The sequence below is a fragment of the Streptomyces aureoversilis genome (assembly GCF_042657885.1).
Taxonomy (GTDB): domain Bacteria; phylum Actinomycetota; class Actinomycetes; order Streptomycetales; family Streptomycetaceae; genus Streptomyces; species Streptomyces aureoversilis.
Genome location: NZ_JBHSKJ010000008.1, coordinates 169274 through 282187, shown reverse-complemented (window position 1 = coordinate 282187; position 112914 = coordinate 169274). Strand labels below are relative to the sequence as shown.

Annotated in this window: 100 protein-coding genes and 2 tRNA genes (1 of these 102 running past the window's edge); 36 read left to right on the top strand and 66 right to left on the bottom strand. The window is 73.4% G+C overall.

Going from position 1 to position 112914, the window contains the following annotated elements:
- The 3 genes in view from ACFPP6_RS16665 to ACFPP6_RS16655 are tightly spaced (at most 15 nt apart) and all read right to left on the bottom strand, a layout consistent with a single transcriptional unit that may run on beyond the window.
- Positions 1–1636, bottom strand: partial view of an ABC transporter ATP-binding protein gene (locus tag ACFPP6_RS16665; protein WP_382042398.1) — the 5' portion only. 416 nt of this gene lie to the left of the window's left edge; 1636 of the gene's 2052 nt are visible here — the first part of the coding sequence; the start codon lies at positions 1634–1636; its stop codon lies off the left edge, out of view.
- Entirely contained in the window at positions 1617–2576 is a 960-nt protein-coding gene (locus ACFPP6_RS16660) for an ABC transporter permease (protein ID WP_382042395.1), read from the bottom strand. The genes ACFPP6_RS16665 and ACFPP6_RS16660 overlap by 20 nt, the downstream gene beginning before the upstream one ends.
- Positions 2577–2591: 15 nt before the next feature.
- Positions 2592–3575: an ABC transporter permease gene (locus ACFPP6_RS16655; RefSeq protein WP_382042615.1), complete on the bottom strand. Its 984-nt coding sequence runs from the start codon at positions 3573–3575 to the stop codon at positions 2592–2594.
- A 166-nt stretch (positions 3576–3741) separates the two neighbouring features.
- Here ACFPP6_RS16655 and ACFPP6_RS16650 point away from each other — a divergent pair, with 166 nt between their 5' ends.
- Positions 3742–5442: an ABC transporter family substrate-binding protein gene (locus tag ACFPP6_RS16650; RefSeq protein WP_382042392.1), complete on the top strand. Its 1701-nt coding sequence runs from the start codon at positions 3742–3744 to the stop codon at positions 5440–5442.
- Positions 5443–5494: 52 nt separating this feature from the next.
- Here ACFPP6_RS16650 and ACFPP6_RS16645 read toward each other — a convergent pair whose 3' ends face one another.
- Positions 5495–6145 (bottom strand): TetR/AcrR family transcriptional regulator, encoded by a 651-nt coding sequence (locus ACFPP6_RS16645; protein WP_382042390.1) that lies wholly within the window; start codon positions 6143–6145, stop codon positions 5495–5497.
- 126 nt (positions 6146–6271) lie between these two features.
- On the opposite strand from ACFPP6_RS16645, the gene hisN reads away from it, so the two are divergent.
- Positions 6272–7078 (top strand): histidinol-phosphatase, encoded by an 807-nt coding sequence (hisN, locus tag ACFPP6_RS16640; RefSeq protein WP_168095317.1) that lies wholly within the window; start codon positions 6272–6274, stop codon positions 7076–7078.
- A 157-nt stretch (positions 7079–7235) separates the two neighbouring features.
- Positions 7236–7658, top strand: coding sequence for a CBS domain-containing protein (locus tag ACFPP6_RS16635; protein WP_382042387.1), 423 nt, complete (start codon positions 7236–7238; stop codon positions 7656–7658).
- Positions 7659–7798: 140 nt separating this feature from the next.
- Here the strand turns inward: ACFPP6_RS16635 and ACFPP6_RS16630 are convergent, their stop codons facing one another.
- The gene (locus tag ACFPP6_RS16630; RefSeq protein WP_382042384.1) at positions 7799–9289 is read right to left on the bottom strand and encodes a catalase; all 1491 of its coding nucleotides are present in this window, start codon (positions 9287–9289) and stop codon (positions 7799–7801) included.
- A gap of 205 nt (positions 9290–9494) precedes the next feature.
- On the opposite strand from ACFPP6_RS16630, the gene ACFPP6_RS16625 reads away from it, so the two are divergent.
- Positions 9495–9911, top strand: coding sequence for a Fur family transcriptional regulator (locus ACFPP6_RS16625; protein ID WP_382042382.1), 417 nt, complete (start codon positions 9495–9497; stop codon positions 9909–9911).
- 97 nt (positions 9912–10008) lie between these two features.
- Here the strand turns inward: ACFPP6_RS16625 and ACFPP6_RS16620 are convergent.
- The 4 genes from ACFPP6_RS16620 to ACFPP6_RS16605 all read right to left on the bottom strand — a co-directional run bounded on the left by ACFPP6_RS16620 (position 10009) and on the right by ACFPP6_RS16605 (position 15305).
- A tRNA-Met gene (locus tag ACFPP6_RS16620) sits at positions 10009–10082 on the bottom strand.
- A gap of 80 nt (positions 10083–10162) precedes the next feature.
- Positions 10163–12040 (bottom strand): tetratricopeptide repeat protein, encoded by a 1878-nt coding sequence (locus ACFPP6_RS16615; RefSeq protein WP_382042379.1) that lies wholly within the window; start codon positions 12038–12040, stop codon positions 10163–10165.
- Between the two features lie 236 nt (positions 12041–12276).
- Positions 12277–12350 (bottom strand) — tRNA-Met (locus ACFPP6_RS16610).
- Positions 12351–12392: 42 nt separating this feature from the next.
- Positions 12393–15305 carry a UPF0182 family membrane protein gene (locus tag ACFPP6_RS16605; RefSeq protein WP_382042612.1) on the bottom strand — a complete coding sequence of 971 codons (2913 nt, stop codon included), beginning with the start codon at positions 15303–15305 and terminating at the stop codon, positions 12393–12395.
- A gap of 144 nt (positions 15306–15449) precedes the next feature.
- Here ACFPP6_RS16605 and ACFPP6_RS16600 point away from each other — a divergent pair, with 144 nt between their 5' ends.
- On the top strand, positions 15450–16049 hold the full coding sequence (locus ACFPP6_RS16600) for a PPA1309 family protein (RefSeq protein ID WP_382042376.1): 600 nt from the start codon (positions 15450–15452) through the stop codon (positions 16047–16049).
- A 21-nt stretch (positions 16050–16070) separates the two neighbouring features.
- Here the strand turns inward: ACFPP6_RS16600 and ACFPP6_RS16595 are convergent, their stop codons facing one another.
- The 4 genes from ACFPP6_RS16595 to ACFPP6_RS16580 form a co-directional block, all read right to left on the bottom strand.
- On the bottom strand, positions 16071–17159 hold the full coding sequence (locus tag ACFPP6_RS16595) for a YlbL family protein (RefSeq protein WP_382042373.1): 1089 nt from the start codon (positions 17157–17159) through the stop codon (positions 16071–16073).
- A gap of 113 nt (positions 17160–17272) precedes the next feature.
- Positions 17273–17497 carry a hypothetical protein gene (locus ACFPP6_RS16590; protein WP_382042370.1) on the bottom strand — a complete coding sequence of 75 codons (225 nt, stop codon included), beginning with the start codon at positions 17495–17497 and terminating at the stop codon, positions 17273–17275.
- Between the two features lie 185 nt (positions 17498–17682).
- Positions 17683–18141, bottom strand: coding sequence for a molybdenum cofactor biosynthesis protein MoaE (locus ACFPP6_RS16585; protein ID WP_382042367.1), 459 nt, complete (start codon positions 18139–18141; stop codon positions 17683–17685).
- A gap of 107 nt (positions 18142–18248) precedes the next feature.
- On the bottom strand, positions 18249–19376 hold the full coding sequence (locus ACFPP6_RS16580; RefSeq protein ID WP_120753623.1) for an SDR family oxidoreductase: 1128 nt from the start codon (positions 19374–19376) through the stop codon (positions 18249–18251).
- 191 nt (positions 19377–19567) lie between these two features.
- Here ACFPP6_RS16580 and ACFPP6_RS16575 point away from each other — a divergent pair, with 191 nt between their 5' ends.
- Both ACFPP6_RS16575 and ACFPP6_RS16570 read left to right on the top strand, forming a co-directional pair.
- Entirely contained in the window at positions 19568–20971 is a 1404-nt protein-coding gene (locus tag ACFPP6_RS16575) for a zinc-dependent metalloprotease (RefSeq protein ID WP_382042364.1), read from the top strand.
- Complete coding sequence (locus ACFPP6_RS16570) at positions 20968–21489, top strand: NUDIX hydrolase (protein ID WP_382042361.1); 522 nt, start codon at positions 20968–20970, stop codon at positions 21487–21489. Before ACFPP6_RS16575 ends, ACFPP6_RS16570 begins: the two co-directional genes overlap by 4 nt.
- Positions 21490–21590: 101 nt before the next feature.
- Here the strand turns inward: ACFPP6_RS16570 and ACFPP6_RS16565 are convergent, their stop codons facing one another.
- The 4 genes from ACFPP6_RS16565 to ACFPP6_RS16550 all read right to left on the bottom strand — a co-directional run bounded on the left by ACFPP6_RS16565 (position 21591) and on the right by ACFPP6_RS16550 (position 25561).
- Entirely contained in the window at positions 21591–22349 is a 759-nt protein-coding gene (locus ACFPP6_RS16565; protein WP_382042358.1) for an AIM24 family protein, read from the bottom strand.
- A gap of 17 nt (positions 22350–22366) precedes the next feature.
- Complete coding sequence (locus tag ACFPP6_RS16560) at positions 22367–23050, bottom strand: AIM24 family protein (RefSeq protein ID WP_382042355.1); 684 nt, start codon at positions 23048–23050, stop codon at positions 22367–22369.
- Between the two features lie 16 nt (positions 23051–23066).
- Entirely contained in the window at positions 23067–24827 is a 1761-nt protein-coding gene (locus ACFPP6_RS16555) for a TerD family protein (RefSeq protein ID WP_382042352.1), read from the bottom strand.
- A gap of 140 nt (positions 24828–24967) precedes the next feature.
- A complete protein-coding gene (locus ACFPP6_RS16550; RefSeq protein WP_382042349.1) occupies positions 24968–25561 on the bottom strand; it encodes a M48 metallopeptidase family protein in 594 nt (197 codons plus the stop codon).
- 276 nt (positions 25562–25837) lie between these two features.
- Between ACFPP6_RS16550 and ACFPP6_RS16545 the strand changes: the two genes are divergently transcribed.
- Both ACFPP6_RS16545 and ACFPP6_RS16540 read left to right on the top strand, forming a co-directional pair.
- On the top strand, positions 25838–26962 hold the full coding sequence (locus ACFPP6_RS16545) for a ThiF family adenylyltransferase (RefSeq protein ID WP_382042610.1): 1125 nt from the start codon (positions 25838–25840) through the stop codon (positions 26960–26962).
- A gap of 42 nt (positions 26963–27004) precedes the next feature.
- Positions 27005–28387 carry an ABC1 kinase family protein gene (locus ACFPP6_RS16540; protein WP_382042346.1) on the top strand — a complete coding sequence of 461 codons (1383 nt, stop codon included), beginning with the start codon at positions 27005–27007 and terminating at the stop codon, positions 28385–28387.
- An 18-nt stretch (positions 28388–28405) separates the two neighbouring features.
- Here ACFPP6_RS16540 and ACFPP6_RS16535 read toward each other — a convergent pair whose 3' ends face one another.
- The 5 genes from ACFPP6_RS16535 to ACFPP6_RS16515 form a co-directional block, all read right to left on the bottom strand.
- Positions 28406–28621: a hypothetical protein gene (locus tag ACFPP6_RS16535; RefSeq protein WP_058046146.1), complete on the bottom strand. Its 216-nt coding sequence runs from the start codon at positions 28619–28621 to the stop codon at positions 28406–28408.
- Between the two features lie 112 nt (positions 28622–28733).
- On the bottom strand, positions 28734–29060 hold the full coding sequence (locus tag ACFPP6_RS16530; RefSeq protein ID WP_058046145.1) for a hypothetical protein: 327 nt from the start codon (positions 29058–29060) through the stop codon (positions 28734–28736).
- Positions 29057–29419: a WhiB family transcriptional regulator gene (locus tag ACFPP6_RS16525; protein WP_030366211.1), complete on the bottom strand. Its 363-nt coding sequence runs from the start codon at positions 29417–29419 to the stop codon at positions 29057–29059. The genes ACFPP6_RS16530 and ACFPP6_RS16525 overlap by 4 nt, the downstream gene beginning before the upstream one ends.
- A 131-nt stretch (positions 29420–29550) precedes the next feature.
- On the bottom strand, positions 29551–29874 hold the full coding sequence (locus ACFPP6_RS16520) for a hypothetical protein (RefSeq protein ID WP_382042342.1): 324 nt from the start codon (positions 29872–29874) through the stop codon (positions 29551–29553).
- Between the two features lie 160 nt (positions 29875–30034).
- Positions 30035–32239 carry an ATP-dependent DNA helicase UvrD2 gene (locus tag ACFPP6_RS16515; RefSeq protein WP_382042339.1) on the bottom strand — a complete coding sequence of 735 codons (2205 nt, stop codon included), beginning with the start codon at positions 32237–32239 and terminating at the stop codon, positions 30035–30037.
- Between the two features lie 191 nt (positions 32240–32430).
- On the opposite strand from ACFPP6_RS16515, the gene ACFPP6_RS16510 reads away from it, so the two are divergent.
- Positions 32431–32688 (top strand): mycoredoxin, encoded by a 258-nt coding sequence (locus ACFPP6_RS16510; RefSeq protein ID WP_058046142.1) that lies wholly within the window; start codon positions 32431–32433, stop codon positions 32686–32688.
- Between the two features lie 105 nt (positions 32689–32793).
- On the opposite strand, the gene nudC is transcribed toward ACFPP6_RS16510, so the two are convergent.
- The 5 genes from nudC to ACFPP6_RS16485 form a co-directional block, all read right to left on the bottom strand.
- Positions 32794–33735, bottom strand: a complete 942-nt coding sequence (gene nudC, locus ACFPP6_RS16505) for an NAD(+) diphosphatase (RefSeq protein WP_382042335.1) — start codon at positions 33733–33735, stop codon at positions 32794–32796.
- Positions 33736–33791: 56 nt separating this feature from the next.
- Complete coding sequence (locus ACFPP6_RS16500; RefSeq protein WP_382042332.1) at positions 33792–35219, bottom strand: dipeptidase; 1428 nt, start codon at positions 35217–35219, stop codon at positions 33792–33794.
- An 82-nt stretch (positions 35220–35301) separates the two neighbouring features.
- Entirely contained in the window at positions 35302–39408 is a 4107-nt protein-coding gene (locus ACFPP6_RS16495) for a UvrD-helicase domain-containing protein (RefSeq protein ID WP_382042330.1), read from the bottom strand.
- A gap of 85 nt (positions 39409–39493) precedes the next feature.
- Entirely contained in the window at positions 39494–42961 is a 3468-nt protein-coding gene (locus ACFPP6_RS16490; protein WP_382042327.1) for an ATP-dependent helicase, read from the bottom strand.
- A gap of 206 nt (positions 42962–43167) precedes the next feature.
- Positions 43168–43536 (bottom strand): MGMT family protein, encoded by a 369-nt coding sequence (locus ACFPP6_RS16485; RefSeq protein WP_382042324.1) that lies wholly within the window; start codon positions 43534–43536, stop codon positions 43168–43170.
- A 197-nt stretch (positions 43537–43733) separates the two neighbouring features.
- Between ACFPP6_RS16485 and ACFPP6_RS16480 the strand changes: the two genes are divergently transcribed.
- The 7 genes from ACFPP6_RS16480 to ACFPP6_RS16450 all read left to right on the top strand — a co-directional run bounded on the left by ACFPP6_RS16480 (position 43734) and on the right by ACFPP6_RS16450 (position 54241).
- Positions 43734–46391, top strand: coding sequence for a lysylphosphatidylglycerol synthase transmembrane domain-containing protein (locus ACFPP6_RS16480; RefSeq protein WP_382042607.1), 2658 nt, complete (start codon positions 43734–43736; stop codon positions 46389–46391).
- A gap of 71 nt (positions 46392–46462) precedes the next feature.
- Complete coding sequence (locus ACFPP6_RS16475) at positions 46463–46855, top strand: TOBE domain-containing protein (protein WP_030366201.1); 393 nt, start codon at positions 46463–46465, stop codon at positions 46853–46855.
- Positions 46856–46868: 13 nt separating this feature from the next.
- A complete protein-coding gene (gene modA, locus ACFPP6_RS16470) occupies positions 46869–47624 on the top strand; it encodes a molybdate ABC transporter substrate-binding protein (RefSeq protein WP_382042322.1) in 756 nt (251 codons plus the stop codon).
- Complete coding sequence (locus ACFPP6_RS16465) at positions 47621–49606, top strand: ABC transporter permease (RefSeq protein ID WP_382042319.1); 1986 nt, start codon at positions 47621–47623, stop codon at positions 49604–49606. The genes modA and ACFPP6_RS16465 overlap by 4 nt, the downstream gene beginning before the upstream one ends.
- A 213-nt stretch (positions 49607–49819) precedes the next feature.
- A complete protein-coding gene (locus ACFPP6_RS16460) occupies positions 49820–51382 on the top strand; it encodes an alpha/beta hydrolase (RefSeq protein WP_382042605.1) in 1563 nt (520 codons plus the stop codon).
- 137 nt (positions 51383–51519) lie between these two features.
- Entirely contained in the window at positions 51520–52617 is a 1098-nt protein-coding gene (locus tag ACFPP6_RS16455) for a hypothetical protein (RefSeq protein ID WP_382042316.1), read from the top strand.
- Positions 52618–52669: 52 nt separating this feature from the next.
- Positions 52670–54241 carry an alpha/beta hydrolase gene (locus tag ACFPP6_RS16450; RefSeq protein WP_382042313.1) on the top strand — a complete coding sequence of 524 codons (1572 nt, stop codon included), beginning with the start codon at positions 52670–52672 and terminating at the stop codon, positions 54239–54241.
- A 63-nt stretch (positions 54242–54304) separates the two neighbouring features.
- On the opposite strand, the gene moeZ is transcribed toward ACFPP6_RS16450, so the two are convergent.
- The 12 genes from moeZ to ACFPP6_RS16390 all read right to left on the bottom strand — a co-directional run bounded on the left by moeZ (position 54305) and on the right by ACFPP6_RS16390 (position 68532).
- Positions 54305–55483 carry an adenylyltransferase/sulfurtransferase MoeZ gene (gene moeZ, locus ACFPP6_RS16445; protein WP_382042311.1) on the bottom strand — a complete coding sequence of 393 codons (1179 nt, stop codon included), beginning with the start codon at positions 55481–55483 and terminating at the stop codon, positions 54305–54307.
- An 87-nt stretch (positions 55484–55570) separates the two neighbouring features.
- Complete coding sequence (locus ACFPP6_RS16440; protein WP_382042309.1) at positions 55571–56353, bottom strand: spherulation-specific family 4 protein; 783 nt, start codon at positions 56351–56353, stop codon at positions 55571–55573.
- Complete coding sequence (locus ACFPP6_RS16435; protein WP_030366193.1) at positions 56341–57255, bottom strand: NAD-dependent epimerase/dehydratase family protein; 915 nt, start codon at positions 57253–57255, stop codon at positions 56341–56343. Before ACFPP6_RS16435 ends, ACFPP6_RS16440 begins: the two co-directional genes overlap by 13 nt.
- A gap of 93 nt (positions 57256–57348) precedes the next feature.
- Complete coding sequence (locus ACFPP6_RS16430) at positions 57349–58440, bottom strand: hypothetical protein (RefSeq protein ID WP_382042306.1); 1092 nt, start codon at positions 58438–58440, stop codon at positions 57349–57351.
- On the bottom strand, positions 58437–60002 hold the full coding sequence (locus ACFPP6_RS16425) for a DUF3492 domain-containing protein (protein ID WP_382042303.1): 1566 nt from the start codon (positions 60000–60002) through the stop codon (positions 58437–58439). The genes ACFPP6_RS16430 and ACFPP6_RS16425 overlap by 4 nt, the downstream gene beginning before the upstream one ends.
- A gap of 177 nt (positions 60003–60179) precedes the next feature.
- Positions 60180–61862 carry a dipeptide ABC transporter ATP-binding protein gene (locus ACFPP6_RS16420; RefSeq protein ID WP_382042301.1) on the bottom strand — a complete coding sequence of 561 codons (1683 nt, stop codon included), beginning with the start codon at positions 61860–61862 and terminating at the stop codon, positions 60180–60182.
- Positions 61859–62848: an ABC transporter permease gene (locus ACFPP6_RS16415; protein ID WP_382042299.1), complete on the bottom strand. Its 990-nt coding sequence runs from the start codon at positions 62846–62848 to the stop codon at positions 61859–61861. The genes ACFPP6_RS16420 and ACFPP6_RS16415 overlap by 4 nt, the downstream gene beginning before the upstream one ends.
- Positions 62845–63858: an ABC transporter permease gene (locus tag ACFPP6_RS16410; protein WP_382042296.1), complete on the bottom strand. Its 1014-nt coding sequence runs from the start codon at positions 63856–63858 to the stop codon at positions 62845–62847. Before ACFPP6_RS16410 ends, ACFPP6_RS16415 begins: the two co-directional genes overlap by 4 nt.
- Positions 63855–65576, bottom strand: coding sequence for an ABC transporter substrate-binding protein (locus ACFPP6_RS16405; RefSeq protein ID WP_382042293.1), 1722 nt, complete (start codon positions 65574–65576; stop codon positions 63855–63857). Before ACFPP6_RS16405 ends, ACFPP6_RS16410 begins: the two co-directional genes overlap by 4 nt.
- A 179-nt stretch (positions 65577–65755) precedes the next feature.
- Positions 65756–65848: an Ms4533A family Cys-rich leader peptide gene (locus ACFPP6_RS16400; RefSeq protein ID WP_382042290.1), complete on the bottom strand. Its 93-nt coding sequence runs from the start codon at positions 65846–65848 to the stop codon at positions 65756–65758.
- 85 nt (positions 65849–65933) lie between these two features.
- On the bottom strand, positions 65934–67460 hold the full coding sequence (locus ACFPP6_RS16395) for a DUF3152 domain-containing protein (protein ID WP_382042287.1): 1527 nt from the start codon (positions 67458–67460) through the stop codon (positions 65934–65936).
- Positions 67461–67548: 88 nt separating this feature from the next.
- Positions 67549–68532, bottom strand: a complete 984-nt coding sequence (locus tag ACFPP6_RS16390) for an alpha/beta fold hydrolase (RefSeq protein ID WP_382042285.1) — start codon at positions 68530–68532, stop codon at positions 67549–67551.
- 141 nt (positions 68533–68673) lie between these two features.
- Between ACFPP6_RS16390 and ACFPP6_RS16385 the strand changes: the two genes are divergently transcribed.
- From ACFPP6_RS16385 to ACFPP6_RS16370, 4 genes are all read left to right on the top strand, one after another.
- On the top strand, positions 68674–68904 hold the full coding sequence (locus ACFPP6_RS16385; RefSeq protein WP_168094458.1) for a hypothetical protein: 231 nt from the start codon (positions 68674–68676) through the stop codon (positions 68902–68904).
- 174 nt (positions 68905–69078) lie between these two features.
- Positions 69079–69717, top strand: coding sequence for a TetR/AcrR family transcriptional regulator (locus ACFPP6_RS16380; RefSeq protein ID WP_058047134.1), 639 nt, complete (start codon positions 69079–69081; stop codon positions 69715–69717).
- A gap of 60 nt (positions 69718–69777) precedes the next feature.
- Positions 69778–70005, top strand: coding sequence for a DUF3107 domain-containing protein (locus tag ACFPP6_RS16375; protein WP_058046123.1), 228 nt, complete (start codon positions 69778–69780; stop codon positions 70003–70005).
- A gap of 190 nt (positions 70006–70195) precedes the next feature.
- Complete coding sequence (locus ACFPP6_RS16370; RefSeq protein WP_179082515.1) at positions 70196–70474, top strand: hypothetical protein; 279 nt, start codon at positions 70196–70198, stop codon at positions 70472–70474.
- Between the two features lie 42 nt (positions 70475–70516).
- Here the strand turns inward: ACFPP6_RS16370 and ACFPP6_RS16365 are convergent, their stop codons facing one another.
- Positions 70517–71263 carry a ferritin-like fold-containing protein gene (locus ACFPP6_RS16365; RefSeq protein WP_058046122.1) on the bottom strand — a complete coding sequence of 249 codons (747 nt, stop codon included), beginning with the start codon at positions 71261–71263 and terminating at the stop codon, positions 70517–70519.
- A 538-nt stretch (positions 71264–71801) separates the two neighbouring features.
- On the opposite strand from ACFPP6_RS16365, the gene ACFPP6_RS16360 reads away from it, so the two are divergent.
- Entirely contained in the window at positions 71802–74384 is a 2583-nt protein-coding gene (locus ACFPP6_RS16360; RefSeq protein ID WP_382042281.1) for a DEAD/DEAH box helicase, read from the top strand.
- 395 nt (positions 74385–74779) lie between these two features.
- Positions 74780–75643 (top strand): alpha/beta fold hydrolase, encoded by an 864-nt coding sequence (locus ACFPP6_RS16355; protein ID WP_382042278.1) that lies wholly within the window; start codon positions 74780–74782, stop codon positions 75641–75643.
- A 33-nt stretch (positions 75644–75676) separates the two neighbouring features.
- On the opposite strand, the gene ACFPP6_RS16350 is transcribed toward ACFPP6_RS16355, so the two are convergent.
- Entirely contained in the window at positions 75677–76471 is a 795-nt protein-coding gene (locus ACFPP6_RS16350) for a VOC family protein (protein WP_382042275.1), read from the bottom strand.
- A 210-nt stretch (positions 76472–76681) separates the two neighbouring features.
- Positions 76682–77599 (bottom strand): NYN domain-containing protein, encoded by a 918-nt coding sequence (locus ACFPP6_RS16345; RefSeq protein ID WP_382042272.1) that lies wholly within the window; start codon positions 77597–77599, stop codon positions 76682–76684.
- Positions 77600–77802: 203 nt separating this feature from the next.
- Between ACFPP6_RS16345 and ACFPP6_RS16340 the strand changes: the two genes are divergently transcribed.
- Entirely contained in the window at positions 77803–77955 is a 153-nt protein-coding gene (locus ACFPP6_RS16340; protein ID WP_179082509.1) for a hypothetical protein, read from the top strand.
- Positions 77956–78054: 99 nt separating this feature from the next.
- Here the strand turns inward: ACFPP6_RS16340 and ACFPP6_RS16335 are convergent, their stop codons facing one another.
- The 4 genes from ACFPP6_RS16335 to ACFPP6_RS16320 form a co-directional block, all read right to left on the bottom strand.
- Positions 78055–78660 (bottom strand): MarC family protein, encoded by a 606-nt coding sequence (locus ACFPP6_RS16335; RefSeq protein ID WP_382042269.1) that lies wholly within the window; start codon positions 78658–78660, stop codon positions 78055–78057.
- A 168-nt stretch (positions 78661–78828) separates the two neighbouring features.
- Positions 78829–79692 (bottom strand): PHP domain-containing protein, encoded by an 864-nt coding sequence (locus tag ACFPP6_RS16330; protein WP_382042267.1) that lies wholly within the window; start codon positions 79690–79692, stop codon positions 78829–78831.
- A gap of 358 nt (positions 79693–80050) precedes the next feature.
- The gene (locus tag ACFPP6_RS16325; RefSeq protein WP_058046115.1) at positions 80051–80701 is read right to left on the bottom strand and encodes a DUF6758 family protein; all 651 of its coding nucleotides are present in this window, start codon (positions 80699–80701) and stop codon (positions 80051–80053) included.
- Between the two features lie 74 nt (positions 80702–80775).
- On the bottom strand, positions 80776–81360 hold the full coding sequence (locus ACFPP6_RS16320; protein WP_382042264.1) for a suppressor of fused domain protein: 585 nt from the start codon (positions 81358–81360) through the stop codon (positions 80776–80778).
- A 506-nt stretch (positions 81361–81866) separates the two neighbouring features.
- Here ACFPP6_RS16320 and ACFPP6_RS16315 point away from each other — a divergent pair.
- Positions 81867–82973, top strand: a complete 1107-nt coding sequence (locus tag ACFPP6_RS16315) for a magnesium and cobalt transport protein CorA (protein ID WP_382042262.1) — start codon at positions 81867–81869, stop codon at positions 82971–82973.
- Here the strand turns inward: ACFPP6_RS16315 and ACFPP6_RS16310 are convergent.
- Positions 82970–84001, bottom strand: a complete 1032-nt coding sequence (locus ACFPP6_RS16310) for a DMT family transporter (RefSeq protein WP_382042259.1) — start codon at positions 83999–84001, stop codon at positions 82970–82972. The genes ACFPP6_RS16315 and ACFPP6_RS16310 overlap by 4 nt on opposite strands.
- Between ACFPP6_RS16310 and ACFPP6_RS16305 the strand changes: the two genes are divergently transcribed.
- The gene (locus ACFPP6_RS16305) at positions 84000–84524 is read left to right on the top strand and encodes a hypothetical protein (RefSeq protein WP_382042256.1); all 525 of its coding nucleotides are present in this window, start codon (positions 84000–84002) and stop codon (positions 84522–84524) included. The genes ACFPP6_RS16310 and ACFPP6_RS16305 overlap by 2 nt on opposite strands.
- A 217-nt stretch (positions 84525–84741) precedes the next feature.
- Here ACFPP6_RS16305 and ACFPP6_RS16300 read toward each other — a convergent pair whose 3' ends face one another.
- Positions 84742–85524: a hypothetical protein gene (locus ACFPP6_RS16300; protein WP_382042253.1), complete on the bottom strand. Its 783-nt coding sequence runs from the start codon at positions 85522–85524 to the stop codon at positions 84742–84744.
- A 168-nt stretch (positions 85525–85692) separates the two neighbouring features.
- Between ACFPP6_RS16300 and ACFPP6_RS16295 the strand changes: the two genes are divergently transcribed.
- The 3 genes from ACFPP6_RS16295 to ACFPP6_RS16285 are packed head-to-tail and all read left to right on the top strand — an operon-like array spanning position 85693 to position 88785.
- Complete coding sequence (locus ACFPP6_RS16295; RefSeq protein ID WP_382042251.1) at positions 85693–86991, top strand: magnesium transporter MgtE N-terminal domain-containing protein; 1299 nt, start codon at positions 85693–85695, stop codon at positions 86989–86991.
- The gene (locus ACFPP6_RS16290) at positions 86978–87583 is read left to right on the top strand and encodes a DUF1003 domain-containing protein (RefSeq protein ID WP_382042248.1); all 606 of its coding nucleotides are present in this window, start codon (positions 86978–86980) and stop codon (positions 87581–87583) included. The genes ACFPP6_RS16295 and ACFPP6_RS16290 overlap by 14 nt, the downstream gene beginning before the upstream one ends.
- A gap of 44 nt (positions 87584–87627) precedes the next feature.
- Positions 87628–88785 carry an Mrp/NBP35 family ATP-binding protein gene (locus ACFPP6_RS16285; protein WP_382042246.1) on the top strand — a complete coding sequence of 386 codons (1158 nt, stop codon included), beginning with the start codon at positions 87628–87630 and terminating at the stop codon, positions 88783–88785.
- Positions 88786–88848: 63 nt separating this feature from the next.
- Here ACFPP6_RS16285 and ACFPP6_RS16280 read toward each other — a convergent pair whose 3' ends face one another.
- The 6 genes from ACFPP6_RS16280 to sigE form a co-directional block, all read right to left on the bottom strand.
- Entirely contained in the window at positions 88849–89037 is a 189-nt protein-coding gene (locus ACFPP6_RS16280) for a YegP family protein (RefSeq protein ID WP_336010085.1), read from the bottom strand.
- Positions 89038–89163: 126 nt separating this feature from the next.
- Positions 89164–89904 (bottom strand): hypothetical protein, encoded by a 741-nt coding sequence (locus tag ACFPP6_RS16275; RefSeq protein WP_382042243.1) that lies wholly within the window; start codon positions 89902–89904, stop codon positions 89164–89166.
- Positions 89905–90022: 118 nt separating this feature from the next.
- Positions 90023–90484 carry a sec-independent translocase gene (locus ACFPP6_RS16270; RefSeq protein ID WP_382042241.1) on the bottom strand — a complete coding sequence of 154 codons (462 nt, stop codon included), beginning with the start codon at positions 90482–90484 and terminating at the stop codon, positions 90023–90025.
- A gap of 163 nt (positions 90485–90647) precedes the next feature.
- Positions 90648–92753 carry a S1C family serine protease gene (locus tag ACFPP6_RS16265; protein WP_382042238.1) on the bottom strand — a complete coding sequence of 702 codons (2106 nt, stop codon included), beginning with the start codon at positions 92751–92753 and terminating at the stop codon, positions 90648–90650.
- A gap of 108 nt (positions 92754–92861) precedes the next feature.
- Entirely contained in the window at positions 92862–93692 is an 831-nt protein-coding gene (locus ACFPP6_RS16260; RefSeq protein WP_382042236.1) for an anti-sigma factor family protein, read from the bottom strand.
- A complete protein-coding gene (gene sigE, locus ACFPP6_RS16255) occupies positions 93689–94465 on the bottom strand; it encodes an RNA polymerase sigma factor SigE (protein WP_382042602.1) in 777 nt (258 codons plus the stop codon). Before sigE ends, ACFPP6_RS16260 begins: the two co-directional genes overlap by 4 nt.
- Positions 94466–94629: 164 nt before the next feature.
- On the opposite strand from sigE, the gene ACFPP6_RS16250 reads away from it, so the two are divergent.
- Positions 94630–95295: an O-methyltransferase gene (locus ACFPP6_RS16250; RefSeq protein ID WP_058046100.1), complete on the top strand. Its 666-nt coding sequence runs from the start codon at positions 94630–94632 to the stop codon at positions 95293–95295.
- A 194-nt stretch (positions 95296–95489) separates the two neighbouring features.
- On the opposite strand, the gene ACFPP6_RS16245 is transcribed toward ACFPP6_RS16250, so the two are convergent.
- Complete coding sequence (locus tag ACFPP6_RS16245; RefSeq protein WP_009997451.1) at positions 95490–95657, bottom strand: DUF3117 domain-containing protein; 168 nt, start codon at positions 95655–95657, stop codon at positions 95490–95492.
- A gap of 320 nt (positions 95658–95977) precedes the next feature.
- Here ACFPP6_RS16245 and chcB point away from each other — a divergent pair, with 320 nt between their 5' ends.
- Positions 95978–96778: a 2-cyclohexenylcarbonyl CoA isomerase gene (gene chcB / locus ACFPP6_RS16240; protein ID WP_382042233.1), complete on the top strand. Its 801-nt coding sequence runs from the start codon at positions 95978–95980 to the stop codon at positions 96776–96778.
- A gap of 18 nt (positions 96779–96796) precedes the next feature.
- Here chcB and ACFPP6_RS16235 read toward each other — a convergent pair whose 3' ends face one another.
- Complete coding sequence (locus tag ACFPP6_RS16235) at positions 96797–97393, bottom strand: DNA-3-methyladenine glycosylase I (RefSeq protein WP_382042230.1); 597 nt, start codon at positions 97391–97393, stop codon at positions 96797–96799.
- Positions 97390–97776, bottom strand: coding sequence for a DivIVA domain-containing protein (locus ACFPP6_RS16230; RefSeq protein ID WP_382042227.1), 387 nt, complete (start codon positions 97774–97776; stop codon positions 97390–97392). Before ACFPP6_RS16230 ends, ACFPP6_RS16235 begins: the two co-directional genes overlap by 4 nt.
- 96 nt (positions 97777–97872) lie before the next feature.
- Here ACFPP6_RS16230 and folP point away from each other — a divergent pair, with 96 nt between their 5' ends.
- Entirely contained in the window at positions 97873–98733 is an 861-nt protein-coding gene (gene folP / locus ACFPP6_RS16225; RefSeq protein WP_382042224.1) for a dihydropteroate synthase, read from the top strand.
- Between the two features lie 117 nt (positions 98734–98850).
- On the opposite strand, the gene ACFPP6_RS16220 is transcribed toward folP, so the two are convergent.
- Positions 98851–99600, bottom strand: a complete 750-nt coding sequence (locus tag ACFPP6_RS16220; protein WP_382042222.1) for an LOG family protein — start codon at positions 99598–99600, stop codon at positions 98851–98853.
- A 67-nt stretch (positions 99601–99667) separates the two neighbouring features.
- Positions 99668–100747, bottom strand: a complete 1080-nt coding sequence (gene dapE, locus ACFPP6_RS16215; RefSeq protein WP_382042219.1) for a succinyl-diaminopimelate desuccinylase — start codon at positions 100745–100747, stop codon at positions 99668–99670.
- Positions 100748–100837: 90 nt separating this feature from the next.
- Between dapE and ACFPP6_RS16210 the strand changes: the two genes are divergently transcribed.
- Positions 100838–101809, top strand: coding sequence for a VldE C-terminal domain-containing protein (locus tag ACFPP6_RS16210; protein WP_382042216.1), 972 nt, complete (start codon positions 100838–100840; stop codon positions 101807–101809).
- A gap of 287 nt (positions 101810–102096) precedes the next feature.
- Positions 102097–102510, top strand: a complete 414-nt coding sequence (locus tag ACFPP6_RS16205; protein ID WP_382042213.1) for an ATP-binding protein — start codon at positions 102097–102099, stop codon at positions 102508–102510.
- Between the two features lie 81 nt (positions 102511–102591).
- Here ACFPP6_RS16205 and dapC read toward each other — a convergent pair whose 3' ends face one another.
- Both dapC and fdxA read right to left on the bottom strand, forming a co-directional pair.
- A complete protein-coding gene (gene dapC, locus ACFPP6_RS16200) occupies positions 102592–103689 on the bottom strand; it encodes a succinyldiaminopimelate transaminase (protein WP_382042210.1) in 1098 nt (365 codons plus the stop codon).
- An 89-nt stretch (positions 103690–103778) separates the two neighbouring features.
- Positions 103779–104111, bottom strand: a complete 333-nt coding sequence (gene fdxA, locus ACFPP6_RS16195) for a ferredoxin (protein ID WP_058046091.1) — start codon at positions 104109–104111, stop codon at positions 103779–103781.
- Between the two features lie 114 nt (positions 104112–104225).
- Here fdxA and ACFPP6_RS16190 point away from each other — a divergent pair, with 114 nt between their 5' ends.
- Entirely contained in the window at positions 104226–105242 is a 1017-nt protein-coding gene (locus ACFPP6_RS16190; protein ID WP_382042207.1) for a GNAT family N-acetyltransferase, read from the top strand.
- 217 nt (positions 105243–105459) lie between these two features.
- Positions 105460–106293, top strand: a complete 834-nt coding sequence (locus tag ACFPP6_RS16185; protein ID WP_382042204.1) for a transglutaminase-like and tetratricopeptide repeat-containing protein — start codon at positions 105460–105462, stop codon at positions 106291–106293.
- Between the two features lie 40 nt (positions 106294–106333).
- On the opposite strand, the gene ACFPP6_RS16180 is transcribed toward ACFPP6_RS16185, so the two are convergent.
- From ACFPP6_RS16180 to ACFPP6_RS16160, 5 genes are all read right to left on the bottom strand, one after another.
- On the bottom strand, positions 106334–106939 hold the full coding sequence (locus tag ACFPP6_RS16180; protein ID WP_382042599.1) for a response regulator: 606 nt from the start codon (positions 106937–106939) through the stop codon (positions 106334–106336).
- A 38-nt stretch (positions 106940–106977) separates the two neighbouring features.
- Positions 106978–108165, bottom strand: a complete 1188-nt coding sequence (locus ACFPP6_RS16175; RefSeq protein WP_382042596.1) for a sensor histidine kinase — start codon at positions 108163–108165, stop codon at positions 106978–106980.
- 74 nt (positions 108166–108239) lie between these two features.
- The gene (locus ACFPP6_RS16170) at positions 108240–108983 is read right to left on the bottom strand and encodes an ABC transporter permease (RefSeq protein WP_382042202.1); all 744 of its coding nucleotides are present in this window, start codon (positions 108981–108983) and stop codon (positions 108240–108242) included.
- Positions 108980–109936, bottom strand: a complete 957-nt coding sequence (locus tag ACFPP6_RS16165; RefSeq protein WP_382042199.1) for an ABC transporter ATP-binding protein — start codon at positions 109934–109936, stop codon at positions 108980–108982. The genes ACFPP6_RS16170 and ACFPP6_RS16165 overlap by 4 nt, the downstream gene beginning before the upstream one ends.
- 159 nt (positions 109937–110095) lie before the next feature.
- Positions 110096–112729, bottom strand: a complete 2634-nt coding sequence (locus tag ACFPP6_RS16160; protein WP_382042196.1) for a hypothetical protein — start codon at positions 112727–112729, stop codon at positions 110096–110098.
- Positions 112730–112914: the final 185 nt, after the last annotated feature.

Sequence of the window (112914 nt, the reverse complement as noted above, 5' to 3'; positions counted from 1 at the left end):
GCACGCCGGCCTGTACGGACACGTCCAGCGCGGACACCGGTTCGTCGAGGACGAGCAGCTCGGGTTCGACGGCGAGCGCCCGCGCGATGCCGATCCGCTGCCGCTGCCCGCCGGAGAACTCGTGCGGGAAGCGGTCCGCGTGGCCGGCCTCCAGGCCGACGAGCTCCAGCAGTCCGGGAACGCGGCCCGCGACGGCCGCGCGCCCGTGGCCCTGGGCGCGCAGCGGCTCGGCGACGATCTCGCCGACCGGCATCCGCGGGTCGAGGCTCGCCATGGGGTCCTGGAAGACGATCTGTACGGAGCCGCGCAGGGCGTGCGCCTGGCGCTTCGTCAGCGTGGCTGCGGAGCGGCCGAGGATCTCGACCTCCCCGGACTCGGGGGCGGCCAGCCGCAGGATCTCCATCAGGGCGGTGGACTTGCCGGAGCCGGACTCGCCGACGAGCCCCAGGGTCTCTCCCCGCCGGATGTCGAGGTCGACGCCGTCGACGGCGTACACGCTGCCGACGCGGCGGCGGAAGGCGGCGCCCTTGTACACCGGGAAGGTCTTGGTCAGCCCCCGGACGCGCAGCACGGCGGGCAGTTCGCCGCGGGGCACGTCGGTGGCGGCGCGTACGGGCGGAAGGACGGGCACCGGGTAGAGGCCGGGGCCGGGCGTCTTCACACAGGCCGCGAGGTGGCCGCCGGACCCTGCGAGCGCGGGTTCACCGGCGCAGGCGTCGTCGGCGAGCGGGCAGCGGGGTGCGAAGGGGCAGCCGCCGGACGGCTTCCGCAGGTCGGGCGGTGAGCCGGGGACGGGGGTGAGCGGGCGCCCGCCGGCGTCCGGGCGGGGCACGGCGCCGAGCAGCCCGATGGTGTACGGCATGCGCGGCGCGGCGAACAGCTCGTCCACGGGCGCGCTCTCCACGACGCGGCCCGCGTACATCACGGCGACGCGGTCGGCCATGCCGGCGATCACGCCGAGGTCGTGGCTGACGAGGAGCAGCGCCGCGCCCGTCTCGCGCCGGGCGGTGCGCAGGACGTCGAGGATCTGGGCCTGGACGGTGACGTCGAGGGCGGTGGTGGGCTCGTCGGCGAGGATGACGTCGGGGTCGTTGGCGACGGCCATGGCGATCATCGCGCGCTGGCGCATGCCGCCGGAGAACTCGTGCGGGTAGGCGCGGGCGCGCCGGGCGGGGTCGGGGATGCCGACGAGGTCGAGGAGTTCGACGGCGCGGCGGCGGGCCCGGTCGCGCGTGACGTCCTGGTGGATGCGGACGGCTTCGGCGATCTGGTCGCCGATGCGGTGGACGGGGGTGAGCGCGGAGAGCGGGTCCTGGAAGACCATGGCGACGCGGCTGCCGCGCAGCCGGGACAGCGCCTTCTCCCCCGCGCCGAGCATCTCGGTGCCGCCGGCCAGGACGGAGCCGCGGACGCGTGCGGTGCGGGGCAGCAGTCCCATGGTGGCGAGGGCGACGGTGGACTTCCCGGAGCCCGACTCGCCGACGAGGCCGAGGACTTCGCCGCGGGCGAGGGTGAGGTCGACGCCGCGGACGGCGGGTACCGGCCCCTCGGGCCCGTCGAAGTCGACGTGCAGGTCCCGTACGGCCAGGGCGGCCGTACGGGCCGGGGTCACCGCGTCAGCGGGCGGCGCGGTCATGGGTGGTTCCCTTCCGGCGCGGGCGGCGCCTGGTGCGGTGGTGGCCCGAGGTGGGGTCGAGGGCGTCGCGCAGGCCGTCGCCGAGGAAGTTGACCGCGAGGACGAAGACGACGAGCAGTCCGGCGGCGAAGAAGAACATCCAGGGGTAGGTGAGGGCGGCGTCGGAGCCGTCGGCGATGAGGGTGCCGAGGGAGACGTCGGGGGGCTGCACGCCGAAGCCGAAGTACGACAGGCCGGTCTCGCTCATCACGGCGCCGCCGACGGCGATGGTGGCGTCGACGATGAGGAAGGAGGAGATGTTGGGGAGGACGTGGCGCACGATGATGCGCAGCGGGTGCACCCCCATGAGCTGGGCGGCCCGCACGAATTCGCGCTCCTTGAGGGAGCGGGTCATGGACCGCACCACCCGCGCGGTGATCATCCAGCCGAAGACGGCGAGGAGTCCGACGAAGACGATCCAGCCGCTGTCGCGGAGCCGGGGCGAGACGATGGCGATGATCAGAAAGGCGGGGAAGACGAGGAGCAGGTCGATGAAGAAGGTGACGGCCCGGTCGGCCCAGCCGCCGAAGTAGCCCGCGCAGGCGCCGACGACGGAGGCCAGCACGGTCGAGGTCAGGGCCGTGAGCAGGCCGATCAGCAGCGATTTCTGCAGCCCGTGGAGGACCTGCGCGTAGACGTCCTGGCCGATGCGGTTGGTTCCCCACCAGTGGTCGGCGGAAGGCGCTTCGCGCAGCGCGCTGTAGTCGATGTCCGTGTGGCTCCAGGAGGTGAGATAGGGGCCGGCGAAGGCCAGCAGGAACAGCAGCAGCAGGACGGTGGCGCCGGCGACGGCGTTGCGGTTGGCGGCGAAGCGGCGCAGTGCGGTGCGGCCGCGCCCGCGGGCCGCGGGCGGTGGGGCCGCGGCGGGGCCGGCGGTGGGGACGGTGGCGGTGGTGGTCACGGTCGTGTGCCTCGCTCAGCTGGTGCGGACGCGCGGGTCGAGCGCGGCGTGGAGGACGTCGGCCAGGAAGCCGGAGAGCAGCACCATGACGGCGGCGAACACGTTGACCGCGACGACGGAGTTGACGTCGCTCTTGCCGATGGCGTCGATGAACCACGAGCCCATGCCGTGCCAGCCGAAGATCTTCTCGGTGAAGGCGGCGCCGGTGAACAGGGCGAGGAACCCGTAGGCGAAGAACGTGGACATGGGCACGAGCGCGGTGCGCAGGCCGTGGGTGAGGACGGCCCTGCGGTGGGTGAGCCCCTTGGCGCGCGCGGTGCGCAGGAAGTCCGAGCCGAGGACGTCGAGCATGGTGCCGCGCTGGTAGCGGCTGTAGGCGGCGGCGGTGCCGAGCGCGATGGAGAGGGTGGGCAGCAGCAGGTGGGCGGCGCGGTCGCCGAGGAGCGTGCCCGCGGAGCCGGTGAGGCCCGGGGTCTTCTCGCCGGTGAAGGAGATCAGTTCGGTGCCCGCGGCCTGGTTGACCTTGATGGCCCCGATCTTGAGCAGGACTGCGAGGAGGAAGGTGGGCGTGGACAGCAGCAGGAAGGCGAAGACGGTGACGGCGCGGTCGGAGAACCGGTACTGCCGCAGCGCGCCCCAGGCGCCCGCGAGGATGCCGGCCACCGTGCCGAGCAGGGTGCCCGCGAGCAGCAGCCGCAGGCTGACGCCGACGCGGCGGCCGAACTCCTCGCCCACGCTGCTGCTGTCGATGGTCCGCCCGAAGTCCCCGCGCACGGCGTGCGAGGCCCAGGTGCCGAATCGTTCCAGCAGTGGCGTGTGGTCGTTGATCCCGAGCGCGGTCAGCTGCGCCTCCACCGACTCGGCGGGAGGCGGCGGTTGGCGGCCTTCGAAGTACCCGCGCGGGGAGAGCGCCAGCGACGACAGCACGTACGACAGGAAGACGGCCACGGCCAAAAGCAGCGCATAGTAGCCGAGTCGTTTCGTCAGATAGGCGAGCACGGTGAGTGACACTATCCGGCGGAACCTACCGTTCGGTTTCTTTCTGTTTCGGATGTGTTTCGTGCGTGATAAATGCTGTAAACGCTTGACCGTATGGGCCTGTTGAGGCGGCAGCGACGTGCTTACGGTGACCGGGCCGTCCGTCCCCCATGAGAGGAAATCCGCCATGATCAGGCCCGTCAGAGCCACCGCCCTCGCGGCCGCGGCCGTCTCCGCCGCGCTGGTGGTCACCGCCTGCGGCAGCGGCTCGGGGAAGTCCTCGGACGACGGCGCGCAGGACAAGGCGGCACCGGCGGTCGGCGCCCAGGACCTCAACCCGCACCCGGTGGAGGACCTGAAGCAGGGCGGCATCCACAAGGTCTCGATCCAGCAGTGGATCAACCAGTACAACCCCAACCAGACGGACGGCACCCAGGGCGACGCCGCGGCGATCACCGCGCTGGTGGAGCCCGACCTGTTCACCTTCGACGCGAAGGGCGTACCGCACTCCAACCCGGACTACCTGGCCTCCGCGAAGGTCGTCTCCACCGACCCGCAGGTGGTGTCGTACGAGCTCAACCCGAAGGCCAGGTGGTCGGACGGAAAACCCCTGGGCGTCGCCGACTTCGAGGCCCAGTGGAAGGCGCTCAGCGGCAAGGACAAGGGCTTCCAGGTCGCCTCCACCAGCGGCTACGACCAGATCACCAAGGTCGAGCAGGGCAAGGACGAGCACGAGGTGCGGGTCACCTTCGCGACCCCCTTCGCCGACTGGCAGATGCTCTTCGACCCGCTGCTCCCGGCCTCCCTCAACGCGAACCCGGACAGCTTCAACAAGAGCTGGGCGGGACAGGTGCCGGTCACCGGCAACGCCTGGAAGGTCGGCCGGTACGACAGGACCGCGAAGACCATCACCCTGGTCCCGGACCCCGCCTGGTGGGGCGAGAAGCCGAAGCTGGACAAGTACATCTTCTGGGCCATGGACAGCAAGGCCCGCACCGACGCCTACCTCAACAAGGAGATCGACGACACCCCCGCCTCCACTCCCGAGGCGTACCAGCGCCTGAAGGGCGACAAGGACACCGACTTCCGCATCGGCGCGCGCTGGGACCAGGTCACGCTCAGCATGAACGGTGCCCGGGGGCCGCTCCAGGACGTCAAGGCGCGCCAGGCCGTGACGCTGGGCGTGGACCGCGAGGCGCTGGCGAAGGTGGCGGGCAAGGACCTCCCGTTCCGGCCCAAGGTCGTCAACAACCACTTCTTCATGCCGAACCAGGAGGGCTACCGGGACAACGCCGGCTCCTTCGGCAAGCGGGACGTCGCCCGGGCGAAGAAGCTGCTGGACGAGGCGGGCTGGAAGGAGGAGGGCGCCGGCAAGCCGCGCACCAAGGACGGCAAGCCGCTCGCCCTGGAGTACGTGATGCCCGCCGACGCCGTCCCGCTCGCCGAGGACCAGGCCAAGCTCACCCAGCAGATGCTCGGCGAGATCGGCATCAAGGTCGACCTGCGCAAGGTCCCCGGCGACGACTACTTCGACCGGTACGTCCACCGCGGCAACTACGACCTCACGCAGTTCCGCCAGGTCGACCGGATCTACCGCTCCAGCTCCTACCAGGACTACCGGCAGCCGGACGGCGACAACGCCTTCACCAACTACGGCCGGGTCTCGTCCCCCGAGGTGGACAAACTGATGGTGGAGGCGTCCCGGACCACGGACGCCGCGAAGCAGATCGCGCTGTACAACGAGGCGGACGCCAAGGTCTGGGAGCTCGGTCACTCGGTGCCGCTCTACCAGCGGCCCCAGATCATCGCGATCCGCAAGGGCCTGGCCAACACCGGTGCGCCGGGGCTGGGCGACGAGAACAGCGTCCGGATCGGATGGCTGAAGTAGTCGCCGGCGTATCCGCCGAAGCAACCACCGCAGTAACCGCCGCCCCGGCCGGTCACTGCTCCGGACGGGGCGCTTCCGCCGCCTGCTCGCCCACCAGGGTGCGGACCAGACGGGCGACGTGGCCGGCGGCCTCCTCGTCCGACGCGCCCGGGGCGACGACGTAGGACAACGTCAGCCGTACGGCCGCCTCGCAGGCCCACCGCGTGACCTCCGGCGCCCGGTCGGCGGCCGTACCGGAGACCGCCCGGAGGGTGCGGTCGCGGACGGCCTCGGCGAGGGCCGCGGCGCCCGGCCCGGAGCGCCCCCGGGAAGGGGCGAACGGCCCCCGCGGGGCCGGCAGGGCGGGTGCCGCGGCGGCGGGGAGCCGCTCCCCGCGGCACCCCGTGAGCGCGGCCCGGACGAGCGGGTTGGCCCGGGCCGTGCGCAGGATCCAGCAGGCAGCGGCCGCACAGCGGTCCCCGGCGTCCGCGGCGGCGCCGGCGGGCGCGGCCGTCAGGGCCCGCTCGACACCGGAGAGGAAGGCCTCCGCCTCCCGGCGGACCAGGGCGCGGGCGAGGCCGTCCTTGCTGCCGAACTCGTTGTAGAGCGTCTGCCGGGAGACCCCGGCCGCGGCCGCGACGTCCACCATCCGGACCCCGTTCCAGGGCCGGGTGCGAAGCGCCGCGAAGGCCGCGTCCAGCAAGAGCTCTCGTGCCGCGGGCATCGTCGCCTCCCCGGCCGTCCGGCCGCACCACGACTGTGGCCACAGAATTGACGTGCCGCCATACGGTGTCAAGAGCCCTGGGCGGGCCGCGAGTGCCGGAGCGGCGGCCACGGGTACTGTTCAGCCATGTCCGACTACCACGATGATCTGCGGCTGGCCCATGTCCTCGCGGATGCCGCCGACGCGGCCACCATGGACCGGTTCAAGGCCCTCGACCTGAAGGTCGAGACCAAACCGGACATGACCCCGGTGAGCGAGGCGGACAAGGCCGCCGAGGAGCTGATCCGCGGTCACCTGCAGCGCGCACGGCCGCGCGACGCGGTGCTGGGCGAGGAGTTCGGCAGCGAGGGCACGGGCCCGCGCCGCTGGGTGATCGACCCGATCGACGGCACCAAGAACTACGTGCGCGGGGTGCCGGTCTGGGCCACGCTGATCTCCCTGATGGTGCAGACCGAGTACGCCGGCTCGATCAGCTGGGAGCCCGTCGTGGGCGTGGTGTCGGCACCGGCGCTGGGCCGCCGGTGGTGGGCGGCCAGGGGCTCGGGTGCGTACACCGGCCGCAGCCTGACGTCGGCGACCCGCCTGCAGGCGTCCCGCGTGGGCCGTATCGAGGACGCCTCGTTCGCCTACTCCTCGCTCAGCGGCTGGGAGGAGCGCGGCCTGCTGCCGGGCTTCCTCGACCTCACGCGCGACTGCTGGCGCACCCGCGGCTACGGCGACTTCTGGCCGTACATGATGGTCGCCGAGGGATCGGTGGACATCTGCGCCGAGCCGGAGCTGTCCCTGTGGGACATGGCGGCGAACGTGGTCATCGTGGAGGAGGCGGGCGGCCGCTTCACCGGGCTGGACGGCCGGCCGGGCCCGCACAGCGGCGACGCCGCCGCGTCCAACGGCCTGCTCCACGACGAGCTCCTGGGCTACCTGCGCACGTAGCGTGCCCGGGCGGATCCGGGAGTGCCGCCGAGCGCGGTTACAGCCCTGCGCGCCCCTTGTTGGGCACGCCGTGCCGTGTGACGATGAGGGCCCCACGCTTGTGAACTTGTGAATCCCGGCAGGGGGTTCGCGGTCCACCAAGGAGGTGGCTCCAGCCATGCTCGTCCGCGACGCCATGAGCACGGTGGTCCTCACCATCGGCCCCGCCCACACCCTCCGACAGGCAGCCAGGCTGATGTCCGCGCGCAGGATAGGCGCCGCGGTCGTCCTCGATCCCGATACGAGCGGCCTCGGCATCCTCACCGAGCGGGACATCCTCAACTCCGTCGGCGCCGGGCAGGACCCGGACCGGGAGACCGCCCACGCGCACACCACGACGGACGTCGTCTTCGCGGCGCCCGAGTGGACCCTGGACGAGGCCGCGAACGCCATGGCGCGCGGCGGCTTCCGCCACCTGATCGTCCTCGACGGCCAGGGGCCGGTCGGCGTGGTGTCGGTGCGCGACATCATCCGCTGCTGGCTGCGGACGGGCGAGCGCGGGGCCCGGGAGGACGCGGCGGCGGGGGCGCTGGCGGGCTGAGGGCCTCCGGGCAGCCGGGAAGGCCGGAGCCCATTGGCGTCCGGCCTCCCCGGTTTGTACGGCAAGCGGCCATTGAGGAACCCCTACGGCGAGTCACCACCTCCGCGAGAGCGGCGGCGGATCAGCCGCAAAGGGGGGCTCTAGCCGCGCAGGGCCTGGACCGCGGCCTCCAGTCGCTTGCCGTAGTCCGCGTCCGCCTGGCGGAAGTTGTTGATGGCCCGCTCGGCGATGTCGGCGCGCGACACCTTCGCGATGAAGCCCGCGAGGTTGGCGATCAGGCGCTCCTTCTCCTCCTCCGACATCAGCCGGTAGAGGTTGCCCGCCTGGACGAAGTCGTCGTCCTCGGCGTGCGAGACCACCGCGTGGTTGCCCGTGCCGCCGGTGACGGAGGTGGACCCCCACAGCGGCTGCCCGGTCTCCCGCGGGCCGCCGAAGCTGTTGGGCTCGTAGTTCTTGGACCGGCCGTGGCGGCCGTCGTAGGCGTAGCCGTCACGGCCGTAGGTGTTCGCCACGGTGGCGCGCGGGCGGTTCACCGGCAGGTGGTCGGCGTTGATGCCGACGCGGTAGCGGTGGGCGTCGCCGTAGGCGAAGAGCCGGCCCTGCAGCATCTTGTCCGGGGAGGGGCCGATGCCCGGCACGAAGTGCGCCGGCGAGAAGGCGGACTGCTCGACCTCGGCGAAGACGTTGTCGGGGTTGCGGTTGAGCTCGAGCTTGCCGATCTCGATCGGCGGGTAGTCCTCGTGCGGCCACACGCGGGTGAGGTCGAACGGGTTGAAGCGGTACTGGGCCGCCTCGTCCGCCGGCATGATCTGCACCTGCACGGTCCAGGTGGGGAACTCGCCGCGCTCGATGGCCTCGCGCAGGTCGCGCTGGTGGAAGTCGGGGTCCTCGCCGGCGATGCGGTTGCCCTCGTCCTGGGTGAAGTTCTTGATGCCCTGGTCGGTCTTGAAGTGGTACTTGACCCAGAAGACCTCGCCGGCCTCGTTCTGCCACTGGTAGGTGTGCGAGCCGTAGCCGTTCATGTGGCGGTACGAGGCGGGGATGCCGCGGTCGCCGAAGAGCCAGGTCACCTGGTGGGTGGCCTCGGGCGAAAGCCCCCAGAAGTCCCAGACGTTGTCCGCCTCCTGCGAGCCGGTGTACGGGTCGCGCTTCTGGGTGTGGATGAAGTCGGGGAACTTGATGGCGTCCTTGATGAAGAACACCGGGGTGTTGTTGCCGACGAGGTCGTAATTGCCCTCCTCGGTGTAGAACTTCAGGGCGAAGCCGCGGGGGTCGCGCACCGTGTCGGCGGAGCCGAGGCTTCCGGCCACGGTGGAGAAGCGCAGGAACGTCTCGGTCTCCTTGCCCACCTGCGACAGGAACTTCGCCCGGGTGTACCGGGAGACGTCGGCGGTCACGGTGAACGTGCCGTACGCACCGGCGCCGCGGGCGTGCACCACGCGCTCCGGGATCCGCTCGCGGTTGAAGTGCGCGAGCTTCTCCAGCAGCGACTGGTCCTGGATCAGAACGGGACCGCCGACACCCGCGGTCTCGCTGTTCTGGTTGTCCGCGACCGGAGCTCCGGACTCCGTGGTCAGCGGGCCCGTCGTGGGAATGGTCTCGCCCTGAACCGACACGTGTGCCTCCGTCATCTCGTCCCTCACTCGGCCACTGGGTCCTGGCCGGTCACCTGGCCGGACCCGATCGCTCTGGCTTGACCTGATCGCTTGGCCTGAGCCGAGCTCGATCCTACATTAGACAATGTCTAAGTCAAGATGGACCTAACATAAAAACAAGATCCAATCGTGGACGGGGGCCGCTGCTACGCTGGTCCCATCTGACTGATAGGTGAATGGCATGAGTGACCTGCTGGAACGGCTCCGGGGACGCGGCTGGCGGCTGACCGCACAGCGACGCGTCGTGGCCGAGGTCCTGGACGGGGACCACGTGCACTACACCGCGGACGAAGTGCACGCCAAGGCCGCGGAACTACTGCCGGAGATCTCGCGCGCGACCGTGTACAACACCCTCGGGGAGCTGGTCTCCCTGGGCGAGGTCATGGAGGTGAGCACGGACGGGCGCGCCAAGCGTTACGACCCCAATGCCCACCACGCCCACCAGCATCTGGTGTGCTCCCAGTGCGGCACCATCCGCGACGTGCACCCCACGGGCGACCTGATGGCCGTCCTGCCGGCCGAGGAGCGCTTCGGCTTCCAGGTGGCGGCCGTCGAGGTCACGTACCGCGGCGTCTGCCCCAACTGCTCCGCAAGCTGAGCGCGCCGGAGGGCGCCCGGGGGGGCGGCGGCCGCGAGTGCCAGGGCCCGGAAACGGCGAAGGCCCGGATCCTGAGGATCCGGGCCTTGCCTTGGAGTAGCGGGGACAGGATTTGAACCTGCGACCTCTGGGTTATGAGCCCAGCGAGCTACCGAGCTGCTCCACCCCGCGTCGGTAGCTTCACCCTAACCCTTTCGGCGCAGGAGAAGCAAACGGGTTGCCCCGGCCCGCCCCTGCACCTGCGCGCTTCCCTACGCCGTCAGCTCCTGCTGCAGCGCGTCGCGCAGGCGCGCCGCGCGCTCCGCCACCTCCGGGGGGCCGAGCGCGACCGCCCGGTCGCACCAGTGCCGCCCCTCGGTGAGGTCGCCGCGCCGGGCAGCCAGCAGGGCGAGCCGCAGTGCGGCGCGTCCGTGCCCGGCCTCGGCCGCGCGGGCCCACCACAGGGCCGCCTCCGGCTCGCTGCCCTCGCGGGCCAGCAGCAGGCCCAGGTTGAAGGCGCCGTTGCGGCTGCCGGCCTCGGCCGCCTCGCGGTACCAGTGCGCGGCCCCGACCACGTCGCCCCGCTCGGCGACGAGCATCCCCAGCCGCACCTGGGCCCGCCGGTGGCCCTGCCGGGCCGCCCGCTCGTACCACTCCTCGCACTCCTCGGGGGCCTCCTCGTCCCGGTCGAGCAGCGCACCCAGCCGGAAGGCGGCCTCCGCGCTGCCGCCGCGCACGGCGACCCGCAGGTGGCGCTCGGCGGCCTCCTCGTCGCCGTCCCGCAGCAGGGCCATGGCGACCTGGAGGGCGGCGTCGGTGTGCCCGGCCGTCGCCGCGCGCTCGTACCACTGGAAGGCCGCGCGGTCCTCGTCGCGCCCGGCGTAGAGGATGCCGAGGTTGAAGGCGGCGTCGACGCTGCCCGCCTCGGCGGCCTTGGAGAACCACGGCTCCGCGCCGGCCGCGTCGCCGCCCTGGAGCAGCAGCACGGCGAGGGCGTTCGCCGCCTCCTTGTGCCCGGCGTAGGCCGCGCGGCGGTACCACTGCTCGGCCTGGGCCGTACGGCCCTGCTCGGCGCAGAGCAGGCCCAGGTTGTAGGCGCCGTTGACGTCGCCGTGGTCGAGCGCCGTGCGGTACCAGCGCTCGGCCTCCTGCGACTCGCCCCGGTCGGCGTGCAGGGCGCCCAGGGCGTTGGCGGCGTTGCCGTCGCCCTCCTGGGCGGCGCGGCGCCACCACACGGCGGCGCTGTCGCCGTCCCCGGCGTCGCGCAGCAGGAAGCCGAGCGCGCAGGCGGCCCGGGGCTCGCCGTCCTTGGCGGACGTCAGGTACCAGCGGGCGGCCTCCTGGGTCTCGCCGCGGCCCTCCAGCAGGGTGCCCAGGTGCAGGGCGGCCCGGCGGTGGCCGCGGGCGGCGGCCTGGCGGTACCACTGCTCGGCCTCGCGGGCCGGGCCCCCGCCCTCGCGGCCGCCCGCGGCGGCGGCGCGCAGCTCGCGGACGGAGGTCTCGACGCCGCCCGGGCCCAGGCTCTCGGCGCGCGAGCGCGGCGCCCGGCCGTCCAGGATCCTGGCCAGGCGGTAGGCGGCCTCGCGGTGGCCGCGCTCGGCCGCGGACCGGAACCAGCGCTCGGCCCCGACGTCGCTGCGGTGCTCCAGCAGGTCGGCGAGGGCGTAGGCGCCGAGGGCGTGCCCGGTTTCGGCCGACTGGCGCAGCCAGTACTCGGCGGCGGGCTCGTCCCCGCGCTCGCGGTGGTAGCGGCCGAGGGCGTGCGCGGCGGCGGCGGAACCGGCGACGGCGGCGATGCGCCACCACCCGGCGGCCTCGTCGGCGTAGCCCCGCTGGTGCAGCAGGACGCCGAGGTTGTTGGCGGCGGAGCGGTCGCCGTCGGCGGTGGCGGCGCGCAGGTGGCGCTCCGCCCCGTCGAGGTCCCCGCGGCGCAGCAGAAGGGCGCCGAGCATGCTCAGAGCGGCGGGGTCGCCGCTCTCCGCGGCGCGGCGGCGTGCGGTCTCCAGCTCGAGGTCGGCGGCGTCGCCGGCGTCGGCGGAATCCGCCGTGCCGGGGCGGAACCCCGGCATTTCCTGGTCGCTCCCGTCACCGGGAGCCTCTACAAGCCGGCCTGTCTCCCACAGCGTCGTCCTGTCCCCCATAAGCCCCATCGTCGCACCACCCGCAACCCGCGTACACCTGGTATACCGCAGCCAGTGAGGTCACTTCAGCGTTTTGTCGACTTCCCGACTTCCCGACACGACGGGGCTCCAAACTCTCCACAGAAGCCCCGCACACAACCCGCACAGTCCGCGTCACCCGGACACCGCACGGCCGGGGTGGCCGGCGGGGTCCGGGAACGACAAGGCCCGGAGTCCGAGGTTGGACTCCGGGCCTTGTCATGAAGTAGCGGGGACAGGATTTGAACCTGCGACCTCTGGGTTATGAGCCCAGCGAGCTACCGAGCTGCTCCACCCCGCGCTGTTGTGGAACAACCGTACCACGGCGCAGGGTGGAGCTTGATCAACTTGCGGGCTTGCCGCTCTGCTCGCTGCCCTTGTCGCCGCTCTTGTCGCCGCTCTTCTCGGCAGCCTTGGCCTCGGCCTTGGCGGCCCGGTCGAGGGCGTCCCTCAGGGCGTCCTGGGCCTTGCCGTACTCCGCCCAGTTCTTGTTCTCCAGGGCCTTCTGGCCGGCCGTGAAGGCGTCCTGGGCGTCCTTCAGGGCCTGCTTGACCGTGGGGTCCTGGGAGGGAGGCGGCTTCTGGGTGCCTTCGGAGGGCTTGGACGGCGCGGTCTTGCTGCCGAAGATCTCGTCCAGGGCCTCGTCGAGGGTGTCCCTGAAGGCGATCTTGTCGCCGTAGTTCACCAGCACCTTCTTCAGGAGCGGGTAATTGGAGCCCGCACCCCGCAGATAGACCGGCTCCACGTACAGCAGCCCGCCGTCCAGGGGCACGGTCAGCAGGTTTCCGTACTCGACCTCGGAGTCGCCCTTCTTCCAGATGTTGATCTGGTCGGCGACGGGTGTGTGGCTGTTGAATTTGCCCTGTGCCAGCCGCGGTCCCCAGACCGAGGTCTCGGACGGCAGTTTCAGTATCCGGATCTTGCCGTAGTCCTTGCTCTTGGCATCGGCGTCCACGGCCATGAAGGCACCGAGGTTCGTCCGGTTCTTGGGCGTGAAGGTCGTCGTCAGCGAGAAGGTCTGCTTCTCCTGGCGAGGCATCTTCATGCTCAGGTAGTACGGCGGGACCGCGTTGCCCTTGGTGTTGGTCGGGTCGTCCGGCACCTCCCAGCGCTCACTGCCGGTGTAGAACGTCTCCGAGTCGGTGACGTGGTAGCGGGAGAGCAGCTCGCGCTGGACCTTGAAGAGGTCCTGCGGGTAGCGCAGGTGGTCCATCAGCGCGGAGCTGATGGTGCTCTTCGCCTTCACCGTGCCGGGGAACGCCTTCATCCAGGTCTTGAGGACCGGGTCCTTCTCGTCCCACTGGTACAGCTTCACCGTGCCGTCGTAGGCGTCCACGGTCGCCTTGACGGAATTGCGGATGTAGTTGACCTGGTTCTGCTGGGCGACGACGGCGCGCTGGCCGGTCGTCAGCGAGTCGGCCGTGGTGTCGCCGAGGGTCGTACGGGAGGCGTACGGATAGCCGTTCGTCGTCGTGTACGCATCCACGATCCACTGGATGCGGCCGTCGACCACCGCCGGATAGGCGTCGCCGTCGATGGTCAGCCACGGGGCGACCGCCTCGACGCGCTCCTTGGGGGTGCGGTGGTAAAGGATCCGCGAACCCTTTCCGATGGCACCCGAGTAGAGGATCTGCGGCTCGCCGAACGCCACCGCGTACGCGGCGCGGTTGACGGGGTTGGACAGGTTGACCCCGCTCTTCCCCTTGTACGAATAGCTCCGCTCGCCCTTGTCCGAGGAGTAGTCCAGCTCCTCCTGCGGTCCGCCGACGATCGAATACTGCGTCGTCTTCTCGCCGTAGTAGACGCGCTGCTCGTAGGGGCCGAACAGGCCCTCGGTCGGCAGGCTCTTGGCCGTGAAGTCGGGCGCCCCGGCCTTGTCGGTCGTGGTGCCCTTCGCCGTGATGGCGCCGTAGCCGTGGGTGTACTTGAAGTGGTCGTTGATCCAGTTGCGCTCGGGAATGCCCTTGAGGTTGAGCTCGCGCAGACCGATGACCGTGTCCTGCTCCTTGCCGTCCACCTTGTAGCGGTCGACGTCCAGCGTGGAGGGGAACTGGTAGTACCCCTTGACCTGCTGCTCCTGCTGGAAGGCGGGCGAGACGAGGTTCGGGTCGAGGAGACGGAGGCTGGCCGTCGAATTCACCGCGGCGCGCAGCTTCTCGGGGTCCTTGCCCGTCAGGTCGCTGTTGCCCTTGTAGTTCTGGACGTCCGCGTCGCCGATCCCGTACGCCTCACGCGTCGCCGTGATGTTCTTCTTGATGTACGGCGCTTCCTTGGCCTGCTCGTTCGGCTGGACCTGGAACTTCTGCACGATCGCCGGGTAGAGCCCGCCGATCAGGACGGCCGAGAGCACCATCAGCCCGAAGCCGATCACCGGCAGCTGCCAGGTGCGCCGCCACAGCGTGGCGAAGAACAGCACCGCGCAGATCAGCGCGATGATGAACAGGATCGTCTTGGCCGGCAGATACGCATTGGCGTCGACGTAGCGCAGCCCCGTCCAGCCGTCGGTGGACTTCAGGCCGCTGGACTTCACCGCCAGGCCGTAGCGGTCCAGCCAGTAGGCGATGGCCTTCAGGCCCACGAAGATGCCGAGCAGCACCGACAGGTGCCCCGTGGCCGCGGCCGTCGCCCGGTGGCCCGGGCTGGTGAGCCGCAGACCGCCGTAGAGGTAGTGCACGAGGGCGGCGGCGATCAGCGACAGCACCGCGGCCGCGAAGCCGAAGCTCAGCAGGAAGCGGTACCAGGGCAGGTCGAAGGTGTAGAACGCGATGTCCTTGTGGAACTGCGGGTCCTTCTGGTGGAAGGGGACGCCGTTGACCCACTGCAGCCAGGTGCGCCACTGCCCGGCCGCCGAGGCACCCGCGACCAGGCCCACGAGGGCGGTGACCGCGAGGAGCACCCACTTCTTGTACGGCGCGATGCTCATCCGGTAGCGGTCGAGGCTCTGCTGCTCCATCGACATCGCGCTCAGCGGCGGCCGCAGCCGGTGCGCCAGCCAGATGTTGGTCCCCACCGCCAGTGCCATCAGCAGGCCGAAGACCGCGAAGAGCCCGATCTTGGTGCCGAGGGTGGTGGTGAAGACCGAGGAGTAGTCGACCGAGCGGTACCAGAGCCAGTCCGTCCAGAACCCTGCGAACATCACGAAGAGCATGGCCAGTGCGGCCAGCACGCCCAGCGTGGTCAGCAGGGTCCGGATCCGCCGGGACGGTCGGCCGACTCTGATCCGTGGCCCTGTCGGGCCTCCGCCGCGGTCCGGCATCTGGAAAGCCAAGGTGCGCACCTCGAAGTTCGCTGTCAGGGGAGCTGTCGATCAGGGCCCAGCGATACTAGGGCCCTAGGTGGCAACTTACCGAGGCTTTACTCAGTTCCCGTTTTCGGTCACTCTCAGGGCACGATATTGCTCATGTCCAGCACTTCCAGCACCCCCGACCCCTCCCTCCCGTCCGGCCCCGGCGGCCCGGGCGGCGACGTCCCCATGGCGGCCAGCCCGCTGACCCGCGCCGTTCTCGAGATCGACCAGTACGCCTCCACCCTCGGCTGGGACCAGCCCGCGCGGCTGTTCGCCCTGGTCGACACGGCCAAGCTGCGCCTCCAGGAGCCCGGCCTCGCCGATCAGCTCGGCCTCGACGCGAACGCCCAGGCCGGCTCCCTCACCCCGATCGAGCAGGACGAGGTCCCGGCGGGCACCGCCCTGGACAAGTTCCTCGGCACCATCGCGTGGCCCGACGCCGTGACGGGGTGCGCCCTGACCGTGGAGCGGCTGATGCTGCCGCCGTCCGCCGAGGGCACCGTGCCCAACGGCATGAACGAGAAGCAGCTCGCCAAGTGGGTCGCCGCCCACCCGGACCGGCAGGAGGTGCGGATGACCGTGGCCGTGCTGCGGGACGGGGCGCGGGAGACCGCGGTGCGGCTGCGCGAGAAGGACTCGCCGACCGAGGTCCTCACGGGCCCGGACCTGGTGCCGGGGCTGGCGGAGGCGCTGGCGGCGACGTTCGAGGACTGATGCGGCGCCCGCAGCGGGGGCTCAGCCGGCCTGGCACAAGGGCAGGCCGGCCGAGTCCCCCTTGCGGATCTTCTCCAGGGCGCCGACGGCGTCGCCTATGGTGTCGACCTTGACCAGCGTGAGCCCGGACGGCTTGTCCTTCGCGGCGGCCGTGCAGTTGTCCTTGGGCGTGAGGAAGTAGCGGGCGCCCTTGGAGCGCGCGCCCACCGTCTTCATCTCGACGCCGCCGATCGGGCCGACCTTGCCGTCCTCGTCTATGGTCCCCGTGCCGGCGATGAACTTGCCGCCGGTCAGGTCCCCGGGGGTCAGCTTGTCGACTATCCCGAGGGCGAACATCAGGCCGGCGCTCGGCCCGCCGACGTCCGCCAGCTTGATGTTGATCGTGAACGGGAAGGTGTGGTCCGTCCCGGCCTGGATGCCGACCAGGGCGCGCTTGTCGTCGGACGCCTTCGTCGTGGTGAGGGTCACGTCCTGCTCGACGGACGGCTGCCGCTTCTCCTTCTCGGCCGCGGCGGCCTCCTTGGCCGGAACGATCCGGAAGGTGACCTTCTGGCCGGGCTGGTGCTTGGTGACCAGCTTGGCGACGTCCCCGGGCTGCTTGATCTCCGTACCGTCGACGGCCTTGATCACGTCGCCGGCGTGCAGCTGCCCCTCGGCCGGGCTGTTCTTGACGACCGACGCCACCACCGTGCGGGTGCCGACCGGGATGCCCAGCTGCTTGAGCGCCGCCACCTTGGCGCTCTCCTGGGACTGGCTGAACTCCTCCGCCGTCTCCTGGTTGAGCTCGTCGGGCGTCTTGTCGTCCGGGTAGAGCGTGCTGTGCGGGACGACGAGGTTGTCGTGGGCGATCCAGCCGTAGACCGCCTCCACCAGGTTCATCCGGTACCGCGAGCCGGTGACGCGAACCGTCGTCATGTTGAGGTTGCCGGTCGTCGGATACGTCTTGTGCCCCGAGATCTGCAGCACCGGCTCCCCGTCGTGCTCACCGAGCGTGTTGACCGTCGGCCCGGGCGACATCTCCGCGTAGGGCACGGGGATCAGCACGCCTGCGCAGAGGAGCGCGATCAGCATCAAGAGGGAGGCGAGCATCGTCGCGGTGCGGCGGGGCATGGAACGACAGTACGGGACGGGTCCGACAGTCCACCCGCGGGGCGGTCCGTCCGGGGAGGCCACCCGGGGCTCGCGAAAACACGCCGGCGCCCCGGCGCGAGCCGGGGGGCGCTTCAGGAGACTCCGGTACCGGAATCCTGCGGTTCCCTCGCCTCACGGTGTTCCGTCACCTCGCGGCGTTCCATCGCCTCACGCCGCTCCATGGCTTCACGGAACCGGGCATACCCCGCGAGCTCCGAGATGTCCCCGCTCTTGCGGTTACGAGCGGCCCAGGTGCCCCAGAGCAGGGCAACGACGGCCGCGGCAACCGGAATCAGCAACCACACGAGTGCCGCCATACCGACCTCCGACCCCCGGACACCACCACTGAAAAGACCGATGAGCAGATTAGTCTTTCGTACAGTCAACGCTCGCGTCAGGGGGCCGGTTACGCAACCGGAAGTGATCCTTCAGGAGACCGGTGACGCTACGCGCCCACCCTCCCCCAGCTACCGCTGGGGGTGCCCCCGGGTGCCCCCGTTGCCTAAGCGCCCACCCACTCCTCGGTGCCGTCCGAGAAGACCTGGTGCTTCCAGATCGGCACCTCGCGCTTGAGGTCGTCGATGAGCCGCCGGCACGCCTCGAACGCCTCCGCCCGGTGCGGGCACGAGACCGCCACCACGACGGCCAGGTCGCCGATCTCCAGGTCGCCCACCCGGTGCACGGCCGCGAGCGCCCGGACCGGGAAGTCCGCCGCGACCTTCTCGGCCACGCGGCGCAGCTCCGCCTCGGCGGTGGGGTGCGCGGAATAGCCGAGTCCGCGGACGCCGGCGCCGCCGTCGTGGTCACGCACGGTGCCCACGAAGAGCGCCGTGCCCCCGGCGGCGTGGTCGCCGACCGCGGCGAAGACCTCGTCCACGGACAGGGGGGTGTCGCGGACCGCCAGAAGGCGGACCGGATCCGTCGCGGCGAGCTCGCCGGGGTGATCGTACGTACGGGCCATGTCCCCCATCGTGCCGTACGGAGGGCGTGGGCGAGGACCGGCCTTTCAAACAGCCGTACGAGACGGTCTGTGGACGGTCCTCCAAGGCCCGGGGCCCGCCGCGGGCCCTAGAGGCGGCGGCGCGCCTTGCGGGCGCGACGGACCAGCGCGGCGGTGCCCAGCAGGGCCACGGTCGCCCCCGCGGCGCCCGCGGCGGTGGCGTCCTTGCGGCCCAGGCGGCGGCCTGCGACCGTGTGCCGGCCGGAGACCTCCTCCAGCAGCTCGGCGAGGACCTCCTCGTTCGTCCAGCGCGGCCGCCAGCCGGCCTCGTGCAGCCGGCTCCCGCTGACGACCCACGGGTGCATCGTGTACTCGAGGTCGCCCGCGGGCGACGGCGTCAGGCCGAGGCGGTGCAGCCGGGAGGCGGCCCCGAGGGCGACCGCGGAGGGCAGCTCCATGCGCCGGATGCCGGAGAGCTCCTCGACCTCCTCCTGCTCCAGCCAGCCGTCGCAGCCCACCGCGAGCTCCCCCTCGGCCTTCTCCAGGGCGGCGAACTCCAGGGCGCTGACCAGGTCCTCCACGTGGCAGAACTGCCAGGTCGGCCGGGATCCGGCGACGACCAGGAGGCGGGGCGACTCGAAGTAGCGGGTCAGGGCGGTGTCGGTGCCGCCGACGAGGACGGCGGGCCGCAGCACCGTGACGTTCAGGCCGGGGTGGGCGCGCGGCGCCCGGCGGGCGAGCCGCTCGATCTCCAGCAGGTCGCCGACGCCGGTGGCCTCGGCGGTGGCACGCAGCTCGGCGTCCTCGGCGAGCGGCACGTCGTTGTCGGGCAGGGCCCCGTAGACCATCGCGGAGGTGCACAGCACCACGCGGTGCACCCCGGCGGCCGCGGCGGCCGTCAGGACGGTCTGGGTGCCGCGCACGTTGTAGGCGGTGCGGGCGGCGGCGTCGGTCTCCAGGTCGAGGTCGAGCGCGAGGTGCACGACGACGTCGGCACCGCGCAGCTTCTCGGCGATCGCCGGGTCACGGACGTCGAGCACGTGCCACTGCGCCTCGGTCACGTCGCCACGGCGCTCGTCGATGGCCACGACCTGCTTGATGTGCTCGGACACGGCGAGCCGCTGCGTGAGCAGGGCGCCGACGCCGCGCGCGGCACCGGTGACCGCCACGACGGGCCTTCGGCCGCCGTGGGGGCTCGTACTGTCTCGCGCGGAACCGTTTCGCGCTGCGCGAACTTCTGGGTCGGGGGAACTCACCGGGCGTCTCCAGCGGTTGTCTTCAGTACGTACGAGAGATGACGCGTACGGACCAGGTGACGTCCATCCTGCCGCAGGCCCCGGGTCGGCGAAGCACCAAGCCCGGATACCGGTGAGGTGTCTAGGCTGGTGGTGATGTCGGGCATTCGCCGCCGGTCCTGTGCCGGCGGCCCTACGAGCCGAGGAAACCCGTGAGTGACACCCCATTCGGATTCAATCTTCCGCCGGAGGAGCCGGAGAACGGCGGCGACGGCAAGAAGAAGGGCGAGGGCCAGGGCGGCCAGGGGCCTGCGAATCCGTTCGGGTTCGGCGGGCCGGGCGGTGCGGGGGACAACCCCTTCGCCGCGATGTTCGGCGGCATGAACCCGGGCGACCTCGGGGCGGCCTTCCAGCAGCTCGGGCAGATGCTCTCCTACGAGGGCGGCCCGGTGAACTGGGACATGGCCAAGGACATCGCCCGCCAGACCGTCGCGCAGGGCACCGCCGACGGCACCAAGGACGCCAGCGTCACCTCCGGCGAGCGGAGCGCGGTCGAGGACGCCGTGCGCCTGGCCGACCTGTGGCTGGACGGCGCGACGTCGCTGCCGTCGGGCTCGGGCACGGCGGTCGCCTGGAGCCGCGCCGAGTGGGTCGAGGCGACCCTTCCGGTGTGGAAGGAGCTCGTGGACCCCGTGGCCGAGCGCGTGGGCGCGGCCATGGGCGACGTCCTGCCCGAGGAGATGCAGGCCATGGCGGGCCCGCTGCTCGGCATGATGCGCTCCATGGGCGGCGCCATGTTCGGCACGCAGATCGGCCAGGCCGTGGGCGTGCTGGCGGGCGAGGTGGTCGGCTCCACCGACATCGGCCTGCCGCTGGGCCCGGCGGGCAAGGCCGCGCTGCTCCCGGTGAACATCGCGGCGCTGGGCGAGGGCCTCGGCGTCCCGCAGGACGAGGTCCGGCTCTACCTGGCCCTGCGCGAGGCCGCCCACCAGCGCCTCTTCGCGCACGTGCCGTGGCTGCGCTCGCACCTCTTCGGCGCCGTCGAGGGCTACGCGCGTGGCATCAAGGTCGACACCTCCAAGCTGGAGGACGTGGTCGGCCAGCTCGACCCCACCCACCCCGAGCAGCTGCAGGACGCCCTCCAGCAGGGCATGTTCCAGCCGGAGGACACTCCGGAGCAGAAGGCGGCCCTGGCCCGCCTGGAGACCGCCCTGGCGCTCGTCGAGGGCTGGGTGGACGCCGTCGTGCACGCGGCCGCCGCCCCGCACCTGCCGTCGGCCGGTGCCCTGCGCGAGACGCTGCGCAGGCGGCGTGCCTCCGGCGGCCCGGCCGAGCAGACCTTCGCCACGCTGATCGGCCTGGAGCTGCGCCCGCGCCGGCTGCGGGACGCCTCCCGGCTGTGGGCCTCCCTGGCTGACGCGCGCGGCCCGGAGGGCCGTGACGCCCTCTGGGAGCACCCGGACATGCTGCCCACGGCGGCCGACCTGGACGACCCGGACGGCTTCGTCCACCGCGAGCACCTGGACTTCTCCGAGATCGACAAGATGCTCGGCGAGGCGGCCAAGGGCGAAAAGGGCGGCCTGGACGACAAGGGCGAGGGCGACGACAAGAAGTGAGCCTGCACGAGGATGCGGTCCGCGTACTGAAGGAGTACGCGGACCAGGAGGAGCTGCGCGGGCTCTACCTGGACCACCTGGCGTCCCACCCGGACGGCATGTGGAAGCCCTGTGAGGCCGGTCACATCACGGCGAGCGCCCTGGTGATCGACCCCTCGCGCGGGCAGGTGCTGCTCACGCTCCACCGCAAGCTGCGGATGTGGCTGCAGATGGGCGGCCACTGCGAGCCCGGTGACGCGACGGTCGAGGCGGCGGCCCTGCGGGAGGCCACGGAGGAGTCCGGGATCGCCGGGCTGACGCTGCTGCCGGGCGGCCCCGTGCGGCTCGACCGGCACCCGATCCCCTCGCCCTGCAACTGGCACCTGGACGTCCAGTACGCGGCCCTGGTGCCCGAAGGCGCGACGGCGGCCATCAGCGACGAGTCCCTGGACCTGCGCTGGTTCCCGTACGCCGAGGTGGGCGAGGTCGCCGACGACTCGGTCGTGCAGCTGATGCGGCGCACGCTGGAGCGCTTGTAGGAGCCTGATGGGCCCCGGCCCGGCGGCGCAGGGCAGAAGTAAGGGGCGGTCACCCATGGCGACCGCCCCTTACGCGTGCTCCGCCCGGCGAGCGGCCGGGTTCAGTTGGACCAGATGTTGCCCTGGTTGCGGCCGTGCGCACCCTGCTGGCCGAGGCCGTACTGGGCCATGAGGCCCTGGCCGATCTCGGCGCCCTGGGGCGGCAGGAGCTCGCTGGGCTGGACGAGGGCGTAGCCGTGTCCGGCGAAGCTCAGCTCCCAGCCCTCCCCCGTGTTGCCGCGCCGCCGCCACACGCCCGACGACGACGTCTGGGCCTGCATCTGGACGCGCAGGGACGTCGACCAGGCGATCACGGCGTCGGCGTCGGCGCTGACGACCCGGTCGGGCGTGACCTGGAGCATCAGGGGCTCGCCGGAGGTCATCAGCGCGACCTTGCCCTGTCCGCTGATGTTGAGCTGGTAGGCGCCGGTGCCGGAGATGCCGTACTGGCTGTCGACGGCGATGGCCTCCCAGTGCAGCGTGGAGTCCAGGGCGAGGACGTAGGCGCCGTCCACGGTCAGCCCGTCGCGGTCGACGTCGACCACGTGGACGTGCTGGGCCAGGTTGGCGAAATAGACCGTGCCCTGGCCCGAGCAGCGCATCAGGTCCAGGCCCTCGCCCGTGTGGGCGTGGGCGTTCTGCTGGCCGCGGGTCTGGTACTCGCCGTCGAACTCGATCAGGCCCTGGTAGGCGACCATCGAGCCCTTGCGGGCGAGGACGTCGTCGTGGCCGGTGAGGGAGACGCGCAGCATCTGCGGGTTCTGCAGGGCGTAGCGGTCCTGCGTCTGGGCCTCGGTGTAGCCGAAAAGCGGGCTCTGCATGGTGTCCTCGTTCCCCCTCAGCCCCGGGCCCGGAGCCGGTCGGTGCTGTCCTCGCTGGGCTGTACGACCACGAAGCCCTCTCCGGAGAAGCCCAGTTGGTAGGCCTCGCCGCTGCCCCGGCCGATCAGCGAGGAGGCCTTGAAGCTGCGCTTGCCCTTCATCCGCAGGTTGCTGGACCAGGCGACGAGCGCGTCGGGGTCGACGTAGGTCTCGTCGTCGCCGCGCCCGCAGTCCACGACGATGGGCGTGCCGCGGGAGGTCAGGGCGACCCAGCCGGTGCCGCTGATGCCGACGTTGAACAGGCCCTGCCCCGCGAACTTCGCCATGCCCTTGACGCGCTCCACGCCCCACTGGAGGTGGGCGTCGAAGGCCAGGACGTTGGTGCCGTTGACGGAGAGGGAGTCGCCGTTGAGCTGGAGACAGACCACGTCGGCCCCGTAGTCGGCGAGGTAGAGCAGGCCGTCGCCGTGGCAGCGCATGAGGGGCACGCCCTCGCCGGTGAGCCACTGGGAGGCCATCTGGCGGACCGCGGGCGGGTTCGGGTCGTACTGGACGTAGCCCTCGTAGGCGACCATCGAGCCGGTGCGGGCGAAGAGGTCCTGGCCGGTCTGCATGGCGACCTTCAGCATGCTGCTGCCGTGGTTCTCCATGCGGGCGGTGACGGGGGCGGGGGCGTAGCCCTGGATCGGTGTCTGGTTCATGGTCTTCGCTGGTCCCTCAGACCTCGTAGGGCTGGACGACGACGAAATTGCCGGGAGCGCCCCGGAATTGGAGGTTCACGGCTTCTCCGCTGTGCCCCGGGTAGGAGCTGCGGCGCAGGCGCACCTGGCTGGAGATGATCACCTGGGCGCCCGCGGACCAGGCGATGACGGCGTTGCTGTCCGCGTAGGTCGACGGGGTGACCGGCAGCACGACGGGGATGCCGTGGGTCTTGACGACGACGGTGCCGTGGCCCTGGAACTGCATGGTGAACAGGGCTCCGCCGGGGATGCCGTGGCCCTCGATCCGGCGGACCTCGTGCTGCAGCGACTCGTCGAAGGCGAGCACCGACTCCGCGGAGACGCAGATGGCGTCGCCCTGGAGCTCGATGGGGTGCACGTGGGCGGAGTTCTCCGCGAGGAAGACCTGGCCGCGCCCGGAGCAGCGCATCAGCTGCAGCTCCTGGCCGGTGGCGTTGCCCACGATGCGGCCGGCGAAGCCGGCGCCCTTGTAGCCGAAGTCGACCTTGCCCTGATACAGCACCATGCTGCCCTGGCGGGCGAGCACGGGCTGGCCGTCGACGCCGAGGTCGACGCGGACGAGCTTGGGGTTCTGCTGGGTCCAGCGCTGGCCGGTGGGGGCCTCCCGGTACTTCTGCAGCGCCGCCTGGACGCCCGCCGCTGCCGCCGGCTGGCCGTAGGCCTGCTGGCCGGGCTGGCCCGGGAAGGGCTGCCCGTGCTGGGGCGCGGGGTGCGGCTGGCCGGGGTAGGGCGCGTTCTGCTGGGGCGGCTGACCGTACGGCTGCTGGCCGGGCTGGCCGTAGGGCTGCTGCTGCGGCTGGCCGTACGGGGCGGGCTGCTGCTGGCCGTACGGGCCCGGCTGGCCGGGGACGCCGGGCGGACCGGGCGGCGGCGGGGTGAACTGGCCGCCGGTGGAGGCCCCCGGGCTGTTGAAGAAGCCCGGAGGGGCGATCGGCGCGGCCAGGGTCTGCGCGGCGTGCACCTGCCCGGCGGGCGGCGCCGGCGGCGGGGTGCTGCCGGGCGGGGGCGGGAAGCCCTGGTGGGGCGGCGGCGTGTGGGCCTGGTGGGCGGCGGGCGCCGGGGCCGGAGCGGGGGCCTGGGGCGGTACGGGCGCGGGGGGCTGCGCCCCGGGCGCGGCGAAGGCCGGGGGCGGGCTCGCCTGCTGCGGCGGCGCGAAGGCGGGCGCTGCGGCGGGCGCGGGTGCGGCCGGGGCCTGTGCCTGGGGCTCCTCTTCGAGGACCTCGCCGCCGAAGTGCTGGAGCAGTGCCTCCAGTCCGCCGTCGAAGCCCTGCCCGACGGCGGCGAAGCGCCAGACGTCCTTCAGGTAGATGTCGCCGAGCATCACCGCGCGTTCGGTGCTGAATTCGGACCCGGTGAAGGAGTAGCGCGCGACTTCCTGGCCGCCGGCGACGATGCGGAGATAGCCCGGTGCGATCTGCGACATCTGGCCCGCGCCGTCGAGGGTCGCGGTGAAAGAGAGCCGCTGGACGTGCGCGGGGATCTGGTCGAGGGTGACGCGGAAGGATTCCGTGTCCCCGGCCTGCGCCCCCAGCTGCTGAATGGCGCCCTCGGGCGACTTGGGCTGGTTGAAGAAGACGAAATACCGGTCGTCCGAGAGCCGCTCCGCGGCGTCGAGGCCGAAACAGCTGATGTCGAAGGTCAGGCCGGGGCCCGCGATCTGCACTCCCACGTACAGATCGGTCCCCGCCGTCAGGTCACTGATCTTGGCCTTGTGGCCGCGCTGGAATTCCCTGGCCATGCGTAACGACCGTCCCCCATCCGAACGTGCGATGAAAACGTGTGATGAATGCGTTGCGTCAGGCTAACGGCTGAGGGCTGATTCATCCGACTCCGGACCGGCCGTGTCCCCCGCGGGGGCCCGCCGGCGCCGGGCCCGGCTCATTCGCCGCGCGCTGCGGGGAGGTGCGGCAACCTGTCGGCGGCCACCACACCTTCGAGGTAGCCACGGGCGCGCTCGGTACGCGGGTAGGCCTCGAGGAGCCGCCAGAAGCCGGGGCCGTGGCCGGGGACGAGCAGGTGCGCCAGCTCGTGCAGGAGCACGTAGTCGAGGACGTATTCGGGCATCCCCTGCAGCCGGTGCGAGAGGCGGATGCTGCCCTCGGCGGGGGTGCACGAGCCCCAGCGGGTGTTCTGGTTGGTCACCCAGCGGACGGTCGCGGGGCGGGCGCGGCCGCCCAGGTACTGCGCGGACAGGCGCGCGGCGCGCTCGGCGAGCTCGGTGTCGCCGAGCATCCGCTTGCTCTCCTGCGCGGCGAGCCTGTCGAGCATCACCGTCACCCAGCGCTGCTCCTCGGCCTCCGACATGCGGGCGGGGATGAGGACGACGGTGCGGTCCCCCTCCCGGTACGCGGAGACCGTCCTGCGACGGCGCGCGCTCCGTCGGACCTCGACCGCTCCGGGCTCCCCACCGCCGGCGAGCGGGCTGGGAGCACTGCGCGGTCGTGCGGCACTGTGCAGAGGGTCGACGGGCACGGCCCCGACGTTACCGGCTGGCGGCGCGTGAAGTCCCGCCCATCACTCCTTGTCGGGCGCAAAGACCCCACGGGGACCGAGCTAGTACGACCATCACACCGTGCTTGTGGACAACTTCTCACGGTGACCGCGCGGACGGTCCATGCTGAAGGCCGATCGAGGGGGAGGGCCATGCCGACCGAGGGGGGAACCGTGCAGAGGACCGCCGTGCAAAGGACAGCCGTGGGGATGACGGCCGTGGAGGAGAGCTCCGTGACGGGCACGTCCGCGCATCCCATGCTCAAGCCCGCGCTGAGGCGCAGCTGGCGCAATCGCGACACCGTGCAGTTCGGGGTGGCCCCGGCCCACGCCGTGACGGTGGGTCCGGTGGACACGGCCACGGGCAGCTTCCTGACCCTGCTCGACGGCACGCGCGGCATGCCGCTCCTGCGCGAGGAGGCGAGAGCCGTGGGGCTGCCCGAAGGGCGGGCGGACGCCCTGGTGGAGCGGCTCTCCGCGGCGGGGCTGCTCGATGACGTGCGCGGTGGCGGGGAGGCCGCGGCGGCCCTGCGGGAGACGGGGTCGGCGCTGGACCGGCTGCGGCCCGACCTGGCTTCGCTGTCCGTGCTGCATCCGGGGCCGGGCGAGGCGATGCGGCTGATGGCGGCGCGGCAGGCCATGCGGGTGCAGGTGCGGGGCGCCGGGCGGGTGGGCGCGGCCGTCGCGGCGCTCCTGTCGGCGTCGGGGGTGGGCCGCGTCGATGTGATGGACGGCGGCTGCGTGGAGCCGTGGGACGCGGGGCCCGGCGGGCTGGACGCCGCGCGGACCGGGGAGCGGCGGGAGGCTGCGGCGCGGCGGGCCGTGCGGGCGGCGGCGCCGGGGGTGCGGCGCAGGCCCCGGCGGGGCGGTGAGCCGGAGCCGCCGCTGGCGCTGGTGGTCTTCGCCCCGCGGGACGGCCTCGCGGCCTACGCGCCCGACCCCGGATCCTCGCAGGAGCTCGTCGCAGCGGGTATCCCGCACCTGTTCGCGGGGGTGCTGGAAGCCACGGGGCTGGTGGGGCCGTTGGTGCTCCCCGGCGGGACGGCGTGTGCAGGCTGCATCGAACTGGGGCGGGCCGGCCGTGACCCCGCCTGGCCCCGGATGCTCGCCCAGTGGAGGTCCGGCCGCGGCTCGGGGGTACCGTCGTGCGACATGGCACTGGCCACGGTTGTGGCGGGGCTGACCGTGGCGCGGGCACTGGCCTTCCTCGACGGTGGGTCCCCGGCGAGCGCGGGGGTGCGGCTGGAGCTGGCTCTGCCCGGTCCGGCCTGGTCCCCGCGGCCCGTCGAGCCGCATCCGCGGTGCCCCTGCGGCGCGGCGCGTTCCCCGGATCCCGGGTATGCCGCGGCCATGGGGTCACCGCACGGGACAATGAGCAGGTAACCGCCGTCCGCGGCGTGGCTGTTCAGCTAGTTGGAGGGGCGAATGTCTGATCTACCCCGCAAGGCGGTAACGCGCACCGCCAAGTTGGCCGCGCTGCCACTGGGGTTCGCGGGGCGCACGGCCCTGGGGCTCGGCAAGCGCATCGGGGGGCGGCCGGCGGAGCTGATCGCGACCGAGTTGCAGCAGCGCACCGCAGAGCAGCTCTTCGCGACGCTCGGGCAGCTCAAGGGGGGTGCGATGAAGCTGGGTCAGGCGCTGTCGGTCTTCGAGTCGGCGCTTCCCGAGCAGATCGCCGGGCCCTACCGGGCCGCCCTGACCAAGCTTCAGGAAGCCGCCCCTCCCATGCCGGTGAAGACGGTGCACGCGGCCCTGGCGGAGCGGCTCGGCGAGGACTGGCGGGATCTGTTCGAGGAGTTCGACGACCGCCCGGCGGCGGCCGCCTCGATCGGGCAGGTGCACCGGGCGGTGTGGCACGACGGCCGGAAGGTCGCGGTCAAGGTGCAGTACCCGGGGGCGGGCGAGGCGCTGCTGTCGGACCTCACCCAGCTGGGGCGGTTCGCGAGACTGCTGGGGCCGCTGGTGCCCGGCATGGACATCAAGCCGCTGATCTCCGAGCTGCGCGACCGGGTCTCCGAGGAGCTGGACTACGTCCTGGAGGCGCGGGCCCAGAGCGCGCACGCGCAGGAGTTCGCGGGCGATCCGGACGTGGTGGTGCCGGCCGTGGTGCACCAGAGCGACCAGGTGCTGGTCACCGAATGGATGGAAGGGGTGCCGCTGTCCGAGGTGATAGCGGAGGGCACCCAGGAGCAGCGGGACCGGGCCGGGCAGCTGCTGGCGCGCTTCCTCTTCTCGGGCGCGGCGCGCACGGGGCTGCTGCACGCCGACCCGCATCCGGGCAATTTCCGGCTGCTCACCGGGGACGATCCCGACGGCCCGCCGGAGAAGTGGCGGCTGGGCGTGCTGGACTTCGGCACCGTCGACCGGCTGCCGCAGGGCCTCCCGCCGGAGATCGGCACCGCGCTGCGGCTGACGCTGGACGGCCGGGCCGAGGCGGTCCACGAGCTGCTGCGGGAGGAGGGGTTCGTCAAGCCGGAGATCGAGCTGGATCCGGGCGCCGTGCTCGACTACCTGCTGCCGATCATCGAGCCGGCGCAGGCGGCGGAGTTCACCTTCACCCGGGGCTGGATGCGCGCCCAGGCGACGCGGATCGCCGACCCCCGCTCCCCCGCGTACCAGCTGGCCCGCCAGCTCAACCTCCCGCCGGCGTATCTGCTGATACACCGCGTGACGATGAGCACCATCGGGGTGCTGTGCCAGCTGGGCGCGACCGTGCGGCTGCGCGAGGAGATGGAGGCGTGGGTGCCCGGCTTCGCGGCGGCGGACGGCGGCGCGGCGGAGGAGGAGAGCCGGGAGACGCCTGCGTGACGGGGCCGGGCCCCGGCCTCACCACCAGGAGGAGTCGAGGCGGCCCTCGATCGATCTGATGTTGGCCCGGGCGCAGTCGTCGCAGAAGTAGCGGCGGCTGCCGTTCTCGAAGGAGCAGGTCCAGGTCGGCGGCGCACCGTCGGCGGGGGTGCCACAGCGAGCGCAGGTGATGGTCTCGGCGGGCTCGGTGGCCTCAGGGTCCAACTGCCCTGATTCATGCGTCTTCTGGTCCACTCCCAGACGATATCCCCGCGAAGGGGCCGGGAGGGCACAACGCACCCGAACGCCCCGCGGGGCCGGTCCGTTCGGATCCGGCCCCGCGGGGGTGGTGACGAGGGTGGGCGGGTCAGTGCATGACCGCCATGGCCAGGGCCCGGCGGGCGCGCATCGAGGCGCGCTCGGCGCGGCGCTGCATGCGCCGGGCGGCGGCCAGCCGAGTGGCCCTGCGTTCGGACTCGGCCTCCCTCAGTCGCTCGTGCATATGGGCACGGGCCAGGGCTTCTGGGATGAGTTGCATTTCGAGGTTCCTGTTCTGGCGCGAGGCGATCGCGCTGAAGGCGTCACGGGTGGGGACTTCGGGGCCGAAGGGCTCGGCGGAGGGGCGGTGCATCGTCGGATCCTGCTTCTTGGGGTCGTGCGTGGTGGGGCGGTCGATGGTGCCGAAGACGTTCATGCGGCGACCGGGTTCTTGCGCGGACGGCCACGGGGCCGCTTGCGGGCCACCACGACGCCCTGGACGAAGAGCTCGCCTCCCCAGACGCCCCACGGCTCGCGGCGGTCCATCGCGCCGGCGAGGCAGGCCTCACGCAGCGGGCAGGTCCGGCAGAGCGACTTGGCGTACTCCACGTCCGCGGGCGACTCGGCGAAGAAGACCTCCGGGTCGTAGCTGCGGCAGGGGACGGGGGTGCCCAGGTTCTCGATCGCGTCGTCGAGGTCGGTCAGGGCGGTGAGGGGGGTCAAGGTGTCCTCCGTGGGGACGGGCGGGGGGATCAGGTCGGTCGCTACTGACGGGGTGTGTGCCTTGAGTTGCACGGTGTTTTTTTCCTCGTCTGTCTTCCGGCTGGTGGCCGGGCTGGTTCCCCTCGGTGAGGGGGCAAACAAAAGGGCCGCGGATCCCGGTGTGGGTTCCGCGGCCCTGGAAGGTGCCGACCTGATCATGCCGATCAGGCTGGATCTCTCCAGGGTTCGAGCCCACGGAAGGCCCACATCGTGTGGTGCTGCTGCGTGCTGACGGATCCGGCGCCGTTGGTCGTCGCCGCAAGGGCATAGGCCTGGGCCTGTGCCGATGCTGCTGCCTTTACCGCGGACGCCTCGGTCGGTCGCTCATTGATCGGGGAGGATTCGCTGATCAGGGCGGAGCCGTTGATCAGACCGAAACCGGCGCCGGACAGACCGGTGCCCCGGAGCGAGTCGAAGGAGAAGCCGAGCGGACGGGCGGCGATGACCGGGCGATCGGTCATTTTGTTGCTGGTCTTGAAGCTGATCATTGGTCTCGCCTCCTCTCGGCGTCTTCGGGGACCTGTGGGAACAGGTCCGGGCTTTTAAGTTCGGTGCAGCCGGTTCAGTACAGCACGGATCCGCCGGCTCCCGGAAGAGCCGTTGTCTCCGTGCTCGGAAGGCTATGGGTATGCCGTCCGCGTGCGCAAACTATTTTTCGCGAGATTCTTCGGACGCGTCCTGGGACGCGTCTTCCGACGTCAGGTAGGTGCCTGCACACAGCGCGAGGACATCGGCACCGAACGAGTCGAGCTTGCGTCCTCCCACCCCTGAGATGCGCGCGAGCTCCGCTTCGGTTCCCGGAACGGCCTCCGCGATGGCGAGCAGTGTCTTGTCGGTGAAGATGCAGAAGGCGGGCTGGCCGAGCCGGCCGGCCTCCCCGGCGCGCCAGTCGCGCAGCCGCTCGTAGAGCGCCTCGTCGAGCTCGCAGGGGCAGTCCTCGCAGCGCATGAGCTTGATCTCGCCCGCGTCCGTCAGGGTGCGGCCGCAGACGCGGCAGCGGGCGGAGCCCCGCTGCCTGCGGCGGGCGGGACCCCGCTCGACGCCCGCCGTGCCGCCGGGTGAGCCGGGGCCGGGCCGGACGGCCGCGGAGCCGGGCCGCAGGCCGTTCAGGAAGCGGGTGGGGCGCCGGGAGGGGCGGCCGCCCGGCGTGCGGGAGAGCGCCCAGGACAGGGAGAGGTGGCGGCGGGCCCGCGTGACGCCGACGTAGAGGAGGCGGCGCTCCTCCTCGATCTGTTCGTCCGTCTTGGCGTATGTGATCGGCATCATGCCCTCGGCGAGGCCGACGAGGAACACCGCGTCCCACTCGAGGCCCTTGGCGGCGTGAAGTGAGGCGAGAGTCACACCCTCGACGGTGGGGGCGTGCTGGGCGCTCGCCCGCTCGTCGAGCTCGGCCACGAGATCGGCGAGGGTGGCGTCCGGTCTGGCCCGGACGAAGTCCTCGGCGAGGCGCACGAGGGCCGCGAGGGACTCCCAGCGGTCCCGCACCGCCCCCGAGCCGGCGGGCGGCTCGGCCGTCCAGCCGCGGGTGCCCAGGACGGCCCGCACCTGGGACGGGATGTCATCGGCGCCGGCGAGCTGGGTGTCGCCCCCGCCGGCGCGGGCGGCGCCGCGCAGCAGCAGCCCGGCCTCACGCACCTCGGGCCGCTCGAAGAACCGCTCGGCGCCGCGCAGCTGGTAGGGCACCCCGGCGTCGGCGAGGGCCTGCTCGTAGACCTCGGACTGGGCGTTGATGCGGTAGAGGATCGCGATCTCGCTCGCGGGCACGCCGGAGTCGATGAGGTCCCGGACGCGGCGGGCAGTGCCCTCGGCCTCCGCGGGCTCGTCGGCGTACTCGCCGTAGACGGGCTCGGGGCCGGCCTCGCGCTGGGAGACGAGCTCCAGGCGGTGCTCGGCGGCCCGGCCGCGGGCCTGGGACAGCAGGCCGTTGGCCAGGTGGACGACCTGGGGGGTGGAGCGGTAGTCCCGGACGAGCTTGACGACGGTGGCGTGCGGGTGACGGGTGCGGAAGTTCAGCAGGTGGTCGGGGGTGGCGCCGGTGAAGGAGTAGATGGTCTGGCTGGCGTCGCCGACGACGCACAGGCTGTCCCGGTCGCCCAGCCACAGCTCCAGGAGGCGCTGCTGGAGGGGGCTGACGTCCTGGTACTCGTCGACGACGAAGTGCTGGTACTGGCGGCGGACGGTCTCGGCGATGTCGTGCCGGTCCTGCAGGACGCCGACGGTCAGCAGCAGGACGTCCTCGAAGTCGATCACGCCGCGGTCGCGCTTGAGCTCCTCGTAGGCGGCGTAGACGCGGGAGGTCTCGGCGGGATCGCGGGGCATGTCGCGGCGCGCCCTGGCGGCGGCGGCCGGATAGTCCTCGGGGACGGTCTGGGTGACCTTGGCCCATTCGATCTCGCCGGTGACGTCGCGCAGCTCGGTGCGGTCGAGGCGGATACGGCAGCGGGCCGCGGCCTCGGCGACGATCTGGACCTTCCGCTCGGCCAGGCGCGGCAGCTCCCCGCCCACGGCCTTGGGCCAGAAGTACTGCAGCTGACGCAGGGCGGCCGAGTGGAACGTGCGCGCCTGGACGCCGCCGGCGCCGAGCTGGCGGAGCCGGCCGCGCATCTCGCCCGCGGCGCGGTTGGTGAACGTGACGGCGAGCACGCTGGAGGGCTGGAGCACTCCGGACCGGACGCCGTAGGCGATGCGGTGGGTGATCGCGCGGGTCTTGCCCGTGCCGGCGCCGGCCAGCACGCACACCGGGCCGCCGAGGGCCGTCGCCACCTCGCGCTGCTCGGGGTCGAGCCCGTCGAGCACCGCGTCCGGGGAGTCCGGGACCGGCGGGAAGAGGGTGGAGTGCGTTGCTGCTGTCACCCCGCCATGCTGCCAGGTCCGCGGGGGCTACCGGGAATGCCGTCCACAGGGGTGCCGCGGCAGTCGTACGAATACGGGAATGGCTGTGGACAGGTGCACGTTCTACCACCGGAACAACACCCGGATCGGTACCCACGGCACGACCGGGAACGGACCGGAACACCACCACGAGAGAAGGGGCACGAGGTCGAATGTCGGGCACCGTGACGATGTACAGCACCACCTGGTGCGGCTACTGCCGCCGGCTGAAGAGCCAGCTGGACCGCGAGGGAATCGCCTACAACGAGATCAACATCGAGCACGACGCCGAGTCGGCGGCCTTCGTGGAAAAGGCGAACGACGGCAACCAGACGGTCCCGACGGTCCTGGTGAACCCGCTCAGCGGCGCCGCGCCGGTCACCATGACCAACCCGTCCCTGGCCCAGGTCAAGCAGGCCCTGGCGTCCTGACGCGGGCGCGGAGACAGAACGGCCCCGGTCCGCGGACCGGGGCCTTCGCCGTCTCCGTGAGGAACGCGGGTGTGACGCGTTCCTCACGGCTTCCGCACGGCTTCCTCAGGACTGGCTCTGCGGCAGCGGCTCGCCGTACCAGAGCTCCAGCAGCCGGGCCGCGATGGAGATGCCGGTCGGGGGCAGGACCTCCCCCGAGGCGAAGGCGGCCCCCAGCTCCTTGCGCGAGAACCAGCGCGCCTCGTGGATCTCCTCGCCGTCCACCTGGATGTCGCAGGACGTGGCCCGCGCCATGAAGCCCAGCATCAGGCTGGACGGGAACGGCCAGGGCTGGCTCGCGACGTACTCCACGTCCCCGACGACGACGCCCGCCTCCTCGGCGACCTCCCGCCGCACCGCCTGCTCCAGCGACTCCCCCGGCTCGACGAAGCCCGCGAGCGTGGAGAAGCGGCCCTCGGGCCAGTGCATCTGGCGGCCGAGCAGCGCGCGGTCGTCCCCGTCGGTGACCAGCATGATCACGGCCGGGTCGGTGCGCGGGTAGTGCTCGGCGCCGCAGGCCGGGCAGCGGCGGATGTGGCCCGCGGCCGCGACGACCGTGCGCTCGCCGCAGCGCGAGCAGAAGCGGTGCAGCCGCTGCCAGTTCTCCAGGGCCACCGCGTGCACCATCAGGCCGGCGTCGCGCGGCGAGAGCAGCAGGCCGGCCTCGCGCAGCCCGGCGGGGCGCGCGGACTGGTCCATCCGGCCCGGCAGGGCGTCCTTCTGCAGCGCGAAGTAGGCGATGCCGTCCGCGTCCTCGCCGAGGAAGTAACGGTGCGTCTCGGTGACGGGCGCCTCGAAGGCGGGCGTCATCACGAGCTCGGTGCGGCCGTCGGGGGTGTCGTCGATCAGCACCTGGCCGCCGGAGACCACGAAGACTCTCGTGGAGGGGTGGCTCCAGGCCGCGGCGAGCCACGCCTCGTCCAGGCGGTGGTGGGCGGCACGGTCGATGCCGCTCTCGGCGGTGAGGGTGATCGGCCGGGCGGCCGAGAGATCGGTCCAGGTGGTCACTGCTGCTTCCAACTCCCCCTACGAATCCCTGCGAATGGTCGTCTGTGGTGCGCGGACTAGCCGACGAGCCCTCCCCCGGGCTCCGTCCCGGACGCGCCCGCGGCCGCGAGGTCGGACCACAGGTGGGCGGAGGTCTCGACGCCCTTCATCAGGAGGTCCAGCTCGACCTTCTCGTTCGGCGCGTGCCAGCCGTCCGAGGGCACCGAGATGCCGAGGAAGAGCACCGGGACGCCGAGCACGTCCTGCAGGTCCGCGGCGGGGCCGGAGCCGCCCTCGCGGGTGAAGCGGACCTTCTGCCCGAAGGCGCGCTCCATGGCCCGCACGACCGACCGGAGGTACGGGTGGTCCAGCGGGGTCAGGCACGGGCGGGTCGCGCCCCAGAAGGTGATCTCGTGGCGGATGCCGTCCGGGAGGGTGGCGGCCACCCACCGGCGCACGGCCTGCTGGACGCGGTCGGTGTCCTGGCCCGCCACGAGCCGGAAGGACAGCTTGAGCTGGGCGGTGGACGGGACGATGGTCTTCCCGCCGGGGCCCTGGTAGCCGCCGCCCATGCCGTTGACCTCGGCGGTGGGGCGGGCCCAGATGCGCTCCAGGGTGCTGTAGCCCGCCTCGCCCAGGGGTGCGTGCGAATGGGCGGTGCGCAGCCACCGCTTCTCGTCGAAGGGCAGCTCGGCGAAGAGCTCGCGCTCGCGGTCGGTGAGCTCCACGACGCCGTCGTAGAAGCCGGGGATCGCCACGCGGAGGTTCTCGTCGTGCAGGCCGGCGGCGAGCCGGGCGGCCGCCATGGCGGGGTTGGGCACCGCGCCGCCGAAGGAGCCGGAGTGGATGTCCTGGTCCGGGCCGTAGAGGTCGATCTGGCAGTCGGCGAGGCCGCGCATGCCGGTGCAGACGGTCGGGGTGTCCTCGGACCACATGCCGGTGTCGGAGACGATGACCGCGTCGCACGCGAGGCGGTCGGCTCGGGCCCGGACGAGGTCGGCGAAGTGCTCCGAGCCGGACTCCTCCTCGCCCTCGATGAGCAGCTTGAGGTTGACCGCGGGCGCCGTGCGGCCCGTGACGGCCAGGTGGGCGCGGACGCCGAGGGTGTGGAAGAAGACCTGGCCCTTGTCGTCGGCGGCGCCGCGGGCGTAGAGCCGGCCGTCCTTGACGACGGGCTCGAAGGGCTCGGTGTGCCAGCCGTCCTCGCGGGCGGCGGGCTGGACGTCGTGGTGGCCGTAGACCAGGACGGTCGGGGCCCCCTCGTCGCCCGAGGGCCATTCGGCGAACACCGCCGGGGCGCCGTCGGTCTCCCAGACCTCCGCGGTCGGGAAGCCGGTCTCCGTGAGCTTCGCGGCCAGCCACTCGGCGCTGCGGCGCACGTCCCCGGAGCGGCCGGGGTCGGCCGACACGGAGGGGATGCGGAGCCACTCGACGAGATCGTCGAGGAACGCGGCGCGGTGGCCTTCGATAAACGCGCGGACGGCGCTGTCCGGAGTCTCGCTCATGCCGTCGAGCCTATCCGGACACACGGCGTGACCATGACCGGCCCGGCGTACCGCCGGACACACCTTCCGTCATCACGCCTGCTCACGGGCGCTCCCCCAGGAGGAGCCGCTCCAGCCCGGCGCGGTCGGGGAGGCCGTCCGGGCGGACGGTCTCGCCGTCGCGCACGTAGACGAAGGCGGCCGTGACCGAGGACAGCGGGATCCCGTGCTGCTCGGCCCAGGCGACGCGGTAGATCGCGAGCTGCAGGGGGTCGGCGTCGTGGGCGCGGCTGGTCTTCCAGTCGACGATCTCGTAGGTGTCGCCGTCGGGGCCGCGGTCGCGGTAGACCGCGTCGATGCGGCCGCGGACGACCCGGCCCGCGAGGGTCAGCTGGACGGGCACCTCGATCCGGTGGGGGACGCGGCGGGCGTACGGGGTGCGCTCGAAGGCCTCCTTGAGCTCGGCGAGGTCCTGCTCGTCGGCGATCTCCGGGCCGAAGCCGTCGTCCGCGCCGCCGGGCAGCTCGTCGGGGCCGAGCAGGGGCAGGGGCAGCGGCTCGAAGCGGGATTCGATCCAGGCGTGGAAGCGGGTGCCGCGGCGGGCGGCGGGCTGCGGCGGGCGCGGCATGGGCCGGGCGAGCTCGCGCGCGAACCCGTCGGGGTCGGCGGCGAGCCGGACCAGCTGCCAGGCGCTGAGCGCGGCGGGCAGGGGCACGTCGCGCTCACGCGCGCGTGCCCGGCGGAGCTCGCCCGCCAGGGCGTCGAGATCCCGGTCCCAGGAGGCGGCCAGGCGGGCCTCTTCGGGCACGAGCGCGGACACGGCGAGCCCGCCGGGCTCCGGCGCGGGGTGCGGCAGCCCGCCCGCCGGGCCGGGCAGAGCGGACGCGTGATCATCCCGTACGGGCTCGGGCCCGCCGGGCGCACGACGGGGGCCGGGCAGCACGGGGGCGCTGCCGGGGGCGCCGGGCGCGGCGGCGCCTGCGGCGGCCGCCGGAAGGGCGTCCGGGGCATTGGGATCGTCGGGTTCGGCAAGGTGCCCGGGACCCGGACCGGGCGCCGGGGCGTCCCCGGCTGCGCCGAGGCCCGTGGTGGCCCCCTGGCGGGCCGTCGGAAGGGCATCCCGGGTGCCGGCGTCGGCAAGGCGCTCGGAGCCCGTACCCGGCGACGGGGTGTCCGGACGAGGCGCCGGCAGGGCATCCCACGTGCCGGGGTCGGCGAACTGCTCGTCCTCGTGCGCCTGGGCGCCCGTGACAGCCCCCGGGCGGGCCGTCGGAAGGGCATCCCACGCGCCAGGGTCGGCGAACTGCTCGTCCTCGTGCGCCTGGGCGCCCGTGACAGCCCCCGGGCGGGCCGTCGGAAGGGCATCCCACGCGCCAGGGTCGGCGAACTGCTCGTCCTCGTGCGCCTGGGCGCCCGTGACAGCCCCCGGGCGGGCCGTCGGAAGGGCATCCCACGCGCCAGGGTCGGCGAACTGCTCGTCCTCGTGCGTCTCGGCGCCCGTGACGGCCTCCGGACGAGCGGTCGGCAAGGCCTCCCACGCGTGCGGGTCGGCAAGGTGTTCGTCCTCGTGCGGGGCCGGCTCCGGTGCGTACGCGTCGTGGTCCTCGTCGTCCGACGGCGGGGGCGGCCAGTCCGGGTCGTATGCCGGTTCTCCGGGCTCGGGGAGCACCGGCGCACCGGCGCCCGCGGCGGCCCCGGCGGCCCCGCTCTCCAGTCGTTCCAGGTGCGCGAGCACCGCGTCCGCCGCTGCGCGGCGGCGGGCGAGGGAGGCAGGGTCCAGAGGCAGCGGCCAGGAGCGGTCGGTCTCGTCCTCCTGCAGCGCGGGGTTCTCGGCGTCCTCCTCCGGAGGGGCGGCCCAGGCCTCGATCTCGCCGTGGCCGGCCTCGCAGTGCGCGCGGAGGGCTTCGAGGAACGCGGACGGCCCGCGGGGCTTCTTCTGGCTGGGGCCCCACCAGTGGCCGGAGCCGAGGAGGAGGGAGCGGGGGCGGGTGAAGGTGACGTAGCCGAGGCGGAGTTCCTCGATGCGCTGGTGTTCCTTCATGGCGGCCTTGAAGGCGCCCATGCCCTTGGCGTCCCACGCGGCGACGTCGGGCAGGGTGTCGGCGTCGCCGCGCAGGGCGTGCGGGAGGACCTTGGCCTGGGCGGTCCAGGAGTCGCGGGACTGCTCGCTGGGGAAGGTGCGCTCGACGAGGCCGGGGACGGCGACGACGTCCCACTCCAGGCCCTTGGACTTGTGCGCGGTGAGGACCTTGACGGTGTCCTCCCCTCCGGGGAGGGAGCTGTCGAGGCCCTTCTCGTACTGCGCGGCGGTGCGCAGGAAGCCGAGGAAGGCGAGCAGGGTGGTCTCGCCGTCGACGGCGGCGAAGCCCGCGGCGATGTCCATGAAGTGCGAGAGGGTCTCGCGGCGGCGGGCGGCCAGGGCGTGCGGCGAGGCGGACAGCTCGACCTCCAGGCCCGTGACGGCCAGGACGCGGTGGAGGACGTCCATGAGGGGGTCGGCCAGGGAGCGGCGCAGGTCGCGCAGTTCGGCGGCGAGGCGGGCGAAGCGGACCCGGGCCTCGGCCGAGAAGGGCAGGCCGTCCTGAGGGGTGCCCGGGGCGTCGGCGGCGAGGAAGGTGTCGAGCGCGTCGGCGAGGGAGACCGTCTCGGCGGGGTCGGTGCCCTCGACGGCCTCGGCGAGGCGGCGCTCGGGGTCGCCGCCGGCGCTGCCGTAGGGCACGAGCGTGCGGGCGCGGCGGCCCAGGAGCGCGAGGTCGCGGGGGCCGATGCGCCAGCGCGGGCCGATCAGCAGCCGGACCAGGGAGGCGTTGGCGGCGGGGTCCTGGAGGACCTCGCAGACGGCGACGAGGTCGGCGATCTCGGGCAGGTGCAGCAGCCCGGACAGGCCGACGACCTCGACGGGCAGGTCGCGCCGTACGAGCGCGCCCTGGATCTGCGCGAAGTCGGCCGCGGTGCGGCACAGGACGGCGATGTCGCCGGGGCGGGTGCCGGTGCGCACGAGGTGGGCGAGGGAGTCGGCGAGCCACTCCAGCTCCTCGGCGTGGGTGGGCAGCAGGGCGCAGCGCACCACGCCGTCCCGCTCGGCGCCGGGGGCGGGGCGCAGGGCCTCGACGCCCTCGTGGCGCTCGCGCAGCTCGGCGGCGAGGCCATTGGCGAGGTCGAGGAGGCGGCCGCCGCTGCGCCGGTTCTCGCTGAGCGCGAAGCGCCGGGCGGGGCTGCCGTCGGCGAACGGGAAGTGCTGCGGGAAGTCGTCCAGGTTGGCGACGGAGGCGCCGCGCCAGCCGTAGATGGCCTGGCAGGGGTCGCCGACGGCGGTGACGGCGTGGCCGGTGCCGCCGCCGAAGAGGCCGGAGAGCAGCAGGCGCTGGGCGACGGAGGTGTCCTGGTACTCGTCGAGGAGGACGACCGCGAACTGCTCGCGCAGGATCCGCCCGACTTCGGGGCGGCTGCGGGCGAGCTCGGCGGAGAGGGCGATCTGGTCGCCGAAGTCGAGCAGGTCGCGCTTGCGCTTCTCCGCGCGGTAGCCGCCGACGAGCTCCAGCAGTTCGAGGCGGGCGCGGGCGGTCTCGGGGACCTTGCGCAGGTCCGCGTTGGTGAGCCGGGCGCCCTCCAGGGCGGCCAGCAGCTCGCGGTCGTGGGCGCGGAGGCGCTCGGCCGGCACGAGATGCTCGGCGAGCTCGCCGTCGAGGGCCAGGAGGTCGGCGACGAGGTCGCTGAAGGAGCGGGTGAGCGCCGGGAAGGGGCCCGGGGAGCCGCGCAGGACGCGGGCGGCGAGCTGGAAGCGGGTGGCGTCGGCGAGGAGGCGGGCGCCGGGCTCCAGGCCGATGCGCAGGCCGTGCTCCTTCAGGAGGCGGCCGGCGAAGGCGTGGTACGTGGAGATCTGCGGCTCGCCGGGGGCCTCGTCGGGGTCGGCGGCCTCGGGCCCGGGGTCGGTGACCCCGGCGGCGACGAGGGCCTTGCGGACGCGCTCGGACAGCTCGCCGGCGGCCTTGTTGGTGAACGTGAGGCCGAGGACCTGCTCGGGGGCGACCTGCCCGGTGCCGACGAGCCAGACCACGCGCGCGGCCATCACCGTGGTCTTGCCGGACCCGGCGCCGGCCACGATGACCTGCGGGGCGGGCGGCGCGGTGATGCAGGCCGTCTGCTCCGGGGTGAACGGGATGCCGAGGAGCTCCTTGAGCTGCTCGGGGTCGGTCAGGCGCGGGGTCACGGCACACCACGCTAACGGCCGCCACTGACATACCGGCATCGCCGCAGGTCAGAGCACCTCTCCATGCCTCTCTTCGAGGGCCGGGCTATTCGACGATCTGCCGTCCCTCGAGCCGGGCCGTGCAGGAGGAGCGGAAGGAGCAGTGCGAGCAGTGCTGGCCGGGGCGCGGGGCGAACCGCTCCTCCAGCACCCGGCCCGCCGCCTCGGCGAGCAGCCCGCCGACCCACTCGCCCTCGCCCAGCGGCTCCTGGCCCTGCACCTTCGGCACGGCGTCGCCGCCGTCCCGCTTCGCCGCGCCCTGGCGCAGCTGGACGAGCTCCGCGCCGCCGGCCCGGGGCCGGGCGCCGTCGAAGACCTCGTCGACGGCCCCGTGCTCGACGGCGAGCTGGTAGACGGCGAGCTGGGGGTGGCGCTCGACCTCCTTGGCGGAGACGGTGCCCTTGCCGGTCTTGAAGTCGACGACGTAGGCGCGGCCGTGGTCGTCCGCCTCCACGCGGTCCATGGAGCCGCGGATGCGCACGAGGTAGTCGTCGGCCTTCAGGGTGACGTCGAAGGCGTGCTCGGTGGCGACGGGGGCCCGGCCGCCGCGCTCCATGACGTGCCAGCGCAGGAAGCGCTCCAGGGCCGCGCGGGCGTTCTCCTTCTCCTGCGCCGACTTCCACGGGGCGTCGAAGGCGAGCGCGTCCCAGACGGAGTCGAGGCGCTCCATGAGCACGGCGAGGTCGGCGGGGGTGCGGCCGGAGGCCACCTCGTCGGCGAGGACGTGCACGACGTTGCCGAACCCCTGGGCGGCGGTGGCGGGCGCGTCGGCCTTCACCTCGCGGCCCAGGTACCACTGCAGCGAGCAGGTGCCCAGCTGGCCGAGGGCCGAACCGGACAGGGCGACCGGCCGGGTGCGGTCGCGCAGCGGCACCTCGCTGTGGGTCGGCTCGTGCAGGCCCCACCAGCGGTACGGGTGTGCGGCCGGCACGAGCGGCTGGCCCTCCTCGTCGCGCAGCGCCGCAAGCCGGGCGAGCCGTTCCGCGGCGGCGGCCCGCAGGGCGTCCGAGGCGGCGGGGTCGACGGTGGTGGCGCGCAGCTCCGCCACGAGGGCGGCGACGGCCAGGGGGCGGCGCGGGCGCTGGGTGACGTCGGCCGGCTCGACGCCCAGCTCGGTCAGGAACCGGGAGGGCTGGTCGCCGTCCTCGGCCGCCGCCTTGACCGCGGTGACGACCACGCGCTCGCGCGCACGCGTGGCCGCCACGTAGAACAGGCGGCGCTCCTCGGCGAGCAGCGCGCCGGGGCTGAGGGGCTCGGCGATGCCGTCGCGGCCGATCCGGTCGGCCTCCAGGAGCGAGCCGCGGCGCCGCAGGTCGGGCCAGAGCCCCTCCTGGACGCCGGCGACGACCACGAGCCGCCATTCGAGGCCCTTGGAGCGGTGGGCGGTCATCAGGCGCACGGCGTCGGGGCGGACGGCCCTGCGGGTGAGGGTGTCGGCCGCGATGTCCTGCGCCTCGAGCTCGTCGAGGAAGTTCAGGGCGCCGCGGCCGCCGGTGCGCTCCTCGGCGCGGGCGGCGGTCTCGAACAGGGCGCAGACGGCGTCCAGGTCGCGGTCGGCGTTGCGGCCGGCCGCGCCGCCGCGGTGCGCCGCGCGCTGCAGGCGGGCGGGCCAGGGGGTGCCGTCCCAGAGGGCCCAGAGGGCCTCTTCGGCGGTGCCTCCGGCGGCGAGGATCTCGCGCGCCCCGCGGAGGAGGGCGCCCAGGCGCTGGGCGCCGCGGGCGTAGGCGGGGTCGTGGACGGCCAGTCGCTCCGGCTCGGCGAGGGCTTCGGCGACGAGGGTGTCGGAGGGGCGCGGTACGGCTTCGCCTGCGGCGCGCTCTTCGTCCCGGAGGGCGCGGCCGAGGCGGCGGAGGTCCGCGGCGTCCATGCCGCCGAGGGGGGAGGTGAGGAGGGTGAGGGCGGTCTCGGGGTCGATGCGGGGTGCCCGCGCCTGCGGCGCGGGGTCTTCTCCCTCCCGCTCGCCCATGACGGTTGGAGCAGCGGAAGCCCCATCGGAGGACCCGCTGCCGTCGGGGGCGTCCATGGCAGCCGGAACCGTAGGCCCGGCAGAGCTGCCGTCGCCCATGCCGGTGGGAGCGGCAGGTGTCCCCGCAGGCGCCGCGGCGTCCCCCGCTACGCCCTCCGCCACCACCCTCAGCGCCGTCAGCAGCGGTGCCACCGCCGGTTCCTGGCGCAGGGGGATGTCGTCGCCGTCGACCTCCACCGGGACGCCCGCCGAGGTCAGGGCGCGGCGGAGGGCCGGTATGGAGCGGGAGCCCGCGCGGACGAGGACGGACATCTCGTGCCAGGGGACGCCGTCCTCCAGGTGCGCGCGGCGCAGGATGTCGGCGATGTTGTCGGTCTCGGCGCCCGCCGTCGGGTACGTGAAGGCCTCCACGCGCCCGCCTTCGCGGACGGCCGCGAGGTCCCGGTGCGCGCGGACGGCGTCCGCGGGGAGGCGGGTGAGAGGCATCCGGCGGGTGAGCAGCCGGGTGGCCGCGAGGAGGTCCGCGGCGGAGCGGCGCGAGGTGGTGAGGACCTCGACAGGGGCGGGGGAGCCGTCGCGGCGGGGGAAGGCGTGCGGGAAGTCGAGGATGCCGTTGACGTCGGCGCCCCGGAAGGCGTAGATCGACTGGTCGGGGTCGCCGAAGGCGACGAGGGTGCGGCCGCCTCCGGCGAGCGCCCGCAGCAGCCGCACCTGGGCGGCGTCGGTGTCCTGGTACTCGTCGACGAAGACGGCGTCGTAGCGCCCGGCCAGCTCGGCCGCGGCCTCGGGCCGCTCGGCGAGGAGAACGGCGCGGTGCACGAGCTCGGCGTAGTCGAGGACGCCGCGCAGGTCGAGCAGGTCGAGGTACTCGGCGAGGAAGGAGGCGGCCGCCGCCCAGTCGGGCCGCCCGGTGCGTGCGGCGAAGTCGCCGAGGGAGCCGGGCCCCAGGCCGAGCTCGCGGCTGCGGGCGAGGACGGCGCGCACCTCGTCGGCGAAGCCGCGGGTGGTCAGGCAGGCGCGCAGTTCGTCGGGCCAGCGCACGCGGGCGCGGCCGGCGCGCTCGAGCTCGGCCTGGCCGGCCAGCAGCTCGCGCACGACGGCGTCCTGCTCGGGGCCGGACAGCAGCCGCAGGGGGTCGATGAACAGGTCGGCGTCCTGGTGGGCGCGGACGAGGGCGTAGCAGTACGAGTGGAAGGTCGTGGCCTGGGGCGCGGCGGCGCCCGCGCCGAGCCGGGCGGCCATCCGGTCGCGGAGCTCGACGGCGGCCTTGCGGCTGAAGGTGAGGACGAGGATGCGCTCCGGCGGGGTGCCCCGGCGCACCCGCTCCGCGACGGCCTCGACCAGCGTCGTCGTCTTCCCCGTGCCGGGCCCCGCGAGCACGAGCAGCGGCCCTCCGGCGTGCTCAACCACGGCACGCTGGCGTGCGTCCAGCTCAGGAGGGGCCGTGGAGCCCGGCCGGGTGCGCACGAGGCGGTAGGCGCCCGGGGAGGGCTGCCGTGCCTGCTGGTGCTGCGGCCGGGTCGAGCCGGAGGGCGGGAAGGAGCTCACGTGGGTTGCCGGTCCTGGTGGGGGTGCGGGGAGTCGTGCGGCCGTGCGGGGCGGGAGGCCGGGGAGTGACGGCGGTTCCCGACGCTACGCCAGGCGGCGTCCGGGGCGCAGGGCGTCGCGGGAGCCGGCGCACGGCTTCAACGGTCTCACCCGTTCGGGTGAGACCTGGTCCGCCCGGGCCCCGCGGCCGCGGGCGGTGGGTGCCGTCAGGTGTGCGGAGTCACATCCCCGGGGCCGCGGCCGTCCCAGCGGGCGAGGGCCATGGCGATCCGGGGGACGTGTCCCTCGGCCGACCGCGCGGCCTCGCGCAGGGGCGTGCCCTCCTCGCGGTAGCGGGCGAGGGCGCGCAGTTCGTGGCCGGGCAGCAGGACGCCGTCCGCGCGGACGACGCGCCACCAGGGCACGGAGCCGCCGTAGAGCGCCATGACGCGCCCCACCTGACGGGGCCCGCCCTCGCCCAGCCACTCGGCGACGTCCCCGTAGGTCATCACCCGCCCGGGTGGGATCCGCTCGGCGACCGACAGCACACGTTCCGCGTACTCGGGAAGCTCCTCGTCCTCGCTCACCCGGTCCATGGTGCCGCACCCCGCCGACAGCCCCGCCCGGCGATCACCCCGGCGATCACGCAGAGTGCGGAATCGCACTACAGGGCGTACGATCCGGAATCCGCGCCCCCGAATTGCACCCTGATGCCCCCTCGCCCGGCGGGGCCATGCCACCATCTTCCGGGCGGTGACAGGTGATACGAGACCAAGAAGACGAGAAGGACCGGATGCAGGGCGCGGAGCCTCCTGAAGGGGACCACGCTCACCGAGCGCTGCCCTCGTCCGGCCCGGGAGCGTACGAGTGCGACGAGGGGGGCGTGCAGATCGACCGGGTCTCCGGTGACGAACCGCTGCTGCCCGCCCGCGTGCACCGCCCGGCCGACCTGGTCCGGCTCTTCCTCGGCATCGTCGGCATCGCGCTCGTCCTCGCCCTCGCCGCCTTCGCGCACGGCACCACCACGGGTCTCGCGCAGGACATCAACGAGAGCACGGGGCGCGCCCCGCAGCTGCTGGCGAGCTTCGCGGGCCTCGCGGCCAACATCGCCATCTTCATCGTCCCCGTGGCCTTCGCCGTCGAGCGGCTGATCAAGCGGGACGGGCTGCGCATCGCCGACGGCGTGCTGGCCGCCGTGCTCGCGCACGGCGTCTCCCTGGCCACCGACCTGTGGGTGGCCCGCACGGCCCCCGACTCGATCCGCGCCGCCCTCACCCAGCTCGCGCCCACCGGCGGCCTGACCGACCCGGTCCACGGCTACCTGGCCCCCGTGATCGCCTACATGACGGCCGTCGGCATGTCCCGGCGCCCCCGCTGGCGCGTGGCGATGTGGGCGGTCCTCCTCCTGGACGCCTTCGCCGTCCTGGTCAACGGCTACACGACACCGTTCTCGATCGTCACCACGGTCCTGATCGGCTGGACGGTCGCCTACGGCACGCTCTACGCCGTCGGCTCCCCCAACGTCCGCCCCACCGGCCGCCACCTGCTGACCGGCCTGCGCCGCGTCGGCTTCAAGCCGGTCACCGCGCTGCGCGCCGAGGACGGCACCGACGACACCGAGCCGCACGAGCGGGGCCGCCGCTACATCGTCACCCTGGAGGACGGCCCGCCCCTGGACGTCACGGTCGTCGACCGCGAACAGCAGGCGCAGGGCTTCTTCTACCGCGTCTGGCAGCGCCTCGCCCTGCGCGGCATCAACCAGCGCCGCAGCCTGCAGTCCCTGCGCCAGGCCCTGGAGCAGGAGGCCCTGCTCGCCTACGCGGCCATCGCCGCCGGCGCCAACGCGCCCAAGCTGATCGCCACCTCCGAGCTGGGCCCGGACGCCGTCATGCTCGTCTACGAGCACATCGGCGGCCGCCCCTTCGGGCAGGTGCCCACCGAGGAGATCACCGACGAGCTCATGGCGGGCGCCTGGCGCCAGGTCCAGGCCCTGCAGTCGCGCCGCATCGCGCACCGCAGGCTCGACGGCGACGCCCTGCTGGTGGATCGTTCCGGCAACGTGGTGCTGACCGACCTGCGCGGCGGCGAGATCGCGGCGGGCGACATCGTCCTGCGCATGGACGTCGCCCAGCTGCTCGTCACGCTCGGCCTGCGGGTCGGCGCCGAGCGCGCCGTGGCCACCGGAGTCGCCGTCCTCGGCCCCGACGCCGTCGCCGACAGCCTCCCGCTCCTGCAGTCCATCGCCCTCACCCGCACCAGCCGGGCGACCCTGCGCCAGCTCGCCCGCGAGCGGGCCCAGCGGGAGCGCGAGAAGGTCCTGGAGGCCGCGAGCGCCGCCAAGGAGGCCAAGGCGGCGGCGGCCGAGGAGGAGGTCAGCGGCCGCAAGGCGCTCAAGGCCGAGCGCCAGGCCGAGAAGCGGGCCATCGACGAGGCGCTGGAAGAGGCCCGCGAAGAGGACCTGCTGGCCCAGATCCGCCGCCAGGTGCTCCTCATCCGCCCCCAGGCCCCGATAGAGCCCGTACGCCTGGAGCGCATCAAGCCGCGCACCCTGATCAGCTTCGTCGCCGGCGCCTTCGCCGCGTACTTCCTGCTGTCGCAGCTCACCCACGTGCAGTTCGGCGACCTCGTCGAGAAGGCCGAGTGGCCGTGGGTCGCGGTCGCGGTGGCCTTCCAGGCGCTGACGTACGTCGCCGCGGCCCTCAGCCTGCTGGGCTTCGTGCCCGAGAAGGTGGGCTTCGCCCGTACGGTGCTGGCCCAGGTGGCCGGCTCGTTCGTCAAGCTGGTCGCCCCCGCGGCAGTCGGCGGCGTGGCGCTGAACACGCGCTTCCTGCAGCGCTCGGGCGTCCGTCCCGGCCTGGCGGTGGCCAGCGTCGGCGCGTCCCAGCTGTTCGGCCTCGCCTGCCACATCATGCTGCTGCTGTCCTTCGGCTACGTCACCGGCACCGAGCGCAGCTCGTCGCTCGGCCCCTCGCGCACGGTCATCGGCGGCCTGCTGACGGCCGCGGTCCTGGTGCTCGTCGTGGCGGCGATCCCCGTGCTGCGGAAGTTCGTCTCGACGCGCGTGCGGTCGCTGTTCGCGGGCGTGGTCCCGCGCATGCTGGACGTCACGCAGCGCCCGCAGAAGCTCCTCTCGGGCATCGGCGGGATGCTGCTGCTGACGGCCGCGAACGTCATGTGCCTGGACGCCGCGATCCGCGCCTTCGGCGGCGAGCTGAGCTACGCGAGCATCGCGGTGGTCTACCTGACGGCGAACGCGCTGGGTTCGGCGGCACCGACGCCCGGCGGCGTCGGCGCGGTGGAGCTCGCGCTGACCGCGGCCCTGACGGTGGCGGGCCTGCCGGCGGAGCAGGGCACCCCGGCGGTGCTCCTCTTCCGCCTGATGACACTGTGGCTGCCGGTCCTGCCGGGATGGCTGTGCTTCACGCACCTGACCCGCAAGGGCGCGATCTAACCCCCGCATCTGCCAGCCCTCCAACCCCATCCCCTTGCAAATGCGAGCACCAAACACCTACGGTGCCGCATATGCGTTCCTACACGATCGGCCGTGCCGCCAAGCTGCTCGGCGTCAGCGCCGACACCGTCCGGCGGTGGGCCGATGCGGGCCGGATCCCGACGCGCCGTGACGAGGCGGGGAAGCGGCACATCGACGGGGCCGACCTGGCCGCGTTCTCGGTGTCGCTCGCGGCGGAGGCGGCGGACGGCGAGGACGCGTACACCAGCGCCCGCAACGCCTTCCCCGGCATCATCACGGCCGTCAAGCTGGGCGACGTCGCGGCGCAGGTGGAGATCCAGGCCGGTCCGCACCGCCTCGTCTCCCTGCTCACGCGCGAGGCCGTGGAGGAGCTGGGGCTGGCGGTCGGGATGGAAGCGGTGGCCCGGGTGAAGGCCACCAACGTGCACATCGACCGCACCTGACCACGGAGAACCGATGCACACTCGCCGCGCGCTGCCGCTCCTGGCCGGCACGATGCTCATCCCGCTCCTCGCTGCCTGCGGCAGCGAGGACAAGACGGACGCGAAGCCCCGGACCGAACTCACCGTCCTGGCGGCGGCATCCCTGACGGACGTCTTCAAGCAGGCGGGCCAGGCCTACGAGAAGGAACACCCGGACACCAAGGTCAAGTTCTCCTTCGCGGGCTCGCAGGAGCTGGCGGCGCAGGTGCGCCAGGGCGCCCCGGCGGACGCACTGGTGACGGCGGACACGAAAACGATGAGCGACCTGTCCAAGGAGACGAACGCCCCAAAGGTGATCGCGAAGAACCGCCTGACGATCGCCACGGCGAAGAACAACCCCAAGAACATCAAGGCCCTGTCGGACCTCTCCCGCAGTGACCTCAAGGTCGTCCTGGCGGCGCCCGAGGTGCCGGTGGGCCGCTACAGCAAGAAGGTCCTGGACCAGCAGCACGTCACGGTGAAGCCGGTCTCCCAGGAGCCCAGCGTGCGCGCCGTCCTGAGCAAGGTCACCCTCGGCGAGGCCGACGCCGGGGTCGTCTACGTGACCGACGCGGCCAAGGACAAGGTCGCCACCGTCACGGTGCCCGACGAGCAGAACGCCGTGGCGTCGTACCCCGCGGCCACGCTCAAGGGCTCCAAGCACGCGCAGCAGGCCGGCGACTTCGTGAAGTGGCTCAGCACGGAGGAGGCCCAGAAGCTCCTGCGGGCAGCGGGCTTCCAGCAGCCGTGACCAGGGCCCGCACGCCCCTGGCGCTCGGGCTGCCCGCCGCGCTGGCGGTGGCGTTCCTGTTCCTGCCGCTGACCGGCATCCTCGCCCGCACCCCCTGGGAAACGCTTCCGTCCCGCCTCACCTCTCAACCGGTCACCGAAGCCCTGCAACTGTCCCTCCTCGTCTCGGTCTGGGCACTCCTGCTCTCCCTGATCCTGGGCGTGCCGCTGGCGTGGTTGCTGGCGCGGGTGGAGTTCCGGGGCAAGTCCCTGGTGCGCTGTCTGGTGATGCTGCCGATGGTGCTGCCGCCCACGGTCGCCGGCGTGGCCCTCCTGCAGGGCTACGGCCGCCGTGGCGTCCTGGGCCCGGCCCTGGAATCGATGAACGTCACCCTCCCCTTCTCCACGGCAGGGGCAGTGGTGGCATCGGCCTTCGTGGCGATGCCGTTCCTGGTGATCAGCCTGGAGGGCGCCTTGGCGGGCCTGCACCCCCGCTATGAGGAGACGGCGACGTCCCTGGGGGCGGCGCCCCTCCGCGTCTTCCGCACGATCACCCTGCCGATGGTGGCTCCCGGCCTGATCGCGGGGGCGGCGCTCAGCTGGGCGAGGGCCCTGGGGGAGTTCGGCGCGACGATCACCTTCGCGGGCAACCTCCCGGGCGAAACGCAAACACTCCCCCTGCAGGTCTACCTGCTCCTCCAGGACGACCCCCAAGGCGCCACAGCGGTATCACTCCTCCTCCTGCTGATCGCCACAGCCGTCCTGATCTCCCTCAGGGGCCACTGGCTGCAGACGCGAACGAACGGGAGGGGCCGGGGTGGTCCGGGGCCGGCAAGGGGCGTTGGGGGCACCCCCAGCGGTAGCTGCGGGAGTGATTTGCGGCGGGCTTCGGGGCACCCGGCGCGTCCGGGAGGGGCCGTAAATCATGCAGCCCCGGAGGCCCCGGACCACCCCGGCCCCGCCCCCACCCCGCACCCGCTGCGCACCACGGTGACGGGCGCAACGACAACAACCCTCAACGCACCCCCGGGCACCACCATCGCGGTAGTGGGCCCGAACGGCGCAGGAAAAACCACCCTGCTCAGAGCCCTCCTGGGCCTGACACCCCGCGCGCACGCCACCCCCCTGCACCTGGGCGACAAGGACATGGCCGAAGAGCCCCCGCACCGGCGCCGCATCTCCTGGGTCCCGCAGGACACCTCCCTCTTCCCCCACCTCACGGCCCTCGCCAACACCGCCTACGGCCTCCGCGCCCAGGGCGTCCCCAAGGCCGAGGCCCACCGCCGGGCCCAGTACTGGCTGAACCGCCTGGACGTGGGCACCCTCGCCCACCGCAGGCCGGCGAGCCTCAGCGGCGGCCAGGCCCAACGCGTGGCCCTGGCCCGGGCCCTGGCCGCCCGCCCCCGCCTGCTCCTCCTCGACGAGCCCCTCGCCGCCCTCGACCAGTCGGCCCGCTCAGCCGTCCGCCACACCCTCCGCACCCACCTCGCGGACTTCCCCGGCGTCTGCCTCATCGTCACCCACGACCCCGTCGAAGCGGTGTCCCTGGCCGACCACGTCCTCGTCCTGGAGGACGGCGCAACCGTCCAGTACGCGACGCCGACGGAGCTGACCCGCCACCCCCGCTCGCCCTGGGTGGCCCGCATGCTGGGCCGCAACGCGTGGCCGGGCAAATCGACCGCCGAAGGAACCCTCCTGCTGGACGACGGCGCCAGTCTCACGGCAGCCGACGGCCACGAACCGGCGACAGGCCTGGCCGTGGTCCCCCCGGAGGCGGTCTCCCTCCACACGACCCGCCCCACCCCCGGCAGCCCCCGCAACACCTGGCAGGGCACGGTCCGCGAGATCACCGCCCACGGCGGCCGCCTGCGCGTCCTCGTCACGGGCGAGCCGGACGTCGTAGCGGAGATCACCCCGGCCGCCGCGGCCGAGCTGAACCTCGCGGAGGGCACACCGGTGTGGGTGAGCGTCAAGGCCACAGAGATCACATTCGTCCCTCTGTAGAGGGTTTGCAGCCACCGCACCACACACCCCCACTTCCCCACGCACCAGCACAATCACCTCACCCACACCCATCCACGCCCACCTCCACCCACATCAGCCCGCATCAACCCACCTCCACCCACTCCCACGTAACCCGTACGCCCCGCCCCGCGCGCCCCGGCACCTCCCCGCCCGGACGATGAGCAGGTGACCAGATCCGCACGGGCAAGGGGCATGCTCACCGCCGCACTCCTGGCGGTCACGACGGCGGGCTGCACGGGCGGCAGCGGCAGCGACACCGGCGCGAGCAACCCGAGCGGGGCCACCCACGCGAACGAGACCACCCGCGCAGGGGCGGCCGCAGGGACGGCCGCCCAGGACGCCGCCCGCCAGAAGCCGGACTGGAAGCCCTGCCCGCCCCCCACCACGGCGCAGAGCGGATCGTCGGGCGGGGCCCCGGGCCCGGACTGGGAGTGCGCGACGCTCCACGCGCCTCTCGACTACGCCAAGCCCAGAAGCAGCAGCAACACCATCGACATCGCGCTGATCAGGGCCAAGGCCACGGACCAGGCCCACCGCATCGGTTCGCTGATCTTCAACTTCGGCGGCCCCGGCGGCTCCGGCATCACCACGCTGCCGGCCTTCGCCGCCGACTACGAGAACCTGCGCACCCGCTACGACCTGGTCAGCTTCGACCCGCGGGGCGTGGGCCGCAGCAGCGGCGTCACCTGCCTGGACGACGGACAGCTCGACGCGTACTACGCCGCGGACGCCGCCCCGGCCACCCGGCCGGAGCAAAAAGCCCTGGTGGACCGGGTGACGGCCTACGCGGCCGGCTGCGAGCGCAGGTCCGGCAAGGTCCTCCCGCACGTGGGCACGGAGAACGCCGCCCGCGACATGGACCTGATGCGCCAGGTCCTGGGCGACGCCCGGCTGCACTACTTCGGGGTGTCGTACGGCACGGAACTGGGCGGCGTCTACGCCCACTTGTTCCCGGACAAAGTGGGCCGCGCGCTCTTCGACGGCGTGGTGGACCCCGGCGCGGACCCGGTGCAGAGCGCCCTCGGCCAGACGCAGGGCTTCCAGCTCGCGCTCACCAACTACATGGAGGCCTGCACGAGGACCTCGGACAACTGCCCCACGGAAGACCAGATCAGCGCCCTCCTCCGGCGCCTGGGCAAGGAGCCGGTCCCGGGCGCCGGCGGGCGCGACCTGACCCGCTCCCTGGCCACGAGCGGCATCGCCCAGTCCCTCTACTCGAAGGACTTCTGGGACTACCTGACCGAGGGCATCGAGGACGCCGAGAACGGCGACGGGCGGCTGCTCCTCTCCCTCGGCGATGCCATGAACGGCCGGGGCCAGGAGGGCCGTTACAGCACGCTGCAGTCGTCCCTCAACGCCATCACCTGCGCGGACTTCGCCCAGCGCTACACCGCAGCCGAGATCGAGCCGCACGTGCCCGCGTTCCGCAAGGCGTCCCCCGTCTTCGGGGACTTCATGGCCTGGAGCCTGACCCAGTGCACGGGATGGCCGGTGAAGGGCGCGTGGCAGACGCCCGACGTGAGCGCGAAGGGCTCCGCGCCGATCCTCGTCGTCGGCAACACCGGTGACCCCGCGACCCCTTACGAGGGAGCGAAGCGGATGGCGCAGGAGCTCGGGCCGGGCGTGGCGGCCGTGCTGACGTTCCGCGGCGAGGGCCACGGCGCTTACGACAGCGGCAACGCCTGTGTCAAGAGGGCAGTCGACGCCTACCTGCTGAACGGTACGGTGCCGGAAACAGACAAGATCTGCTCATAGCACACATAGCACATATCACCGGTGGCGCGGGCCCAAGGCGTGATCGATCCGGATTCGGGGTCGAATGTCAGTGGCTCGCACTACGATCGCCCGCACAGCAGTTCCGCGGACGACGAAGGAAGTTCGGGGGGACGACAGTGCAGCACAAGACGCCGTTCAGGACGCCGCACACCACCGGCGACCAGGCCGACCGCAGGGCCCGGGCCCTCACCGGCGCCCTGGCCATCGCCGCGCTGGTGGCCGCCCTCGTCGCGCTCTGGCAGACGCAGTCCACGCCGCTCGGCGGGCGCTCGTACTGCTGGGGCGCCTGGCCCGAGGGCGAGGCCCCGTTCCGCCGCGGCGACCGTGACCGCACGGCGGACGAGAGCGCACCCGCGCCCGGGCGCCCCACCGGCCACTGCTCGCTCCGCTGGCGCGGCGGCCGGGGCCTCGGGGCGTACGAGCAGCAGGTGGACCTCCGCCTGGGCACGGGGCCGCTCCAGGAGGGCGAACGCCGCTCGTGGCTGGGCGAGTTATTCGGCGACGGCGACACTCCCCTCCCCGACGGCTTACCGGGCTTCACCGCCGCCTCCGGCACGGGCGCCCTGGTGCTCCCGGAGAGCTGTGACGTGGACGGCCGCCCGTCGGTGGTGACGCTGAAGAGCATCACGGCCCTCTCCCCCGCCACCACGGGGGAGTTGCTGATCCGGGCGGCCAACAAGGCCACGAGGGCGACCAGTTGCACAACGCTGCCGCCGATCCGCCTGCACCACGACCCGTCGGCTCCCGCACCCTCGGACACCGGGCGAAACCGCTGCGGCATCCCGGGCCTGGTCCCGGGCCCGTCCCCCGCTCCGGACACCCCGTCCCCCGCCCCGGGCAGGAAGACGAGCCCGTCCCCCGCCACGGTCCCCGCCGCCGGCCCCGCCACGAGCAGCGACTTCCACAGCTGCGCCATAGCGGGCGCCAAGGGCTGGGCCGCCCGCTTCCTGACCACCGGCAGGCCCCGCCTGGTCGCCCTCTTCGACGGCCTCACCGGCGACCGCCCGCCGGCCCCCGGCTGGCGGGCGCACGGCAGCATCGATGCGGCCGGAGCCCTGGTCCGGGCCGACTGCGACGGCAGGCCCACCGTCTTCGCCATGCGCAGCGGCCCCGGCCGCACCCACACCCGGCTGGACGACCCGCGCGAGGCCTTCCCCCGCTACGTGGACGCCGTCGCCGCGCAAATGGGGTGTGCGCCCCTGCGCGCCGGGTGACGCCTCCACGCGGCGGCTGCTCCACCGCCTTCACCTCCGTACAGTCAGGGGAATGAGTTCCCTACGGCCTCGGGCCACCACCCCTCGGGCCACCACCGCCCTCCTCGGCGCCGCCGTCGCGCTCGTGACGGCCCTCGCCGCCACCGGCTGCGGCAGCGACGGCTCCCCGGCCGCCGGGGACGACAAGAGCGCCGCCGGAGACGGCCGCGCCTCCGACGTCCGCCTGCGCTGGACGGCGTGCTCCGCGCCGACCGCCGCACAGGGCAGCGACGGCAAGGCCCCCGGCAAGGCGTGGGAGTGCGCGAAGCTCCCCGTCCCGCTGGACTACGCCAAGCCCGACGGCGAGAAGATCGAGCTCGCCCTGATCCGTACGAAGGCCCGGGACAAGGACAAGCGCCTGGGCTCGCTCGTCTTCAACTTCGGCGGCCCCGGCGGCTCGGGCGTGGCCACCCTGCCGGGCCTGGCCACCAGCTACGAAAAGCTGCGCGAGCGCTACGACCTGGTCAGCTTCGACCCGCGGGGCGTGGGTGAGAGCGCGGGCGTGCGCTGCCTGGGCGACAAGGAGACCGACGCCGCGAGCCAGGTCGACGGCACGCCGGACGACGCGGCCGAGGAGCGGACCGCCCTCGCGGCGAACAACGCGTACGTGGACGCCTGCGCGAAGAACTCCGCGAAGCTCCTGCCCCACGTCGGCACGCTGAGCGCCGCCCGCGACATGGACCGGCTGCGGGCCGCCCTGGGCGACGACAAGCTCAACTACTTCGGCATCTCCTACGGCACCGAGCTCGGCGGCGTCTACGCCCACGCGTTCCCCGGAAACGTGGGGCGCGCCGTGCTCGACGCGGTGGTCGACCCCTCGCAGGACCCCGTGCAGGGCAACCTCGGCCAGGCCAAGGGCTTCCAGCTCGCCCTGGACAACTACCTCAAGGACTGCGCCTCCTCGGCTCAGGCGGCCCGCTGCCCCACGCAGGAGCGGATCGTCTCCCTGCTCAAGAAGCTCGACGCGCAGCCCCTGCCGACGCGCCAGGGCCGCAAGCTGACCCAGGACGAGGCCGTCAACGGCATCGCGTCCGCGCTGTACTCCAAGGACACCTGGAAGTTCCTGACACAGGGCCTGCAGGAGGCCATGAACAAGGGCAGCGGCGACACCCTGCTGCTGCTCTACGACCTCCTCACCGGCCGCGGCACCGACGGCCGCTACAGCAACCTCGGTCCGGCCAACCGGGCGATCTCCTGCGCCGACGCCCAGCAGCGCTACACCGCCGACGACGTGAAGGGCCGCCTGGCGGACTTCCGGGCCGCGTCCCCGGTCTTCGGGGAGTCCGCAGCCTGGTCGCTCCTCGGCTGCACGGGCTGGCCCGTCGAGGGCAAGTGGAAGACGATCGACGTGAGCGCGCAGGGCTCCGCCCCGATCGTCGTCATCGGCAACACCGGAGACCCGGCGACGCCGTACGCGGGCGCGCACCGCATGGCGGAGGGCCTGGGCAAGGACGTCGCCGTGGAGGTGACGTACAAGGGCGAGGGGCACGGGGCGTACAACAGCGGCAACGCGTGCATGGTGCGCACCGTCAACGACTACTTGCTGGAGGGCAAGTCCCCGGCCCGGGGCACGACCTGCTCATGAGTAAGGGGCTCCCCACCATGGTGGGGAGCCCCTTACTCGCACACTCGCACAGAAAGGGAAGGTCTAGTACACCGGCTTGTCCGGCTCGACCTGGTGGACCCAGCCGATCACGCCGCCGCCCACGTGCACCGCGTCGGAGAAGCCCGCCGCCTTCAGCACCGCGAGGACTTCCGCGGAGCGGACACCCGTCTTGCAGTGCAGGACGATCCGCTTGTCCTGCGGCAGGTCCTGCAGGGCCGTGCCCATCAGGAACTCGTTCTTCGGGATCAGCCGGGCGCCGGGGATCGAGACGATCTCGTACTCGTTCGGCTCGCGGACGTCGATGACGTCGATGTCCTCGCCGTCGTCGAGCCACTCCTTGAGCTGCTTGGGGGTGATCGTGGAGCCGGACGCGGCCTCCTGGGCCTCCTCCGAGACGACGCCGCAGAACGCCTCGTAGTCGATGAGCTCCGTGACGGTCGGGTTCTCGCCGCAGACCGCGCAGTCGGGGTCCTTGCGGACCTTGACCTGGCGGTAGGTCATCTCCAGGGCGTCGTAGATCATCAGACGGCCGACCAGCGGCTCGCCGATGCCCGCGAGCAGCTTGATCGCCTCGTTGACCTGGATGGAGCCGATCGAGGCGCACAGCACGCCCAGCACGCCGCCCTCGGCGCAGGAGGGCACCATGCCCGGCGGCGGGGGCTCGGGGTACAGGCAGCGGTAGCAGGGGCCGTGCTCGCTCCAGAAGACGGACGCCTGGCCGTCGAAGCGGTAGATGGAGCCCCACACGTACGGCTTGCCCAGCAGCACGCAGGCGTCGTTGACGAGGTAGCGCGTGGCGAAGTTGTCCGTGCCGTCGACGATCAGGTCGTACTGGGAGAAGATCTCCATCACGTTGTCGGCCTCGAGCCGGCCCTCGTGCAGGACGACGTTCACGTACGGGTTGATGCCCTGCACCGAATCCCGCGCGGACTCCGCCTTCGAACGGCCGATGTCCGCCTGGCTGTGGATGATCTGGCGCTGCAGGTTCGACTCGTCGACCTCGTCGAACTCCACGATGCCGAGCGTGCCCACGCCGGCGGCGGCCAGGTACATCAGCGCGGGGGAACCGAGGCCGCCGGCACCCACGCAGAGCACCTTCGCGTTCTTCAGGCGCTTCTGCCCGTCCATACCGACGTCCGGGATGATCAGGTGGCGGGAGTACCGACGGACCTCGTCAACGGTGAGCTCGGCAGCCGGCTCGACCAGGGGTGGCAGCGACACTGGGTCTCCAGGAGAGGCGTCCCCGCTCGCGCGGGGAACATACAGGCGGCGTTCGGTTCTTCCCCTGTAACCCTGCCACGCCCCGTCTCATTCCGAGACACCCGGTCCGATGCGCGAGACGATCTCGTCCCAGTAGCCGGGCATCACCTCCCATGGGTCCGCTTCGTCCCGGTCCGTCCGGTCGGTGAAGTAGATCGTGCCGGCGCCCTGCCAGCGGGCGAGGCGCAGCGCCTCGTCCAGGTGGGCGCGGGGGACGCCGTGCACGAGGTGGCAGAAGCGGGCCGCCGGGAAGTCGGCGGTCCACTCGGCGACCTGCGACCAGCGGTAGGCCGACCAGGGCCCGTAGAAGGTGACGAGCTGGTCGGCGAGGTCCGCGTAGCCGGGCGAGGGATAGGTGCCGTGGACGAGCACGACGTACGCCCGGTCGAGGATCGTCCGCAGGGAGGCGACGGTGCGCCGGGTGCCGGGCAGGGCGGCGGGGTCCGCGGGGGTGGCGTCGAGGGCGAACCCGTCGACCTTGTACCAGTTCAGGTAGCGCTGGGCCTCGGAGAGCACCTCGCCGAGGGGGCGCTCGCCGAACCGCAGGTCCAGGTGGCCGAGGACCCGGACGCCGGCCTCGCGCAGCCGGGCGGCGGCGGCGACGCGATACGGGTCCGGGCGGTCGCCGGGGCCTCCGGAGGCCGTCCCGCCCGGGGCGGCCATGGCGCCGCTGCCGAGCACGACCCACTCCACGGGGACGTCGGTGCGCAGGAGTTCGCCCCATTCGGCGGGGGCGAGCAGGGGGTGCGCGAAGCCCGGGACCCCGAAGCGCAGCGGGGCCTCGCGGACGGCGCGGGACCGGCGCTGCCCGGGAGGGCTCAGATGCGACACGCGGCCTCCATCCAGATGTCGGCCAGGGACTCCTCCAGGCCGATGCGGGGGCGCCAGCCGAGCCGGTCGCGGGCGGTGCGGACGTCGGCCTGCTGCCAGCTGCCGCAGCCGTCGGGGTACGGGTAGGCGGGCGGGGTGCCCAGGTGGGGGTCGTCCAGCTCGTGGAGGGAGCCGCCGTACCCGGCGACGCGGGCGAGCGTCGCCGCGGCCTCGCGCAGCCTGACCGCACGGCCGGTGCCGATGTTGACGGCGCCCTGGGCGGCGGAGAGGGAGGCGGCGTGCACGGCGCGGGCGACGTCGCGGACGTCGACGAAGTCGCGCTGGACGCCCAGGCCGCTGAGCTTGAGCTCGCTGTCGCCGTTCTGCATGGCGCGGCGCAGGGCGTCGGCGAGCCTGCCGAGCGGGGAGCCGGCGGGGGTGCCGGGGCCGACGGGCGAGAAGACGCGCAGGACGATGGCGTCGAGGCCGGAGCCGAGGACGAGCTCGGTGGCGGCGAGCTTGCTCACCCCGTACGGGCCGCCGGGGCGGGGGACGGCGTCCTCGGCGGTGGACGAGCCGGGCTGGGAGGGCCCGTACTCGGAGGAGCAGCCGAGCTGGACGAGGCGGGCCCCGCAGCCGCTGCGGCGCAGCGATTCGCAGACGGTGGCGACGGCGACGGTGTTGTGGCGGGTGAGGTCGCGGGCGCCGCCGCGGGTGGCGCCCGCGCAGTTGATCACGACGCCGGGGTGGACGGCGTTGAGGAAGCGGGTGAGCGCGCCGGGGCTGCCGGTGGCGAGGTCGAAGCGGACGTCCGCGTCGTCGCCGCGGCCGAGGGCGGTGAGCTGGACGGCGGGGTCGGCGAGCAGCCGGTCGGCCACGTAGCGGCCGAGGTAGCCGTTGGCACCGAGCAACAGAACCCTCATCGGTCGCGCCCTCGCTCTCGCCCGGCGGTGCGGATGGGGTGAACGGTCATCTTGCTTGCTCCTCTGACGGGGTGTGCGGTGGGACGGATGCGGTCACCGGGCCCGGACGGGGGCTTCTCCCGGGTCGGCGGGGACGGGGGCGAACCCCCCGCAGCGGTGGGCGGAGGCCCGGGAGAGCGCGGTCAGGGCGTGGACGAGGAGGGCCAGCGCGGGGACCGCGCAGGCCACGAGGGGTATGGCGGCGGGCCCGTAGGCACCGGCCGCCCAGGCGACGGCGGGCGCGGCGGACGACGGTGCGGGGAGCGGCCCCGTCCCCGGCGCTCCCGCGCCCAGCGCCGCCGCGCCGAGGGCGGCCGCTTCCACGGCGCAGGCGGTGAGCACGGCGGCGACGGCGGCCCGCCCGAAGCCGCGGGCGGTGAGCAGCCGGGCCAGGAAGAGCAGCCCGCCGAGCGCGGTGACGGCGACGAGCTCGCCGGGCGGGACGGCGGGAGCCCCCAGGGCGGCCCGCGCGGACCACAGGAGCGTGGCCAGGGCGGCCGTGAACAGCCCTACGGACGTGAGGAGTACGGGCCAGGCGCGGGCCCGGAACTCGGCGCGGGAGCGACTGGCGACGAGGGCGTGCCGCACGCGCCCGGTGAACCACCGTGCGCACCACAGCGCGGGGGCGAGAGCGCACGCGAGGGCGACGGCGACGGGGGTGGCGGCGCGCAGGACGCCCACCAGGGCCGGGCCGCTCGCATGGCCGGACAAGCCGCCGGAGACACCTCCGGGAAGAAGGCCGGGGGCATGGCCGGAGAGCAGCACGGCGAGGGCGGGGCCGCCGAGGAGGGCGTACGCGACGAGCCAGGCGCCGGCGAGCAGGCCGGCGAAGCGCCACGGGGCGCGCACCGCGTGCGCGAGCGCCCTCGCGTCGCAGGGCCCGCCGGGCGCGGGCCGGGCGTGCTCCTCGCGCTCGGCACGGGCGTAGAGCTCGTCGGAGAGGGAGAAGACGTCGCGGTGCCGGCACTCGGCCGCGGCGCGGTCCGTGAGGCCCCCGTCCTCCAGGACGGCGGCGATCTCCAAGGGGTCCACGGCGCGGGCGCACAGCCCGTGGTGGCGGTGCAGGAGGGCCTTCACCGGATCGGTGCGGGGGGCGGCTATGCCGGCCGCGGCCGGTGCGCTGCCGTCCCTCAGGGGCGTGGTCATGGGCGCCCTGCCCAGGTCGGGGAGGACTGGCGCGGGGTGAGGTCGATCGGTGCGCGGGCTTCCGCGGCGCGGGAGAAGGGGACGGAGGGGTCGGCGGTGTCCTCGCGGGCGGGGGCGCGGGAGATGAGCTCGAGGTAGATGCCGTGGAAGTCCGTCACGTGCCTTTCGGTGGTGAAGAGTTCGAGGGCGCGGGCGCGGGCCGCGGCGCCGAGTCTGGCTCTTCGGCCGGGGTCGTGCAGCAGCTCCAGGCAGCCCTCGGCGAGGGCGCCGGGGTCGCGCGGCGGGACGACGAGGCCCGTGCCTCCGACGACTTCGCGGACGGTGGCGCAGTCCGGTGCGACGGTGGCGCGCCCGCAGAGCATGGCCTCGACGAGCGGCAGCGGGAAGGTCTCCGCGCCGCCGGCGAGGACGACGACGGTGCCGGCGGCGTAGGTGTCGGGGGTCGCCTCGGGGGCGTAGGAGACGCCGAAGGCGGGCTGGACGCCGGGCAGCGGGGGCGCGGCGATCCGCAGCTGCACCTCCGGCTCGGCCTGGCGCAGGGCCGCGAGGGCCTCCCACAGGAAGGGTTCGGCGTTGCCGCCGGTCCACAGGACGGTGCGGCCGTCGTCCGTGCCGTCGTCGCCGGTCTCGGCCCGCTCCCCCACGCCCTCGTAGGGGCCGGGGTCGAGGCCGGGGTGCACGGTGCGCAGCCGGGCGGGGTCGGCGCCGCAGCGCTCCTGCCAGCGCCGCACCTGGGCGTCGCCGGAGGTGATGATGTCGGCGCTTGCGTAGATCTCGGCGGTCAGCTGCCGGTGGAAGGCGGACAGCAGGGTGCGCACGGGCAGGGAGAGGCCGGCGGCGCTGGCTGCGCTGTTGAGGTAGTAGGCGCGCAGGCGCACCTCGTACTCGGTGACGAGGAAGGGGGTGCCGAAGAAGCGTTTGGCCAGCAGTCCCGGGAGGGCGGCGGGGCCGGCGGTGGTGGCGTGGCACAGGTCGACACCGGCGAGCCCGCGGTCGGTGCCGGTGCCGTACCAGTCGAGGGACAGGGGGCGCAGTGCGCGCTCCAGGAGGGCGGTGACGGCGAGGAGGTCGGCGACGCGGATGCCGTAGGCCGCGGGGTGGGACCCGGGGGTGCGGCAGGCGGTCTCCAGGATGCGCAGGGCCTGTTCGGAGCGGAGGGCGGAGCCGAGGCCGCCGGCGTCGCGGGCGAGGTCGGCGAGGCCGTGCAGGGCGTCGGCGAAACGGTACGCCTGATCTCTGCGGTCGTCGGGTCCGGGCTCGACGGTGGCGGTCAGCGCCTCGGCCAGCCCGGCGAAATAGGCACCGAAGCGGCGCCGTTCCCGGCGCCCGTACGAGCGGTGCGCGCGCCCCACGGCCCCGGCCGGATCCCCCCACAGGGGAGCCGTCCGCACGCGCCGGACGTGCTCCGGCAGATCGCACCAGCCGCCCGCGTCCTGCCGGGCGCGCCGGCTCAGGGCGCAGATCTCGAAGTCGTGCCCGGGCAGGCCCCGCACGAGCCGGTCGCACCACTGGCCGCCCTCACCCGAGGCATACGGATACCCACCCTCCGTAAGGAGTCCCACGCGCACGCACGCACCCCCGTCTGTCCCTTGTGGTCGCCCTCTTGTGGCCCGTGACCGCCGAACCGCAGCGGAAGCACGCTATGCGGGCTCGCCCGTGGCGCGACGGACGGTTGTCCGTCGCGCCACCGGAAGGGGTGAACAGAGGTGACTTTCCAGGAGATGAGGCGTTGCCTCGCGCTATGCGGCGGCTTCGGCCCCTTCGAGCCGCGGGACCGCCGCGAGCAGGCCCTTGGTGTAGGCGTGCCGGGGCTGCTCGTAGACGGTGTCGGCCGCGCCCTCCTCGACGATCCGGCCGCCGCGCATCACGACGAGCCGGTCGCTGACCTGCCGTACGACCGCGAGGTCGTGGGCGATGAAGACGAGCGCGAGGCCGAGGTCGCGCTGCAACTCGCCGAGCAGCCGCACGACCTGCGCCTGGGTGGTGACGTCGAGCGCGGAGACGGGCTCGTCGCAGACGATCAGCTTCGGCTCGGGCGCGAGGGCTCGCGCGATGCCGACGCGCTGCCGCTGGCCGCCGCTGAACTCGTGCGGGTAGCGGTGGTAGGCGCCGGGGTCGAGCCCGACGCGCTCCAGCAGCTCCCGCACGCGCGCGACGATTGCGGCGTCGTCGAGCTTCCCGGCGGCGCGCAGCGGGTCGGCGATCGACTCGCCGACGCTGCGCCGGGGGTTGAGCGAGGAGACGGGGTCCTGGAAGACCATCTGCAGCTCGCTGCGGAAGGCGCGCAGTTCGCGCTCCTTCAGGCCGCCGATGTCGCGTCCCCGGTAGCGCAGTTCGCCGCCGGTGGGGGCGAGGAGGCGGACGAGCATGCGGCCGAGGGTCGTCTTGCCGCTGCCGGACTCCCCCACGACGCCGACGGTCTCGCCGGGCCGCACGGTCAGCGAGACGTCGTCGACGGCGGTGACGGCGCCCTTGCCGTGGCCGAACCGGCGGGTGAGGCCGGTGGCTTCGAGCAGGGGCGCCTCGTCCGCGCCGGCGGCCCGCACGCCCGCGCCCGGGCGGCGGGCGTTCACCCGCGGGACGGCCGCGAGGAGGTCGCGGGTGTACGTCTCGCCCGGCGTGTCGAGCAGGGTGCGGACGGGGCCGCGCTCGACCGCGCGGCCGTCCTTCATCACGAGCAGCTCGTCGACGCTGCCGGCCGCCACGCCCAGGTCGTGGGTGACCAGGACGAGGCCCATGCCGGTCTCGGCGCGCAGGTCGCGCAGGAGGTCGAGGATCTGGGCCTGGACGGTGACGTCGAGGGCGGTGGTGGGCTCGTCGGCGACCAGCAGGCGCGGTTCGCAGGCGAGGGCCATCGCGATGAGGGCGCGCTGGCGCATGCCGCCGCTGAACTCGTGCGGGCGGGAGCGGGCGCGGCGGGCCGCGTCCGGGATGCCCACGCGGTCCAGCACCTCGGCGGCACGCGCGCGTGCCGCACGGCGGGAGGCGTCGCGGCGGTGGACGCGGTAGACCTCGGCGATCTGGTCGCCGATGGCCTGGTAGGGGTCGAGGGAGGAGAGCGGGTCCTGGAAGACCATGGCGGCGACGCCGCCGCGGAGCCGTCTCAGGGCCGCGTCGCCGGCGGCCTGTACGTCGTGACCGGCGACGGTCACCGCGCCGGTGACCTCGGCGCCGGTGTCCCGGTGCAGCCCCAGCAGCGCGTAGGCGGCCGTGGACTTGCCCGATCCGGACTCGCCCACGATGCCGAGGGACCCGCCCGGCGGGAGGGTGAAGGACAGGTCGTCGACGGCCCGTACGAGGCCGCCTCCGGCCCGGCCGCCGGGCCCGGCCGGGAAGGTGACGGAGAGGCCGGAGACGGCCACCAGGGGGGCGGCCGCGGCCGCGGGCCTCGGCGAACCGGTCGTGCGGGTTTCGGACGTCATCGCAGGGCCACCCTTCGGTCCGCGACGGCGTAGAGCACGTCCGCCGCGATGTTGGCGATGACGACCGCGGTGCCGGTGATCATCACGACGGCGACGACCACGGGCAGGTCGAGGCTCTTGGTGGCGTGCACCAGCAGCTGCCCGATGCCGGGCAGGCCGAACATCATCTCGGTGAGTACCGCGTTGCCGAACATGGACCCGAAGTCGGCCGCCGTCAGCGCGATGACGGGCGCGACGGCGCCGCGCAGGGCGTGGCGCGTGACGAGGGAGCGCTCGGCGACCCCGTAGGCGCGGAAGGTGCGGATGTGGTCCTCGGCCAGGGTCTCCAGCACGGAACTGCGGGTGAGCCGGGCGTACTTCGCCGACTCCAGGAGCCCGAGCGCGGCCCACGGCAGCAGCATGTTCCAGGCCCACTGCTCCGGGTCGTCGGTGAGGGGCACGTAGGACGGGAAGGGCAGCCAGGCCAGGTAGGCGCAGAAGAGCATCAGCAGGCCGAGGCCGCTGATGAAGACCGGCGTGGCCGTTCCGGCGAGGGTGAGCCAGGTCAGCGCCCGCTCGGTGATCCCGCCGCGGCGCAGCGCGGACAGCAGGCCGGTGCCGGTGCCGAGCAGCAGCCAGACGGCCATGGCGCCGACCGCGAGCGAGGCGGTGGCGGGCAGCCGGTCGATCAGCATGTCGGTGACCTGCTGGTTGTTCTGGTACGACAAACCGAAGCAGGGGGCGTCGCAGTGCAGCACCGCGGCGCCGGTGGAGTAGTCGTGCCCGGCGAAGATGCCCTGCAGGAAGTGCCAGTACTGGACGTGCACGGGGTCGCCGAGGGAGAGCTGCTCGCGGACCTGGGCGATCTGCTCGGGGTTGCAGCGCGGGCCGCAGGCCAGGCGGGCGGGGTCGCCGGGCGCGATGTAGAAGGTCGCGTAGACGACGGCGGAGAGCACGAGGAGGACGGCGAGCGCACCGGCGGCGCGCCGCAGGACGTATCCGGTCACGCCACACCTCCCGCGCCGCTCGTGCGCGCCTTGCGCCGGTTCCGGCCGACGCGGAGCCGTGAGGCCTCGCGCGGGTCGAGGGCCGTGCGCACCCCGTCGCCGAGGACGGTGAAGGCGAGCGTGGTGACGAAGAGCATGAGCGCCGGCAGCAGCACGTACATGGGGTCCGCGCGGAACCAGGTGGTGGCCGACGAGAGCATGTGGCCCCAGGAGGGGGTGGGGGGCTTCACGCCGACTCCGAGGAAGGACATGCTCGCTTCCAGCACGATGTTGGTCGGCAGCAGGACGGCCGCGTAGGTGATCACGGGGGCGGCGAGCGAGGGCAGCAGCTCGCGGCGGGCGACCCGCCAGGTGGAGCCCCCGGTCAGCCGGGCGGCCGAGACGAAGTCGAGCTTCATCAGGCCCAGGGTCTGGGCGCGCACGAGGCGCGCCATCCCGCCCCACGCCAGCAGGCCGATGGCGATGACGAGCAGCACCGGGCGCGGGAAGTCCGCGGGGACGACGGCCATGAGGGCGATGGCGAAGACCAGCATCGGCATGGCGACCATGACGTCGGTGAGGTGGCTGAGCGCGCTGTCGACGAAGCGGTTGCCCAGGGCTGCGGCCATGCCCACGCCGACGCCGATCAGCACCTGGACGAGGGTGGCGCCGAGGGCGACGAGCAGCGAGACGCGGGCGCCGTAGACGAGGCGCACGAACAGGTCGCGGCCGGTGCCCGGTTCGACGCCCAGCCAGTGCTCGGCGCTGATGCCGCCGAAGTCGCCGTAGGGCACGCCGCCGCGCGCGGAGTCGACCAGGGTGTCGTGGTACGTGTTCGGGTCCTGGCCCTCCAGCGCGGCCAGCAGGGGCGCGGCGACGGCGAGGAGGACGAGCAGGCCCAGCACGGCGGCGGCCGCCAGCGCGGACTTGCGCGCCGCCAGCCGCCGCAGGACCTGCCGGGCGCCGGAGGCGGGAACGGCTCCCGCCTCCGGTTCCTTCGGTTCCTTCGTGGTGAGCGGATCGGTGGTCACTTGACCGCGACCTGCGAGACGTCGAGGACACCGGTCCAGTCGCTGATGACGACGTTCTTGACGTCCTTGCCGTAGAGGCGCTTGTAGACCGGGTGGAAGAGCGGCACGGTCAGGGCCTGCTCGCCGATCTTCTTGTCGAGGGCGCCCCAGCGCCGGGCGGCGGCGTCGTGGTCCGTGATCTTGTTGATCTCGTCGATCTCGTCGTTGACCTTGGAGTCGTCGAGGCGGGAGGCGTTGAAGTTGTAGCCGTCCTTGACGATCTGCCGGCCGTCGAAGATCGGCGCGAGGAAGGGACCGCCGGAGGGCCAGTCGGCGCCCCAGTGGGCGAGGAAGAGCGCCGGCTGCTTGTCGACGCTGTGGACCTTCTCCTCGTAGTCGTTGTCCTCCAGGCCCTCCAGCTTGACCGTGATGCCGGCCTCCTTCAGGGCCGCCTGGATCGCGGTCGCGATCTCGGGGCTGGTCTCGGAGTTCTGGGCGGTGGAGTGGGTGAGCGTGATCTCCAGGCCGTTCTCGTGACCGGCCTCCTTCAGCAGCTCCTTGGCCTTGGCCGCGTTCCCCTTGTCGCCCGCCGGGAAGTGGTCGTGGGGGGTGTACCCGAAGGACTTCTGATTCGGCAGGAATGTCGTCGCGGGCTCGGCGAGCGAGGAGCCGCCGGCGGCGTTGACGATGCTGGTGCGGTTGATCGCGTAGGCGACGGCCCGGCGGACCTTCGGGTCGTCGAAGGGCTTGACCTTCGGGTTGAACGCCAGGTAGTTGGTGTAGCCGAAGTGGCCGGTGCCGACCCGGCCGGCGAGCTTCTTGTCGCCGGTGACCTGGGCGAGCTCGGCCGGGCCGAGGTTGGTGTCGGTGGTCACCGCGGCGGCGTCGGCGCCCGAGCCGGTCGACAGCCGCTGGTTGATGACGGCCGGGGACAGGCCGGACCTGACCTCGATGCGGTCGGGGTAGGCGTGCCGCTCCTTGTCGGTCTCCTCCGACCAGTTGGTGTTGCGCTCCAGCGTCATCTGCTCGCCGTCGCCCACGTTCTTGACGACCTTGTACGGGCCCGAGGAGACCGGGTGCTCGGCGTACTTGGCGCCGGTGTCCTTGGCCTTGGGCACGGGGGCGAACTGGGTGGAGGTGGCGAAGTAGGGGAAGTCGCCCTCGGGCTTCTTCAGCTTGAAGACGATCGTCTTCGCGTCGGGCGTCTCGATGGAGTCGAGGCCCTTCTTCTCCTTGTAGGGGCCCTGGTAGCTGTCGCCGCCGATGAGCCAGTCGCGCAAGTACGGGGCGCCGCCGGAGAGTTCGGCGGCGAAGGAGCGCTCGACGCCGTACTTGATGTCGGCGGAGGTGATGGGCGAGCCGTCCTCGTACTTGAGGCCGTCCTTCAGCTTGTACGTCCAGGTCCTGGCGTCGTCGCTGGGGGTGCCGGTGTCCGTGGCGAGGTCGGGGACGACCTTGGTGCCCTCGGCGCCGTTCTCGCGGTTGCGGGTGGTGAGGGTGCGGTAGACGAGCGAGGGGATGTTGCCGCCGCCGGAGGTGTACAGGCGGGCCGGGTCGAACTGCTTCTGCGGCGCCCTGTTGAGCACCGTGAGCGTGCCGCCCTTCTCGGGCGCGCCGTCGGCGCCGCCGCCCTTGGCGCCGCCGCTCTCCTCCGGGCCGCACGCTGCCGCGCCCCCGATCAGGACCACACTGACGGCGGCGGCCGCCACACGGCGGGATATCGCGGGAAGTTGACGCATGACGAGGAGTGCCTTTCGCGGAAGCGGGAGAGCGAGGGGTGAGCTGCTGAGCCGGAAGCACCCACGGAAGGCGGTGGAAGGGAGCGCGAAGGCGCCGGACCGCCCCCGGCGGACGCGACGCTGCATGCGGAAACGCGGAAGTGCAGACGCGGGAAAGTGCTCGGGGGAAGAGTGCGGTCTCAGCGACAGTGAATGTCGGCGACGCTGTGCGCGGCCACGCCGATCAGCGCCAGCTCGAAGCCGGCGGTCTCGGGGGCGTGGTGGGGCGACATGCGCAGAAGACTGGACGAATTTTCGCCCCCTGTCCAAGCTGTCTCATATCCAGAGATGAATCATCCCGGAAAATGAGACATTGGATCACGGATAGGGCCAGGCGTTCGGCTTGCAGGTGATGCCGTCCGACGTCAGGAACTTGGTCTGCTGCATCATCACCGGGGCGAGCGCGCCCTCCTTGGAGCACGACTCGTGGTCGCGCCCGAGGCGGTGGCCGACCTCGTGGTTGATGAGCATCTGCCGGTAGGCGTGCATCTTGTCGCCGTACGTCGCAGCGCCCTGCGCCCACCGGTAGGCGTTGATCATGACGCGGTCGGTGGCGGCGGAGTCGCAGGAGACGTTGTCCTGCGTGGTGTCGAGCCCCGACTTGGCGCACCAGACGGCCGTCGTGCCCGGGCTCGCCAGGGTGATGATGAAGTCGGCGTCGCCGGAGGAGACCCGCTCGAAGGTGCGGGTGCCTCCGTGGCCCCAGCTGCGCTCGTCGTTGAGCGTGCGGTGCACGGCGGTGGCGAAGAGCTCGCCGTCGAGCGGCAGGCCCTTCTCCACGTCGACGCGGTAGCGCACCACGTCGCCCCGGCCGGGAGCGCGGTCGTGACCGTCGACGGTGTCGAAGGAGCCGCTGCCCTTGGCCTTCGCGTCCAGGGGGTACTTGCGGTCCATCTTCTGCTCGTACGTGACCGGCGCGGCGACGCCGCCGTTGGGCGTCGGGCGGCTGTCGGAGCGGGAGGCGGCGTCCGGGCTCTGCCGCTCGACGTCCGCCGGGCGGGCCTGCGCCTGGGTTTCCGTGCCGTCCTCGACCTGTCCGGCGACGACGACGGCGAGCACCGCCGTCACGACGGCCGCGGCCACGCCGGTGGCCGTGCGCGCCACGGCGCCGCCGGGCTTCGCCGAGGGGGCGCCGCGGGAGCCGCCGGTGCGGGGGCGGGCACCCTCGGGGCGGGGCGCCGGCACGCGCATGGGGACCGCGGCGGGACCGCCGGAGGCGGCTGCAGCGGTGGGCACGCGCGCGGGGCGGCCGGCGGAGTCGCTCTCGGCGGCGGGCGCGGGCACGCGCGCGTGGACGTCGGTCAGCACGCTGTCGCCCGGCGCGGGGGTGGCGGCGGAGGCAGGCGCGCCTCCCAGCCAGTACGGGGAGTACGCCTGGTCCACGAATGCGGCGTGCCCGGCGGCATCCGTGGCGGCCGCAGGTGCGGGGGCATCCCTCTCGTAAGCCGTGCCGTAGGTCGCGTCGTACGCCGTGGACGTGTCATAGGACGCGGGTGCGTCATAGGACGTGCTGCGACCCGCCCCGTAGGACGCGTCGTGCCCCGCTTCGTAGGAGGAGTCGTAGGGGGCGTCGAAAGAGGCGTCGTAGGCCGCCGCGTCCTGGCCCGTTCCGTACCCGCCGAGGTATCCGGCCAGCCGCGTGTCGTAGCCGGGCACGCTCCCCGGCCCGTACGCCCCCGCGTCCGTCGCGGGGGTGCGCTGCACTCCGATGACGCCCCAGCCGACACCGACCTCCTGGCGCTGCCCCGGGAACCCCTCGGGGCCCGCCTGGCCCACCGGGCCCGCGGGTCTGACGGGGTCGTGGAGCGGGTCGCCCTCGCCCTCCCCCGGGACGGCAGCGGGCACGTGGCCGTCCGCTCCCTGTCCGCCGCCCGCACCAGGAGCGGTGGGCGCGGCGGGCCGGGAGACGGCACGGGGGGCGCGTGCGCTGTGTTTACCCACGAGGCGAGGCGCTCCGATCGGCAGTGGCGGTGTCCGCGAGGATGTCGCGGAAGGCACGAGCCACCGCGTCCGGGTCCTCCATCATGGCGACATGTCCTGATTCCACCAGTGTCAGCAACCGCGAGTCGCGGAAAGTCCTGCTGGCACGGCGGGCCATCCGGATGGAGACGAGCTGGTCGCGCATTCCGTAGACCAGAAGAGTAGGGGCAAGGACGCGCTCCGCCTGCCGCCACAGCGAATGCTGGCCCCCAAGGGTGTATGCGTCGACCACTCCGCGTGCGGAGCGGGCCATGACGTCCCAGAAGTAGGGGAGCTCCAGCCGCCGCTCGTACTCCGCCACGGCCAGGGCGAAGCCCTCGGATGTCACCCGTCCGGGGTCTCCGTAACAGAGGGCGAGGACGTCACGCGTACGCCGCTCGGGTGTCCACTCCTTCGTCATCCGGGCGAAGAGGGAGGCCACGCCGGGCACCGCCAGCAGCGCCGTGGGCACCGCCGTGCGCTGCGGGCGCAGCTCGGGCAGCGCGGGCGAGATCAGGGTGAGCGTGCGGACGAGGTCCGGGCGGACGGCGGCCACGCGGGTCGCTATGGCGCCGCCCATGGAGTTGCCCACGAGGTGCACGGGGCCGCGGGCGCTCGCGTCGAGGTAGCGGATGACCACGCGGGCGAAGCCGGTGATCGAGTAGTCGCCGTCGTCCGGGGGCGGGGAGTCGCCGAAGCCGGGCAGGTCGAGCGCCTCGCAGGCGGTGTCGCCGGCGAGCAGCTCCATGAGCGCGGACCAGTTCTGCGAGGAGCCGCCGAGGCCGTGGATGCACAGCGCGGGCGGCAGCCCCTCGGTCCGGGGCGGGCGGGAGCGCACGGCCAGCGTGACGCCGGGCAGCGTCACCGTACGGACCTCCTCGCCCTCACTGACGCGCGAGGGCCGACCGGGAGGCACCACGGGGACGGTGCGGGCATCCGGTGACTCGGTCGAAGACATGCGGGCAATGTTACGAGACGATCACGCCGGGCCTGTTGTGGCGGGCGTCACAGATCGCCTGGCGGCACGGGGCCTTGTCTCCTAGGCTCGACCGCAAGGAGTACGAGGGCGCACATCCCGGATACCGGAAAGAGGTTCCGCATGCCTGTCGACCCGAGCGACCCCGAGACGTTCGAAGACTTCGACGAGGAGGACGCCGACGTGACGGAATTCGACGCCGAGACCCCGGAAGCCGACGCCGCGGAGCAGCACGCCGACCTCGCCCAGCACCGCGACGACCCGCTCGCCCTCCTGGACCCCGCCGCGGCCAATGTGGCCGACGCCGCCGAGCAGGCGCGTGTCGTGGACCTGGACGAGGACGACTACCGCTGATCGAGGATGACCGCGGGGGCATGGGCTGACCTGCGCCAATTGTCAGGATTTTGTCAACTTCCCACAGCGTCCGGTCCGTGAAATTCTCCGCTCCGACCACGCACGCCCGGGTTACCCAAAAGTACGATGGCGGACGCGGTGCACACCGCGCAGTGAACGATCATGGGAGGCGGCGTGACAGCCATCGAGCAGACCGAGGCGCGGCCGCGGGGCACGCGCCTGCCGCGCCGAGCCCGACGCAACCAGCTGCTGGGCGCGGCCCAGGAAGTCTTCGTCGCACAGGGGTACCACGCGGCGGCGATGGACGACATCGCCGAGCGGGCCGGCGTCAGCAAGCCGGTTCTGTACCAGCACTTCCCCGGCAAGCTCGACCTCTACCTGGCCCTGCTGGACCAGCACTGCGAGAACCTGCTGCACGCGGTGCGCACCGCACTGGCCTCCACGTCCGACAACAAGCAGCGCGTCGCGGCCACCATGGACGCCTACTTCGCCTACGTGGAGGACGAGGGCGGCGCCTTCCGCCTGGTCTTCGAGTCCGACCTGACCAACGAGCCGGCCGTGCGCGAGCGCGTCGACAAGGTCTCGCTGCAGTGCGCCGAGGCGATCAGCGACGTCATCGCCGAGGACACGGGCCTGTCGAAGGACGAGGCGATGCTGCTGGCCGTGGGCCTCGGCGGCGTCTCCCAGGTGGTCGCGCGCTACTGGCTCTCCAGCGAGAGCACGGTGCCCCGCGCGACCGCCGTCCAGCTGCTGACCTCGCTCGCGTGGCGCGGCATCGCGGGCTTCCCCAAGAACGCCCCCGAGCAGGGCTGACCCGGCGCCCGACCGGCTAATGTGTGGACGAATACCCACACCTTCGGAGGGACATAAGCCGTGGAGGTCAAGATCGGCGTGCAGCACGCGCCGCGCGAGATCGTCATCGAGAGCACGCAGAGTGCCGAGGAGGTCGAGCGGGCGATCTCCGACGCGCTGGCCGGCAAGGCACCGCTGCTCAGCCTGGAGGACAGCCGCGGCCGCAAGGTCCTGGTCCCGTCCGAGCGCCTGGCCTACGTGGAGATCGGCGAGCCCGCGACCCGCAAGGTCGGTTTCGGCGCTCTCTGAGCCCGCGCTTCGGAGGCTGCAGAGGCTTCGCACGGCGGGGCCCCGGTGAGGAATCACCGGGGCCCCGCCGTTGTCTTTACCGGTATGCCCCGGTGCGGACCGGACGAGGGTTGCCGCGCATCCCCGAGGGGTAGTACGGCTTCGACCGGTTTGCACCCGCTCCTCGCCCCGGCACGGGAGGGAAGTGACCATGATCTTGTGGGAAGCGCTCGGCTCGGTCCTCATCGGACTCGCCGTCTCCTACGGCGCCCTGCGCTGGCTGCCCGAGCGGTACGGGCAGTTCCGCTCCCGGCCCCTGACGCTGGCCACCGGTCCCGTGGCGGCGCTCTTCGGCGCCCTGCTCGCCCACTCGGTCCTCGGCCCGGGCCACACGCCGGCCACGCTGGCGGTGTCACTCGGAGTGGCCGTGGCCCTGCTGTCCCTGCTGCTGCGCCAGGGCGACCGGGCCCGCCGATCAGCCACGGCCTGAAGAGGGCCGGAGCGGCCCGGGCCGGAGCCCGGGCCGGAAGGGTCAGGCCGCGAGGCCCAGCGCGGCCATGCGCTTGGTGTGCGCCTCGGTGATCCGGGAGAACATCTTCCCGACCTCCGCGAGGTCGAAGCCGTCGGCCACGCCGCCCACCAGCATCGTGGAGAGCGCGTCGCGGTCGGCCACCACGCGCTGCGCCTGCGAGAGCGCCTCGCCCATCAGCCGGCGCGCCCACAGCGCGAGGCGGCCGCCCACGCGCGGCTCGGCCTCGATCGCGGCGCGCACCTTCTCGACCGCGAAGGTCGCGTGCCCCGTGTCGTCCAGCACGGTCAGCACCAGGGCGCGGGTGTCGGAGTCCAGCCGGGCCGCCACCTCGCGGTAGAAGTCACTGGCGATCGAGTCGCCCACGTAGGCCTTGACCAGGCCCTCCAGCCAGTCGGACGGAGCGGTCTGGCGGTGGAACTCGTCCAGCGCGGCCGCGAAGGGCTCCATGGCGCCGGTCGGCTCCGCGTCGATGGCGGCCAGCCGGTCGCGCAGCCGCTGGAAGTGGCCGAACTCCGCCGCGGCCATCTTCGCCAGCTCTGCCTTGTCGTCCAGCGTCGGGGCCAGCTTCGCGTCCTCGGCGAGGCGCTCGAAGGCGGCCAGCTCGCCGTAGGCGAGCGCGCCCAGCAGGTCCACGACCGCCGCGCGGTACTGCGGGTCGGCGGATGCCTGAGCCCAGTCCTGGGCGGCGATCCCGGTGAGCGCCTCGGCGGGCTCGTTGGCGTTCTCAGCGTTGTCGGACGTCTCCATGGAGCGCACAATAGCCCGCTTCGCAACCCGGTGAAGGCCCAGGTCAGCTACTTCATCCGGATCTGTCCGAAGGATTGTCCGGACACACATGCGCCTTTCCGGGGTACAGTGGTAATGCGCCTGTCGAGTGTGTCGGCAGGCAGTCCCATGCTGTGTCTTCCGGGGGCTTCTCTCGCTCCAGCCCCTGGACCTCCAGCGGATGCCCGGTCGGTGGCCCGATCGGCTTCCAAAACCGACCGCCCTCCGCGCGGCGCACACGAGACGTGTGCACCAGGAGGGATCCGCTCGCGGCACGTGTGCTCGAGCGAAGGCAGTGGTCCCGCGCCATCCGGCGTCCCCAGGCCGGACAGTACCCCGGCGCGGTCCGTACGACCTTGTACGACCCCCTTCGCCGCCCAGCGCCGCCGCGTCTCACAGAAGAGGCAAGATCCTGTCCACTCCTTCGAACCCCTCGACTTTCCGAGATCTGGGAATCCTCCCCGAGATTGCCGAAGCGCTCGAAGCCGTCGGCATCGTGCACCCCTTTCCGATCCAGGAGATGACGCTCCCGGTCGCCCTCTCGGGCTCCGACGTCATCGGCCAGGCCAAGACCGGCACCGGCAAGACGCTGGGCTTCGGCCTGCCCCTCCTGGAGCGCGTCGTCGTCCCCGCGGACGTCGAGGCCGGCCGTGCCCGTCCCGAGCAGCTGACCGACGCCCCGCAGGCGCTCGTCGTCGTCCCCACCCGTGAGCTGTGCCAGCAGGTCACCAACGACCTCCTGACCGCCGGCAAGGTGCGCAACGTGCGCGTCCAGGCGATCTACGGCGGCCGTGCCTACGAGCCGCAGGTCGAGGCCCTCAAGAAGGGCGTCGACGTCATCGTCGGCACCCCCGGCCGCCTGCTCGACCTCGCCGGCCAGAAGAAGCTCAGCCTCGCGCACGTCAAGGCCCTCGTCCTGGACGAGGCCGACGAGATGCTCGACCTCGGCTTCCTGCCGGACGTCGAGCGCATCATCACGATGCTCCCGGCCAAGCGCCAGACGATGCTCTTCTCGGCCACCATGCCGGGCGCGGTCATCTCCCTCGCGCGGCGCTACATGTCCCAGCCCACGCACATCCGCGCCACGTCGCCGGACGACGAGGGCCAGACCCACGCCAACATCGCGCAGCACATCTTCCGCGCCCACAACATGGACAAGCCGGAGATGGTCGCCCGCATCCTGCAGGCCGAGGGCCGCAACCGCGCGATGATCTTCTGCCGCACGAAGCGCACCGCCGCGGACATCGCCGACCAGCTGGTCCGCCGCGGCTTCGCCTCCGGCGCGGTCCACGGCGACCTCGGCCAGGGCGCCCGCGAGCAGGCGCTGCGCGCCTTCCGCAACGGCAAGGTCGACGTCCTGGTCTGCACCGACGTCGCCGCCCGCGGCATCGACGTCGACGACGTCACCCACGTCATCAACTACCAGTCCCCCGAGGACGAGAAGACCTACCTGCACCGCATCGGCCGCACCGGCCGCGCGGGCAAGTCGGGCACGGCCGTCACCCTGGTCGACTGGGACGACATCCCGCGCTGGAAGCTCATCAACAAGGCGCTCGAGCTGCCGTTCGACGAGCCGGAGGAAACGTACTCCACCTCCCCGCACCTGTACGAGGTGCTGGGCATCCCCGCCGGCACGAAGGGCATACTGCCGCGCTCCGAGCGGACCCGTGCCGGGCTCGCGGCGGAGGAGATCGAGGACCTCGGCGAGACCGGCGGCCGCGGTGCCCGCGGCGGCCGTGGCGGTGACCGTGACCGCGGCCGTGACCGCGACCGCGACCGTGGCCCGCGCCAGGAGTCCGAGGAGCGTCCCGCCCGTACGCGTACGCCGCGTCAGCGCCGCCGCACCCGCGGCGGGGCGGCGCTCGGCGCCGAGACCGCGTCCGCTCCGGCCGCGACCGCCACTCCGGTGGCCGAGGGCGCGCCCGCCACGCCGTCCAAGCCGCGTCGCCGCCGCCGTACGCGCGGCGGTGCGGGCTCGGCCGCGGCCGTGGCGCCGGCCGCCACGGAGACCGTGGTGACCACCGAGGCCGCGGCTCCCGCCGAGACCGTCGCGGAGGTTCCGGCCCAGCCGCGCCGCCGCCGTACGCGCGCCGCGAAGCCGGAGGCCGCTGCCGCGGTCGTGCCGGTGGAGACGGTGCCGGTCGAGACCGCGCCCGTCGCGGCCGCCCCGGTCGAGACCGCGCCGGTCGTTCCGGCCCAGGAGGCCCAGGAGCAGGCCGAGGCCAAGCCGGCCCGCCGGACCCGTGCCAAGAAGGCCGCCGTCGCCCCTGTGGCGGAGGTCGTCGCCGAGGCCGTGGCCGTGACCGAGGCTCCGGCCGAGGCCGCCAAGCCGAAGCGCACGCGTGCCAAGAAGGCTGCCGCCGCGCCCGCCGAGGTCGCCGCCGAGGCGACCGAGGCCGTCGAGACCGTCGAGGCCAAGCCGAAGCGCACCCGCGCCAAGAAGGCCGCCGCCACCCCCGTGGCGGAGGTCGTCGCCGAGGCCGACGCCGAGGCCAAGCCGAAGCGCACCCGTAAGGCCGCCGCCCCCAAGGCGGACGCCACGGAGGCTCCGGCCGAGGCCGAGGTCAAGCCGAAGCGCACGCGTGCCAAGAAGGCCGCGGCCGCGCCCGCCGAGGTCGCCGCCGAGGCGACCGAGGCCGTCGAGACCGTCGAGGCCAAGCCGAAGCGCACCCGCGCCAAGAAGGCCGCCGCCCCCGTGGCGGAGGTCGTCGCCGAGGCCGACGCCGAGGCCAAGCCGAAGCGCACCCGCACCACCAAGAAGGCCGCGGCCACGGTGGAGCCGGTGGCCGAGGCCGCGACCGAGGTCGTGGAGAAGCCCAAGCGGACCCGCAAGACCGCCGCGGCGAAGAAGGCCGAGGCCGAAGCCGCGGTCGATACCGTCGATGCCGCCGAGGCGAAGCCCAAGCGCACCCGCGCCAAGAAGGCCGCCGCCCCCGTGGCGGAGGTCGTCGCCGAGGCCGACGCCGAGGCCAAGCCGAAGCGCACCCGTAAGGCCGCCGTCCCCAAGGCGGACGCCACGGAGGCTCCGGCCGAGGCCGCCGCCAAGCCGAAGCGCACGCGCAAGGCCGCCGCGCCCAAGGCCAAGGCCGACGTGGACGCCTGACGCCAGGTCCACTGACGAAGGCCGGTCCCCCGCCCTGGGGGACCGGCCTTCGTCGTCCCACCGGCCGGTCCGGCACCGCCGGATACGCCGGTGGCGGGTTGCGCGCCACGGCGGCGGAGGAGGATGCCTCGTCCCCGCCCCTTCACCACTTCCCGGGGACAAGCCCCCGGCCCCCACGAGAGGCGAGAGCGCGGCCCTCCCCCCTTCGCCCTTTCCCGGGGACGAGCCCCTGGCCACACGGAAGGCAAGGCGCTACCCCAGCCCCCACGAGAGGCCAGGGACCGACCCTCCCCCGCCCTTTCACCGTTCCCGGGGGCAAGCCCCCGGCCCCCACGAAAGGCCAGCGCGCCGCCCCGCCCCCCGCCCGCAGGCCCCGCGGGCGTTAGCCTCGATCCATGAGCAGGCCCCCCTTCCTCACCTTGCCCCCGTGTGCCCGCGCCCACCGGCTGTCCACCCCCCGCGGGGAGTTCGCCGTGCACGATGCGCGGCCCTCCTCGCCGCCGCGCGGCACCGTGCTGCTCGTGCCGGGGTTCACCGGCAGCAAGGAGGACTTCATCGCGCTGCTGGAGCCGATCGCGGCCGCGGGGTACCGGGCCGTCGCCGTGGACGGGCGCGGGCAGCACGAGAGCGAGGGGCCTCGGGACGAGGCCGCGTACGCGCTGGGCGAGTTGGCGAGCGACGTCCGCGCCCAGGCGGAGGCCCTCGGCGGCGCCGAGGGCGGCGGGGTGCACCTGCTGGGGCACTCGCTCGGCGGCCTGATCTCCCGCGCGGCGGTACTGGCCGACGCGTCCCCGTTCCGGTCGCTGACCATCATGAGCTGCGGCCCGGCCGCGATCTGCGCCGCGCAGCAGGAGCGCACGCGGCGCCTGGTCGCGGCGCTGGGCGCGTACGACATGGGCGCGGTGTGGCTGGAGATGCGCCGGGCGGACGGGGAGAGCGCGCCGGCCGCGCCCGTCCCGCCGGAGCTCGACGCGTTCCTGCACAGCCGCTGGATGGGCACGGTGCCCGAGCAATTGATCGCCACGGGCAGGCAGTTGACGGCCGAGCCGGACCGTACGGCGGAGCTGGCGGCGGTGCCGCTGCCCAAGCACGTGATCTCGGGCGCCGTGGACTACGCCTGGCCGGTGCCGTCGATCGACGCGATGGCGAAGGAGCTGTCGGCGGTCCGTACGGTCGTCGAGGGCGCCGAGCACTCCCCCAACGCCGAGCGCCCCGGCCCGACGGCGGAGGCGCTCGTCCGCTTCTGGGACCTGTCCTGAGCCAGGCCCCGCGAGCGGCCGGCCCGCTAGCGGTCAGCCCCTCGTGGCGGTCGTGACCGTGAACAGCCCGCCGTCGGGGTCGCGCAGCGTCGCCTCGTGCCCCACCGGCGACTCCCCCGGCTCGGCGACCACCGTGCCGCCGGCCGCGAGCGCGGACTCGACGGCCTTCTCCACGTCGTCGACGCAGAAGTAGACGTGCCAGCGCGGCCGGACCTGCGGGTCGGGGGCGGCCTCGATGGCGCCGCCGCGCAGGCAGGCCACGGTGTGGCCGCCGGACCGCACCATGACGAGTTCGTCCTCGTAGCGGACCTCGCAGCGGTCGGGCCGCCCCGTGGCCCACTCGAAGACCTCGCCGTAGAAGATGGCGGAGGCGAAGGCGTCGCGGGTGCGCAGCTCCAGCCAGGCGGGGGCGCCCTGGCGGCCGATCCTCCACTCGCGCAGGGTCTTGCCCTCCCAGAAGCCGAAGACGGCCCCCGCGGGGTCGGCGGCCAGTGCGGCGCGGCCCGGCCCGACGGTGAGCGGGCCGACGGCGACGGTGGCGCCGCGCTCGCGGATGCGCGAGGCGGTCACGTCGGCGTTCTCGACGGCGAAGTAGGACGTCCATGAGACGGGGACGTTGACGTTGACGCCCATGCGGCGGGCGACGTTGCTGATGCCGGCGACGGGCCTGCCGTCGGAGAGCGCGACGGAGAAGTCCTCGCCGAGGCTGCCGCGGCGGAAGGTCCAGCCCATGACGGCACCGTAGAAGGCCTGCGACGCGGCGAGGTCGCCGGTCAGCAGACTCACCCAGCACGGTGCCCCGGGCACGGCACGGTCAGTGAGCGACATGGCCGATCGCCTCGTTTCTGTTCCGGATTGCGGGTCGGGGATCCCCGTCAGGGGTGGCCGGGCCGGTGGCCACGACCCCCTGCCAGGGTTCCACTCGGCTTCCCCGGATGCATTTCCGGCACGCGCGTTCACCGCGGAGTTCGTCCTATCCGAGGGAGGCCCGGCCGCCTGTGCGGACGGCCGCACGGCCGGGCCGCCGGAACCGCGCGGTCAGAGCTGCGTGTGCAGGTGGTCCCAGAAGCCGTCCCGCAGCGCCCGCCGCAGGTCCGCGTGCCCGCGCAGGGAGAGCCCGAGCAGCGCCTCGGCCTCGACGAGCAGCTCCTGGTCGACGGCGCCGGGCAGGATGGGGTGGCCGGGCAGCAGTTCGGCGACGGTGTCGCGGCCGCGCGAGGCCAGCCACTGGGCGGCGACCTGGGCCCCGACGAAGCGCACGTCGTCGCGGCCGGGTGCGGGCCGGCCCGCGGAGGCGGCGTCCGCGAAGAGCTCGCCGGCGGGGCGCCGGGTGACGTACGGCTTGCAGAAGTCGAGGTCGAAGGTGCGCTGGCTGTCGACCTCCCACAGCAGCGGCTCGGCCTGGTTGCGCCCGCCGGTCGCCTCGATGCCCCACAGGTGGACGCGGGCGCCGTAGCCCTGGGCGGCCTCGACGGCCGAGACGAGGTCCTCGTCGCCGCCGATGAGGGCCGCGTCGCTGATGGCCCGGTGGCGCGCCAGCGACTCCAGGTCGGTGCGGATGAGGGAGTCGACGCCCTTCTGCTGGTTGTTGGCGTTGAGGTTGCCGAGGCGGACCTTGACGTCGGGGAGCTCGGCGATGCGCTGCTGCTCGGTGGTGTGGATGCGGCGCCGGGCGCCGTCGTACCAGTAGACGCGCAGCAGCCGGCTGTCGGGGAAGATCGTGCGCGCCCGGTCGATGAAGGCCTCGATCAGCCCTTCGGCGTCGAGGTCGAAGGAGCGGCGGTCCTCGGTGCCGGCGACGAGGCGGCCCGCCGCGGCGTACACGTAGCCCGCGTCGACGAAGATCGCGTGGGTGGACGGGGTGGTCGCGACCTCGGCCAGTACGCGCGTCAGGAGGTCGTTGGTGCGCTCGACCGCGGCGGCGATCGCGCGCAGGTGCTCGGGGGAGTCAGCCATAGGATGTCATCTCGTTCGGTTACACGCCGGACACGTTCCGTTGCACGGATTTAACAACTCTTAGTCAAGTTAAAAATTTCCTTAGCGTAGGGAATGTTTTCAGGGGTAACCTCGTTGTACCCATACGGAACGCGCCCCGCAGACGCGGCGTGCTCCGTCAGCCATGCAGTTCTCCTCAGGAGGATCAGACGAAGGGAGAAGCCTTGCGCTTCGAAATCATGCGCCTGGACGACGTCGACGGCTCGGCCGTCGACAGCACCGTCGTGGACGCCGCCTCCGTCAACCGGATCGTGCAGCAGGCCGCTTTCACCGGCCAGCGCATCTACATCCGCCCAGCCACCTCCGCGGCACAGTAGCGGGCACAGCAGCGCCGACGCTCCTTCGCGAACGGCGACACCCCCGTACGGACTGTCCGTACGGGGGTGTCGCCGTTCGCGGCCTGTGCGGCGGGGCCGCTACTTGGCCGCGATCACCTGCGTGATGCCGTTGATGATCTGCTGGACGGCGAGCGCCGAGAGCATCATGCCCGCGAGCCGCGTCACCAGCACCACGCCACCGTCCTTGATCACCCGGATGATCAGCAGCGAGTAGCGCATCACCAGCCACAGCACGATGTGCATGGCGGCGATCGCCGACCACACCGAGATCTGCCCGGCGACGGAGTCCGCGTGCTGCACCGCGAGGATCACCGAGACGATCGCACCCGGGCCCGCCAGCAGCGGCATGCCGAGCGGCACGAGCGCCACGTTGACGTCCTTGGTCTGCGTCGGCTCCTCCGACTTGCCCGTGAGCAGGTCCAGCGCGATCAGCAGCAGGAGCAGACCGCCCGCGATCATCAGGGCGGGGGTGGTGATGTGCAGGTAGTCCAGGATCTGCTGGCCGCAGAGGCCGAAGACGGTGATCACGCCGAAGGCGACCGCGGCCGCCTGCCAGGCCATCCGGCGCTGGACCTTGGCCGGGCGACCCGAGGTGAGCGCCAGGAAGATCGGGGTGATCCCCGGCGGGTCCATGATCACAAAAAGGGTGAGAAAGAGGGATCCGAAGACGGCGAAGTCGAACACAGTTGAGCCTTGCGGGAGTGGGTGGTGCGAGCAGGTGCGGGGGACGCCCTCCGGGCCCGTACGGGCGTACGGACGCGGGCGGGGGCGTACGGGCGCGGTCACCCGCGCACGGCATCACTGGGATGGGGACGTGCGGACGCGACCGGCCCGGAAGAGGGGTGGGGGCGGTCAGCCGCCGGCGCCGGGGACGGGGAACGCGCCCGTGGCCCGGCGCGTGATCTCGCCGTAGATTTCCGGATCGGTCGTGAACTCGCCGAGCGCGCAGGTCTTGCGGCTGCCGTGGTAGTCGCTGGAGCCGGTGGTCAGCAGGGAGAGGTCGGCGGCCAGGCCGCGCAGCCGGGCGCGGGTCGGGGCGTCGTGGTCCATGTGGTCGACCTCGATGCCGTCGAGCCCGGCCGAGGCCAGCTCGGCTATCGCGCTCTCGGAGGCGCAGTTGCCGCGCTTGAGCGCGAACGGGTGCGCCAGGACGGTGACCCCGCCGGCCGCCTTGACCAGGCGGATCGCGTCGAAGGGGTCCAGCTCGTGCTTCTCGACGAAGGCGCGGCCGTCACCGGAGAGCCACTCGGAGGTGAAGGCGTCGGAGACGCTGTCCACGACACCCAGCTCGACCATGGCGGTGGCCACGTGCGGCCGGCCGACGGCGCCGTCGCCCGCGATCTGCGCCACGCGCTCCCAGCTGACCGGGACGCCGAGCTCGTTGAGCTTGGTGACCATGGCGCGGGCGCGGGGGACGCGGTCGTCGCGGACGAGGTCCCGCTCGCGGGCCAGCTCGGGCTCCAGCGGGTCGAAGAGGTAGGCAAGCATGTGGACGCTGAAGCCGTCCGGGCCGCCGAGCCTGCAGGAGAGCTCCGCGCCGGTGACGAGGGTCAGCCCGGCGGGGAGCGCCGCGATGGCCTCGGCGTGACCGCCGACGCCGTCGTGGTCGGTGAGCGCCACGACGTCCAGCCCGGCGGCGGCCGCGTTGCGGACCAGCTCGGCGGGGGTGTCCGTGCCGTCCGAGGCCGTGGAGTGGGTGTGCAGGTCGATGCGCACGACACGACTCCTCACGACGGGCGGCGGACAGGGACCGGTTCAGGATAACCGGCGCGAAGGCTCGCACCGGGCCGCGCGCGGACCGCCGGGTCCGCACGCCGCGCGAGCCGGGCACCCGCCCGGGGGACGGCCCGGCCCTCGGCCGGGGACTCCCGGGCCCGCCCGGGCTGCTCGGCCGCCGGCCGAGGACGCCCCCGCGCTGTTCATCCGCCGCGGCGGCGCGCAACCACCACGGTGGAACCCGGCGGTGCCGAGCGCACCTGAGCTCGTACGGCACCGCCGGACACCTCCGCTGTGCCGGATCGCCGCCGCGGCGGAACGAGAGCGGCAGACGGCAGCAGACCGCCGGTCCGGCGGGCTAGCGCCCCGCCGGCGGCAGCAAGCGCGGCGACAGCGCCCCGCACGGCAGGAGGTCGACTTCCGCTCCCGCGTCCCGCAGGTCCGTGAGGACCAGCTCGTCGTACATCAGCAGGCCCGACTGCTCCGGCCAGACCACGGCCCACAGCCACAGCCCGCGCGCCTCGCCCGCGAAGACGGCGCGGTCCTCCGGGGCGCCCTCGACATGCCAGAGGGGGGTGGGGCGGCCGGCGGCGTGGACCTTGGCGTGCGGGGAGCGGTCGACGCGGAGGTAGGGGCCGGGGTCGGGGCCCGCGACGCCCGCGTAGCGCGCGCCGAGGCCGACGCCGAGCTCCTCGGCCACGAGCAGCAGCTCACCGGGGCCGCCGAGGGGGCTGGGGCCGGAGCAGGCGACGGCGGTGGCCCGCCCGCCGCTGCGGTCGTCCCCCGCGCAGACCACGCCGGTGAAGAGCCAGCCGACGGGCAGGGGCCAGGGCATCCACACGGGCACCCGGGCCCGGTTGACGACGACGGCCAGGGCCTCCACGCTCGGCGGGACGACGGGCTGCAGAGGGTGCACCGTGCCGTGGACGTCGCACTGCCAGGAGTCGGCGAAGAGACCGGGCGCTCGCACCCGGCCACCGCACTTCGGGCAACTGGGTTCGCCCCTCATAACCTCCAACGGTCCTCCCAGGCCGCCGCCGCGTCAAGGACGATCACCCGTCCGGACGTCGGCGGCCCGGCCGGTCATCCCAGGGGTACCCCGGAGCGCATCGGGTCACGCAGGTCGGTGCCGTTCCTCAGCCACCGCTCCTCCAGCGCGGACGCTCCCTGCACCCTCTTCCAGGCCGCCTCGTTGGGGGTCATGGGCAGCAGGGGGAGGAAGCGGACGGGGTCCATCGGCTCGTCCAGCTCCAGGTCCTCGACCAGGCCGCCGGACCCGGCGACGAGGACGGAGGTGAAGGGCGCCCCGGGCCAGAGCGGTTCACCGGTGTCGAGCGAGGCGCCGGGCGCGACGACCAGGCCCTCCACCTGGGGCGAGGCGGCGAGGACGGCCAGCGGCCGCAGCACCTTGTCCGTGTCGGCGAGGCCGGCGCGGACGGAGAGGACCAGCTCGGCGCGGGGCCCGCGGAGCGGGTCCGCGACCACGGCCGTCGGGTCGGCCATCGGCTGGGCGGACATGCCGAGCGTGGCGTAGCGCACGACGTCCCCGTCATGGAAGCGGAGGACCTCGATCCGGTCCGTGCCGAGGAAGGTCACCGCTGCGCGCGCGTCCGGTTCGCCCAGGGCTGTCCGGAGCCGGGCCTCGACCAGTGCGAGAACGTCTGACATGCAGTGAGCATAGAACGCGTATCGAACGGGCAAAGGAGGGTATGGACGGGTCAAGTGGCTGCTAGCCTTGACCTCTGGTCAGGGAGTTACGTTCGTCCCTCAGCGGGGACCGGCCGGAGGAGGTGGGGCTGCGGTGGATCCTAGTCGACCGTGCAGTACCGGCAGTTCTCCCGTCCCTTCGCTCCGGACGCACTCCTCGTGATCTGAGATCTTCCGCCCTCGGCAGTGCCGCCGACGTTTTCCCGGAAGTTCTTTCGCGCCCGCAGCGCCGACGGAAGAGCGCCTTCGTCCCGCTTTGTTCCGTGTTCTCCGCGAAGTTCTCTGCTTCCCTGCGAAGTTCTCCGCGCACTGCCGTCAGCCTCGCCGCACCGCACGAAGCGCCGTCCGATTTGCGGACGTGTCCCGCACACGGCCTCCCGCCGTTCAGGGCCTCACGTCCACGTTCCGGGCCGCGTTGCACTCGCGCTCCGCACCGGCTGGCGGCCGGCCCGTGAAGGAGCCCTGCCATGTCGATGATCCGTGATCTGCGCGAGGTCGTCCGTCCCGCCCTGCGCCGCAGCGCCCTGCCGTACGAGTACGACTCGACCCGGGACCCGTCCGTCAGCAGTGCGGTCGTCGACTGCGCCGTCTACCGCGACGGCAAGCGCCTCAGCGACCACGTCAGCCCCGCCGAGGCGATGCGCCGGGTGCGGGCCGGCGGCGGCTTCGCCTGGATCGGGCTGCACGAGCCGACGGAGCGTGAGTTCTCGGGCATCGCCGCGGTGTTCGGGCTGCACCCGCTCGCCGTGGAGGACGCCGTCCACGCCCACCAGCGGCCCAAGCTGGAACGTTACGACGACACGCTGTTCACCGTCTTCAAGACCATCCACTACGTCGAGCACGCCGAGCTCACCGCGACCAGCGAGGTCGTCGAGACCGGCGAGGTGATGTGCTTCACCGGGCCGGACTTCATCATCACCGTCCGGCACGGCGGCCAGGGCTCGCTGCGCGCGCTGCGCCACCGCCTCCAGGACGACCCGGAGCTGCTGTCCAAGGGCCCCTCCGCCGTCCTGCACGCGATCGCCGACCAGGTCGTGGACGGCTACATCGCCGTCGCCGACGCGGTGCAGGACGACATCGACGAGGTGGAGATCGACGTCTTCTCGCCCGCCGGCAAGGGCGCCTCGCGCGGCGGCGACGCGGGCCGGATCTACCAGCTCAAGCGCGAGGTACTGGAGTTCAAGCGGGCGGTGGCCCCGCTGCTGCGGCCGATGCAGCAGCTCAGCGAGCGGCCGATGCGGCTGGTCGACCCGGACATCCAGAAGTACTTCCGGGACGTCGCCGACCACCTCGCCCGCGTCCACGAGCAGGTCCTGTCCTTCGACGACCTGCTGAACTCCATCCTCCAGGCCAACCTCGCGCAGGCGTCGGTGGCCCAGAACGAGGACATGCGGAAGATCACGTCATGGGCGGCGATCTTCGCCGTCCCGACGATGATCGCCGGGATCTACGGGATGAACTTCGACCACATGCCGGAGCTGCACTGGAAGTACGGCTATCCGGCGGTCATGGTCGTCACGGTCGCCATCTGTGTGACGATCCACCGCGGCTTCAAGCGGAACGGCTGGCTCTAGCCTTTCCTCGCCTGGCTCCAGCCCTTCTTCTCCGCGCGGCCGGCCATGATGACGAGGCCCAGCCCGGCCAGGATCACCGCCAGCGCCGGATAGGAGGCGACGGGCGGGGTCTGCCCCAGCCACAGCGCGGCGATCAGGGCCGCGCCGGGGGTCTCCAGGAGGATCGCCGTCGAGGTCACGGACGGGCCGAGCCCCTTGACCACGCGGTTGATCAGCGAGTGCCCGAGCAGCTGCGCGGTGACCGTCAGCAGGGCCAGCTTCAGCCAGGTGTCCCCGCTGTAGCCCGCGAGGGACGAGCCGGAGAGCAGGCACGCGGCGAGCAGCAGGACGGTCGTCGTCGCGTAGCAGACGTAGCTGTACGTGACCGTGCCCACCGTCCGGCGCACCTCCGCGCCCAGCAGGACGTACCCGGCGGCCGCCATGCCGCCGGCCAGGGCCAGCGCGTCGCCCGCGAGGGCCCGCGGTGACAGGGACAGGTCGACGCCGGTCAGCATCACCACGCCCAGGAAGGCCAGGGCGGTGCCCGCCCACACCAGCGCCGGCGGCCGGTGGCCGCGCAGGCGCATCAGGAGCGTCGTCCAGATCGGGGTGGTGGTGACCAGCGCGGTCGAGGACGCCACCGACGTCATGTGCAGGCTCGGCAGCCACACCCCGAAGTGCACGGCCAGGAGCGCGCCCGCGGCCACGGCCAGCAGCAGGTTCCGGCGGCCGATGCCGCGGAGCTCGGCGCGGTGCCGGACGAGCGCGACGGGGGTCAGGGCGCCCACGGCCATGGCGTTGCGCCAGAAGGCGATGGCCAGGGCGGGGGCGGCGGTCGCGGCGATCAGGGGAGCCGACAGGGAGAGGCCGGAGACGGCGATCGCGAGCAGGAAGAGGTCCGCACGGACGGCGGGGTGGGGGTGAGGGTGGGCGGTCTCCGCCCCGGCGGCGGTCGCGCCGGTCGGGGCGTCGCTGCGCGTAGGGGCACTGGTCACCCGTCCAGGGTAGATCTCCTGGTCGCGGGCACCGGCGCATAAAGTAGGCCGCATGACACAGACGCAGGAGCTGCTCGACCGGGCGCTCATCGAGGAGGCCACGAAGAAGTCCGGCCTCATCTGGGTGCAGGGACCGGCGGGGCCGAGCCGTGCGCTGTGGCACGTGTGGCACGAGGGTGCGGTCCACCTCGTGGGCGGCACCGGTGAGCAGCCGCTGGACGACCTCGGGCTCGCCGACGGCGCCGAGGCGACGGTGACCGTCCGCAGCAAGGACAAGGGCGGGCGCCTGGTCTCCTGGACCGCGCGCGTCGCCGAGCTCCCGGCGGGGGGCGAGGCGTGGACGGCGGCGGTCGCCGAGCTGAAGGCGAAGCGGCTCAACGCGCCGGACGCGGAGCGGATCACGGAGCGGTGGGCGGAGGGCTGCCGCGTCCTGCGCCTGGAGCCGTCCGGGGCCACGGCGGCGCTCCCGGACACGGCCCTGGCGGCCCGTCCGCTCCCGACACCGGCGACGACGCGCCGCCCGATGCCTGCGGCTCTGCCGAAACTCCTCCGGAAGGGCCGCCGCGCAGGCCGCTAGGAGCCGCTGTCGTTCCGGGCGCCCCGCATGCCTCCGCCGCAGCGGCGCCCGGCCGGGACGCACCTGAGCGGCGGTGCCGGACCGGCCTTGCTCCGAGAGTTGCGCACAGCCCGGCACCGCCGGACACCGCCGTCGGGCGTCTCGCCATCGTGGCGGAAACACATGGCGTGGCCGAGCGAGAGGCCCGGTACGCCGAGAGGCGGCGCGAGCCGCGGAGCTACTTCGCCGGGCCCGGCAGTGACGCGCCCTCGCCCGCGGCGGGGATGCGCTTGCCGTAGTCGACCGTGTCCTGCTTCGGCGGGGGCGTCAGGGCGAAGTCCTTGCCCCAGTCGGACAGTTCCAGCTGGCCCGCCCCGCCCGCGCGCCGCACCCGCAGGGGGTACGGCGTGTCCATGAGGGAGACGTCGAGCGTGCCGCCCGAGCCGCCGGCGCCGTTGACCCGGATGGTCGGGACGCCGGCCACCGTGCCGTGCTCCCCGCGGGCGAGCTTGCCGTGCAGGCCGATGAGCCCGTCGAGCAGGACGTCCTTGTCGGTGAAGCCCTTGAACTGCTGGTAGGCGGGGTCGCCGGTCGGCACCTTCACGTACTTCTTCTCCAGCTTGCCCGCGGCGGCCGCGCCGTCCCCCTTGCCGTCCTTGGCGTCCTTGTCGCCGCGCGACCAGAACGCCGCCGGGGCCTTGAGGAAGAGCTCGTCGCCGACCCGCAGCAGCTCGAAGGTGCTGGCGTCGGAGGCGACCCGGCCCGTCCCGCCGTCCCGCTTCAGCCGCATGTCGAGCTTGTACGTGCGCCCCTGGCTGACGACGCTGCCGGAGAGGTGGACGGAGGAGGCCTCCCGCGCCGCCGAGCGCGCCTTGTCCTGGATCTTCGCGGGGTCGAGCCTGCCGACGCCGTTGGTCCCGGCGTCGGGGTCCTTGGCACCACCACCACCGCCGCAGGCGGTGAGCGCCACGGACAGGCCGGCGCACAGCGCTCCCACGAGAGCCGCCTTCCGGGTTCGCACGTCGCTCCTGCCTCCTGTTCAGCCCTGTTCAGCCGCTGGAGTACGGCAGCGTACCCGTGCCGCCCGCAGGCGGAAGCAAGCAGTCCGGACGGGCGTCTCCCCCGCGCCGGGGAGAACCCGGTCACGTTAGCCTGAACCGGACACCGGACCACGGAGGAGGTGTGCGGCATGGCGGCAGGCGCCCACCGGGTCTTCGTGTCGCACCTCTCGGGCGTGGCGGTCTTCGACCCCAACGGCGACCAGGTGGGCCGCGTCCAGGACCTCGTCGCGATGCTCCGCGTCGGCGGCCGGCCGCCCCGCGTGCTGGGCCTGGTCGTGGAGGTCGTCAGCCGCCGCCGGATCTTCCTGCCCATGACGCGGGTGACGGGCGTGGAGTCCGGCCAGGTCATCACCACCGGCGTGATCAACATGCGGCGCTTCGAACAGCGCCCCACCGAGACCCTGGTCCTCGGCGAGCTGCTCGACCGGCGCGTACGTCTGGTCGACGGGGGCGAGGAGGTGACCGTCCTCGATGTAGCGATCATCCAGCTGCCCGCCCGCCGCGACTGGGAGATCGACAAGGTCTTCGTGCGCCGCGGCAAGGGCGGGGCGCTGCGCCGCAAGGGCGAGACGCTCACCGTCGAGTGGTCGGCCGTCACCGGCTTCTCCCTGGAGGAGCACGGGCAGGGCGCCGCGAGCCTCCTGGCGACGTTCGAGCGGCTGCGCCCCGCCGACCTCGCCAGCGTCCTGCACCACCTCTCTCCCAAGCGCCGCTCGGAGGTCGCGGCGGCGCTGGACGACGACCGGCTCGCGGACGTCCTGGAGGAGCTCCCGGAGGACGACCAGATCGAGATCCTCGGCAAGCTCAAGGAGGAGCGCGCCGCGGACGTCCTGGAGGCCATGGACCCGGACGACGCGGCCGACCTGCTCTCGGAGCTCCCGGAGGACGACAAGGAGCGGCTGCTGACCCTCATGCAGCCGGACGAGGCGGCGGACGTGCGCCGGCTCCTGGCGTACGAGGAGCGCACCGCGGGCGGTCTGATGACGACCGAGCCGATCGTGCTGCGCCCGGACGCGACCGTCGCCGACGCCCTCGCGCGCGTGCGCAACCGCGACCTCTCCCCCGCGCTGGCCGCCCAGGTGTACGTGTGCCGGCCGCCGGACGAGACCCCCACCGGCAAGTACCTGGGCACGGTCCACTTCCAGCGGCTCCTGCGCGACCCGCCCTTCACGCTGGTCGGCTCGATCGTGGACACCGACCTGCGGCCCCTGCCGCCGGGCACCCCGCTGCCGGCCGTCACCAGCTACCTGGCGACGTACAACATGGTCGCCGCGCCCGTCGTCGACGAGAGCGGCTCCCTGCTGGGGGCGGTCACCGTCGACGACGTCCTGGACCACCTGCTGCCCGAGGACTGGCGCGAGACCGAGCTGCACCACGGGGCGCCGGGCATGACCGAGCTGCCGGAGGCCGTCGATGGCGGGCAGTGAGCGGGGACGCGAGGGCACCCCGGGGCACCGCCCCGACCGGGCCGAGCGCGTCCGGGCGCAGTCGGAGTCCGTGCACCCCCACCCGCACCCCCGCCCGCGCGTCCGGCTGGACCTGCCGCGGGTCAAGCGGCGCGGCTGGCTGCCGGAGTACGACCCGGAGGCGTTCGGGCGGACCTCGGAGCGGATCGCGCGCTTCCTGGGGACGGGGCGGTTCATCGTCTGGATGACGGTCGTCATCATCCTGTGGGTCGTGTGGAACACCACCGTCCCCGGGCACCTGCGGTTCGACAACTATCCCTTCATCTTCCTGACCCTGATGCTGTCGCTGCAGGCCTCCTACGCGGCGCCGCTGATCCTCCTCGCGCAGAACCGCCAGGACGACCGCGACCGGGTCAACCTGGAGCAGGACCGCAAGCAGAACGAGCGGTCGATCGCGGACACGGAGTACCTCACCCGGGAGATCGCCGCGCTGCGGATGGGCCTCGGCGAGGTCGCGACGCGCGACTGGATCCGCTCCGAGTTCCAGGAGCTCGTCAAGGATCTGGAACAGCGCCGCGTATTCCCCGCGGAGAGTGAGGAACGCGACCGCTGACGGCCCTTTCCGGAGGCCCCCTCACGCGCCGTACCATCGTCCGTATGGCTACCGACACGAACGGAACGTCTCCGAGCGAGGACGCGGTCCGCGCCGCGCTCGCGACGGTGAACGACCCCGAGATCCAGCGACCCATCACCGACCTGGGGATGGTCAAATCGGTGGAGATCGCGGCGGACGGTTCGGTCGCGGTGGCGGTCTACCTGACGGTCTCCGGCTGCCCCATGCGGGAGACGATCGTCAGCCGGGTGCGGGACGCCGTATCGGGCGTCACCGGCGTCACGGGCGTGACGGTCGAGCTCGACGTCATGAGCGACGAGCAGCGCCGCGAGCTGGCGGCCTCCCTGCGCGGCGGCACGGCCGAGCGCGAGGTGCCCTTCGCCAAGCCGGGCTCGCTCACCCGGGTCTACGCGGTCGCGTCCGGCAAGGGCGGCGTCGGGAAGTCCTCCGTCACGGTCAACCTCGCGGCGGCCATGGCGGCCGACGGGCTGAAGGTCGGCGTCGTGGACGCGGACATCTACGGCCACTCCGTCCCGCGCATGCTCGGCGCGGAGGGCCGCCCCACCCAGGTCGAGAACATGATCATGCCGCCGTCGGCGAACGGCGTGAAGGTCATCTCCATCGGCATGTTCACCCCGGGCAACGCCCCGGTGGTGTGGCGCGGCCCGATGCTCCACCGCGCCCTCCAGCAGTTCCTCGCCGACGTCTACTGGGGCGACCTGGACGTCCTGCTGCTCGACCTGCCCCCGGGCACGGGCGACATCGCGATCTCGGTCGCGCAGCTGGTGCCGAACGCAGAGATCCTCGTCGTGACGACGCCTCAGCAGGCGGCCGCCGAGGTCGCCGAGCGGGCCGGCTCGATCGCCGTGCAGACGCACCAGAAGATCGTCGGCGTCGTGGAGAACATGTCCGGGCTGCCGTGTCCCCACTGCGACGAGATGGTCGACGTCTTCGGCACCGGTGGCGGCCAGGTCGTCGCCGACGGCCTGACCCGCACCACGGGCGCCACCGTGCCCGTCCTGGGCTCCATCCCCATCGACGTCCGCCTGCGCGAGGGCGGCGACGAGGGCAAGCCGGTGGTCCTGACGGACCCGGAGTCCCCGGCGGGCGCGGCGCTGCGCGCCATCGCCGGCAAGCTCGGCGGCCGGCAGCGCGGCCTGTCCGGCATGTCGCTGGGCATTACCCCGCGCAACAAGTTCTGACGGGTCGCGCCGGTGCGCGGGCAGGCTGCTCTGCGGCCCTGCCCGCGCACCGGCGCTGCGCCGCTAGCCCTGGTGCCCCAGGTCCTTCACGGGTGCCGAGGCCGCGTTCTGCTTCACGGACTCGATGCCCTTCTCACAGGCCGACCGGCTGTTGTACGACTCGCCGACGGCGATGATCTCGCCGTTGCCCGCCTTCAGGCGGTAGCGGTACTTGCCGGAGTTGTCCTCGTACATCTCGAACTTGCCTGGCATGGCTGATCACCTCTCCGAGTGCGGCTGCCCCCTGCCGGAAATTCAAGCCCGGCCCAACGGCACGCGCAGCCCGGGAGGGCCCGGCGGGTGACCCGGCGGCCCCGCCGGGAGCCGGCGCGGCGGCGGTCAGCCCCGGTAGGCCGTGATGTCCTTGATCACTGAGAAGCCCATGCCGTAGGCGCTCATGCCCCGGCCGTACGCCCCGATGTGCACCCCTCCGCCGGCACCGGCCGCACCGGGGCGGCCGTCGCCGCGCTCGTCCGCGGCGGAGCCGGCGAGCACCCAGCCGTACTCCGACTCGCGGTAACGGAAGTCGGTGGGCACGCCGTCCACCGGGAGCGACAGCGTCGACCACGCCGAGTCGTCCAGGTGGTCCGCCAGCTCCCAGGCGAGGGCCGTCTGCTGGTCGAGCCAGTCCTGCCGCAGCGCCCGCTCCATCTGCGCGGGCCAGGTGCACGACAGCAGCCCCGACCCGGCCAGCCACGCCGCGGAGGAGACCGAGGTGGCCTCCAGGACGCCCGTGCCGTCGGCGCTGCGGCGGCCGGGGCGGCTGGCGACGGTCACGACGACCGCGAAGCGCTGCTTGGCGGCGTGGGGATCGGCGCGCTCGCTGCGCAGCGTGGGCTCCTCGCCGTGGCCCGTGGCGCCGTGCTCCACCGTCCCGTCGGCGGCGGTGCCGACCTGCATCAGCCAGCGCGGCCCGGTGTAGGCCTCGTCCAGGCCGTACCACGGGAACGACGCCTGCAGATAGCCGTCGGCCGCCCGCCTGTCGGCGGGCACGCCCGGTGCGTCCTGCGCTGCGGCGTCCACGGCGGACGCGTCGGCCGTGCCGGCCCCTTGAGCCCCAACCCGACTCGTCGTCTCCATCTGCGCGGCGCCTCCTTGTTGCCCGGTGTCCTGGGCGAGCCCGCCCCCCTCGGACGACTTCACCCCAAACACAGGGAGGATAGCCACCCCCGTCAATGGCGCACGGGATGCGCGGAACTCAGGTGGCGTCGGAGTCGAACGGAGGACGCTCTCCCGGGTCCGGCTTGTCCTGCTTCTTGAGCAGGTCCGGGCGGGGGGAGCCGCCGTTCGAGGGAGCCTGGGCGGCTCCGGAGGCCGGGGCCGCCGTCGTGTCGCCGCCGCGGCCGTGGACGGCGTCGGCGACCTCCGTCATCTCCGACTTGAGGTCGAAGCCGTTGCGGATCTCCTTCAGGCCCAGCTCGTCCTTGTCCAGCACGTGCTTGCGGACGAACGTCTTGGGGTTGAGGTCCTCGAACTCGAAGTCCTTGAACTCGGGGCCCAGCTCGGAGCGGATGTCCTCCTTGGCGCTCTCGGAGAACTGCCGGATCTTGCGCAGCGTGCGGGACACGTCCTGGATCATCTTCGGCAGCTTGTCGGGGCCGAAGATGAGCACAGCGAGCACCACGAGCGCGACCAGCTCGAGGGGTCCTATGTCGAGCACGTTGAAGCTCCTTGATGCGTCAATGGCCGACGGTCCAGGCCACCTATCACGGTACCTGGCCCTGCGGGGTCGAAGGGATACACCTGGGGCAAGATCAGGCCAAAGCCGACGCCGGCGGACGGTCCGGGGGCCCGCCGCGGGCCGGCCCCGGAGGACGCGGGCGTCAGCGGGCGCCCGCGGAGCCGAGGGTCAGCTCGACCGCCCGCTCCTGGCCGTCCCGCTCCACGGTCAGCGTGAGCCGGTCGCCCGGACGATGACTGCGGATCTTGACGATAAGCTCCTGGCCGCTGCGCACGGCCACTCCGTCGACCTTTTTGATCACGTCGTTCGGCCGGAGGCCGGCCTTGTCGCCCGGGCCGCCGGGAGTGACGGGCGCACTGTCGCCGCTCTTGGTGTTCACCCGGGCGCCGTCGCCCGAATACCCCATGTCCAGCGTCACGCCGATGACCGGGTGGGTGGCCTTGCCGGTGTTGATGAGCTCCTCGGCCACCCGCTTGGCCTGGTTGATCGGTATGGCGAAGCCCAGGCCGATGCTGCCGCCCTGGCCGCCGCCGAGCTCGCCGCTGTCGCCCGCGGAGCGGATCGCGCTGTTGATGCCGATGACCCGGGCCTCCGAGTCCACCAGCGGGCCGCCCGAATTGCCCGGGTTTATCGGGGCGTCGGTCTGCAGGGCGTCGACATAGCTGACGTCGCTGCCGTCCCCCTTCCGGCCGCCCGCGGTGATCGGGCGCTCCTTGGCGCTGATGATCCCCGTCGTGACCGTGCCCGCGAGGTCGTACGGGGCGCCGATGGCGATCACGGAGTCGCCGACGCGGACGGAGTCGGAATTGCCGAGGGCGAGGGGGGTCAGGCCGGACACGCCCGACACCTTGATCACGGCGAGGTCGTAGCTGCTGTCCCGGCCCACGAGGGTGGCCTTGGCGGTCTGACCGCTGCTGAACGTCACCGATATGTCACCGGCGGCTCCCGCGGGCTCCACGACGTGGTTGTTCGTGAGGATGCGGCCCTCCTTGTCGAGGACGAAGCCGGTGCCGGTGCCCTGGTCGCTGCCGCCGCGGACGTGGATCGTCACCACGCCCGGCAGGGCTCGGGCGGCGATGCCCGCGATGCTGCCCGGGGCGCGCGCCGAGCGGTCCGCGGTGGCCTGCGGCAGGCTGACGTGACGGCCCATGGCGCCGTCCCGCTCCAGATACGCCCCGACGCCGCCGCCGATGCCGCCGGCGACCAGCGCCACGAGCAGCGCCCCGGCGAGGAGCCGCCCGCGGCCGCGCTTCGCCGGAACGGGCTCCGCGGTACGGGCCGCGGACGCGGCCCAGGGGTCGTACTGCCACGGCGCCGGGGTGCCGTGCGCGGGCGTCATCCCCGCGGGAGGCACGGGAGTGCCGTGCGGCGGCGTCACGCCGGGCGGGGGGAAGGCGGCGCCCTGCGGCGCGGCGGGCCCTCCGGGCGGCAGCGGCGTGCCTTGAGGCGGCGTCATGCCGGACGACGCAAAGGCGGCCCCCTGCGGCGGCAGCGGCGTGCCCTGCGGCGGCGTGACCGGCCGCTGAACGGGCGGCGCAGGAGCCCACGGCCCGGGCCGCCCGTACGGAGGCGTGCCGTAAGGATCGGGAGCGTGCAACGGAACGGCCCCGGAGCCGGAAGGGGAGTCGGCACCGTAGGCGGGGGCGGCACCGGAAGCGTGCGAGGTGTCCTGAGCGGACCCCCCGGGCGGCGGCGTGTGCCCCTGGCCGGACCGGTCGGCCTCCGGCCCGGCACTGAAAGCCTCTTCCGTACCGAACGCGGGCAGCGGGTGCGTGGTGTCCTGAGCGGACGGCCCGACGCCCGGCGCGGCACCGGAAGCCGCATCCGACGCGGGCAACGGCGCGGACCCCCGGTCGGGCCGGTCGGCCCCCGGCCCGGCGGCGGAAGCCGCGTCCGGGCGGTACGGGGGCAGCGGGGCCGTCGCCGACTCGTCGGGCTCACCGGGTACGGCGTCCTGGCCCGCCTGCGGGGCGTGCGAGGGCGCGGCGCCGGAAGACTCTTCCTGGCCGTACGGCGGCAGCGGGCGCGTCGGTGAGTCGTCGGGCGCGGACGCCTCCGGGCCGTACGGCGGCAGCAGGTGCGTTTCCGCCTCCGAGGGGGGCGTCTCGTCCGCCTGGAACGGGGGCGCGTCCAGGAACTGCGGGCCCTCGTGCCGGCCCGCGCGTCCGGCGGCGGCCGGCGCCTCGCCGGCCGGGCGCGGGCGGCTCCACCACTGCGGCGCGGACGTCCGCGCCTTCCCCTCGTCCATGTTCTCCCCACCGATCGCCGGAAGGCGCACGGCATCGCCCGAGGGATGCGCGGCCCACAGGAATTCAACCAGGTCTGCACACACGTGCGCAGGGGGCCCGGGCGGGGGTCAGCGCCGGGCGGTGTCGTCCGACGGCGCTCCCGGTGCCGGGTGCCCCCTCCGTATCAGCGGGGGCAGCAGCGGCGCCGCGGACGGGCGCAGCAGGGACACCTCCCGCACCGGCACGGCGGCCGACGGGGCGGACCCGCCGGAGCCCCCGGCAGCGCCCTGCGAGGCGGAGCGGGCGAGGCGCCGGTCACGCGCGGCGGCCGAGGAGGCGGACGAAGCCGACGAAGCCGACAGCGGGGTGGTCGCGGTGCGCGGGTTCTCGGCGCGCTGGCCCTGGGGGCCGGCGACCGAGGTCAGCGGAGCCGCGCCACCGAGGGCGAACGCGGCCAGCGAGACGGCCCCGGCGGCGGCGAAGGCGATCCGCCGCCCCCGTATGCCACCGCGGGGCGGCTCGGGCATCTCGTGGATCCGGAAGCCGCTCTCGCGGGGCCGGGCGGCACCGCCGGGGATGAGGCCGAGGGGCGCGAGGGAGTCAGCCCGGGCGCCGAGTCCGGCTTTTCCCGGCCCTCCGGGGCCCTCGTGGCCCTCCCGGGCATCCGGGCGGTGGTCGGCCGGGCCGTCGTGGTCGGCGACGAGCGGGGCGCGGGGATCGCCGCCGGCCAGGCCCTGCAGCCGGGCCAGGAAGTTCTCGGAGAGCGGCGGCAGCGCCGCTTCCGCGAACACGCTTTTGAGCCGGCGCTGCGCGTCGGCTTCGGCTTTGCACTTCCAGCAGGTCGCCAGGTGGGCGAGTACCCGCTCCCGAGAATCGTGTCCCAACTCCCCGTCGACCAGGGCCGCGAGGCGGTCGCCGAGATGGTGCTCGGCGGGGGACTGACCGCCTGAACCGGTCACGCGATCCCTACCTCCCCACTGAGAGGAAGGCCGGAGGTCACACCCGCCACGGCACGCTGCTCGGCCCGGGCGGCGGGCGAACGGTGCTGGAGCGCCTTGCGCAGGTGGGAGCGGCCGCGGTGGATCCGGCTGCGGACCGTGCCGAGCTTCACGCCGAGCGTCGCGGCGATCTCCTCGTAGGACAGGCCCTCGATGTCGCACAGGACGACGGCGGCGCGGAACTCCGGGGCGAGCGTGTCCAGCGCCTGCTGGACGTCCGCGTCGAAGTGCGTGTCGTTGAAGTGCTGCTGGGGGGAGGGCTCGCGGCTGGGGAGCCGCTCCGCGGCGTCCTCGCCGAGCGCGTCGAAGCGGATGCGCTGGCGTCGCCGGACCATGTCCAGGAAGAGGTTGGTGGTGATGCGGTGCAGCCACCCCTCGAACGTGCCGGGGGTGTACGTGGAGAGCGACCGGAAGACCCGGACGAAGACCTCCTGCGTGAGGTCCTCGGCGTCGTGCTGGTTGCCGGTGAGGCGGTAGGCCAGGCGGTAGACGCGGGCGCTGTGCGTGCTGACGATCTCCTCCCAGGTGGGAGGCGTCCACGCCTGCGAGTCCGCATCGGTGGCGAAGGTCGCGGTCTGTGCGGAGTCGTTGGTGCGCGAACGGTCAGCGGTCTTGGTCACGGATTTCGGCTCGCCGGCGGACCTGCGAAAGCGCTTGAGCACTCCCCGACGGTCGTCGGCCGCAGCCGCACCTCCCCTGTCGGCTCTGGTGGTGTCCAGTAGAGCCCCTACCATATCCATCCCGCCCGTTAGCTCCGGATAAGGAATTTTGACCTGCATTTGGTCTTGCTTCCCCCGCTCTCCCGGCCATCCCCTCCGTTTGCCGTCCCGCCCCCGCCCCTTCTCGTCAACGCACGGTCCCATCTGCGGGTTCCCGTGGTCAGCGGATACAGTCACGGTTGCGTCGACTACGGGGACAGGAGAGGGCCATTACCGGCAACCGGCAGACGAGCTGGGCGTTCGCCGATGCGTTCGTCGCCGAGGACGAGGCGCTGCGCTGGGCCCGGGACCGGGCCCTGGAGGCAGGCCTGCGCTCGGTGTCGTCCGGCACCGGCGCCGCGCTGCGCCTGCTCGCCGCGGCGGTGGACGCCAAGGCGGTGGCCGAGATCGGCACGGGCACCGGCGTCTCCGGCATCCACCTCCTGCACGGCATGCGGCCCGACGGCGTGCTCACGACGGTGGACAGCGACCCGGAGTGCCAGCAGTTCGCCCGGCAGGCGTTCCGCGCGGCGGGCTTCGCGGGCAACCGCGCGCGCTTCATCCCCGGCCGCGCCCTGGAGGTGCTGCCGCGCCTCGCCGACGGCGGCTACGACCTGGTCTTCTGCGACGGCGACCGGCTGGAGTGCCTGGACTATCTAGCCGAATCGTTGCGCCTGCTGCGGCCCGGCGGCCTCGTGTGCTTCGAGGGCGTCTTCGCCGACGGCCGCACGGTCGACTCCGCCGCCCAGCCCGCCGAGGTGCAGCGGCTGCGCGAGCTGCTGCGGGCGGTGCGCGAGTCGCGGGTGCTGGTGCCGTCGCTGCTGCCGGTGGGCGACGGGCTGCTGTGCGCGGCCCGGCGCGGCTGACCCCGCGCGGGCGCCCCGCCCGCCGGGCTCCCCGGGGCCGGTGCAGCCGCCCCGGGCCGCCGCCTCCGGCCTCCACCTCGGTTCGCCGCCGCGGCGAGCAGGCGCGGCGCGGCGCTCCCCCGGATGCACCACTGCCCCGGCAGCCGGTGCGGACCGGCTGCCGGGGCAGCGTAAGAACGGTGGTTCGGCGTGCGTCAGCCGACAACCTTCTTCAGGGCGTCTCCGAGGGCCTCGGCCTCATCCGGGGTCAGCTCGACGACGAGCCGACCGCCGCCTTCGAGCGGAACCCGCATGACGATGCCCCGCCCCTCCTTGGTCACCTCGAGCGGGCCATCGCCCGTCCGCGGCTTCATGGCCGCCATGCTCGTTCCCCTTCCTGAAACCAGCTCATCGTCAGCCGACGGCCCCACGACAGGCCCGCGTCACCGGCATCGAACACATTGCTTCCAGGCCATTATCTCGCATCGCGTGACCCAATGAACAACATCGGTCCGTATCCCTTCGGCAACGCGATCACGCAAAACCACTCAATTCGGCGATCGGACTGCGATACTGCGCCGCTTCGACCATGCATCTGTGGCCGGTTTCTTTGACGCAGGTCACATATCGGTGTCCGGTGATCTCCGGCATGCTGGGCCCGGAACGACGCCGACGGGGCTTGCGACGAGGGAGGGACCGGCACATGGCCGACTCCGTGCTGTACGAGGTGACGGACGGGCTCGCGACGATCACGCTGAACCGTCCCGACGCGATGAACGCGCTGAACAACGACACCAAGGTCGCCCTGCGCGACGCCCTGCAGCGGGCCGGGGACGACGCCGGCGTCCGGGCGGTGCTGCTGATCGGCACCGGGCGCGCCTTCTGCGTCGGCCAGGACCTCAAGGAGCATGTCGAGTCGCTGGCCGCCGACCGCGCGAGCGGCACGGGGCGCACCATGACGACGGTCAAGGAGCACTACAACCCCATCGTCACGGCCATCGCCGGCATGCCGAAGCCGGTCGTGGCGGGGGTGAACGGGGTCGCCGCCGGCGCCGGGGCGGGGTTCGCCTTCGCCGCGGACTACCGGGTGGTGGCCGACACCGCCGCGTTCAACACCTCCTTCGCGGGGGTCGCCCTGACCGCCGACTCGGGGGTCTCCTGGACGCTGCCGCGCCTGGTCGGCCACAGCCGGGCCTCGGACCTGCTGCTGTTCCCGCGCAACGTGCCGGCGCAGGAGGCGTACGAGCTGGGCATCGCCAACAAGGTCGTGCCGGCGGCGGAGCTGGCCGCGGAGGCCACGGCCGTCGCCCGGCGCCTGGCGGAGGGGCCCACCGGCGCCTACGCCGCGATCAAGGAGTGCCTCGCCTACGGGGCGGGGCGGCCCCTGACCGAGGCCCTGGCCAAGGAGGACGAGCTGCAGACGCGTGCGGGGGCGTCGGAGGACCACGCCATCGCCGTGGACGCCTTCCTCAAGAAGGAGAAGCCGGAGTTCGTCGGCCGCTGAGCACGGGTGGGGCCCGCGTCAGCGGGCCCCCGCGCCCTCTCTCGCGTGACACCCCGCCAGGTGGTCGTTCACCAGCCCGCACGCCTGCATCAGGGCGTACGCCGTCGTCGGCCCGATGAAGCGGAAGCCGCGCTTCTTGAGGTCCTTGGCGAGGGCCGCCGACTCCGGCGTCACGGCCGGGACGTCCGCTGCCGTGCGCGGCGCGGCGGCCGGCTCCGGGGCGTAGGACCAGATCAGGGCGTCCAGCTCACCGGGCGCCCACTCCGCCGCGACCCGCGCGTTGGCGATCGTGGCCGTGATCTTGGCGCGGTTGCGGATGATGCCGGGGTCGGCCAGCAGCCGCTCCGCGTCGGCGTCGGTGAAGGCCGCGACCTTGGCGATGGAGAAGCCGGCGAAGGCGGCCCGGAAGCCCTCGCGGCGCCGCAGGATCGTCAGCCACGAGAGCCCGGACTGGAAGGCCTCCAGGCACATCCGCTCGTAGAGGGCGTCGTCCCCGCGCACGGGGCGGCCCCACTCGGTGTCGTGGTAGACGCGGTAGTCCGCCATGGTCTCCGCTTCGAGGCCCCACGGGCAGCGGCCCAGCCCGTCCTGCCCTATGACCAGCTCGCCGCTCATTCCTTCTCCCCCTCGTCCTCGCGCCGCTCGCGGCTCTCGCTCTCCCCGGGGCCGGCCTTCCTGCCGCCGGCCATGGCCGCGGCCTGCGCGCCCGCGAGGGCGGCCTCCAGCTCGGAGATGCGGGCGTCGCGCTCGGCGAGCTCGGCGCCGAGGCGGTCCAGGGCCTCGTCCGTCTCCGCCATGCGGTAGCCCCGCAGGGCCACGGGCAGGCGCAGGGTCTCGACGTCGGCGCGGGCCGTGGGGCGGTCCGCGGGGAGCGGCCAGACGGTCCGGTCGGCCGCGGCCTCGGGCAGCGCCGCGCCGCTTCCGCCTCCGGCGACGAAGAGCGCGACCGCGGCGACCACCACGACCAGCGCGATGAGCAGGAACCAGAACACGACCATCTCCCAGGAACACGGACTGCGATTCCGTCCACCCCGATCGTGCCATGCCGCACTGACGGTTAAGGTCGCTGCGGACCACCGAGAGGGAGTAGGGACATGCTGCGGCTGGGACGACGCGAGTTCGATGCGCACGAGCCGGTGATCATGGCGATCGTCAACCGGACGCCGGACTCCTTCTACGACCAGGGTGCGACGTTCACCGACGAGCCCGCCCTGGCCCGGGTGGAGCAGGCCGTCGCGGAGGGCGCGGCCATCATCGACATCGGCGGGGTGAAGGCCGGCCCCGGCGAGGAGGTGACCGCCGAGGAGGAGGCCCGGCGGACGGTCGGCTTCGTCGCCGAGGTCCGCAGGCGCCACCCGGACGTGGTGATCAGCGTCGACACCTGGCGGCACGACGTGGGCGAGGCGGTGTGCGAGGCCGGCGCGGACCTCCTGAACGACGCGTGGGGCGGCGTGGACCCCAAGCTGGCCGAGGTCGCGGCCCGTTACGGCGTGGGCCTGGTGTGCACGCACGCGGGCGGCGTGGAGCCGCGCACGCGCCCCCACCGGGTGGAGTACGAGGACGTGATGGCGGACATCCTGCGGGTCACGCTCGGGCTGGCCGAGCGCGCGGTGGCGCTGGGCGTCCGGCGCGACGGCATCATGATCGACCCGGGGCACGACTTCGGGAAGAACACCCGGCACTCGCTGGAGGCGACCCGGCGGCTCGGCGAGATGGCGGAGACGGGCTGGCCGGTGCTGGTCTCGCTGTCGAACAAGGACTTCGTCGGCGAGACGCTCGACAAGCCGGTGAAGGAGCGCGTCCTGGGCACGCTCGCGACGACGGCCGTCTCGGCGTGGCTGGGCGCGCAGGTCTACCGCGTGCACGAAGTGGCGGAGACGAAGCAGGTGCTGGACATGGTGGCGTCCATCGCCGGCCACCGCCCCCCGGCCGTCACCCGCCGCGGCCTGGCCTGACCCGGGCCCACGACCCGACGGACGGGGTCCGGCGCGGCCTGACGGCCGGCCGTCCTCCTCCGCGGGCCACCGCGGTTCCGCGGTGGCCCGGCGGGGATCCTGCGCGGCGGGGGTCCGTCAGGCCCCCGCCTCCTTCGTGACCAGGCGGACCGCCTCCTCCACGTCGTCCGTGACGTGGAAGAGGTGCAGGTCGTTCGGGCCGGCCTTGCCTCCGGCGATGAGCGTGTCCCGGAACCAGTCGACCAGGCCGCCCCAGTAGGCGGAGCCGAAGAGGACGATCGGGAAGCGCGTGACCTTCTTGGTCTGGACGAGGGTCAGCGCCTCGAACAGCTCGTCCAGCGTGCCGAGTCCGCCCGGCAGCACGACGAACCCGCTCGCGTACTTCACGAACATCGTCTTCCGCACGAAGAAGTAGCGGAAGTCGACGCCGAGGTTGACGTACTGGTTGAGCCCCTGCTCGAAGGGGAGTTCGATGCCGAGGCCGACGGAGATGCCGCCCGCCTCCGTCGCCCCCTTGTTGGCGGCCTCCATCGCGCCGGGCCCGCCGCCCGTGATGACCGCGAAGCCCGACTCGACGAGGCCGCGCCCGATGGCGATGCCGGCCTCGTACTCCGGGGAGTCCCGGGGCGTGCGGGCCGAGCCGAAGACGCTGATGGCGGGTGGCAGTTCGGCGAGGGCCCCGAAGCCCTCGACGAACTCGGACTGGATGCGCATCACCCGGAAGGGGTCCTCGTGGACCCAGTCCGCGGCCCCTCTCGTGTCCAGCAGGTGCTGGTCCGTGGTGCCCGCCTGCATCTGGCCGTACCGGCGTACCACCGGCCCCCGGCGCTGCTCCCGCCGCGCGCGCGGTCCTTCGGGATGTGCCATGCCGTGCTCCCTCCGCTGCAGATCGTTGCTGTTCAGCGTAGGCCCACGGGCGCGGCCTCCGGAAAGGTCAGCCGACCAGCCAGGCGCGCAGCCGCTCCTCGCAGTCGTTGATCAGCGAGGCGCGGACGCGCTCGTCCCGCTTGTGGGCGAGCGTCGGGTCGCCGGGGCCGTAGTTGACGGCGGGGACGCCGAGCGCGCTGAAGCGGGAGACGTCGGTCCAGCCGAACTTGGGCTTGGGGGTCCCGCCGACGGCCTCGATGAACGCGGCGGCGGCGGGGTGGGACAGCCCGGGCAGCGCGCCGGGCGACTCGTCGTCCACGACGAGCCCGGCGACGCCGCAGTCCGCGAAGACCTCGCGGACGTGCTCCAGCGCCTGCGCGGGGCTGCGGTCGGGCGCGTAGCGGTAGTTGACGGTGACGGTGCACGCGTCGGGGATGACGTTGCCGGCGACGCCGCCCTCGATGCGGACGGCGTTGAGGCCCTCGTGGTACTCCAGGCCGTCGATGACGGGGCGGCGCGGCTCGTAGGCGGCGAGCCGGGCGAGGATCGGCGCGGCGGCATGGATGGCGTTGCTGCCCATCCAGCTGCGCGCGGAGTGGGCGCGCTCGCCCGCGGTGTGCAGGTGGACCCGCAGGGTGCCCTGGCAGCCGCCCTCGACCTGGGCGTCGGAGGGCTCCAGGAGGACGGCGAAGTCGGCGGCGAGCCAGTCGGGGTGGGCGTCCGCGATGCGGCCGAGGCCGTTGAGGTGGGAGGCGACCTCCTCGTTGTCGTAGAAGACGAGGGTCAGGTCGCGGTTGGGCTCGGGCACGGTGGCGGCGATGCGCAGCTGCACCGCGACGCCGGACTTCATGTCGCTGGTGCCGCAGCCCCACAGGAAGCCGTCCTCGTCCAGCCGGGAGGGGACGTTGCCGGCGATGGGGACGGTGTCGATGTGTCCGGCGAGCACGACGCGCTCGGCACGGCCCAGGTTCGTGCGGGCCACGACGTTGTTGCCGTAGCGGTCCACCGTCAGGTGCGGCAGCGCGCGCAGGGCGCTTTCGACGGCGTCGGCCAGCGTCTTCTCGCTCCCGCTCTCGGACGGGACGTCGACGAGCTGGGCGGTGAGGGCGGCGGCGTCGAGGGACAGGTCGAGTGCGGCGTCATCCATGCGTGCGACTCTAGCCCGGGCGGTGCGGGCGCGGCCGGGCCGGAGGGCGGCCCGGGGCCGTCGTCAGCCCGCTCCAGTAACGTGGGCCGCATGTCCCGGATCTTCGTCACCCGACGTGGCCGCGTGTTGCGCATCGTGGCCGCCTGCGCCGTGCTGCTGGCGCTGATCGGCTACGGGATCGCCCAGCTGGTGACGGGCGGCCCGGGAGCGCCGCGCTGCACGGTGCGCGCCGACGGCGCCTCGTACTCCCTCTCGCCCGAGCAGGCGGTGAACGCGGCGACGATCTCGGCCGTGGGGTCCGGGCGCGGGCTGCCGGAGCGGGCGGTGACGATCGCCCTGGCCACGGCCATGCAGGAGTCGGGGCTGCGCAACATCCACCACGGCGACCGGGACTCGCTGGGCCTGTTCCAGCAGCGGCCCACGCAGGGCTGGGGCTCCGCTCGGCAGATCACCGACCCCGTGTACGCGGCGGGGAAGTTCTACGACCACCTGGTGGAGGTGCCGGGCTACTCGCGGCTGCCGCTGACGGTGGCCGCGCAGAAGGTGCAGCGCAGCGGCTTCCCGCAGGCGTACGCCAAGCACGAGCCGGACGCGTCGCTGCTGTCGTCCGCGCTCACGGGCCGGGCGGTGGCGGCCTTCAGCTGCACGACGAGCCCGAGCGACGGCAAGAAGGGGGACGTCTCGGCGGTACGGGCCAAGCTGCGCCGGGAGTTCGGTGCGGCGGCGGTGCCGGCGGCGGAGACCCTGGCGGCCCCGGTGAGCGGTGGTGCGGGCGCGGCGGGCGGTGCCGCCGCGCGGACGCTCGCGGTGCCCGTGCCGGACAAGGCGACGGGGCCGGGCGAGCCGGCCGGGAGCGGCCGGGAGCGGCGCGGCTGGCAGCTGGCCTCGTGGGCGGTGGCCCACGCGACCGAACTGCGGGTCGAGCGGATCTCCTTCGGCGGCCGGGTGTGGACGGCGGCCGATTCGCGGGACGGCTGGCGCAAGGACGGCAAGGCCGCGGCGGAGGGCGGGAATTCCCCCGGGATCGCGGCCGCAGAGGTACGGATCACGACCGCTCAGTAGTGCGACCGTCCCCCCGCCGGAGGTAGGCACAACAGCCCCGCGCGCTTAATGGGCAACGCCCGCCCCAGGCGTCGGGATTTCCCGGGAATTCCTTGTGACTAAAGGCTTGTCAGCCTTCCCGACCTGCATACCGCACGCCCGTTTTGCCCCGCTTTTAGGGGGACAGATAATGCGACGCATTACCAACTCTTTACCGTGGCGCACCGCAACCTTCCACGGATTCGCGCGGTAGTCACTGCGTCCGCTCGCCGGACAGCCAAAGTCCTCAACTCCGCCAAAGGAGCATCATGTCCCTCCCCCTGACGCGTCGGATCGCCCGGGCCGCACTGCTGGTGGCCGCCGGTGCGGCACCCGTGATCGGCGCGGCCGGAGCGGCGAGCGCCGCCCCGCAGGCCACCGACCTGGCGAGCGGCCTGACCGCGGTGGACGGCGCGAACCTCGGCACCAACGTCGACGCGGCCGCCCACAAGGCCGGGGAGACGGTGTCGGGCGTCGGCACCAGCGCCATCAAGACCACCGTGCCCGGCGCCGCCGACGCCACCGGCAAGGCCGCCAAGACCGCCGCCCCCGCCGTCCAGAAGGTCGCCGGCCAGGCCGCGGGCACCACCTCCGGGCTCGCGGGCGAGGCCACGAAGACCGCCGGCGGCCTCAACGCCAAGGGCCTGCCCCTCGGCGGCGGCCAGCTCCCGATCGGCGGCTGACCCAGCGCACGGACGAGCACGCGAGAGGGCCCGGGAGACGTCTCCCGGGCCCTCTCGCGTGTGCGCTCGTCCCGCGGGCGGCTACTGCGCCAGGCGGCGGACCGCGGCCTCGACCCGCTCGTCGGTCGCGGTGAAGGCGATCCGCACGAACCGCTCCCCGGCCTCCCCGTAGAAGACGCCGGGCGCCACCAGGATGCCGAGCTCGGCCATGGCCGCGACGGTGTCCCAGCAGGGCTCGTCCCGCGTGGCCCACAGGTACAGCGACGCCTCGCTGTGCTCGATGCGGAAGCCCGCGCCCTCGAAGGCGGCCCGCAGGGCGTCGCGGCGGCCGGCGTAGCGCGCCCGCTGCTCGGTCACGTGCGCCGTGTCCCCCAGGGCCGCGACCGTGGCGGCCTGGACCGGGGCGGAGACCATCATCCCGCCGTGCTTGCGGATCTGCAGCAGCTCACCGAGGACGGCGGGGTCGCCGGCCAGGAAGGCCGCGCGGTAGCCGGCCAGGTTCGACCGCTTGGAGAGCGAGTGCACCGCGACGATGCCCTCGTACGAACCGCCGCAGACGTCCGGATGCAGGACGGAGACGGGGTCGGCCTCCCAGCCCAGCTCCACGTAGCACTCGTCGCTGAAGAGCAGCACCCCGTGCTCGCGCGCCCACGCCACGGTGCGGCGCATCTCGTCGGCGGACAGGACGCGGCCGGTGGGGTTGGACGGGGAATTGAGCCAGAGCAGCTTCAGGCCCGTGGGGTCGAGCTCCGTGGGGTCGTCGTAGACGACGGGCTCGGCGCCCGCGAGGCGCGCGCCGACCTCGTAGGTCGGGTAGGCCAGGCGCGGGTGGGCGATCTTGGCGCCCGCGCCGAGGCCGAGCTGCGTCGGCAGCCAGGCCACCAGCTCCTTGGAGCCGACGATCGGCAGCACGTTGGTGTGCGCCAGGTCCCGGGCGCCCAGCCGGCGCTCCGCCCAGCCGGTCAGCGCGTCGCGCAGTGCGGGCGTGCCCCACACCGTGGGATAGCCGGGGCTGTCGGCGGCCTCGGTGAGCGCCCGCTGGATCAGCGCGGGCACCGGGTCGACGGGCGTGCCGACCGAGAGGTCCACTATTCCGCCGGGGTGGGCTGCCGCTTTCGCCTTGTAGGGGGCGAGCCGGTCCCAGGGGAAGACGGGGAGGCGGGAGGAGACTGCGCTCACGGTGTTCGCTCTCTTGCTCTGGGGGTGACCGGAGATACGCCGCGGCCCCGCACGGCGGCGGCCGTACGGGGCCGGGGTGGCCGCTTCGGTCAGTGCTCCGCCGGGTTGATGTCCGCGGGCAGCGCGGCGATGAAGGGGTGGTCGCGCTCGATCAGGCCGAGCTTCGAGGCGCCACCGGGCGAACCGAGCTCGTCGAAGAACTCGACGTTCGCCTTGTAGTAGTCCTTCCACTCCTCGGGAGTGTCATCCTCGTAGAAGATCGCCTCGACGGGGCAGACCGGCTCACAGGCACCACAGTCGACACATTCGTCCGGGTGGATGTACAAGGACCGGGAACCCTCGTAGATGCAGTCGACGGGGCACTCCTCGATGCACGCCTTGTCCTTCACGTCGACACAAGGCTGCGCGATGACGTAGGTCACGCTGTCGTTCCTCCTCGGTAGGGCTCATCTCGCGCGGGAGCGCGGCGTCGTCGATGCCCACACCTAGTATCTCCGTTCCCGGGCACTTGACGAACAAGAGGGGCGAGGAGAGCTGTGGAATTCACCACGGGCGGACGGCTGGAAATCAGGATCAGTACCGCTGATGTGGGAAAAAGGGTATCCGTACGCCGTCTGAACCCTTCCGCAGGGTCTCCGGAGGGATCTTCCGAGCGGTTCACGGACACCGTCGGCACCCTCACCTCCTGGGAGGGCGGAGTGCTGCGGATCACACGGCGGACCGGAGAGATTGTCACTTTCGACGAGGCCTCGCTCGTGGCCGGCAAGGTCGTCCCCGGCCCTCCGCCGCGCCGCCGCGGCCCCGCGGCGACCGTGCGCGAGCTCCAGGAGATCGCGACCCGGGGCTGGCCCCCGCGGGAGACCGCACGGCTCGGTGCCTGGACCCTGCGCGCGGCGGGCGGCTTCACCGCCCGTGCCAACTCGGTCCTGCCGCTCGGCCCTTGCGGGCTGCCGCTGCCGGAGGCCGTGGACCGGGTGACCGCCTGGTACGCCGAGCGGTCCCTGCCCGCGATGGTCCAGATCACCACCGGAGACCCGGAGCAGGACGCCCTCCTGGACGCCGAGCTGGCCCGGCGCGGCTGGACCGAGGAACGCCACGCCCTCATGCGGACGGCGGCGCTGGCGCCGGTGGCGGATACGGGGGCCGCCACGGAGCACGTGCGGCTCGCGCGCACCCCCGGCGAGGCGTGGCTGCGCGCCTACGGGCGCACGGACGGCGGCGCCGAGGACGCCCTCGCTGTGCTGGGCGGCGGGCCCTCGGTGTGGTTCGCGACGGTCCCCGGGGCGCCGGGCGAGGGCCCGGTGGCCGTCGGGCGGTGCGTGGTGGACGGCCGGTGGGCAGGCTTCTCGGCGGTGGCCGTCAGCCCGGAGCACCGCAGGCGCGGGCTGGCCACGCAGGTCATGGCGCGCCTCGCGGAGCAGGCGCTGAGCGAGGGCGCCTCGGCGGCGTACCTGCAGGTGGAGACGGACAACGGCGCGGCGACGGCGCTCTACGACGAGATGGGCTTCACGACGCACCACGCGTACCACTATCGCCGCGCGGCGCGCCCTTAGCGCCGATTACGGTGATCGTCTGCTCCGGCCGGACCCTCGCCGTCGTGGCTCGTCGCCGTCCCGGCGGGGGCTTCTTGCCCGGCGGCGAAGCACACGGTAGAGAGGCCTGGCCTCTCGGTCCCGCCGCGGCGGCGTCCAGCCGCCGTGGCGGGGGTCCGGCGGAATGCACGGTCAGCGCAACCGGCGCGCACCATGGAAGGCGGGAGGCGGAGGCACCATGAACGACACCACCGGACGGCAGCGGTTCGCCGAGGCGGCACGCGAGGAGCGGCCCGACCTCGCGCTGCTGTGCCTGCTGATCGCCGCCGAGGCCGACCCGGAGCCGGGCGAGGAGGCGATCGACGCCGCGCAGATGGAGCTGGACCGGCTCGCCGGGCTGCTCCCCGCGCTGGGCCGGCAGGCCGCCCCGCGCCGGTGGGCGGAGGCGCTCGCGGAGCTCCTGGGCGAGCGGTGCGGCTTCCACGGCTCCCCGGCCGACTACCGGCGCCTGGAGTCCTCGCTGCTGACCGAGGTGCTCCGGCGGCGGCGCGGGCTGCCGATCCTGCTGTCCGTGGTGTGGATGGAGGTCGCGCGGCGGGCCGGGGCGCCGGTGTACGGGGTGGCGCTGCCGGGTCACTTCGTCGTCGGGTTCGGCGACCCCCTCGGCGGGCACGTCCTGGCCGATCCCTTCGACGGCGGCCGGATCCTGTCCGAGGAGGAGGCGGGACTGCTGGTCGCGGGCGCGACGGGCACCCCGCTCGCCCCCTCGATGTTCTCCCCCGCGGAGCCGGTGGAGATCGTGCTGCGCGTGCTGAACAACATCCGTGCCTGGGCCGCGGCCCGCCCCGAGCGCAGCGACGTCCAGCTGTGGGCCGTCGAGCTGTCCCTGCTGCTGCCCAGCCACCCGGCCAGGCTCCGCTACGAGCGCGCCGAGCTGCTCGTGGAGCGCGGCGACTTCGTGGCGGGCGCGCACGCGATGGAGGAGTACGCGGAGGTCATCGACGCGCTGGAGCCGACGGTTGCGGAGACGGTGCGCCGGCAGGCCCGGGCGGCCCGGGCGATGCTCAACTGACGGGCGCCGGGCGCGGCGCCCGCCGCCGTCCGCCCGGCTGTCACAGCCAGCCCTTGTCCCGCGCGATCCGCTCCGCCTCGGCGCGGTTGCGCGCCCCGGTCTTCTGGATGGCCGTCGAGAGGTAGTTGCGGACGGTCCCGTTCGACAGGTGCAGCCTTCTGGCCAGCTCCGCGTTGGTCGAACCGTCGGCGGAGGCCCGCAGCACCACGCGCTCGCGGTCGGTCAGCGGATTGGCGCCCTCCGCGAGCGCCGCCGCCGCGAGGGTGGGGTCGATGACGCGCTCGCCGCGCAGCACCCTGCGCAGGGCGTCCGCGAGCTGGGCCGCGGGCGCGTCCTTGACGAGGAAGGCCTCCGCGCCGGACTCCATGGCCCGGCGCATGTAGCCCGGGCGCCCGAACGTCGTGAGGATCACGACCTTGAGGGCCGGCAGCTCGCGGCGGACCAGGGCGGCCGCGTCGAGCCCCGTCATGCCGGGCATCTCGATGTCGAGCAGGACCACGTCCAGGTCGTGGGCGCGGGCGGCGTCGAGGACCTCGTCGCCCCGGGAGACCTGGGCGACGACCTCGATGTCGTCCTCCAGGCCGAGCAGCGCCGCCAGCGCCTCCCTGACCATGGACTGGTCCTCCGCGAGGAGGACTTTGATGATGCGTCGGCCGGCCGGATCGGCGGGGTGGTGCTGGTCTGTCACGACGACAGCGTAGGCCGCTCCGGGGCGAGGCTGCGCGAGAGAGGGACGAAAGCGCGCAAGCGGAAGCCGCCGCGCGGGCCCGGGCCGGTCTCCAGACGGCCGTCGGCGAGGTGGAGCCGCTCGGACAGGCCCGTCAGGCCGTTGCCGGGAGGGCCGCCCCGGGGGCCGCGTCCGTTGTCGCTGACGGTCAGGCAGAGCTCGTCGCCCTCCTCGGCCAGCGTGATCTCGCAGCGCCGTGCGGCGCTGTGCCGCACCACGTTGGTCACGGCCTCCCGCAGCGCCCAGGCCAGCGCGCCCTCCTCGTCGGGCGGCAGGTCGGGATGGTCGGTGGCGGCGCGGGCGAGGTCGGCGGCGATGCCGGCCGCGGCCAGGGCCGTCCGGGCGCCCGCCAGCTCGGCCTCCAGCGTGGGGCGGCGGAAGCCGCTCACCGCCTCCCGGACGTCCACCAGCGCCTGGCGGCTGACCCGTTCGATGTCGGCGACCTGCTGGGCCGCCTGGTCGGGCCGGTCCGGGAGCATCCGCCCGGCCAGCTCGCTCTTGAGCGTGATCAGCGACAGGGAGTGCCCGAGCAGGTCGTGCAGGTCGCGGGCGAGGCGCAGCCGCTCCTCGTTGGCGGCGAGGTGGGCGACCGTGGCACGGGCCTCGCGCAGCGCGCGGGTCGTCATCGCCATCTGACGCACCCCCACCATCGCGAAGCCGCCGAGCAGCGCCGGGATGACGAGGGCGGCCAGGTATTCGGGGGCGCCCGGCGTCATCGCACCGAGTCCCGCCAGTACCCCCGTGACCAGCGGAATCGTGATGCGGGACAGCTTCGTCGGCAGAACCGCGCCGGAGGCGACGCAGACGTAGACGAAGAGGACGAGCCAGGCGCCCCCGAGCGTGAGGGACAGCACGACCGCGACGGACAGCAGCGCGGCGAGCGCGCCGAGCACGCGGGCGCGCTCCAGAGGACGGGACGTGTGCCGGAAGACCAGGGCGAGGTAGCCGGCGACGAAGACCGCGAGGCCGCAGCCGCCGAAGACGTCGCCGGCCAGGGTGTGGTGGCCGCCGAGGACGTCCTCGACGGGGGCCGCCATGTAGGCGAACCAGATGGCGATCCAGATGAGCTTGATGATCACCTGGCGGCGGTTGTCGGGCTCCATGCCGATGCCGATGGTGTACGACGGGTCGTCATGGACCTCCATGGCGGCGCGCCATGGGTTCCGGCGCCGCGGTCGTGCTGCCATGTCCTGCCCGTCTTCCTGGTCCTGGTGTCCGCTCAGGACTTGCGGGTGTCCTTGCGGTACAGCCAGGCTGCCATGCCGGCGAACAGCACGAGGTAGACCGCGAGGAGCGCCACGTGCTTCGCCTCGGGGGCGTTCGCCTGCTCGATCGACCGGCCGAGACCGGCGTACGCGTAGGTGGGCGTCCACTCCGCGACCTTCTGCAGCCACGTGGGGAAGGTGGTGGTCGGCATCCACAGGCCGCCGAGCATCGACAGCGCGAAGTAGATGATCATCGTAATGGGGCGGACGGCGTCGCCCGTGGCGAGGTAGCCGACGGCCACGCCGAGCGCGGCGAAGACGATGCTGCCCGCCCAGATCGCGCCGACGAGCGCGAACCACTGCCAGGCGGCGCCCATCCGGACGTCCTTGACGAGGACGGCGACCAGGAAGACCACGAGGATCGAGGGGAGCGAGACCACGGCGGCGGAGGCGACCTTGGCCGTCACGTAGCCGCGGCCGGGCAGGGCGGTCAGGCGCAGCTGGCGCACCCAGCCCTTCTCGCGCTCCTTGGCGATCCGCTCGCTGTTGCCCACGAGGACGGCGGTGATGGCACCGAAGGAGGCCATGGAGACCATCATCAGCAGCGGCAGGGTCAGCCCGGTGCCCTCGACGACCTCGGTGCTGCTCGCGCCGCCCGCGATCATCAGGTAGAGGGCGGCGGGGTAGATCACCGAGAAGAACATGAACTTCTTGTTGCGCAGGGTGCGCGCGATCTCGAGCTTGATCAGGGTGGTCATCGGGCCGCCTCCTCGGCGGTGGCAGCGGCGTCGGTGATGGCGATGAAAGCCTGCTCCAGGCCGAGCCCCGCGACCTCCAGGTTGCGCGGGTAGAGGCCGAGCCCGTAGACGGCGTGGACCGTGGCGTCGGCGTCGTGCGACTGGATGCGCACCGTGCGGCCGGACATCTCCAGGGAGGACAGGAACGGCAGCTCGCGCAGGGCGGCTTCGCCGATGTGCCCGTCCAGGTCGAAGACGATGCGGCGGGCCCCGGCCTTCGCCTTGATCTCGGCGGCCGAGCCGTCCGCGAGGACCCGCCCGCGGTGCAGCACGATCACGCGGTCGGCGATGGCGTCGGCCTCTTCGAGGTAGTGCGTGGCGAAGAGGATGGCGCGCCCGGCCCGGGCCTGCTCGCGCATGACGCCCCAGAACGCCTGGCGGGCGGAGACGTCCATGCCGGTCGTGGGCTCGTCCAGCACGATGAGCTCGTTGGCGCCGGCCGTCGCGAGCGCGAACCGCACCCGCTGCTCCTGGCCGCCGGAGAGCTTGTTGACCTGCCGGTCGGCTATGTCGGTGAGATCGGCGGCGGCGAGCACCTGGTCGACGGGGTGGCGACGGGGGTGCAGATCACAGCCGAGCTTCACGATCTCGCGGACGGTCACGTCCTCCATCAGGCCGCCGGACTGCAGCATCGCGCCGACCCTGCCCTGGGCGACGGCCTCCCGGGGGCTGGTGCCGAAGAGCTCGATCCGGCCCGCGTCGGGGTTCCTCAGGCCGAGGAGGAGGTCGAGGGTGGAGGACTTGCCGGCGCCGTTGGGGCCGAGCAGGGCGACGGTCTCGCCCGGGTACAGCTGCAGGTCCAGATCAGCCACGGCACGCACCGCGCCGTAGCTCTTGCTGACGTTCTCGAAACTGACCACGGGAGCGCCGGTGCGGCGCCCGTCCCCCGTGTACGTGACTGCTGTGGTGGTCATGTCCACCATCCTGTCCGGCGGGCGGGGTCCGCGGCAGTGTCAGCCGTACGGTCCTGGCGATGACAGATGTCATGGGATGCCCCCTGACATGAGCGAGCCCCCGCGCCACGGGGGCGCGGGGGCTCGCACGGCCTGTAAGCCGGCCGGACGGGCGGGCCGTCAGCTGAGCGGGATGGTCCCGATCCGCTCGGCGGGCGTCTTGCCCATGAGCGCCTTGCGCAGCGCGCCGACCACGTCCTGCGGAGTGACCTCCGTCTTGGTGCCGTTGCCGCGCTGGATGAGGACGCCCTTGAACTTGGTGCCGTACAGCTCCTTGAGCGCTTCGAGGTCGTAGCTCTCGACGAGCTTGCCGTTGACCTCCTTGACGCCAAGGATCTTCGGCAGCGAGCGCTCCGGGCCGAACTGGATGCTGTGCACCGCATCCGTGCGCACCGTGACCAGGCCGGACATGGCGGGCTGCGCGAACTCCTTCATCATCCGGTCGACCTCGGCGTTGCTCACCTTCGGCTGCTGGCTCGAGCTCGGCAGCGCCACCGTGGTCTCCTGACCCGTGGCGGCACGGTCCTTGTACGCCTTGGCCACGGCCTCGACGCCCTTGTCGCCGTCGATGCCCTCGTACGGCTTGCCGTAGACGGGCACGGCCTTGCCCGCCTCGAACTTGATCGTGCCGTCCTTGGCCGCGCCCGACTCGCCGGCGAGCGTCTTGAGCGCGTCCGCGATCTTCTCCTCGTCGGCGACGATCACGGGCTCGGCCTTGCGGGTGCCGCCGATGAGCGAGGGGATGACCGTCAGCGGGTTGTAGTCCCGGCCGGCCGCCGCGCGCACCGTGGCCTGGGTGTCGATGGACAGGCCCGCCACGGACGGCTTGAGCTGCGCCTCCTTGCCGCCGATGGAGACCTTCAGCGGCTTCGTCGCCCGGTCGCCGAGCGCGGAGTCGAGCTTCTGGACGGCCTGCTCCTTGGAGGAGCCGCCGATGTTCACCCCGAGCACGGTGGTGCCGTTCGGCACGTCCGCGTGGTCGAGCAGCAGCCCGGCGCCGTACGCGACACCGGCCAGGCCGACGACCGCGCCGCCCAGCAGCACGAGCTTGGAGCGGCCCTTCTTCTTCGGCTTGGACTTCGCGGGCGCGCTCTTCGCGGCGCCCTTGGGGGCCGCGCCCTTGGCCGCGGGCGGCGGCGGGACGGCCGGTCCGGCGCCGGGGCCCGGCACCTTGGGCTTGGGCACGGCGATGCGCGGCGCACCGCTGTCCACGGGCTTCTTGGGCTGCGCGGCCCCGCCCGGGCCGGGCGGCGGCACGGCGGGCACACCGCTGACGAGCGTCGCGCCGCCGGCCTGGGCGCCGGCCGCGGGGGCCTGGGGGCCGCCCTTCTTGCCGCCCTTGCCCTTGGCTCCCTTGCCGCCCTTGGGTGCCTGGGGGGCCTTGCCGGGGGCCGCCGGTGCGGCGCCGGCGGCGGACTGCGCGCCGACGGGCGGGGCGGGCACGCGGGGCACGCCCTCGTGCGGGGTGTCCGTACGCCCGGTGCCGCCACCGGCGGGGGCGAACGGCGCCGCTGTGCCCTGGCCCATGGCGGGCGCGGGGAACTGCTGCGTGCTCTCCGGCTCGGTCCACTGCGTGCTGGTGCTCGGCGGCGTGCCCGGGGCCTGCATGATGCCCATGGGGCCGGTGTTCACCGGGTCGTCGGGCCAGGGCGCGCCGTTGCCGTTGCCCGGGGCGGGCGGCTGCGGCATCGAACCGGTCGTCTGCGGGTCACCCGGCCACGGCGTGGAGGCCGTGGTGGAAGGGCCGGCCGGCCAGTCGTCCACGGGGGCGGCGGGAGCGGAGGAGGCCGACGGGCCGCCCGGCCAGTCGTCCTGCGCACCGCGGCGCTGCGCCCGGCCACCGCCGGCCGCACCACCGGGCACACCGGCACCACCGGGCACACCTGCGCCCGGAATGTCGTTCATGCCTGCGTTCATACCTGCATTCATGCCCGGGTTCGCACCCGGGTCCATGCCCGCGTCCCACGACGTCGCACCCGTGGCCGAGGAGCCGCCGGGCCAGTCGTCCTGCGCGCCGCGCCGCTGCGCCGCGCCGCCCGTCCGGGGGGCGCCGCCCTGCTGCGTGGTGTCGCGCTGCCAGCCGTTGCCCGGGGCGGGCGGCTGGGGCATCGAACCGGTCGCCTGCGTATCGCCGGGCCACGGCGCACCGCCCGCGACCTGGCCCATGGCCGGGTTCGCGGCGGCAGGAGCCTGCGGGGCGTTGCGCGGGCCGGAGTGCTGCGGGGCACCGGAGACCGGCGCACCGCCCTGCGGCGCGCCCGCGCCGGGAGCGCCGCCCTGGGCCGCGGACCGGCGGGCCGCCGCGCTCCCCGAGGGGGCGGGGCCGCCGGACTTGCGCGGGGCGAACCAGTCGCTGGCCTTCTCGCCCTTGGCGCCCTGCTCCTTGTCGCCGGAGCGGTCCTGCGGCTTGCGGCCGGGAGGCGTCGTGGGGGCGGGGCGGCGCGGCAGTTCGGCCTTGCGCTCGCCCGCCGGGGCGCCGCCGCCGGCCGGCGCAGCCGGCTTGGCGGGCGTGCTCGCGGGCGCGGCCTCGCCGTCGACGGGGGTGCGCATGATGACCGGCGGGATGGGCCGGGATCCCGGGATGTTGATACGGATCCGCGTCGTCAGCGTGGTCTCGGTCTTGGGCTCTTCGGGCCTGGAGGCCGCGGCCGCGCGGGCCTGCTCCTCACTGCCGTACGGAGGGGTCCCGGACGGGTAGGCGGCGCCACCGCGCCCCTGGGGCCCGGAGGACGAACTGTCAGATTCACGGCTCAAAGCAGGTTCTCCCGGTTAGCTCCGCCGCCCGTCATGACCTCGCTCGGGCGGCTCGGCGGCGCGCACCACCATACTGGGCACCGCGCACACGCACTTGACGACCGCCGGTTCGCACCGGCGGGCGGGAGCGCGCTGCGTGGCCGCGCGCCGTCGGCCCGTCACGGGACAAGTCCGGCAGATACCGG

Excerpts from the sequence above, each read along its gene's own strand:
- ACFPP6_RS16650 (WP_382042392.1), top strand. The coding sequence starts at position 3,742 with ATGATCAGGCCCGTCAGAGCCACCGCCCTCGCGGCCGCGGCCGTCTCC.
- ACFPP6_RS16645 (WP_382042390.1), bottom strand. The coding sequence starts at position 6,145 with ATGCCCGCGGCACGAGAGCTCTTGCTGGACGCGGCCTTCGCGGCGCTT.
- hisN (WP_168095317.1), top strand. The coding sequence starts at position 6,272 with ATGTCCGACTACCACGATGATCTGCGGCTGGCCCATGTCCTCGCGGAT.
- ACFPP6_RS16635 (WP_382042387.1), top strand. The coding sequence starts at position 7,236 with ATGCTCGTCCGCGACGCCATGAGCACGGTGGTCCTCACCATCGGCCCC.
- ACFPP6_RS16630 (WP_382042384.1), bottom strand. The coding sequence starts at position 9,289 with ATGACGGAGGCACACGTGTCGGTTCAGGGCGAGACCATTCCCACGACG.
- ACFPP6_RS16625 (WP_382042382.1), top strand. The coding sequence starts at position 9,495 with ATGAGTGACCTGCTGGAACGGCTCCGGGGACGCGGCTGGCGGCTGACC.
- ACFPP6_RS16615 (WP_382042379.1), bottom strand. The coding sequence starts at position 12,040 with ATGGGGCTTATGGGGGACAGGACGACGCTGTGGGAGACAGGCCGGCTT.
- ACFPP6_RS16605 (WP_382042612.1), bottom strand. The coding sequence starts at position 15,305 with ATGCCGGACCGCGGCGGAGGCCCGACAGGGCCACGGATCAGAGTCGGC.
- ACFPP6_RS16600 (WP_382042376.1), top strand. The coding sequence starts at position 15,450 with ATGTCCAGCACTTCCAGCACCCCCGACCCCTCCCTCCCGTCCGGCCCC.
- ACFPP6_RS16595 (WP_382042373.1), bottom strand. The coding sequence starts at position 17,159 with ATGCCCCGCCGCACCGCGACGATGCTCGCCTCCCTCTTGATGCTGATC.
- ACFPP6_RS16590 (WP_382042370.1), bottom strand. The coding sequence starts at position 17,497 with ATGGCGGCACTCGTGTGGTTGCTGATTCCGGTTGCCGCGGCCGTCGTT.
- ACFPP6_RS16585 (WP_382042367.1), bottom strand. The coding sequence starts at position 18,141 with ATGGCCCGTACGTACGATCACCCCGGCGAGCTCGCCGCGACGGATCCG.
- ACFPP6_RS16565 (WP_382042358.1), bottom strand. The coding sequence starts at position 22,349 with ATGCAGAGCCCGCTTTTCGGCTACACCGAGGCCCAGACGCAGGACCGC.
- ACFPP6_RS16560 (WP_382042355.1), bottom strand. The coding sequence starts at position 23,050 with ATGAACCAGACACCGATCCAGGGCTACGCCCCCGCCCCCGTCACCGCC.
- ACFPP6_RS16555 (WP_382042352.1), bottom strand. The coding sequence starts at position 24,827 with ATGGCCAGGGAATTCCAGCGCGGCCACAAGGCCAAGATCAGTGACCTG.
- ACFPP6_RS16545 (WP_382042610.1), top strand. The coding sequence starts at position 25,838 with ATGCTCAAGCCCGCGCTGAGGCGCAGCTGGCGCAATCGCGACACCGTG.
- ACFPP6_RS16540 (WP_382042346.1), top strand. The coding sequence starts at position 27,005 with ATGTCTGATCTACCCCGCAAGGCGGTAACGCGCACCGCCAAGTTGGCC.
- ACFPP6_RS16530 (WP_058046145.1), bottom strand. The coding sequence starts at position 29,060 with ATGAACGTCTTCGGCACCATCGACCGCCCCACCACGCACGACCCCAAG.
- ACFPP6_RS16520 (WP_382042342.1), bottom strand. The coding sequence starts at position 29,874 with ATGATCAGCTTCAAGACCAGCAACAAAATGACCGATCGCCCGGTCATC.
- ACFPP6_RS16510 (WP_058046142.1), top strand. The coding sequence starts at position 32,431 with ATGTCGGGCACCGTGACGATGTACAGCACCACCTGGTGCGGCTACTGC.
- ACFPP6_RS16500 (WP_382042332.1), bottom strand. The coding sequence starts at position 35,219 with ATGAGCGAGACTCCGGACAGCGCCGTCCGCGCGTTTATCGAAGGCCAC.
- ACFPP6_RS16485 (WP_382042324.1), bottom strand. The coding sequence starts at position 43,536 with ATGGACCGGGTGAGCGAGGACGAGGAGCTTCCCGAGTACGCGGAACGT.
- ACFPP6_RS16480 (WP_382042607.1), top strand. The coding sequence starts at position 43,734 with ATGCAGGGCGCGGAGCCTCCTGAAGGGGACCACGCTCACCGAGCGCTG.
- ACFPP6_RS16475 (WP_030366201.1), top strand. The coding sequence starts at position 46,463 with ATGCGTTCCTACACGATCGGCCGTGCCGCCAAGCTGCTCGGCGTCAGC.
- modA (WP_382042322.1), top strand. The coding sequence starts at position 46,869 with ATGCACACTCGCCGCGCGCTGCCGCTCCTGGCCGGCACGATGCTCATC.
- ACFPP6_RS16460 (WP_382042605.1), top strand. The coding sequence starts at position 49,820 with ATGCTCACCGCCGCACTCCTGGCGGTCACGACGGCGGGCTGCACGGGC.
- ACFPP6_RS16450 (WP_382042313.1), top strand. The coding sequence starts at position 52,670 with ATGAGTTCCCTACGGCCTCGGGCCACCACCCCTCGGGCCACCACCGCC.
- ACFPP6_RS16435 (WP_030366193.1), bottom strand. The coding sequence starts at position 57,255 with ATGAGGGTTCTGTTGCTCGGTGCCAACGGCTACCTCGGCCGCTACGTG.
- ACFPP6_RS16430 (WP_382042306.1), bottom strand. The coding sequence starts at position 58,440 with ATGACCACGCCCCTGAGGGACGGCAGCGCACCGGCCGCGGCCGGCATA.
- ACFPP6_RS16420 (WP_382042301.1), bottom strand. The coding sequence starts at position 61,862 with ATGACGTCCGAAACCCGCACGACCGGTTCGCCGAGGCCCGCGGCCGCG.
- ACFPP6_RS16405 (WP_382042293.1), bottom strand. The coding sequence starts at position 65,576 with ATGCGTCAACTTCCCGCGATATCCCGCCGTGTGGCGGCCGCCGCCGTC.
- ACFPP6_RS16400 (WP_382042290.1), bottom strand. The coding sequence starts at position 65,848 with ATGTCGCCCCACCACGCCCCCGAGACCGCCGGCTTCGAGCTGGCGCTG.
- ACFPP6_RS16390 (WP_382042285.1), bottom strand. The coding sequence starts at position 68,532 with ATGTCTTCGACCGAGTCACCGGATGCCCGCACCGTCCCCGTGGTGCCT.
- ACFPP6_RS16385 (WP_168094458.1), top strand. The coding sequence starts at position 68,674 with ATGCCTGTCGACCCGAGCGACCCCGAGACGTTCGAAGACTTCGACGAG.
- ACFPP6_RS16370 (WP_179082515.1), top strand. The coding sequence starts at position 70,196 with ATGATCTTGTGGGAAGCGCTCGGCTCGGTCCTCATCGGACTCGCCGTC.
- ACFPP6_RS16365 (WP_058046122.1), bottom strand. The coding sequence starts at position 71,263 with ATGGAGACGTCCGACAACGCTGAGAACGCCAACGAGCCCGCCGAGGCG.
- ACFPP6_RS16360 (WP_382042281.1), top strand. The coding sequence starts at position 71,802 with ATGACGCTCCCGGTCGCCCTCTCGGGCTCCGACGTCATCGGCCAGGCC.
- ACFPP6_RS16355 (WP_382042278.1), top strand. The coding sequence starts at position 74,780 with ATGAGCAGGCCCCCCTTCCTCACCTTGCCCCCGTGTGCCCGCGCCCAC.
- ACFPP6_RS16350 (WP_382042275.1), bottom strand. The coding sequence starts at position 76,471 with ATGTCGCTCACTGACCGTGCCGTGCCCGGGGCACCGTGCTGGGTGAGT.
- ACFPP6_RS16345 (WP_382042272.1), bottom strand. The coding sequence starts at position 77,599 with ATGGCTGACTCCCCCGAGCACCTGCGCGCGATCGCCGCCGCGGTCGAG.
- ACFPP6_RS16325 (WP_058046115.1), bottom strand. The coding sequence starts at position 80,701 with ATGAGGGGCGAACCCAGTTGCCCGAAGTGCGGTGGCCGGGTGCGAGCG.
- ACFPP6_RS16320 (WP_382042264.1), bottom strand. The coding sequence starts at position 81,360 with ATGTCAGACGTTCTCGCACTGGTCGAGGCCCGGCTCCGGACAGCCCTG.
- ACFPP6_RS16315 (WP_382042262.1), top strand. The coding sequence starts at position 81,867 with ATGTCGATGATCCGTGATCTGCGCGAGGTCGTCCGTCCCGCCCTGCGC.
- ACFPP6_RS16305 (WP_382042256.1), top strand. The coding sequence starts at position 84,000 with ATGACACAGACGCAGGAGCTGCTCGACCGGGCGCTCATCGAGGAGGCC.
- ACFPP6_RS16310 (WP_382042259.1), bottom strand. The coding sequence starts at position 84,001 with ATGCGGCCTACTTTATGCGCCGGTGCCCGCGACCAGGAGATCTACCCT.
- ACFPP6_RS16295 (WP_382042251.1), top strand. The coding sequence starts at position 85,693 with ATGGCGGCAGGCGCCCACCGGGTCTTCGTGTCGCACCTCTCGGGCGTG.
- ACFPP6_RS16290 (WP_382042248.1), top strand. The coding sequence starts at position 86,978 with ATGGCGGGCAGTGAGCGGGGACGCGAGGGCACCCCGGGGCACCGCCCC.
- ACFPP6_RS16285 (WP_382042246.1), top strand. The coding sequence starts at position 87,628 with ATGGCTACCGACACGAACGGAACGTCTCCGAGCGAGGACGCGGTCCGC.
- ACFPP6_RS16280 (WP_336010085.1), bottom strand. The coding sequence starts at position 89,037 with ATGCCAGGCAAGTTCGAGATGTACGAGGACAACTCCGGCAAGTACCGC.
- ACFPP6_RS16275 (WP_382042243.1), bottom strand. The coding sequence starts at position 89,904 with ATGGAGACGACGAGTCGGGTTGGGGCTCAAGGGGCCGGCACGGCCGAC.
- ACFPP6_RS16265 (WP_382042238.1), bottom strand. The coding sequence starts at position 92,753 with ATGGACGAGGGGAAGGCGCGGACGTCCGCGCCGCAGTGGTGGAGCCGC.
- sigE (WP_382042602.1), bottom strand. The coding sequence starts at position 94,465 with ATGGTAGGGGCTCTACTGGACACCACCAGAGCCGACAGGGGAGGTGCG.
- ACFPP6_RS16245 (WP_009997451.1), bottom strand. The coding sequence starts at position 95,657 with ATGGCGGCCATGAAGCCGCGGACGGGCGATGGCCCGCTCGAGGTGACC.
- chcB (WP_382042233.1), top strand. The coding sequence starts at position 95,978 with ATGGCCGACTCCGTGCTGTACGAGGTGACGGACGGGCTCGCGACGATC.
- ACFPP6_RS16235 (WP_382042230.1), bottom strand. The coding sequence starts at position 97,393 with ATGAGCGGCGAGCTGGTCATAGGGCAGGACGGGCTGGGCCGCTGCCCG.
- ACFPP6_RS16230 (WP_382042227.1), bottom strand. The coding sequence starts at position 97,776 with ATGGTCGTGTTCTGGTTCCTGCTCATCGCGCTGGTCGTGGTGGTCGCC.
- folP (WP_382042224.1), top strand. The coding sequence starts at position 97,873 with ATGCTGCGGCTGGGACGACGCGAGTTCGATGCGCACGAGCCGGTGATC.
- ACFPP6_RS16220 (WP_382042222.1), bottom strand. The coding sequence starts at position 99,600 with ATGGCACATCCCGAAGGACCGCGCGCGCGGCGGGAGCAGCGCCGGGGG.
- dapE (WP_382042219.1), bottom strand. The coding sequence starts at position 100,747 with ATGGATGACGCCGCACTCGACCTGTCCCTCGACGCCGCCGCCCTCACC.
- ACFPP6_RS16210 (WP_382042216.1), top strand. The coding sequence starts at position 100,838 with ATGTCCCGGATCTTCGTCACCCGACGTGGCCGCGTGTTGCGCATCGTG.
- ACFPP6_RS16205 (WP_382042213.1), top strand. The coding sequence starts at position 102,097 with ATGTCCCTCCCCCTGACGCGTCGGATCGCCCGGGCCGCACTGCTGGTG.
- ACFPP6_RS16185 (WP_382042204.1), top strand. The coding sequence starts at position 105,460 with ATGAACGACACCACCGGACGGCAGCGGTTCGCCGAGGCGGCACGCGAG.
- ACFPP6_RS16175 (WP_382042596.1), bottom strand. The coding sequence starts at position 108,165 with ATGGAGGTCCATGACGACCCGTCGTACACCATCGGCATCGGCATGGAG.
- ACFPP6_RS16170 (WP_382042202.1), bottom strand. The coding sequence starts at position 108,983 with ATGACCACCCTGATCAAGCTCGAGATCGCGCGCACCCTGCGCAACAAG.
- ACFPP6_RS16165 (WP_382042199.1), bottom strand. The coding sequence starts at position 109,936 with ATGACCACCACAGCAGTCACGTACACGGGGGACGGGCGCCGCACCGGC.